Below are 115,343 nucleotides of genomic sequence, written 5' to 3' on the forward strand. Positions count from 1 at the left end.
GCGAGGGCATCTGGGCCGACGTGATCGCGCGCGCCGCGGAGCATCCCGTGATCGGCTGGGGCTTCTCGACGCCGTGGATCGCCTCGGAGCCGCTGATCGACGGGTGGATCGTCGACCACGGCCAGACCGTCGTGCAGGCGCACAGCATGTGGCTCGACGCGTGCCTGCAGCTCGGTGGCGTGGGCGTCGTCCTGCTCGCGCTGGTCTACCTGGCGTACGTGTGGCGCTCGTGGTTCTTCGCCGTCGATCGCCCGCGCTGGGATCTGCGCGACGACCGCCCCCACTCCCCGCTCACCCTGCTGCCGACGCTCGTGGGCGCCCTCCTCGTCGTGCAGGGGCTCACCGAATCGGGCCCCCTGCTGCTGTGGGGCTGGATGTTCGTCGTCCTGTTCGGCGCCAAGATCAAGCAGACCCCGCTCGTGGGGGTCGGCCCCAGCGAGCAGAGCATCTCGATCGAGCGGTCCGAACTGCAGAGACCGACGCCGTGAGCGCGGAGCCCGACGCGCTCGGCTCCCGCCTGCTCCCCCTGCTGTCCTCGGCGGCCCTCGCCCGCGCGTTCACGCTGACGGTGTTCGCCACGGCCTTCGGCGGGTTCGCGATCACCGCCGTCGCGGGGGCGGTCACCCTCGCGACGATCGTCGCGGGCCTGTGCGCCCTCGGCCTCGCCATCCTCGTGGCCCGGCGCGACGAGATCGAACTCGTGCGCCTCGCTCCCACCACCCTCGTGCTGCTGGTGGCCTGGGCGGGCATCAGCGCCTTCTGGAGCGCGGCGCCGGCCACCGCCCTCGCCGGGTGGGCGCAGCTCGCCGGTCTCGCCGTGCTCGCCGTCGTGATCGGTCACGTGCGCGACGCCCTGCAGACCGTGCGGGCCCTCGGCGACGTCCTGCGGTGGCTGCTGGGCATCTCCCTCGCCCTCGAGGTGCTCAGCGGCATCCTTCTCGACCTGCCCATTCCCTTCCTCGGGATCCAGGGGGCGATCGCCGAGCTCGGACCGGTGCAGGGGCTCTTCGGCACGCGCAACGCCCTGGGGTTCGTGACCGTGATCGCCCTGATCACCTTCCTCGTGGAGTTCCGCACACAGTCGGTCGGCTCCGGGGTGGCGATCGGGTCGGTGGTGCTCGGCGGGATCCTCGCGGCGCTCAGCGGGTCGCCCACGGTCATCGTCGTCGCCCTCGTCACGGCCGCCGCCTCGCTCGCGCTCTGGGGCGTGCGCCGCGTGCCGCCCGAGCGCCGCCGGGCGGTGCAGGTCGTCCTCGGGGTCGGCGTGGTGGTCGCGATCGGGGTCGCCTCCGCCGCCCGGGCTCCGCTGATCGCCGCCCTCGGCGCCGAGAACGACCTCGAGACCCGCAATCGGGTGTGGACGCGCGTGCTCGACGTCGCCGACATCCGCCCGGTGCAGGGCTTCGGATTCTTCGGCGCGTGGGACCCCGACGCGATCCCCTTCGCCCTGGTGAACCTCGCCGACGGCACGGTGAACGCCTCCGCCCTCAATGCCTACCTCGACGTGCTCCTGCAGCTGGGATGGGTGGGACTGCTGCTGTTCCTCGCCCTCGGCGGCCTCGCTCTCGCGCGGGGCTGGCTCGTGGCGGGAGAGCGCCGGTCCGTGGTGCACGCGTGGGCGCCGCTCACGCTCGTGGCCCTGCTGACGGTGTCGCTGTTCGAGAGCTTCACCCTCACCGGACCGGGGTGGCTGCTACTGGCCCTGTGCGCCGTGCGGGCGGGGCAGTCGCGGTCGTGGCGCGAGCGCCTCGATCTGCGGACGACGGATGCCGCCCGCCCGGCCCCGACCGCCGACGGTCCCGCGTCCGGCGAGTGACGCCGCCCGTCCCGAGCGCTCAGGGCGGTGCCGGTGACGGCGGGTAGACTGCGGGCGGCCCCGCCGAGGCCTCCGCGCCTGAGACGAAAGACCCCTTCGTGACGTACACCCTGCAGAACGCCGTGCTCCCGCTCGACCGCGATCCCGACCTTCTCCCCCTGTACGTCGACCCCGAGACGTGGTCGACCATCGACGAAGAGCCCGTCCGGGTCACCAACGTCGCCCAGCTGAGCAACATCCTCGACCGCACCCGCGCGCGCATCGTCGCCGGGCGCCGCGTGTCGTTCGGCACCTACTTCAACGCCTTCCCCGCCTCGTACTGGCAGCACTGGACCCCCGTGCGCCAGGTGCGCCTGACGGTGCGCACCTCGGGCGACGCGACGATCCTGGTCTACCGCTCCAACGGCGGCGGCACGAAGCAGCGCATCGAGACGCGCGAGGTGCGCGGAGACGCGACGTCGTCGTCGTTCGACCTGGTGCTCGACCAGTACAGCGACGGCGGGTGGATCTGGTTCGACGTCGCCGCCGACCGCGCGGACGCGATGTTCGAGGGCGCGGAGTGGACCACCGAGCAGGAGCCCGTGCGTGGCGGCAAGGCCAGCATCGGTATCACCACCTACAACAAGCCCGACTACTGCGTCGAGACGCTGACCGCCCTGGCCGACGCCCCCGACGCGCTCGACGTGATCGACCGGGTCTTCCTCATCGACCAGGGCACCGACCTCGTCGCCGACCAGGACGGCTACCCCGAGATCGCGGGCCGCCTCGGCGAGACCCTGCAGGTCGTGCGCCAGCCCAACCTCGGCGGATCGGGCGGTTTCGCCCGCGCGATGGTCGAGACCCTCGGACGCTCCGGCAGCGACTTCGTCCAGCTGCTCGACGACGACGTGCGCATCGAGCCCGAGTCGATCCGCCGCTCGGTCGTCTTCGGACGCTACGCGTCGGTGCCGACCATCGTGGGCGCGCACATGTTCGACCTCCTCGACCGGCCGAAGCTGCACGCGTGGGCCGAGGTCGTCGACGACGCCCCGTTCATGTGGCGCGCGCTGTTCCAGGAGCGCCTCCCCCACGACTTCAGCGTCGCGAACCTGCGCCAGTCCCCCCTGCTGCACATGCGCCTCGACGCCGACTACAACGGCTGGTGGATGTGTCTCATCCCCACCAGCATCCTGCGCGAGATCGGGCTGTCGCTGCCCGCGTTCATCAAGTGGGACGACGCCGAGTTCTGCGTCCGGGCCCGGGATGCCGGCTACCCCACCGTGTCGATGCCGGGTGTCGCGCTGTGGCACGTGTCGTGGCTCGGCAAAGACGACTCGATCGACTGGCAGGCGTACTTCCACGCCCGCAACCGCATCGTCGCGGCCCTGCTGCACTCGCGCTCCCCCCAGGGCGGAACGCTCATCCGCCACAGCCGACGCGTCGACCTCAAGCACCTGATGATGATGCAGTACTACCCCGTGGAGCTGCGCCACCGCGCGCTGCGCGACGTCCTCTCGGGCCCCGAGCACATGCGCGCCAACCTCGCCACCGCGATGCCCGCGGCCCGCGCCGTGGCCAAGAAGCACCCCGAGACGGTCGTCCACAAGGACTCCGGCGTCCCGCTGCGCTCCCGCCGCGGTCGGCAGGTGTTCAAGCGCATGAAGAAGCACGAGTTCGACAGCCCGACCGGCATCGCCCTGCGCACCTTCACCGCGCGCACCCTGCTCTCGCACTGGTTCCACACCCCGCGGCCCGAGAACGTCGAGCAGCCCGAGGTGGAGTTCGGCAAGGGAGACGCGCACTGGTGGCGCGTGCCCCTGTACGACAGCGCCCTCGTCAGCGCCGCCGACGGGTCGGGCAAGAACATCTACACGCGCGACCGGGCGATGTTCCGTCGCATGCTCGTCGACAGCTGGCGGCTGCACCGCCGCCTGCAGCGCGAGTGGTCCTCCCTCTCGCGTCGCTACCGCCGCGCCCTGCCCGACCTCGTGTCCGAGTCGCAGTGGCGCGCCACCTTCGAGGAGCGTTCCTGACCGTGGCATCCTTCGATCCGACGACCGCGACCATCGTCGTCGTCACCTACAACCGCACGCACCTGCTCACCCGCCTGCTCGAGAGCATCGAGCAGATGGACCCGGCGCCCGGTCACCTCGTCATCGTCGACAACGCCTCGACCGACGACACCACCGCCGTCGTGGAGTCCTTCCGCGACCGTCTGCGCACGACCCTCGTCTACCGCCGTCTCGAGACGAACACCGGTGGCTCCGGCGGGTTCAGCGAGGGCATGCGGGTGGCGTACGACCTCGGGTCCGAGTGGATCTGGCTGATGGACGACGACGTCGAGGTCGTCTCCGATGGTCTCGCGCGCATGGGGCACTGGGCCCCGCGCTTCCGCAGCATCCAGGGGCGCCGCTACGACTACGACGGCAGCGAGTTCTACTGGCAGTACCGCGTGGCCGAGTCGATGGCGATCCCCATCCCCTTCGCGCCGGCCGGTTTCGACTCCTCGGGCTACAAGCCGATGAACTCGGGATGCTTCGAGGGCATGTTCATCCACCGCGACATCGTCGCGAAGATCGGCCTGCCCGACCCCCGCTTCTTCATCTACTGGGACGACCAGCTCTACGGCTGGCTCGCCTCGCGCCAGACGCCGTCGGTCATCGTCGACGAGTTCGTGCTGCGGCGCACGCGCGAGATCAAGCAGTGGGACATGGGCATCCGCCACATGAACGCCTCGAGCGACGCCTACCGCTACTTCATCATGCGCAATCGCGCGTACCTGGCGAAGTACTACCGCGAGCTGGGCGTCTACCGCGCGCTGCCGTTCACCGCGGGTACGGCCCTCACCTTCGTCAAGGAGCTCATCCGCCTCGTCGTGGTCGAGCGCAAGCTGCGCGGCACGAGCCACCTGTTCCGCGGCCTGCGCGACGGACGGGCGATCTCGCGCGACGCCTCGTGGCGGCCGATGCCCCCGCTCGAGCCCGCTCGGCCCGTCGCCTGAGCCCGGACGCCTGAGCCCGGGCGCCTGAGCCCGGCGCCCGCGGCGCGCGGGGGCTCGACGGCGGCCCGTGGCGGTCGGCGACTCCCGCGGTGGTGCGGGAGAGCGCTGGTCGACACCGCCCCCGCCCCGCGGCTCAGCCGGCGGCGTGGTCGGCGTTGTAGCGGTCGAGCACCTCGCCGATCGGAGCGTCGAGCGTCAACGCCCCCCGGTCCAGGTACAGTCCGCGCGTGCAGAACCGGCGCAGGTCCTTCTCGTTGTGGCTGACGAAGAACAGCGTGCGTCCGCTCGCGAGCAGCTCGTCGATGCGGCGGTAGCACTTCTCGCGGAACGCGCGGTCGCCCACCGCGAGCACCTCGTCGACGAGCAGGATCGGCTCGTCCAGCTGCGACACGACCGAGAACGCAAGGCGCACCTTCATGCCGTTGGAGAGGTGCTTGTAGGGCGTGTCGACGAAATCGCCGATCTCGGCGAAGGCGATCATCTCGTCGAACCGGCGCGCGACCTCGGCGCGCGGCATCCCGTGCAGTCCCGCCGTGAGGCGCACGTTCTCGCGCACCGTCAGATCGCCGACGAAGCCACCCGTGATCTCGATGAGCGGAGCGACCCCGCCCTCGACCGCGACGGTGCCCTCGTCGGGGAGCAGCACCCCGGCGACGAGCTTGAGCAGCGTCGACTTGCCCTGGCCGTTGCGTCCGACCACGCCGATGGACTCCCCCGGCTCCACGCGGAACGACACGTCGCGCAGCGCCCAGAACTCGTCGGGACGCGAGCGTCGCACGGAGCCGGCGAACAGGTCCTTCAGGCTCCGGCTCCCGCGGCGGTTGCGGCGGAAGCGCACGCCGAGACCCTCGACCTCGATGGCGGGGCGCGACATCACAGCTCCTTCAGCACGGGACGCTCGAGCCGCGGGAACACGAGCAGACCGATGATCAGGATGCCGAGACTCACGGCCGCACCCACCACGACGGTGAGGGGGTCCCACTGGTCGGGGAAGAAGCCCACCCGATAGAGGGTGAAGATGCCGGCGAGCGGGTTGAACGCCGCGATGTCGGCGAAGACGCCGGGGAGGTTGCCCACGCCGTAGATGATCGGCGAGGCGTAGAACAGCGCCCGCAGCACGAGCCGCGTGGTGCGCTCGAGGTCGCCGAACATCACGCACAGGGGCGCCACGATCAGGCCGAGTCCGACCAGCAGCACCGCCTGCAGCAGCACCGCCAGGGGGAACGCCAGCAGCGCCCACGACACCTGCGCGCCGCCGAAGACGGCGAACAGCGCGAGCACCGGCAGGGCGAAGAGGAACTCGATGCCCTTGCTCAGCACGATCCGGTTGACCCAGATCCACCGCGGGATCGCCGTCGAGCGCACGAGCCGGGCGTCTTTCTTGAACGCCTTCGTGAAGTCGGTCACGGCCGAGTTGAACCAGACCCACGGCAACAGCGCCGTGATGAGGAACACGATGTAGGGGTCCTCCCCCACCGAGCGGTGGAAGACCTGGGTGAAGACGAACCAGTAGATCCCGGTCATCACGAGCGGGTCGAGAACCGACCACAGGTAGCCGAGAGCGCTCGTCGAGTACCGCACGCGCAGGTCGCGCGCCGACAGCAACCACAGGGAGTGGAGCGAGCGCCGCACCGATCCGGGGGCGCCGACGGCGGCGGAAGTCACCTCGAAATCCTATGCGGGCGCGTCAGCCGAGGCTGGACGGAAGCTGCTCGGCCAGCGAGGAGCCGAGGCTGCGGGCGTACAGACGGGTCAGGTGGTTGTCGTCGCGGTAGACCGCGACGTTGCCGATCACGCCGACGCAGAGGTCGTCGGGGCAGATCCACGGCGTGAGGTCGAGCAGGTCCACTCCGGGGCGATCGAGCACCCGCGCCGGGTTCTCGTCGGCCAGCGAGGCCGAGCGGGGGGCGGCGCAGTCGAGGGGGTCCTCCGCCTCGATGACGCAGCCGTACATGTCGTAGGCGAACCGCGGATTGTCGCGCACCGCGAGCACGGGGATGCCGGCGTCGCCCATCCGATCGAGGAACCCCTCGATGCCGGGGCGCAGCGCCTCGTCGTCGTCGCCCGCGTCGGAGCGCGTGACCACGGTCATGACGGCATCCGGCGACATCCGCTCCACGAGCGCGATGGCCTCTTCGCGCCACCCGTCGCACCGCTTGTCCATGCCCGGCTCGGCGAGGCCCATCGAGCACCCGCCCTTGACGAGGCTCACGACGCCCCACCCCTTCTCGTCCGCGACGGGCAGCAGCGCTCCGGTCATCTGCTGCGCGTGCGAGTCGCCGATCACGACGATCGTGCGGTCGGCGCGCGCCGTCCGCGACGTCTCGAAGCACGTCCCGAGCAGAAGCTCGGTGTCGACGCTCCAGCCACCCGCGCACGGGTTCTCGAGCTGCACCCATTCGTCGTCGAGCAGGGTCGGCAGCGGCAGCAGCTCGGCGTCGGCCGGGATCTCCGCGAGCGAGGGGTCGCGCAGCACCGCGGCGCCGGGGTTGTCGCGCACCGCCTTCGCCTCGATCGCGCGCTCCTGCACCCACGTCGCCGCCTGCCAGGCCCCGAGCGGAAGCGCCACGACGCTCACGGCGACGGCGATCACGGCGAGGGGGACGAGCGGCGAGGCGTCGGAACGGCGCCACGCGCGCACGGGTCGATCGACGGCCCAGGTGAGGGCGCGGGCGAGCAGCAGCGACAGGGCGATGATCGCCGCTCCGCCCACCAGGCCCACCTCGACGCGGTCGTTGACGACCAGGAAGGTCACCAGGATCGGCCAATGGACGAGGTACAGCGCGTAGGCGTCGCGACCGACCGCCTGGAGGGGCCGCGACGAGAGAAGGCGCGCCGGACCGCGGCCCCGATCGTCTCCCGAGCCCGACACCACGATCGCGGCCGCGCACAGGACGGGCCACAGCGCGAGGAACCCCGGGAAGCCGCCGCGCACGTCGATGACGGCACCCAGCACGAGCAGACCAGCCAGGCCCGCCCACCCGACCAGCGCCCGCGCGCGGGAGCCGAGGCGCAGGTGCGGCAGGGCGACGACCAGCAGCGATCCGGCGGCGAACTCCCAGAGGCGGGCTCCGGTGTCGAAGTACGCCTGCTCCTGCGCCGTGGCGGTACGCACCACCGAGTAGACGAACGACGCCGCGAACACGACACCGAACACGACCCCGACCACCCGGTCCGCCGACAGTCCGCGGCGACGGACCACGACCTGGCAGAGCCCGAGCAGCACCACCCAGAGCACGAAGGCCTGGCCCTGCACCGACATCGACCAGAAGTGCTGGAGGGGGCTCGGGATCTCGGTGCGGGCGTAGTAGTCCACGGCATCCGCGGCGAGCGCCGCGTTCTGCACGTACAGGAGCGACGCCCACGTCTGCTCCCAGACCGAGCGCCAGGCCGTCGGCGGGTAGACGGCCCACACCACCGCGAGGACGCCGACCAGGGTCACGACCGCGGCCGGGAGAAGTCGTCGGAAGATGCCGAGCAGGTGGGGCAGCGGGCGGATCGGACTCGGCCCCGCCATGCGCCGCACGAAGCCGCGCGTGAGGAAGAACGCGGAGAGCATCAGGAAGACGTCGACGCCGCCCGAGACGCGCCCGAACCACACGTGGTAGGTGACGACGAGGAGGATCGCGACGGCGCGGAGCCCGTCGACGTCGGACCGATACGCCCAGCGCCCCTCGTCGGCCCGTCCGTCGGTCGACGGGCGGGTCCGGGGGTGCAGCGTCAGACGCACGAAGGGGTCACGCGAGCTGGTTGTTCCACATCGACAGTGCCGAGCCGATCGCCATGTGCATGTCGAGGTACTGGTACGTGCCGAGACGACCGCCGAAGTGAACGTCGCGCTCGCCCTTGGCCAGCTCGCGGTAGGCCAGCAGGCCCGTGCGGTCGTCGGCCGTGTTGACGGGGTAGTACGGCTCGTCGGCGCGCGTGGCGAAGCGCGAGTACTCGCGCACGACGACCGTCTTGTCGGTCGGGTAGCGGTCCGCGCGCTCGGGGTGGAAGTGCTTGAACTCGTGGATGCGCGTGTACGGCACGTCGGCGTCGGCGTAGTTCATCACGCTGGTGCCCTGGAAGTCGCCGATCGGCAGCACCTCCTGCTCGAAGTCGAGCGTGCGCCACGACAGCTCGCCCTCGGCGTAGTCGAAGTAGCGGTCGACGGGGCCGGTGTACACCACCGGCACCTGCCCGACGGTCGCCTTCTTGTTCAGCGGCTGCGACTCGTCGAAGTAGTCGGTCGACAGCTTCACCTCGATGTTCGGGTGATCGGCCATGCGCTCCAGCCACGCGGTGTACCCGTCGACGGGCAGACCCTCCCACGTGTCGTTGAAGTACCGGTTGTCGTAGGTGTAGCGCACGGGCAGCCGCGAGATGACCTCGGCGGGGAGGTCCTTGGGGTCGGTCTGCCACTGCTTCGCGGTGTAGTCGCGGATGAACGCCTCGTACAGCGGGCGGCCGATCAGGGCGATGCCCTTCTCCTCGAGGTTCGCGGCATCCTTCGCGTCGAACTCGCCGGCGAGCTCCTGCACGAGGGCCTTCGCCTGGTCGGGCGTGTAGGCGGCCTGGAAGAACTGGTTGATCGTGCCGAGGTTGATCGGCAGCGGGAACACCACGCCCTTGTGGGTCGTGTAGACCCGGTGGACGTACGAGGTGAAATCGGTGAAGCGGTTGACGTACTCCCACACGGTCGGGTTGGACGTGTGGAACAGGTGCGCGCCGTACTGGTGCACCTCGATGCCGGTCTCGGGCTCGTTCGCCGAGTAGGCGTTGCCGCCGATGTGATGACGACGATCGATGACCGTCACCTTGCGGCCCGCGGCGGCCGCGCGTTCGGCGATCGTGAGACCGAAGAAACCGGAGCCGACGATGAGGAGATCCATGAAGAGGTGCGTCTTTCGTGTCGCGGACGCGCGGGAGCCCTCCCGCGCGCACCCAGTCTAAAGGGGCACCCCGCCGCGGCCCTCAGGGGCGGGTCAGCGACCGTCCGTTAGCATGGCTGACTGTCGTCCAGCGAGAAATGGGAGTGCATGAGCGATTCCTGGTGGGTGATCGTGATGCCTCTGATCGTCTCGGTCCTCGCTCTCGTCGTCCCCGGAATCGCGGTCCTCGCCGCGGGATGGGGCGTGCGGCGACTCCCGGTGCTGGCCCTCGCCCCCGTCGTGTCGATCGCCGTCCTCTCGGTCGCCGCCATCGCCGCGCCCGTCGCGGGACTGTCGTGGTCGCTCCTGCCCGTCGCGATCGTCACGGTCGTCGCCGCCGCGGCCGCCTTCGGGCTGCGCCGCTGGGTCGGTCGAGAGTCGGAGCCGCCGACCTCCGGGCGGACGGCGCTGTGGGGCGGCCTCTCGCTGGTCGTCGCGGCGGTCGCGATCGCCCTTCAGCTGGCCTGGGTCTTCGGCGGTCCGGCGCACATCTCGCAGACCTTCGACGCGATCGTGCACCTGAACACGGTGGCCTTCGCCGTCGACACCGGGAACGCCTCGGCGTTCCACATCGGCCTCACCTCCGACATCGGCTTCTACCCGAACGGCTGGCACACCGTCGCCGCCCTGGCCGCCCAGGTGACCGGGGCCGCCGTGCCCGTGGCCGTCAACGCCGCGAACATCGCGCTCGCGGCGGTCGCCTGGCCGCTCTCGGTGGTCGCTCTCAGCGTCGTCCTGCTGTCGGAGCGCACGGCCGTCGTCGTCAGCGCCGCGGCCCTGTCGACCGGTTTCGGCGCCTTCCCCCTCCTGCTGATGTACTTCGGCGTCCTGTACCCGAACGCGATGGGCTACGCCGTGCTGCCGGGCGGCGTCGCCGTCGTCGTCCACCTCCTGCGGGCGACCGGGCTCGCCGCGCGGGTGCGCGCCGCGGTGCTCCTGCTCGTCGCCGCCGCGGGTGTGGGCCTCGCCCATCCGAACGCCTTCCTGTCGATGGCCGCCCTGGGTGCCGGTATCGCCGTGGTCGAGCTGATCGGCCGGGCCGTGCGGCATCCGTCCCGCCGACGCTGGTGGGCGACCACCGCGATCCTGCTCGCCCTCGCCGTCGTGCTGAGCGTGCTGTGGCGCGTCATGCGCACCAACGCTGAGATGTCGGTCTGGGCGCCGTGGCAGACGACGGCGCGCGCGGTCGGAGAGGCCCTGCTGCTCTCCCCCGGCGGCTACACGATCACGGTCACGATCTCGGTCCTGATCGCCGTCGGCGTGTTCCGCATCGTGCGTCAGCCCCGCCTGCTGGTGGTGGCGGCTCCCATGGTCGTGGCGACGATCCTGTTCGTCGTGGCTTCCGGAACCGCCGCGGGCAACGCGCTGCGCGAGTTCCTCACCAACCCCTGGTACAACGACTCGTACCGTCTGGCCGCGCTGCTGCCGGCCGCCGGGATCCCCGTCGCCGTCCTCGGCGCGGTGACGATCGCGGATGCCGCGGCCCGGGCCCTCTCCCGCGCACGCGCCGGACGCCCGGTGCGCATCGCCGTGGCCGCGCTCGGGGTCGTGGCGGTGTTCTCGGTCGCGGTGAGCCCCAACATCCTGCGCACCGCCGCCGACGCGCGCGCGGCCTACGACCTCAGCGCCTCGTCGCCCCTGCTCACCGCCGACGAGGAGGCCCTGCTCGAGCGCCTTCCCGAGACCACCCCCGCCGACGCGGTGATCGCGGGCAGCCCCTGGACCGGAGCCTCGCTCGCGTACGCCATCGGCGACCGCGAGGTGCTGCGCAAGCACGTGTTCGGCACGATCGGCCCCGATGAGCAGTACCTCGACAACCGGTTGAGCTCGATCGACTCCGACCCGCGCGTGTGCGAGGCCGTCGAGCGTCTCGGCGTGGACTACGTGCTCGACTTCGGCGCCCAGAACGTCTGGAACAACCCCGGGGTCGGACTCGATCGCCAGGGCCTGTACAACCTCACCCCGTCCGAGCACCTCGTGCTCGTCGACGCGCAGGGCCCGTCGGCGCGCCTGTTCAAGATCGAGGGGTGCTGACGTGTCCCGCGAGAACCGGATCGCCATCGCCTACGACTGCCTCTTCCCGTACTCCACCGGCGGAGGCGAGCGGCAGTACCGCGCCCAGGCCGTCGCGTTCGGCGACGAGGGGTTCGACGTCGACTTCCTCACGGCCGTGCAGTGGGACGGGCCCACCCCGCGCGAGGAGGACTTCCGCGTCGTGCCGATCACGGGTCGGCTGTCGCTGTACACCGACGCCGGGGTGCGCCGTATCCCGGCCGCGCTCCGCTACGCCGCGTCGCTCTTCTCCGCCCTCGTGCGCCGCCGCCGGCGGTACGCGGCCGTGCTCGTGAGCGGCCTGCCGATCTTCAACGTCTTCGCCGCTCGGCTGGCGCTGCTCGGCTCGGGCACGAAGCTCGTCGTCGACTACCTCGAGGTCTGGCACCGCCGTCAGTGGATCGAGTACTCGGGAGCGGTCACGGGCACGATCGCGTGGATCCTCCAACGCGCCGCGATCGCCGTCACCCCGCTCGCGACGTGCCACTCGCAGCTGACCGCCACCCGCCTGCGGCGCGAGGGTCTGCGCCGCGCGCCCCAGGTGAGCCCCGGGCTCATCGACGGGGCGGTCGAGGTGCCGCCCCCCGGACCCGCCGCCGCTCCGCCCTACGTGCTCTACGTCGGACGCCACATCCCCGACAAGCGCGTCGAGGTCCTGCCCGCCGCCGTCGCGGCCGCGCGCGAGAGCATCCCCGGCCTGCAGCTCGTGGTGCTGGGCACCGGACCGAGCTCCGAGGCCGTGCGCGCCGAGGTCCGCCGCGTGGGCGGTGAGGCCTGGACGCGCTTCCCCGGCTTCGTCTCCGACGCCGAGCTGAACGAGCTGCTCCACGGCGCCGCCTGCCTGGTGAACCCCTCCCGTCGCGAGGGATACGGCCTCGTCGTCGTCGAGGCCAACGCCCACGGCGTGCCCGTCGTGCTCGTGGCCGACGAGGGCAACGCCTCGACCGAGCTCATCGACGCCGGAGTGAACGGCGTCGTCTCACCCACCGCCTCGCCCGCCGACCTCTCCCGGACCATCCGGGACGCCGTCGACGGCGGCGACGACCTGCGCCGCTCCTCGCGCGCCTGGTACGACGCCGCGGTCGACACCCGCACCATCCGCCGCACCGTCGAGGGGATCCTGTCGGCACTGCCGCTGCCGACCCCCTCCGCGGTGAAGACGAAAGAAGACAGCCCGTGACCACTCCCGCACCCACGGACCTCGAACTGACGATCCTCATGCCGTGTCTCAACGAGGCCGAGACGCTCGAGGTGTGCATCCGCAAGGCGCAGGGGTTCCTGCAGCGCAGCGGCATCCGCGGAGAGGTGCTCGTCTCCGACAACGGCAGCACCGACGGCTCGCAGGCCATCGCCGAGCGACTCGGCGCCCGCGTCTCGCACGCCCCCCGCCGCGGCTACGGCGCCGCTCTCATCAACGGCATCGAGCAGGCGCGCGGAACGTACGTCATCATGGCCGACGCCGACGACAGCTACGACTTCGAGAACCTCGAGCCGTTCGTGGACCGCCTGCGTGCCGGCGCGGACCTCGTGATGGGCAACCGCTTCCGCGGCGGGATCGCCCCGGGGGCCATGCCCCCTCTGCACAAGTACCTCGGCAACCCGGTGCTGTCGTTCATCGGCGAGCTGTTCTTCCGCCCCGGCATCCGCGACTTCCACTGCGGCCTGCGCGGCTTCAACCGCGCCCGCATCCGTCAGCTCGACCTGCAGACCACGGGCATGGAGTTCGCCTCCGAGATGGTCGTGCGCGCCTCCCTCGCGCGCTACCGCATCGAAGAGGTCCCGACGACGCTCAAGAAAGACGGACGCTCGCGCCCGCCGCACCTGCGCAGCTGGCACGACGGCTGGCGCCACCTGCGCTTCCTGCTGCTGTTCGCCCCGCGCTGGCTGTTCGTGTACCCGGGCCTGGTGGCGTTCTTCCTCGGCGCGCTCGCGGTCGGCGTCCTCGCCTTCGGCGGCGTCAACATCGGCGGGGTCGGTTTCGACGTCACCACGATGGTCTACGCGAGCGCCCTGTGCGTGATCGGCTTCCAATCGCTGCTGTTCTTCTGGTTGACCAAGCTCTACGCCACCCAGGAGGGCTTCCTGCCCACGAGTGAGCGCTATCGCCGGATCGTGGCCAAGTGGTCGGCCGAGCGGGGCCTGCTCATCGGCGTCGCCCTGTTCGTGCTCGGCGTGGTGATCGGCATCGTGCAGGTCGTGCTGTGGGGCAGCCTCGACTTCGGGCAGCAGAACGCCGCTCAGGCCGTGCGCATCGCGGTGCCGAGCGCACTGCTGATCATCCTCGGCTTCCAGACCGTGATGATGAGCTTCTTCTCGGGCGTGCTGACCACGCCCCGGCGCGAGCAGCGCCCCGAAGCCGTCATCGAGAGCTGACCGCCGTGCGGATCCTCGTCGATCTGCTCGGCTACACCGGCGGTCGCGGTGGGACCGAGACCTACGTGCGCGAGCTGCTCCCGCGGCTCGCCGCGGAGATGCCGGATGCCGACTTCGTCGCCCTCACGGGATCGTCCGGGGCGGCGGCGGTCCGTCGTTTCGCCCCCGGCGAGGTGCGCGTGGTGGAGTGGGTGGGCGACGGCCGCGCCTCGTGGGCCGCGGGCGAGATCGTCGCCGTGAAGCGGGCGGCGAAGGCGGTGGATGCCGACCTGGTGTGGAGCCCCGCGAACTTCGGCCCCCTGACCGCCGGCGCGGTCCCCCGCGTGGTCTCGGTGCACGACGTCATCTACCACGAGGTCCCCGGCGCCGGCCTCGAACGCCTCACGCGGGCCGTGACGGCGTGGCTCATGACGCGCACCGCGCAGACCGCGCAGGCGGTCGTCACCGTCTCGGACACCGCGGCGAGCGCGATCGCGCACCACCTCGGTGTCGAGAGGGACCGCATCACGGTCGTGCACAACGGCGGCTCCGAGATCTCGGGCGTCGACGACCCGTGGCGCCTGCTCGCCCCGATCGGCATCCGCCCGGGCCGGGCCCTGCTGCTGTCGACGGGCAACCGGATGCCGCACAAGAACTTCGACGGCCTGCTCGCCGCGGTCGCTCGCGTGCCGGTCGAGGAGCGCCCCCTGACCGTGATCGCGGGCGGTGGGGCCGACGACCCGCTGCGCCCGGCGGTCGAGAAGCTCGGGCTCGGCGCCGACGTGGTCCTGCCCGGCTGGGTCAGCGACGAGCAGCTCCGCGCGCTGTACCAGGTGGCCGACGTCTACGCCTGCCCCTCCCTCACCGAGGGATTCGGTCTTCCGGTCGTCGACGCCCTCGGCGCGGGGGTTCCCGTCGTGGCCCACGACACCGCCGTGCTGCGCGAGGTCGGCGGCGAGTGGGCGCGCTACGCCGACGCCACCTCGCCGCACGCGTTCGCCTCCGCGATCACGGACGTCCTGGCGCTCGACGAGATGACCCGCGAGACCCTCCGCGCGGGGGGCCGGGCGTGGGCCGCGCGGTTCAGCTGGTCGGCGGCGGCCGTGGCGCTGTCGGTCGTGTTCCGCCGCACGGCCGCGCGGGGGAACCGTCGTGGCTGAACCGGCCTCGCTGCGCTCACGCCTATTCGGCTTCACGCTGATCCCGGCGGTCGCGGCGGTCTCTCCGCTCGTCGTGCTGCCGGCGGTGTCGCGCGCGGCCCCCGAGGGCTGGTCGAGTGCGATCGCCGGTGAGTCGATCGGGACGTTCGCGGCGATCGCCGTCGCCTACGGGTGGACGACCGTCGGCCCCGCCCTCGTGTCGATCGCGGCCGACGACGTCCGCCGCGGGCGGTTGTACCGCGACGCCCTCGTCGTGCGCGTGGCGACCTCCCTGATCGCCCTCCCCGCGCTCGTGGTGGTGTGCCTTCTCGTGGCCACCCCCGGGTACGGGCTGCTCGCCGCCCTGATGGGACTGCAGGGCGCCATGATCGCCCTGTCGTTCACGTGGTTCTCGGTGGGCGTGGGCGATCCCCGCTCGATCCTCTTCTACGACGCGATCCCGCGGCTCGTGGTCGCCGTGGGGTCGATGCTCGCGATCGTCAACGGCGCGCCCGTCGAGGTCTACCCGCTCGCCGGAATCGCGGTGACGGTGGTGGGGACGACGCTGTTCTCGCTCCGCCTGCTCCGCCGCTATCCCTCGCCGTGGCCGCCGGTCCGCGAGATCCCGGGGCTGTTCCGGGTCGGCGCGCCCGTGGCGCTGAACGACGCCGCGCTGGGCGCGTACTCCGCCGTGCCCACGCCCCTCGTGAACGTGCTGTCCGCGGGTACGGCGGCCTCGGGCTTCGCCTCCGCCGACAAGATGGCCAAGCTCGGTCAGTTCCTCCCGCTCACCCTGGCCAACGCCCTGCAGTCGTGGTCGGCCGAGGTCACGGGCCCCGCCCGCAGGTCGCGGCTGCGCCTGGCCCTGCTGATGCACGGGGGCTTCGGCGTGCTCGGCATGCTCGTGCTCGGCTTCGCGGGTCCCCCCGTCAGCGCGCTGATGTTCGGCGAGCCGGCGGCGGCGCCCTTCGCGGTCTGCCTCGCCCTCGGCCTCGCCTTCGCCCTCTTCTCGCTGCGCACCTCGATGACGCGGCACGTGCTCTTCCCCGCCGGCGAGCAGCACGCCGTGATGCGGGCCACCCTCACGGCCACGGTCGTCGGCATCCCCCTCATGATCGGCGCGGGGCTGCTCCTGGGCCCCGTCGGCGTGGCGGCGGGACTGGCGGTGACCGAGGCGATCTCCACCCTGATCCTGATCGGGCGCACGCGCCGCCACGTCGATCTCGTCGCCGTCGAGGAGTCCGCCCCGTGATCGCTCCGAACACCGGAAAGGCGGCTACGCCGTGACCGATGCACCCGAGGTCGACCTCGTCATCCCCGTCTACGGCGGCTGGGACTTCGTGCGGGAGTGCCTGCGCGCCGCGACGCGCCAGAGCGTCCCCGCGCGGGTGATCGTGGTCGACGACCACTCCCCCGACGACACCGCCGATCGTGTCGCGGCGGAGTTCCCCGACGTGACGCTGCTGCGCAACGAGCGCAACCTCGGCTTCGCCCGGGCCTGCAACGTGGGCCTGTCGGCCGGCACGGGCCGTCTGGTGATGCTCGTCAACAGCGACGTCGTGCTCGAGGCGGATGCCGTGGAGCGGGTGCTCGCCGCGATGCCCGACGCTCGCGACCCACGCCGGGTCGGCAGCGGGGCGACCCTGCTCCTCGCCCCCGACGGCACCGTCGACTCCTACGGCATCGTCGCCGACGTCACCGGCGCCGGGTTCGTCCGGTTCCACGGTGCCGCCCTCGCGGCGGCCGACCCCGTCGACCCCCCGGTGCTCGGCCCCTACGGCGCCGTCGCCGTGTACGTCCGCAGCGCCCTCGACGAGGTCGGCCTGTTCGACACGAACATCTTCATGTACGGCGAGGAGCTCGACCTGGCCTTCCGCCTGCGCGCCGCCGGGTGGGGGGGCATCGCGATCGAGGGAGCGCTCGGCACGCACCTGGGCGGGGCGAGCGCCGGTCGCGAGTCGGCGCGTCAGCGACGACTGTCGGGCTTCGCTCGGGGTTACCTGCTGCGCAAGTACGGCATCCTGCGCTCGCGCCGCGCGCTGCGGGCCCTCGCGGTCGAGATCGTGGTCAGCGGTGCACGGCTCGTCCTGCGCCGCGACGTGCTCTCGCTTCGGGGACGGTGGGAGGGGTGGCGCCGCGGCGCCGACGCGCCCTCCGCGGTCCTCCCGCTCGACGCGGTCGACCGCACGATCGGCCTGCGCGAATCGATGCGCATGCGCGGCGACCGGTACTGGGCCGAACGTCCCGCGTCGCGGTCGTGACGGCATCCCCCTTCCGTCCGGATCGCGCGGACGCTCTGCCTACACTCGAAGAGTGCTGACCGCCCTCCGCTCGCGCGTGCGCGCCGCGCGCGACCTGCCGCTGCTCCGCCCCCTCGTCGCCCGGGTGGATCGCCTGTGGTGGGCGCGCGTCATCCGTCGGGCCGGGGTCGTCGACCTCGATTACGTGCGCGCCCAGGTCGGGCGCCCGCTCAGCGAGGCCGCGGCCGTCCGACGGTACGTCGACGGGGGCTTCCGCGAGGGCCTTCGCCTGTCGCCGCTCTTCGTCGACACCGCCGTCGGCGACCACCTCCCCGAGGCGTGGCGCGTCCCCGCGCTCTACGCCTATCTCGTCGCCGATCCGCGCGGGTTGCAGGTGAGCCCCCTGTGGGATGCCGTCGCCTACGGCACGGCGCACCCCGACGCGTGGGAGGCCCCCGGCGGCCCCCTCGGCCACGCGTGGCGTCGACGCGAGACGGACTCCCTCCCGTTCGGACCCGCAGCGTCGCCGGCGTCGGCATCGTGGTCCGATCTGTCCCGTGTCATCACCGCAGCGGCGAATCGCGCGCGAGTGGGGGGCGAGGTCCCCCCGCCGCGCGGCACCGCAGCGCTGCGACGGGAGCTGCTGATCGCGCTCGGACCCGAAGAGTGGGACTTCGATGAGTCCCTCGCCGAGGCGGTGCGCTTCGCCCAGCACGACGATCAGGGCGTCGCGATCGCGGTCATGGACGACCGCAGCGAGGATTGGGTCCTCGCCAACCTCTTCGCCGCGTCGCACCCGCGGGTCCGCGTGAGCCGGCGTCGGCATGATGACCCCAGCGCAGCCCTGGACGAGCTTCTGGCCTCATCACGAGCCGACGTCGTGATCACGCGTGGACCGAACGAGACCCTCACGGCCGACGCGGCGTCGGCATTGGCGCGCCGCGTCGAAGCGGAAGGGGCAGGCGTCGTCATGGGCCCGGTCTGGCTCGACGGCGACGGCACCATCGCCGCGCTCGGTGCGACGTCCGAGGGCCGTCTGCTCGCCGGTCATCCCGTCGAGGACTTGTCCGCCTTCGACCCTCGAACGTCATTGGAGGTACCCGCCCTCGCGGGGACGACCTTCGCAGCGCACCGAATCGACGTCGACGTCGCCCTCCGGGGCAGTGATCCCGCCGCGCGCGTCGGACGTCGACGGATCGTCGCGCTCGACCTCGAGACGCGCACCCGATCACGCGTCCTGGGCGCGGACCTCCCGCCGCTCGATGTCGACGCGACCGCGCTCCTGGCCCGAGCCGGGTGGGAGCGCTCACCTCTGGCTCCCGGCATCCGTCGTCCTCAGCGGACCATCGAGCTCGCCGACGGCACCATCGTGCCCCGGCTCCGGTGGGCCTTGCGCACAGCGACTCCGGTCGGTCCCCGCGCCGAGGGATGGGGCGACACCCACTTCGCCCGCGCGCTCGCGGCGGCATTGCGGCGCCTCGGGCAGGAGGTCGTGATCGATTCCTACGCGGCCCGCTCACGTCCGACACGCGGCCTCGACGACGTCACCGTCGCGTTGCGCGGTCCCGAACCGATCGAGGCCTCCCCGTTCGGGCGGTCGCTGCTGTGGATCATCAGCCACCCCGACGAGATCACCGCCGCCGACGTCGCCGGTTTCCACCGGGTCTTCGCGGCCTCCGCGACCTGGTCGCGAGAGGCCTCGGCGGAGCTGGGCGTGGCGATCACCCCGTTGTCGCAGTGCACGGATGCCACGCGATTCTCCCCTCGTGGACTGTCACGGGGCGACGACATCCTCTTCGTCGGTACCGCTCGCGGCATCCTGCGCCCCTCCGTGGTGGAACCGATCCGCGCGGGCATCCCCGTCACGGTCATCGGCCCCGATTGGCGGGGCTGGATTCCGGCGGAGCGCATCGCGGCGACCGGGGTGAGCAATGACGACCTCCCCGCGCTTTACGAGAGCGCCGCAGTCGTCCTCAACGATCATTGGCCGGCGATGCAGGAGCGCGGTTTCGTCGGCAACCGCCTGTTCGACGTCATCGCTTCAGGCGGACGCGCGATCAGCGACCGTGTGGACGGCATCGCGGATCTCTTCGGACCCGCCGTCGTCATGTGGGACACGGTGCCCGACCTCATCGAGATGCTCTCCGGAGACCCGTCCCGCCTGTTCCCACCCGCCGCGGAGCAGGAGGCCATCTCCGAGCGCGTGCGCGCAGAGCACTCGTTCGACGCGAGGGCCCGGACGCTGCTGGACGCCGCCCTGAGCTGAAGCGCCTCCGCTCGCGGTGCGGGGGCCTGGGGCACGGCTTGCGCTCGCGGAGCGCCTATCCGACGCTGCGGACTCCATCACTCGACGCCCCCGAAACGGAGACGCTCGCGGCGACCGTGCCGACTGTGCCTTCTTCGCGAGCTCGGACCGTGAAGAGGGCACCCTGAGCCAGCCCGTGGCTGCTCGGCTCGCTGACACCGGCCGCGTTGGCGTTGACGTAGTACTGACCGGCGCCGAGGTTCATGGCGGCAACCCGCAGGTCGACGGACACGGGCCCCGAGATGGGATCGAGACGGTGCTCGAGCATCTCCGTATTGGATGCCAGCACCATGTGCCCGAGGGGTGTGTCGATGCTGAACCCGAGCTCCCACCGTTCGATCGGCTTCATCGAGTCGACGTGCACGCGAATGGTGAGAGGGTCTCCCTCGTTGATCGTCTTCGCGCGTGAGCCGTCGTCCGTGAGCAGCTCGACCTGCTTGACCTGGATGGGGTGAACGGTCTGCTCCGGCGGCGCCTCGCCCACGCGACGCCCCTCGAGGACGTCGCGGAGGGCTCCGATGGCCTCGCGCGTCTCGCCGTCGAACACCACGGCACCGTCCTTCAGCACGATGCCTCGATCGCACAGCTCGGCCACCTGCTGAGCCGAGTGCGTGACGAGGATGATGGTGCGGCCTTGCGCGCGGAACTCCGTGATCCGGTCCATGCACTTGCGCTGGAAGGTCTCGTCTCCCACCGCGAGAACCTCGTCGACGAGCAGAACATCGGGGTCGGTGTGGATCGCGACGGCGAACGCCAGACGCACGTACATGCCCGAGGAGTAGAACTTCACCGCGGTGTCGATGAAGTCACCGATGCCGCTGAAGTCGACGATGTTGTCGAACTCGCGATCGATCTCTTCGCGGCTCATGCCGAGGATCGAGGCGTTGAGGTAGACGTTCTCCCTACCGCTCAAGTCGGGATGGAACCCCGCGCCGAGCTCGAGCAGCGCCGCCATCCGCCCCCGCGTCTCGACGAGACCCGTCGACGGGGAGAGGATGCCGCCTATCAGCTTGAGCAGGGTGCTCTTGCCCGAACCGTTGGCACCGAGCAGCCCGACCGTGGTTCCGGCCTGGATGGTGAGGGAGACGTCGTCGACGGCGACGAAGTCTTTGCGGAACGATTTGCCCAACCGTCCGAGATGCACGACACGGTCCTTGAGGCTGTTGTCCTTGCGCACCTGGAAGTGCTTCGAGACCGACGTGAGGCGCACGATGTCCGGCGCGGCGGTGGCGGTGTTCGTCATTTAGAGCTCCTGAGCGAAGTTGCCCTGCATGCGGGTGAAGACGCGGTGCGAGATCACGAGCAGGACGAGACCCACGACACCGGCGACGAGCATGCGCAGACCCAGATGGGCGGGGTAGTCCTCCAGGGTGCCCGCGCCCCAGAAAGCACGGTGGAACCCGAGGACGGCGATGGTCAGAGGGTTGGACGCGTAGACGTCCAGCACCCATTCCGGCAGTTGGAAGCGGGTGATGACGTCCTGCACCATGCGCCACGAATAGACGATCGGAGCACCCCACATCGCGAGCATCAGGACGACCTCCGTCAGGTACTGGATGTCGCGCAGATACACATTCAGCGCCGACAGCAGCAGACCGATGGCCAGGCCGTATATGAGGATGAGGATCACCGAGGGGAAGAACCACAGCATTTCGGCGGGTTCCGGAAGTGCACGGAAGATCAGCGCCGCGACGACGAGCACGCCCAGCTGCACGAGGAACATGAACCCGGCGCCGCCGATGCTGGCGAGCGGGAAGATCTCGCGCGGAAGATAGATCTTCTTGACGAGGCCGCCGTTCTGCAGGATCGACCCCGTCGCTCCGAAGACCATGTCGTTGAAGAACGCGTAGAGCGTCAGCCCCGAGAACAGGTAGACGGCGAAATTGTCGATGCCCTCCGCCGCACGCAGGAATTGCCCCAGAACGATGAAATACATGAGGAACTGGATGAGCGGACGGATGACCGTCCAGAGGAATCCCAGAAAGCTGTCGCGGTAGCGCGCCTGAAGGTCGCGACGCACGAGCAGATTCAGCAGGTCCCGCCGCGCGAGGATCTCGCCGATCTTGCCGAGCCGTCCCGTGGCCCGACGGCCTCGCGAATCGACGATCGCGTACGGCGCCACGCTGATGCGGGCGAATCGCGCCTCGGTCTCCGTGCTCATCGGTGAAGTGCTCGCTGTCCTGTCATCGGTTCTTCCGTCGTCTCGTCAGCCCGTCGGCGACCCGGTGGAGCCACCGGCCCGGGTTCTTCGCCGGGTCCATCAACCGTCGCAGGCGATGCACCGAGCCCATGTGATTCAAACGCATATACATGCGCAGAAAATCCTTGCCCGTCCCGTTCCCGACGTAGCCGAGGGCGCGGAGCCGGTCGATCTTCTGGAACGCGTAGCCGGGGGTGGTCCCGGCCATCTCGTCCAGCTTGTAGTCCAACGCCGTGTGGCTGATCGCCGCGTAGTCGGGTGCCACGATCGTGCGGGAGTGGTATCCCAGCTCGCCCGCCGCGTACGACGGCATGCGTTCCAGGATATGCGCCAGTCCACCGTCCTGGTACGCCTCGGCGCCACCGAAGGCGGAATACGTCCAGGGGTGTTCGACCAGGAGGCGGAGAGCCTCCGGCCGGGCGAAGAACATCGAACCGTACGGCGCGAGCGGCGACACGTCATCCAGGGGGACACGGATGCCGAGCTGCTCGGCCAGCACCGCGAAGCCCGGCTTGTTGGACCACCACGCGCGCCCGAGAGTGGGGTAACCGATGTGGATCATCGGCGGGAAGGCGAGCCCGAGGCCCGGTTCCCGCTGGAACAGAGCCAGCACACGGGACGTGTGCTCATCGTCGTGCAGCAGGTTGAGGAACTGCTGCTCCCGGAAGTGGGTCCCCACGTTGAACCCGTCCTGCGGCGTCTTCTTGCTGTGCAGTTTGACGACGAGGTCGTATCGGTCGGAGAGCAGCACGTCTCGGCATCCGACCAGGAACGCGCTCTGATCACGACCGTCGTTCGACTCGACCACGCGCACCGACACGCTGCCGCGCGAGCCGGGTAGTTTCGCAAGCCTGTCCTCGATGCGGCGCGCGCGATCGGCGTCCGGCGTGGTCACGACGAGGTCGTACGGCACCGGCAAGGTGTCGGCACGTCCGATCATCTCCTCGGTCATCTCGTCGTAGAAGATGTGCGCGATGACCACGACCCGCAGCGGCCGTGCGGGGTCGTAGGGTGCGTGATCCGCACTGATGACATCCATGAGGCCTGCGGAGACATTGAGCACCTTGGGCTCGACGTTGCGCGCGAGGTTCGACAGCGCGATCTCGATCGGGTATCCGCCTGCCGCCGCCGCGTCGAGCAACCAGCGGCCGATGACGGCGTAGCGGTCGAGGAACGGCGGCCAGTGGAAGAAGGGCCGACGCTTCAGCACCGGACATCCGTCTTCGATGAGCCCGAGCGGGGCGAACAGCGTGGCGTTCACGACGCCGTAGTCGTCGGAGGAGAACGCCGCTTCACCCGTGAAACCGGCGTCGCTGAAGGCGCGGTGGAAGACGAGTTCGTGTTCGACGACCGCATCGCGGTAGCTCGAGATGGCGGGCAGCTCGCGCCAATAGCGACGCCATGCCTCGCTCAGGAACATCTCCCGCCGCACGGCGATCCAGAACGACTGGAAGTGGTACGGCAGGGTGCCTTTGCCCGTGATGTGGTTGTGATCCTCCGCCGTGTGGTCGGTCATGGCCCAGAAGTGCACGGGCCGCGCATTCATCCGATCGAAAACGGGGGCGAAGGGGCGCACCGGACCGAACCAGGTGTCGTTCGTGAGGACGATTTCGTCGAACTCCGACACCTGCTCGCCGAGATGCCGGAGGGCATCGCGCTGGGCACCGATGTCGAAGCCGGTGTTCTGCCGCTCGAGCACCTCGTCGACGACGGGTGCAAGACGCTCGCGTCCGTCCGGGCCGAGCGCACCATTGACCACGGCGAGGATGCGGTGACTGTGCGCGCGCAAGCCTTGGAGGGCATGGACGACGTAGTCGTCGATCTCCGCGCGGCGGTCGTAGATGGTGAAGATGATCAGGCGGCGACCGGCCTCGGGGAAGACGACAGCCGGCGGGACCTCCGCGGCGCTCACCGTCGATCCCCCTTCACGAGCGCGCGGCCTGCCGCGACGGCGGCACGACCGGAGCGCAGAACGGCGCGCGCCCGCTGCCCGAAGGGATGCATGACGGGCTCGAGCCGCTCGACGACGGCGTTGTGATTGGTCTTCATGTACATCCGGAAGAAAGCCACAGCCCCCGCCGTCCCCATCCAGCCCGCCCGATGCAGGAACTGGATCTGGTCGATCGGGTAGCCCGGCAGGTTGATGGCGAGCTGATCGAGCTTGTATTCCATGGAGAGGTGCGTCAGGCTCGCGTGCTCGGGGTCGAGGACCGTCCTCACGTGCAGCCCCTCCTCGCCGGCGGACGCGGACACGAGCCGTTCCAGGAGACGCTGCAGATCGGGCACGAGTTCCTTGGACCGGTCGCGGAAGTCATGGTACGTCCACGTCTCGGAGAAGTACGGGCGAAGAGCCCGCGGCCGGCCGATCCACATCCCTCCGAGGGGCGCGAGGGGCGTGATGCCGTCGAGCGGAACACGGATGCCGAGACGGTCCGCCACGTCCTGCCCCATCTTCCGGTACCACGACCAGCCCTCTCCCGTCGTGGCGTAACCCGTCTGGATCACCGGGGGGAAGACCGCCCCGAGACCGGGTTCGCGCACGAACAGGGCCAGAAGATTGGCGATGTAGGCCGGACTGCCGATGAGATTCTCCCGCAAGTAGCGTCGGAAATAGTCCGATACCGTCCGACCCCGATGCGTCGGCTCCCGATCGTGCAGCTTCACGAACACGTCCCAGCGGTCGCTGAGCAGCTCTTCGCGGCATCCGATGAGGAACGCGCTCATGTCGCGACCGTTCGCCGACGGGACGACGCGAATCGTCGACGTCGCCACGTGCTCTCCCTGAGCGCGGAGCAGCTCTTCCAACGCGGGCGCGAGAGCGGCGTCCGAGACCGTCACGATGACGTCGACCGGCGATGGGAACCAGCTGAGCCGCTCGATGAGCGGGGTGGCGGACGCCACACCGGTCGCGTGCAGCACCACGAGCACCCTGAGCGACGACGGGTCCTCCACAGCTGTCACCGTGCTCATCGGCAGCACGTCGAGCATCGCCAGATTGGTGTTCACCACCTTCGGCGGGACCGTGCGGGCGAGGTTGTCCAGGATCAGCGCGGGCGGATACCCGAAGGCTTCGATCCGCTCCATCAGCGCCGCCCCGATCACCGCGTGGCGGTCGAGGAAGGGCGGCCAGTGGAAGAACGGTCGACGCTTGACCAGCGGGCAGCCATCTTCGAGGAGCAAGGTGGGATTGAACAGCGCCGGATGGTCGGTGGGGTAGTCGTCGGATGCGTAGGCGACCGCCGAGACGAATCCCGCTTCGACGAATGTCTCGGTGAAGATCGTCTCGTGCTTCAGCACGGCGTCGAAGTACGACGGCATCGCGGGAAGGTCGCGCCAGTATCTCGCCCACCGCTCCGACGTGAACATCGCGCGACGCACCGCGATCCAGAACGATTGCAGGTGGTAGGGCAGCACTCCGTCCCCCGTGAAGGGGTTCGGTTCTTCGCGCGCGTGGTCCGTCATCCCCCAGAAGTCGACCTCGAGGGCATCCATGCGGTCGAAAACCGGTCCGTAGGGGCGGACGGGACCGAACCACGTGTCGTTGGTCAGCACGACCTCGTCGAAGTCGGCGAGTGCCGGACCCACGTGATCGAGGGCCTCTTTGTGCGCCCAGATATCGAACCCGACGTTCTTGCGCACGAGGATGTCATCCGACACCGGCTCCAGACGCCGGCGCGCGGCGGGAGTCAGCTTGCCGTTGACGACGACGAGGATGCGAGAGGCGCGGTCACGAAGACCGGCGAGCGCATGCACGACGTAGTCGTCCACACCCCCGCGCCGGTCGTAGACGACGTATATGACGAGTCGACGTCCATCGGGAGGGAAGACCAACGCACGCACCTTTCTGACCCCTCTTCGCATCCGCAGGCACGTCGGATGCGGCAGGGGTTGCAACCGCACACGGACCAGACGAGATCCTAGATCGGACCGTCGACGCTTCCCTGTGCAAGGGCCTTGAGCAGATAGGCGCCGTACCCGCTCTTCACGAGCGGCTCCGCCCGCTCGCGCAGCTCCTCGTCCGACAAGAAGCCCATGCGCCAGGCGACCTCTTCCGGGCAGCCGATCGACAGGCCCTGACGCTTCTCGACGGTGCGGATGAACTCGGTGGCCTCGCTGAGGGAGTCGAAGGTGCCGGTGTCGAGCCAAGCGGTCCCCCGCGGGAGCAGCTCGACACGCAGACGTCCCTGCTCGAGATACGTGCGGTTGACGTCGGTGATCTCGAGCTCGCCGCGCGGCGACGGGGTGAGATTACGGGCGATCTCGATCACGTCGTTGTCGTAGAAGTACAGTCCCGGCACGGCGTAGTCGCTCTTGGGGACAGCGGGCTTCTCTTCGAGCGAGACCACACGGCCCGAGGAATCGAACTCGACGACCCCGTAGGCCGTGGGGTCCGCGACCCGGTATCCGAACACGACACCGCCGTCGAGCTCCGTGTACTGGCGCAGGCGGGTGCCCATGCCCTGCCCGTAGAAGATGTTGTCACCCAGGACCAGGGCCACCGACTCCGACCCGATGTGCTCCTCTCCGAGGAGGAACGCCTGGGCGAGGCCGTCGGGAGAAGGCTGCACCTTGTAGGTGAGCGAGATGCCGAAGCGGGAGCCGTCGCCCAGCAGTCGCTGGAACTGCTCGGAGTCCTGGGGCGTCGTGATGATGAGGATGTCGCGGATGCCGGCGAGGATCAGCGTGGAGAGCGGGTAGTAGATCATCGGTTTGTCGTAGACCGGGACGAGCTGCTTCGAGATGCCCAGCGTGATGGGATGAAGTCGCGAGCCCGTGCCGCCCGCCAGAATGATTCCGCGCATGGATTCAGTCTCCCCCATGCCGAGGTGCGCGCCAATCCGCCGCCCCTCGGCCGAGCTGAGCACCCTCTACTCTGGTGAGCATGAGTCGTCTTCTCGTGACCGGTGGCGCCGGTTTCATCGGTTCCAACTTCGTGCACCACGTCATCGCGCACACCGACCACACCGTGACCGTGCTGGACAAGCTCACCTACGCCGGGAACGAGGCGTCCCTGGCGGGCCTCCCCGAGGACCGCGTGCGTCTGGTCGTGGGCGACATCGCGGATGCCGCCGTGGTCGACCCCCTCGTGGCCGAGGCGGACGCCGTGGTGCACTACGCCGCGGAGTCGCACAACGACAACTCCCTGCACGACCCCCGCCCGTTCCTCGACACCAACATCATCGGGACGTACACGTTGCTCGAGGCCGCTCGCCGCCACGACGTGCGGTTCCACCACATCTCCACCGACGAGGTGTACGGCGACCTCGAGCTCGACGACCCGGCCCGGTTCACCGAGAGCACGCCCTACAACCCTTCCTCGCCGTACTCGTCGACCAAGGCCGGTTCCGACCTGCTCGTGCGCGCGTGGGTGCGCTCGTTCGGCGTCCGCGCCACGATCAGCAACTGCTCGAACAACTACGGGCCGTACCAGCACGTCGAGAAGTTCATCCCCCGTCAGATCACCAACGTCCTGCGCGGAGTTCGCCCGAAGCTCTACGGCACCGGCGAGAACGTGCGCGACTGGATCCACGCCGACGATCACTCGTCCGCTGTGCTGACGATCCTCGACAAGGGCGAGATCGGCGAGACGTACCTGATCGGCGCGGACGGCGAGAAGGACAACAAGAGCGTCGTCGAACTGATCCTGCAGATCACCGGGAACCCCACCGACGCCTACGACCTCGTCACCGACCGTCCCGGTCACGACCTGCGGTACGCCATCGACTCGACGAAGCTGCGCACCGAACTAGGATGGAAGCCGACCTACGGCGACTTCGAATCCGGCCTCGCCGCGACGATCGACTGGTACCGCGAGAACGAGGCCTGGTGGGCTCCCACCAAGGACGGCGTCGAGGCGTTCTACGCCAGCAAGGGGCAGTGACACGGTGTCGATCGACTTCGGAAAGGCGCTCTCGGCCCGGGAGACGACCATCCCCGGCCTGATCCTGCTCGACCTGCCCGTGCACGGCGACTCGCGCGGATGGTTCAAGGAGAACTGGCAGCGCGAGAAGATGACGGCGTCGGCCGTCGACCTGCCCGACTTCGGGCCCGTCCAGAACAACATCTCGTTCAACGACGCCGTGGGCACCACCCGCGGCATCCACGCGGAACCGTGGGACAAGTACGTCTCCGTCGCGACGGGTCGGATCTTCGGCGCCTGGGTCGACCTGCGCGAGGGCGATTCCTTCGGAACGGTCTTCACCGCCGAACTCGACCCCTCTGTCGCGATCTTCGTACCGCGGGGCGTCGGCAACTCGTACCAGACGCTCGAACCCGACACCGCCTACACGTACCTCGTGAACGACCACTGGTCGCCCGATGCGACGTACACATTCCTGAACCTCGCGGACGAGACGGCCGCCATAGCGTGGCCCATCCCCCTCGACGAGGTCGAGATCAGCGCCAAGGACCAGAACCATCCGCGCCTGGCCGACGTCGTGCCCATGCCCCCGAAGAGGATCCTCGTCACCGGGGCCAACGGCCAGCTCGGCCGCGCTCTGCGCGCCGAATTCGGTGACCACCCCTGGATCGAATACGCCACGCGTGCCGACCTCGACCTCACCTCCCCCGATCTGGATGCCGCACGCCGCTGGCGCGACTACGGAACGATCATCAACGCCGCGGCGTACACCAAGGTCGATATCGCCGAGACACCTGAGGGTCGCGCCGAGGCGTGGGCGGCCAACGTCACCGCCGTGGCCGCCCTGGCGCGCATCTCGACCGCCAACGGAATCACCCTCGTGCACGTGTCGAGCGATTACGTCTTCGACGGGTCCAAGGCCGGCGCATACGGTGAGACCGATCCCGTTGCTCCGCTGGGCGTGTACGGACAGACCAAGGCGGCCGGCGACGCGATCGTCTCCGCCGTGCCGCGCCACTACATCGTGCGCACGAGCTGGGTGATCGGCGAGGGCGCCAACTTCGTTCGCACCATGGCCTCCCTCGCCGAGCGCGGGGTCTCCCCGCGAGTCGTGGACGACCAGGTCGGCCGTCTCAGCTTCACCTCCGACATCGCAGCGGCCATTCGGACGCTCATCCACGGAACGGCGCCGTGGGGCGTGTACAACGTCACGAGCCAGGGCGAGCCGAGCACCTGGTTCCAGATCGCGCGCGAGGTGTTCCGACTGAAAGGTCATGATCCTGAGCGGGTCACCGGCGTGAGCACGGCGGCCTACTTCGCCGATGCTTCGGCTCCCGTCGCCAACCGACCGGCGAACAGCCTGCTCGACCTCCACGCCGCCGCGTCGGTGGGCCTACCCCTCGGTGACGCGACCGAGCGCCTGCGCGCGTACCTCGAATCCGCGTGACAGACAGCCTGAACGACGAGCAGCCGCCCCGCGCCCCGCGGAGCCGCCTCCGGCAGACCACGAACGCCGTGTGGTCGAACAGCGCGGTGCGGTACCTGGTGGTGGGCGGCGGAGCATTTCTCATCGACGTCGGCCTGCTCGCCGGGCTGCACGATCTGCTGTCGGTTCCGCTGGTGGTGGCCACTCCGGCCGCGTTCCTGATGAGTTTCGCCATCACCTATGTGCTGCAGCGCACTTTCACGTTCGATTCCGACGCCGGTGTCGCATCCAGTGCAGTGAAATACACGGCGCTCGTGATCTTCAACACCGTCGCCACGACCGGGATCGTGGCGGCAGCTGCGGCGCTAGCGCTCCCCTGGATCGTCGGGAAGATCGTCGCCGTCGGCTCGACGACGGTGTGGAATTACTTCCTGTACAGGCACTGGATCTTCGCGCGCCGTCGCGGGACTCACCGCGACGGGTGATGATCGTCCGCGGGGGCCTCTGAAGACGCAGTCCGCTCCAGCTCGCGAACGCGCAGAGAAAGAGCGTCGATCTCAGCACGGTTGATGGCGACATCCTCCGCAAGGCGACGAATCTCGTCCTCGGCATGGGACAGCTCCCACGAGAGGTGCAGGGAGACCCCGACGAGCAGAACGATGGATAACGCGAAGATCAGATTCGCCGGAACCTCGACGCCGAGCAGGTGTGTCAGCTGGACCAGCAACCCGGGGAAGATCGAGATGACCAACAAGGCCAAGCCGATCAACAACCACAGCGTGGCGTATTTCTCCCTCAGCTGGCGACGCAGCAGCATGACGATGATCAGGACCAGCACCAGAACGGCGAAGGTGATCCCGGCTGCGACGATCATGTCCTGACTCCTGCACGGATGGTGGTTCCCCGCATCATGGCGAGGCTGAGGGCGAAGACGGAACGCAGAAGGTAGACCGTCGCCCCGAGGGGATTCTGGCTGGGACGACCGGCGGCCCGCGGACGCATGGCGACCGGCACCTGCGTCACGCTCAAGCCCGCATGCAGGGCGCTGACCAGCGAGTCGACGGTATCGCCCAGATACTCGGCCGGGTAGTAGCGCACATATTGCGCGATCGCCTTCTCGTTGGCGGCGCGGAAGCCGCTCGTCACGTCGGTGAGACGCGTCTTCGCGATCCGACTCAACACGGCGGCGAGAAGTCGCATCGCCCATCGTCGCGGCCCACGCGCGGAGTAATCGCCCACGTCGGCGAATCGCGCTCCGATGGAGATGTCCGCGTCGGCGAGACCCTTCAGCACCGCGACGATGTCGCGCGGGTTGTGCTGACCATCGGCGTCGACCTGTATGGCGTAGCGGTACCCGTGACGCTGCGCATAGGTGAATCCGGCGCGCATCGCGCCGCCCACTCCCATGTTGAACGGCAGCGACAGCACAGTGGCGCCCGCTTCCGCGGCGCGCGAAGCCGTGTCATCGATCGAACCATCGTCGACGACCAGGATGTCCCATGCTTCGGGCTGTGCCACGATCTCGCGGACTGTATTCCCGACGCTTTCGCCTTCGTTCCACGCGGGAACGATGATCAGGGTGTTGGTTCCTCCCGCAGACATCCCGCTCATCGTATCAGCACGAGAACAAGGGTCAGTGAGGCCCCGGCAGTGGCGCAGAGCGCGCGCCTTGTAAGATCTGACGACGCCTGCCGTCGCGCTCCCACGCCGTCCTCGCTGCTGTGAAGGATCTCTCATCTCCATGCTTCTTCGGCCCCTCCATGCCGTCTTGTATCGCCACGCGTTCGGGGGCACGGTGCTGCTGTTCGTCGCCTTCATGGCGATCCTTCTTTCGGGGGCGGTCTTCCTCCCGGTCGCGTCGGGCGCGGATGAAGCAGCCCACTACGTGTACGCGGCGGCGGTGGTACGCGGACAGGCCGGGATACTGGAGCCCACGCTGCCGGCCCGTCTGGCGAACATCCACCAGTTCGCCACGTGCATCGCATTCCAACCGGACGTGACGGCAGCGTGCCAGGGCGCGTATGCCACGACGTCGTCAGCGCCGATCCTCACCCAGACCAACGCGGGGCTCTACAATCCCCTCTTCTACGCCTGGACCGGCATAGGTACGCTGGTCGTCCCCACCGAGTACGGGCTGTACATCTCCCGCGCACTCGCCGCCTCCGTCACCGCAGCGTTCCTCGCGTGGACCATCTCGTTCCTCGCGCGCAACACACGATCTCTCCTCGCCCTTGCAGCGACCGCCCTCGTCCTGACCCCCATGACGCTCTACGTCGGCATGGTGCTCAACCCCAGCGCCTGGGAGATCGCGACGCTCTTCGCCACGGCCGCCTCGGGCTTCGCCGTCGCCGCAAGCGGCGGTCGCAGGACCTGGAGCGAAGCTCACTCCCTCCTGGTCGCATCCGGCTGCGTTCTCATCGTCACGCGTGGGTTGTCTCCCCTCTTCCTCGCGATCACGGCCGCAATCGTCCTCATCGCGGCGGGCCTGACGCGCGTTCGTCGCATCGCGTCCGATCGCCGCATCTGGATCATCGCCGGGTCTTTCGCGTTGACGACGGCGTTCAGCGTCGCCTGGGTCGTCATCCACGGCACCAATTACGTCGGTGTCGTCCGACCGGCCACTCTGGCCGACGGAATCGCCGGGATCTCGGTCTTCTTCTCGCAGTACCACAACCAGATCGCCCAGATGTACGGCACCCTCGGCTGGCTGGACCTCCCCAGCCCTCAGGTTCTATCCGCTGCGTGGGTCTTCCTGCTCGGCGCCACCCTGGTGACCTGCTTCGGAGTCGCACGCCCCCGCCACCGGATCGCCATCGCCGCTGCGTTCGCGGCGGCCGCCCTCGTTCCCGGCGCGCTCGCCGGGTTGCAATGGTCCGGAGGCGGTTGGCAGGGCCGCTACACTCTCCCGCTCGTCGCAGCGCTGGTCGTCATCAGCACCCTCACCGTCGATACGAGCGTCGCGCGGGCCCGCCGAAGAGAACCCATGATCTCTCGATGGGAAGACGCGATCCGCTGGATCCTCTCCGGGTTCTTCGCCGCCGGAACCGTCATCGTCGGCATCCTGACCGGCCACCGCTACCTCTCCGGCGCCTCGGCCCCGCTCGAGGCGGCGTGGAAGTGGACGCCGCCCCTCCCTCCGGCGCTGTTGGCACTGGTGTTCCTGGCTGGAGTCGCCGTGATCACGCTCACCCTCGTCGGCAGACGGACGGTTCGTTGAGGGCAGGCTGAGCGGTCGCGGTCCGACTCGCGCACTCCCGCCGCTCCGGTCGCGTCGACCGGGAGCGTCGCTAGTGGCGTGCGATCAGCCATCCTCGACGTCGCCGCCCCGACGACCATCGGGACGGTTCGGTCGCCCGGGGACGTCGGCCGCCGTCGCACCTGGAGGGATCACGCCCATCCGGTTTCAGGGGCGCGATAGCGGAATCACGAGCACCAGCGCCGAGGGGTGCGAGGGGGAACCTCCCCTCGCACCCCTCGGCGGACACTCGAGCCTGGCGAGGTACCGGGGATCATCCCGGGCGCAGCACGCTCACCGTGCGGTCACCGTCTTGCAGCCCACCAAGGTGTTCCCGCCCGCGCCGTCGTTGATGGCGTAGGCACACACATCCGACGTACCGGCCGGCAGAGAAAGCGCTTTGGAGAAGCCGTGCCGATCCCCGAGCCCGGGGTAGGCCGCGGCCACGTCGGGGCGGCTCACGTCCGCCGTCAGCGCCGTGCCGGAGTTGCGGACATAGAGGTGAACGCGGATGGGCTGACTGGTATCGGGGTCGAGCGCCCACCCGACGGCCGTGGCGCTACGACCGTTGACGCGAACCGCCTCGAGGTTACCGATGGGTGCGCGGCCGGGATCGGGGGCAGAGGGCGCGACGACGCTGCGGCAGCCGAGCTGGATGTTGCCGCCGGCACCATCGTTGATCGCGTACACGCACACATCCGAACGACCCTCGGGCAGAGACACCGTCTCGGAGAATCCGTGTCTCGCCCCCTTGCCGGGATAGGCGGCTCCCACGTCGGCCCGGTTCTTGTCTGCGGTGTAGGCGGCGCCCTGCGAACCCACGTAGATGTGGACCTTGATGGGGGACGAGGTATCGGGATCCAACGCCCACCCGCTCACGGTCGCTTTGGTTCCGTTGACGGTGGCCGCCTCGAAGTTCCCGATGGGGACGCTTCCTTTGTCCGGCGGAGCTCCGACGACGACGTCCTTGCATCCGAGTTGCACGTTCGAGCCGGCACCGACGTTGATCGCGTAGGCGCAGACAGTCTGTGTCCCCGACGGGCCGGCAAGAGTCGCGCTGAACCCGTGTTTCGCGCCGTAGGCGGGGTACGCCGCGGCGATATCCGCACGCGTGCCGTCGGCGGTGCGCGCCGTCCCCTTATCGCCGACGTAAAGGTGCACCGAAACCGGCTGGGCCGAGTCAGGATCCAGCGCCCATCCGGAGACCACGACGTTGGATCCGGATGCCGAGACTGCCTCGAGGTTCCCCACGGGTGAGCCGCTCATCGCTGTGCGGTTCCAACAGCCGAGGACGGTGGTGCCGCCGGGACCGTAATTGATCGCGTAGACGCAGATATCGACGTCGCCGGGGCCGGTGGCTTTGACGGTCGTGTCGAATCCATGTCGCGATCCGGCTCCGGGATAGGCCCCGGCTACGTCCGGACGGTCGAGCTCGGCGCTGACGGCCGTGCCCACCGAGCCCACGTAGACGTGCACGGCGATGGGGTCTGAGGTGTCCGGGTCAAGCGCCCAGCCCGCCACCCGGAACTCTCCCGGACGGGCCTCGACGACTTCCACGTTGCCGATCGGGTTGACCCGAGACGTGGATCCGAACCAATCGACGAACGTGCGCCAGAAGTTGCGGTTGCCGTACGCCGAGCACCCGTCACCGGTGCCGTACAGATTGTTCAGCGCCGCCTGGTTGGGGACGTACGGGGTGTAGATGTACAGGCCGGCCGTCGCCTGGTTCTCGATGTAGACCCGCTGGGTACCGCACGCGCCGTTCGGGTTGTACAGGATGTTGTTCCAGCGGCCGGCCTGATAACCCCACCACGTGGGATTGAGGCGGTAGACCTCGAACTGCCGGGCTCCGTAATAGACCTGGTAGAAGAATCCCTGGGTCGACGGATCGCAGGGCGCGGTGTCGGGGCAGCCCTGACCGGTCGCCGCGGAGTAGTTCCACTCGGAGGGCGCGGTCGAGGTGATCAGCCCCTGCTCCTTCTGCAGGAGCACGAGCAGCGCCTTCTGGCTGATCCCGCAGGAGCGCGCCACCTTGTCGATGATCGTCGCGGCGCTCTCGTTCCGCGCGCCCGAGTAGCCGTTGCAGTATTTGTCGGCGGGCCGGTCGTCGGTGCTCTGCCGATAGTCCTTCAGGCAGGTGTAGCCCGACTGGCAGCTGCGGACCTTCCCGTCCAGGAAGGTCTGGATCTCCCCCGCCGTCATGGCGTTGCCGTCGTAGAACACGGCGTCGTCGATGATCTTGCCCGGGTTCCAATCCGCCGCGTCCGCCGCTGCAGCCGGCGAGGTGGGTGCGACGGTCGCCGGGAGCCCCACGAGCAGGGCGATGGCGCACGCCCACGCCGCGAGGATCGCCGCCAGACGACGAGCGGCCGGCCGGGTCACGGGGTCGGCTCGATCGTGGTGATCGACGACTGCGCCGTGAGCGCCTGCGACGTGTAGGTCACGTGGAAGGCGAGGTCCTCGGGCGCGTCGGCGCCGACCGCGATCGACATCAGACCGCAGTAGGTGACGTCCTTGCCCTCGTTCGCCTCGACGGAGGTCGTCGCCCCGGTGGAGTCCACGGTGAGGGTGCACGTACCGCCCGACTCGGAGACGCCCGGAACCATCGCACTGACCTCGAGGTTGCCGTCGCGCACCTCGGAGGTCACGATGAGGATCTCGCCGTTGTAGACGGTTCCCGGCGTGGCGGTGGCCGAGGCCGAGGGCGACGGCGACGGCGACGCCGATCCCGTGGGGTCGGCCGTCGGCGACGCCGAGGGGCTCTCCGACCCGACTGTGGGGGTCGGCGACGGGCTGACCCCACCCACGGGGGTCGCGCATGCCGACAGCCCGAGCAGGCCGGTGACGACGAGCACGGGAATGACCGTCCGGAGAAGACGCGAGCGGGGGGAGACGGCGGCGCGTGTGGTGTGACTCACGCGATCATTATGCGGGGACTGTGCCCGCGGTCCCGCTGCCACGCCGCACGACACCGGGTCGTTACCCGCGCAGCAACCTCCGCCGCAGCCGCCGCAACCGCGACATCACCGGCTGATGCGCGTCGATCTCGTGGCGGACGTCGGACGCGATCTCGGCGCGCAACCTCTCGACGATGCGCTCGACGGCCCGGTCGATCGATCGATCCACGTGGGCCGCCAGTTCGGCCTGCGACGCGGCGACGAACAGCGGCAGACCCGCCCCCTCGCGCCGCACCCACGCGGCGAGGGCCCGGTCGCGCACCACCGCGTCGTCGCGCGCGTGCTCGGCGGCGAGGCCGAACATGCTGTTCGCGTCGAGGCCGTCGGCATCCGGTCGCTGCGTCCAGAACGCGAGGGGCTCGCCCGCGACGAAGCCGATGCCGTGCACGTTCAGGATGCGCAGGTAGAGGTCCCAGTCCTCGACGGCGTCGAGCGTCTCGTCGTACCAGCCGACCTCGGCGTGCACGGCGCGGCGGTAGAGCACCGCGATGGGCACGATGCGGTTGATGCTCATCATCTCGGTGAGCGAGATCCTCTGCATCCCCGCCCAGAAGGGGGCGCGGCCGACCTCGGTCCACGCTCCGTCGCGCTTCTCCTCGTAGACGATCTCGGTCGGCACGGCCACCGCGGCGTCGTCGGGGTGCGCATCGAGCCAGGCCGCCGTGCGGACGAGGAAGTCCGGATGCCAGCGGTCGTCGTCGTCGTGGAGGACGACGTACTCGGTGTCGAGGGCGCGCACGCCCGTGTTGGCCGCGACGCAGCGTCCCCCCTGACCGTCGGGGATGTGCACGACCTCGACGCCCGTGAGGCCCGATGCGGCCACGACGCGGTCGACCTCGGCGGCATCCCCTCCGTCGTTCACGACGACGACCCGCCGGTCGGCGAGGGTCTGCTCGGCGATGTCGGCGAGCGCCCCACGGACGAAGGCGGGGCGATGGCGGGTGCGGACGACAATCCCGACGCGGGCAGGCATGAGTCGAAGCCTAGGGTCGAAGCCGGGCGTGATGCGGGAGCCTCGCGGGCGACCCCGGCCCTACAGCTCCGCGTGCAGCGCCCAGACCCGCTCGGCCGCGGCCTCCCAGGCGAAGCCCTTGGCGAGGTCTCCGGCGAGGACGCGCAGGCGCTCCGCCTCGTCGCCGAGGGCGCGGGCGAGCGCCTCGCCCAACTCGCCCGCGGGCGAGTAGGCCGCCGCGTCGGCGAGCACCTCGCGGTGCGCGAGGGTGTCGACGGCCACGACGGGGACCGACAGCGCGAGGGCGTCGACGGCGCGCCACGGCCAGTCCGTCCGCGCGCACGGCGCGATGAACGCGACCGCGTGCGAGAGGACGGCCGCGCGATCCCACCGGTCGAGGGATCCGCGCGCGTGCACGCGCGCCTCGGCGAGACCGGCAGCCGCGGCGAGATCGGCGATCGCGGGCTCCTCCCCCTCCGGGGCGTCGAGCACGACCACGTCGCCGTCCCAGCCCGCGGCGACCACCGCGGCGAAGGCGTCGGCGAGACCGTCCGACGCCGCAGCACCGCCCGCCGTCGCGACGAAGGATGACGGGAGGTCGAGGGCCCGCAGGCGCCCCACGGCGTCCGAGGGCGCGCGCAGTCCGGCCGCGGGGGCCCCGCCGATCACGCGGACCTTCTTCACGAGCTTGGCCTTGGCCGTCTCGGCCAGCTTGTCGGCCATCGCGTGGGTCGGCACGATCACCGCGTCGGCGTGCTTGGCCACGCGCGACAGCAGGGCACGCGCCGCGAGGGCCTCGGTCTTGGGCAGTTCGTCGGGCGTCTCGAACGCCCGCAGGTCCCACAGCGTCACGACGATCTGGTGCGTCTCGTTGACGCGGTCGTGCCGCACGAGCGGGGCCAGGGCCGTGGGCGAGTGGATGAGCCCCTTCCCGATCCCCGGGGCCACGCCCAGCTGCCACGAGGCCGCGAGCTCCCGCCGACGCATGGACAGTCGCGTCTCGGAGCTCAGTCCCTCGATCGCCTGGTCGTCGGCGAGCCCGGGGGCGGGCACGATCGCGGCGACGTCGCAGCCCCGCGGTGCGGTCGCGACGAGCGCGGCGGTGAGGGATGCCGAAGCTTCGGCGAGATCGCGGGAGGTCGGTGCGACGAGCTGGTCGAGCACGACGCGGAGGGTGACGGTCACGGCGCGGGGCTCTCCGTTTCGGTCGGCGGGTGCAGGGCGTCCTTCACCATCTGTTGCACCTGCGCCCAGTCGGGGTCGAATTCGTCGACGCCTCCGGCCGGGGTGAGTTCGAGGGTGGCGACCGTCTGGTCCTTCGCCTTGAGGGCCAGGTCGACGAGCGTCGGGGCGATGAGGCTCTGCGGCAGGTCGGTCTGGATGATGTTCGTGGTCGAGGTCGCCACCTGCTGGAAGTGCGACAGCACGTTCTGCGGCGTGAACTGGGCCAGGATCGCCTCCTGCAGTTCGCGCTGGCGGCGCATGCGGTCGAAGTCGCTCGTGGTGTACCGCGAGCGGGCGTACCACTGGGCGGTGTCGCCGTCCATGTGCTGCTGCCCGGGCTCGATCCAGCCGAACGCCCAGTCGTCGACAGGCTGTCCGTCGTAGGCGGGTCCACCCTTGGGCAGTCGCTCCTGCACGTTGATGTCGACCCCGCCGAGAGCGTCGATGACGTCGGCGAAGCCCTTCATGTCGATGAGCACGTAGTAGGGGATCTGGATGCCCATGATGCCCTCGGCGGCATCCTTCGTCGCCTCGATCCCGGGCTCGGAGTCGTGCGCCTTGGCGTCGGGGTACAGCTTGGTGCCGTCCTGGCACACCTCGACCTCGGTCTTGAGCTGGTTGATGCCGCTGCCCCACCCGCACGTCGCGTTGGCGTAACCGGTATGACCGTTCGGGTACTTGTCCTGCATCGGCCCGGGCGCGAAAGGGAAGTGCGGCATGTCGCGCGGGATGCCGGTGATCGTCGTCGCGCCCGTGTCGGCGTTGATCGAGACGACCGAGATGCTGTCGAAGCGCATGGAGTCGCGCCCCTCCCCCGAGTCGGCCCCCAGCAACAGGATGTTGTAGTAGCCGTCGGACGGGGGGACGGCGGGCGCCGACTGGCCGAAGATGGCCGAGAAGGCGTCGCGCGTGCTCCCCGCGACCTGCGCGGCCCAGGCGGCGCCCGAACCGGTCAGCACGAGCATGCCGACCGAGACGACCGCGAGGGCGACGCGGGAGAACGCCCCGACCTTCACCAGGCGGATCAGGCGCAGGGTGTCGATTGTGAGGACGACCCACAGCACGACGTAGGCGGCGATCACGATCTGCACGAGCGTCAGGGGCAGGGGCCGGAACCACGAGAGGAAGTCGGGGAAGAACGAGCCGGTCGCCAGGGTGAACAGGCCGGTCGGCCAGAGGATCGCCGCGAGGCCCGCGAGCACGAGCACCGTCCACAGCGCCAGCGTGGCGCCGAGACCGAACCGCCCGAGGCGCCGGTTTCCGGCGAGCACCTGCGCGGAACCGGGGATGAGGACGTTGAGCACGACGAGCCACCATCCGCGGCGGGTCATGACCTCGACCGACGACGCGTCGGGGTTGCGCAGCGGCCGCGCCTCGATCATCGGCGCGTGCGCGCGAGGTCGTGCGGGAGCCGCGAGGGTCACAGCGAGTCCTTCAGACGCCGGTTCTTCTCTTCGACCTGCGCTTCGAGGTCGCGGGCGTAGGCCTCGACGCGCTCGGCCAGCTCGGCGTCGGCGCTGCCGAGGATGCGCGCGGCGAGCAGACCCGCGTTCTTCGCGCCGTTGATCGAGACGGTCGCGACCGGGATGCCGGCCGGCATCTGCACGATGCTGAGCAGGGAGTCCAGCCCATCGAGCGTCGACAGCTGCACCGGGACACCGATCACGGGAAGAGCGGTGACGGATGCCAGCATCCCCGGCAGGTGCGCCGCTCCTCCGGCCCCGGCGATGATGGCGCGAAGACCACGCCCCCGCGCCTCGCGGCCGTACCGGACGAGCTTGTCGGGCGTGCGATGAGCCGAGACGACCTCGACCTCGTGCGGGATGCCGAACTCCGTCAGCACCGCGGAGGCGCCATCCATCACGCGCCAGTCGGAGTCGGAGCCCATGACGACGCCGACCACGGGCGTCTCGGAGGAATGCAACGGCCGGATCACCGGTCCAGGCTAGGGCGGCTCGCTGGAAGATCGCGGAACGGCGCGCTCAGGAGCCCCGGTCCGCCGCGCACTCAGTCGAAGAACGCCGCCGCCGCTCGTCCCTCGTACACCACGTCGTCGAGATCGTCGCCGATGACGTTGACGTGCCCGACCTTGCGGCCCGGGCGCGGCGCCTTGCCGTACGTGTGGATCTTCGCCGACGGGTGGGCGGCCATCGCGCCGGCGAAGCGCTCCTCGAGGGTCCCCTCGGCGGGGCCGCCCAGCACGTTGATCATCACGGTCCACGGCGCCACGGCGTCCGTCGCCCCCAGCGGCAGGTCGAGCACCGCGCGCAGGTGCTGCTCGAACTGGCTGGTGACCGCGCCGTCCTGCGTCCAATGCCCGCTGTTGTGCGGGCGCATGGCGAGCTCGTTGATGAGGATCCGCTCGTCGGTGGTCTCGAACAGCTCGACGGCGAGCATGCCCGTCACCCCGAGGCCCTCGGCGACCGCGACGCCGATCTCGGCCGCGACGCGCTGCACGCGCTGGTCGGCGCGCGGGGCCGGGGCGACGACCTCGGCGCACACCCCGCCGCGCTGCACGGTCTCGACCACCGGGTAGGCGCGCACCTCGCCCGAGGGGCGACGGGCGACCTGCTGCGCGAGTTCGCGTGTGAAGTCGACGAGCTCCTCGACGAGGAGCGATCCGCCGTTGGCGTCCTCGGCGAGGGCGGCGAACCAGTCGTCGGCCTCGGTCGCCGACGACACGACGCGCACGCCCTTGCCGTCGTATCCCCCGCGCGGCGTCTTCACGACCGCCCGACCGCCGTGGGCGTCGAGGAAGTCCTGCAGCTGCGCCGCGTCGGCCACGGCGGCCCAGTCGGGCTGCGGCAGCCCGAGCTCGGCCATGCGCGCGCGCATCACGAGCTTGTCCTGCGCGACGCCGAGGGGCGCGGGGCCGGGGTGCACGGCGACACCTTCGGCGACGAGGGCGGCGAGCACGTCCTGGGGGACGTGCTCGTGGTCGAAGGTGATGACGTCCACGTCGCGGGCGAAGGCGAGCACAGTCTCCGCGTCGCGGTAGTCGCCGACGGCGGTCGCGGCCAGTGCGGCCGACATGCCCTCGTCCTCGGCGAGGACGCGGATCTCGACGCCCAGCTCCACCGCGGGGGCGATCATCATCCGCGCCAGCTGTCCGCCACCGACCACTCCGACTCGCAGCGCCATGCCGCTCCTTCCGTCGGCATCCATTCTGTCGGGGCGCCGGCGCCGGCGCGAGCCGGGGTGCGGGCCCGCCCCGCGCGTGCACGAGCCGGAGGGGGCCCGACGAGAGGACACAACGCAGGAGATGCGCGGGCGCGGCCCCTGCGGGGCCGTCACCGAGGCCGCGGGAGCGCGCACCCCCTGCGTCGGGGCGTCAGGGGCGGCGCGCCACAACCCGGGTCGAGCGGGTCGGCGCTGCGGGTCAGAGCCCGACCGAACCCGAGCCGAAGGTCTGCGAGTCGCGGTGCGCGAGGATCTGGTTGACCTCGACCTGGTCGACGAGGGTCTCGTGCACGAGCACGGCGTGCGGGATGTTCTTCATCCGCAGCGGCGGTTCGACGCCGTTCGACAACGACAGGGTGCCGGCCCCCCACAGGCGCTGCAGCAGTCCGCGACGCATCTGGATCGCGTAGCCGCGCACGTGGGAGATCTCGCGCTGCGTCGAGCCGAACGGACCGGAACGCTCGATCACGCGCCGCGTGGTGATGGTCCAGGTGTGCGACAGCCACGCGAAGAAAGGGATGACGACCAGCAGCAGCACGAGGACCGCCGCTGCCGTCAGCAGCATCCAGTTCTCGAACGGTGCGGGGAGGTTGTCGTAGAAGTACGTCGTCGCCCCGGCGACCCCGATCAGCACGAGCGCCGACCAGAACAGCCCTCGCGCGTGCGCCCGCAAGCGGGCGATCCTCAGCTCGGGCGCGTTCGTCCCCGGCGCCGGCATGCGCGGGCGCCCGATCGAGCTCGACGGCTGGGTCACCCTCTCATTGTGCGCCGTCGGAGGCCTCGATCCCGGCGCACACGCGGGACGCGGGGGCGCTCAGCGCACGTGCACGACGTCGCCCGCGGCGACGACCGTCTCGATCGTGCCCGCCGTGACGACGAGGCGACCGTCGTCGTCGAGACGCTCAGCACGCCCCTGGAGCGTCGTCCCGTCGGGCAGCGAGACCGTCACGTCGCGCCCGACGGTGGCGCAGAGCTTCTCGATGTCGCGGTGCACCCGGTCCGCCCCACCGGAGGCGAGGGCGGCGAGGGTGTCGCGCAGGTGACCGAGATAGTCGGCCATGAGGCGGTCGTCGTCGCATTCCGCACCGATGGCCTGGAACGAGGTCGCGGTGGTCACCGGCAGGTCGGCCCGGCTCATCCGCGTGTTCACGCCCGCCCCCACCACCACGGTGTCGAAGGTGCCCGGCACCGCTTCGGCCAGGATGCCGCAGATCTTGGCGCCGTCGACGAGCACGTCGTTCGGCCACTTCAGGTCGGCCGTGCCGCCGTGACCGGTCAGTTGCGCGCGGACGGCGCGCGTCATCGCCGCTCCGGCCGCGAGGGGGATCCATCCCCGCAGCGCCATCGGGATGCCGGAGGCGTCGACCACGACCGACACCGCGAGCGCGGTTCCCGCCGGCGCCGTCCAGGAGCGGTCCAGGCGCCCGCGACCGGCGCGCTGGTCGTCGGTGACGAGAAGCGACAGGTGCGGCCAGCCGGCGGGGTCGGCGGCGACGGCGGCGACGACGTCGGCGTTGGTCGAGTCGGTGGTCGCGACCACCTGCACGCGAGGGCTGACGTCGGCGGTGCGGGGGTATCCGGACGCGGGGATCGGCATGTCCACACCTTAGGGAACGAGCGTCGCGTCGGCATCCGGTTGCGCGCGCGGATCGAGACGGGGGCTGGCCGGATGCCACAGCGCGAGGTCGATTCGCTTGTGCGCACCCTCCAACGCCGGTGCCGGTGCGGTCGCTAGGGTGGAAAGCGTGACCGACCAGCCCGATCTCTTCACCACCGCCGGCAAGATCGCGGACCTGCGCAGCAGGTTCCAGGAGGCGGTCGTCGATGCCGAAGCCGCCGCGCAGCAGAAGCAGCACGCGAAGGGCAAGCTCACCGCCCGCGAGCGCCTCGAGATGCTGGTCGATCCGGGCTCGTTCGTCGAGCTCGACGAGTACGTGCGCCACCGCACCACGGCCTTCGGCATGGACAAGTCCCGCCCCTACGGCGACTCCGTCGTCACGGGCACCGGAACCATCCACGGCCGCACCGTCGCCGTCTACGCGCAGGACTTCTCGACCTTCGGCGGGTCGCTCGGCGAGGTCGCCGGCGACAAGATCATCAAGGTGATGGAACTCGCTCTGCGCAGCGGCATCCCGATCATCGGCATCCTGGACTCCGGCGGCGCGCGCATCCAGGAGGGGGTCGTCGCCCTCGGCAAGTACGGCGAGATCTTCCGCCTCAACACGGCGGCCTCGGGCGTCATCCCGCAGATCTCGATCATCATGGGACCCGCCGCTGGCGGCGCGGTGTACTCCCCCGCCCTCACCGACTTCGTGATCATGGTCGACAAGACCAGCCAGATGTTCGTCACCGGCCCCGACGTCATCAAGACCGTCACCGGCGAGGACGTCGGCATGGAGGAGCTCGGCGGCGCGCTCACGCACAACACCCGCTCCGGTGTGGCGCACTACCTCGCCGACGACGAGGACGACGCGATCGACTACGCGCGCGGCCTGATCGGCTACCTGCCCGACAACAACCTCGCCGAGATCCCGGTCTACGACACCCCGTTCGAGTTCGAGACGACGGATGCCGACCGCTCGCTGAACACGATCATCCCCGACTCCCCGAATCAGCCGTACGACATCCACACGGTCATCGACGGGATCGTCGACGCCGGCGACTTCCTCGAGGTTCAGCCGCTGTTCGCGCCGAACATCGTGATCGGCTTCGGCCGCATCGAGGGGCGCACGGTCGGCATCATCGCGAACCAGCCCTCGCAGATGGCGGGGACGCTCAACATCGACGCCGGAGAGAAGGCCAGCCGCTTCGTGCGCTTCTGCGACGCGTTCTCGGTGCCGATCGTGACCCTCGTCGACGTGCCCGGCTACCTGCCCGGCACCGACCAGGAGTGGACCGGCGTCATCCGCCGCGGCGCCAAGCTCCTCTACGCCTACGCCGAGGCGACGGTGCCCCTGGTCACCGTGATCCTGCGCAAGGCCTACGGCGGGGCCTACATCGTCATGGGCTCCAAGCAGCTCGGCGCCGACATCAACCTCGCCTGGCCCACCGCCGAGATCGCCGTCATGGGCGGCCAGGGCGCGGTGAACATCCTGTACCGCGGCGAGATCAAGCGCGCCGAGGAAGCCGGCGAAGACGTCGCCGCCGTGCGCACGCGCCTCGCGAACGAGTACACGTACAACGTGGCATCCCCGTTCCTCGCGGCCGAGCGCGGAGAGCTCGACGGCATCATCGAGCCGGCGCAGACGCGCGTCTCGATCGCCAAGGCCCTGCGCGCGCTGCGAAACAAGCGTGCGAGCCTGCCGGCCAAGAAGCACGGGAACATCCCGCTGTGAGCGACGCGACCGGCGCCACCGGCCTCCCGCCCGTCGTGGCGGAGGTCGTGCGCGGAACCCCCACCGAAGAGGAGCTCGCCGCGGCGATCGTCGTTGTCGGCGAGGCGTACGTGCGCGAGGTCGCCGATGCCACGGCTCCCGACGACGCCCCGCGCTCGCGCTGGGAGCTGTCGGCGCGCGGCCTGCGCACGCCGCTGAACCGCGCCGCGGGGTGGAACGGCTTCACCGGCTGACCGCTCGGACGGGAAGTGTCCCCCGAAATACCTACAGACGCGGGGGAACGCCTCGCGAATACTGGAGGAGCTGGAACGCATCATGCGTTCGGTCGGACCGCTCCTTCGAGCCGGATTCGACCGCACGAACGGTTTTCGGGTAACCGTTCGTCCGGGTGGGGGGCAGGCGACATCGCCGCCCCTCACCCCTCACTCTCGGCAGCGTCGACGAATCCCCCCATCCGCGTCGGTCAGGCCGGCGGGTGAGGGGTGTGCCCTCCCGCTGTGACCCGCACGACGAGCGGTCGAGGCGGTGCAGTGCGGTCAGCGCGGGCGGCGGATCTCGCGCCAGAGATCGACCTCGTCGTCGTCGCCCCCGGCGCCCTCGCCCGGGGAGCGCCCGACGACGGTCACCGCGACCTCGTGATGCGGGGACGTGCGGATGATGACCCGCTGAGACACGGCGTCGCGCAGGACGGATGCCAACTCGGTGCGGATGGCGTCGAGGTCGGCGGGACGCAACCCCTCGAGGCCTCCCTCGTCGAACAGGCTGACCGCGGAACCGCGGCGACGCGCGGCCTCGATCTCGGTGCGCACCCCGTCGTCGAGCAGGCGGTTGCCGCGCAGTTCGTCGCGCAGGCTCGCCTCCGCCCGGCGAGCGGCCTCCTTGTCGGCCGCGCGCAGGTTGCCGCCGAACTCGATCGTGCGCGCGAGAATCGGCCCCGCCGCCTGCAGCGCGCGCTGCACGTGGAGACGGCGCTCGCGCTGCCTCCCGCTCTGCGACGCCTGCCACGCGGATGCCGCCTGCTGGAGCTCGGCGAGGCGTTCGGCGTCGCGCGCGGCACGGTCGAGGGCGATCGTGACCAACTGCGCCGCGGTCACCCACATGAGCGATCCGACCAGGCCGAGGCTCAGCGCCTGCAGCGGGCCCAGCCAGAAGGAGGTCGACAGCGTCAGCAACGCCATCCCCGTCCACGCGACGATGGGGCGCCGACGCACCATGACGATCGTCATGAGGGCGCCGATGCCCCCGATGACCCAGGTCACGAAGGGCTGCGAGCGACCCGCCTCGGTGACGGCCAGGAAGGGGGCGTTCGGGACGACGACCGCGGCCAGGAGAGCGAGGGCGACGCCCCACCCGGGGAGTTTGGCGGGAGAGGTCACGGGCGAGGCCTGGGCGGTCGTGCGCTCGCGCGCGCCGATGGCGAAGATCCAGAGCCACGTGACGGGGAGGTACAGCACCAGGGCCGCCACGATCAGCCAGCCGCGCTCGACCGTCTCGGGAGAGGTCCAGATGAGCCCGCGGGCCGCGAGGTAGGCGGTGAAGGCCAGTCCGATGACCGACAGCACCGAGCGGACGGTCACCAGCGGTCCCCGCTCTCCCACTCGAGGGTCACCGTCGTGCCGGCGGACGTCGACTCGATGTCGCTGCGTCCGCCGACGGCGGCGAGCCGCGCGTTGATCGACCCGCGGATGCCGAGGCGGTCGGCCGGGATGGCGGACACGTCGAAGCCGGGCCCGGTGTCGCGCACGCGCACCGCCACGCCGCCGGGAGCGCTGTCGCCCGTCAGTTCGACCGTGAGGCCCTGCGCGTCGGCGTGCTGGACGGCGTTGGCGACGGCCTGCATCGCGGCGAGCACGAGGGCGCGGGCCACGCGGCCCGGCACCCGAGGCGTGCCCTCCTCGACCGATCGCGTCACCGCCAGGTCGATGCCGAGCTCGCGGGCGGCGACCTCGATGTCGTCGGCGAGGCGCAGGGCGGGGACCGGCTCGTCGCTGCCCTCGAGGGAGTCCTTCTCGGCGTTCGCCAGGCGCGTGAGCGCCTCGCGGGCCATGCTCACCGCCAGTGTGCGCTCGCGAGGACTCGACGCGCGTTCGGCCGCGAGGAGGGCGCCGAGCACGCTGTCGTGCATGAGGGCGGCCACCGCGACGCGCTCGTGCTCGGTCGCCGCCGTGGCGGCCGCCGAGGCGTAGCTCGAGACCGCGACGGCCCGCGCCTGGTCGACGTTGGCGGCGATCGAGCGGTACATCCAGCCGAGCGTCAGCAGGACGCTGCCGAGGATCAGGGCGAAGGTGACGTCGAGGATGACGGGGAGGACGAAGTCCGGGCGCCCTCCCGCCTGCAGCAGGCGCACGACGCCGAACAGCAGCGGCGTGGCCACCGTCCAGACGATCTGCAACGGGAGCGGGAACGCGACGATGGTCGACACGGTGGCGACGTTGACGAGGTAGAAGATCCATGGGTTCTCGGTCGGCGTCGGCGCCGGTCCCCCGGCCGTCGCGATCGGCCACACCGCGAGGGCGAGCACGAACACGACCGCGAAGACGCCGGAGAACAATCGCGCGAATCGCCCCACGCTGCACGCGATGATCATGGCGACGAGGGGGATGAACACCGCCAGCACGAGGGGGGTGTGCCATCCCGTGGCCTCGTCTCCGGGGCCGAACGCCGCGACGAAGGCCTGGGCGCCGAGCACAAGCGAGCCGGGCCCGACGATGAGGGTGATGACGCGCTCGATGCGCGTCTGGGTGAACGTCCCCTGGTCGGCCTGACTCTCGCGCGTGTGGGGGATGCGACCCCACGCCTCGTCGAGCACCGACCGGTCCGTCTCAGCCACGGCCGCTGTCATCTGGCGCATCCTGCAGGATGCCGTCTTCCATCGCGCGTCGCAACAGATCGACCTTGGTGGGCGCCGGTCGCCCCACCTCGACGTACTTCACCCGCACCCGGGTGATGTTCTCCTTCGCCGTGGAGTAGGCGACGCCGAGTCTCTCGGCCACGGCCTTCAGCGGCAGACCCGCCGCGTACAGGCGCAGCACCTCGCGCTCGCGCGCCGAGAGCTGCGCGTCGGCGAAGTCGCGGTCGCCCTCGACGGCGCTGGCCCACTCGACGTTGTCGAGCAGCTCGCCGCGCGCGACCGTGCGGATGGCACCCAGCACCTCGTGCGTGGGCGACGACTTGCTGACGATGCCCGCGGCGCCCGCGGCGAGCGCCTCGCGCACGGCGCCCGCGCGGTCGGCGACGCTGTGGATGATCACGCTCGAGCCGTCGCGCACGACGCGGTCGACGTTCTCGGAGACCGTCGTGCCGTCGCCGAGGGTGAGATCGAGCACGACGACGTCGGCCGGCGTCTCGGCCGCGCCCTGCCGCCAACTCAGGTAGGCCGCCACGTTCGCGCCGGAGAAGACGACCTGCGTGGCCTCGGTGCGCGCCAGGGCGGCCTCCAGCCCGAGCCGGACCGACTCGTGGTCATCGATGAGGGCGACGCGCGTCATCCTGTCATCGTATCGGCGCGGCCCCCGCCGCGCCGGAGGACATCTGCGACGCGGCGCGTCCCGCCCGCCCTCCTCCCCGGAGATCAGCGTCGCAGGACGGTGACGGCCTCGACGTGGTGGGAGTTCGGGAACAGATCGACGCCGCGGATGCCGCGATCGGCGCGGTACCCGAGCTCGGCGAAGGTCGCCAGGTCACGGGCGAGGGCAACCGGGTCGCACGCGACGTAGACCACGGCCGAGGGAGCGAGACCGGCGATCTGCTCGACCACGGTGCGACCGGCGCCGGCCCGCGGAGGGTCGAGCAGCACGACGCCGCGCGAGAGGCGCTCGCGCTCGCGCGCGGAGGCGTCGGCCGCGAGCTTCGCGACGAACCGGTCGACGCGAGCCGTCTCGGCCCGGGCGCCGACCCACTCGGCGAGGTTCTCTCCGGCGTGCTCGGTCGCGCGCGGATCGCTCTCGACGCTCACCACGCGCGTGCCGCTCCCACCCGCCTCGCCGAGGGTTGCGGCGAACAGTCCCACGCCGCCGTAGAGGTCGAGATGCGACGCCTCGGGATCCAGCGCGCCGACGGATGCCGCCAGCTCGGACGCGACGAGGCTGGTCAGCGTACGCGCCGCGAGGCGGTGCACCTGCCAGAAGCCGCCCGCGTCGACGCGGAAGACCCGGTCGCCGACGCGTTCCTCGACGACCTCGGCATCCAGCGCGCGTCGCTCGCCGTCGGGTCGGACGAGCACGCGCACGCGGCCGTCGGCGGGCTGGACGAGGTCGATGCGCCCGGGGCGCGCGCGCCCGGCGCGCACCTCCGCAGCGGCGCGCGCGACGGCCGCGGTCGCCAGGGGCAGGTCGGGCGCCTCGACGACGTGGTGCGAGCGGGCGGCGAACGCCCCGACGCGGCCGTCCTCGTCGACGTGCAGGCTCACGCGCGTTCTCCACCCGGTGCCGTCGGGAGACTCGGGCTGAGACTCGTCCCCGGCGGCGGCGACGTCGACGGGAAGGTCGAGTCGACCGACGCGTTCGACCGCCTCGCGGATGACGCGTTCCTTCAGGGCGCGCTGATGCGCGAGCGCGATGTGGCCGAACTCGGCACCGCCGGCGCGCTCCGCGGGGTCGACGTCGATCGCCGCGGCGGCCCAGACGTGCGGCTGACGCTCGGGCGCGGCCTCGAGGACCTCGAGCGCCTCCGCCCGCCAGAACGCCTTCTTGCGCGTGTCGGTGAGTCGGGCGCGGATGCGCTCGCCCGGCAGGGTGTCGGGGACGAACACGACGCGCCCCTCGTGACGGGCGACGAACACCCCGCCGTGGGCGATACCGGTGATGTCGAGATCGATGAGGTCGCCGTCGTGCATGCTCCGAGCCTGTCATACGCGGCCGGGAGGGAGCCGGGTCCGGGGGCTTCGACAGGCTCAGTCGCCCCGCCGGCTCAGCCGCCCCGCCGGGGGCAGCAGCCCGGGCCCGTGGTGGGTAGCGTTGGCGCATGCGCGTGTGCCTGGCATCCACTTCTCCCGCTCGTCTGATGCTGCTGCGCCAGGCGGGCATCGAACCCGAGTCGCGAGCGCCGCAGGTCGACGAGGAGGCCGTGATCGCCGAGGTCGAGGCGGCCGAGGAACGTCGCCTCCCCGCGCCCGAGCACGTGCTCCTGCTGGCCCGTCGCAAGGCCGCCGACGTCGCGCACCGCCTGCGCGCCGAGGACCCGGACTTCGACGGGGTCGTCATCGGCGGCGACTCGATGTTCGCGCTCGGCGACGAGATCCTCGGAAAGCCCTACACGGCCGAGGCCGCCACCGCCCGGTGGCTCGGGATGCGCGGACGCACGGGCGTGCTGCACTCGGGGCACAGCGTCTTCCGCCTGTCCCCGGGCGCGGAACCGCGCGAGGCGTACGCCGTCGCCGAGGCGTCGGTGACCTTCGCCGCCGACGTCGACGACGACGAGATCGCGGCCTACGTGGCCAGCGGCGAACCGCTCCTGGTCGCCGGGGCCTTCACCGTCGACAGCCTGGGCGGCGCGTTCATCGAGCGCGTGGAAGGCGACCCGTCGACGGTCGTGGGGATGTCGCTGTCGACGATCCGCCGTCTCGTACGCGAACTGGGCGGATCCTGGACCTCGCTCTGGAACCGTTCGTAGACACCCGCACACGTTTCTCGGCGTTTCTTGTCGAGGAGTGTCAAAAGGCCCGCGTGCCCCCTCGCTAGGCTGGGAGGATGCCGAAGATCGCCAAGGTCCTTGTCGCCAACCGCGGCGAGATCGCCGTCCGAGTCATCCGTGCCGCCCGCGATTCGGGGAAGGCCTCCGTGGCCGTCTACGCCGATCAGGACCGTGACGCCCTGCACACCCGCCTCGCCGACGAGGCCTACGCCCTCGACGGCGCGACCAGCGCCGACACCTACCTCTCGATCGAGAAGATCCTCTCGGTCGCCCGCCGCTCCGGCGCCGATGCCGTGCACCCGGGCTACGGATTCCTCGCCGAGAACGCCGACTTCGCGCGCGCCGTGATCGGTGCGGGTCTCGTCTGGATCGGCCCCTCGCCGGATGCCATCGAGGCGCTCGGCGACAAGGTCACCGCCCGCCACGTCGCCGAGAAGGTCGGCGCGCCCCTCGCTCCGGGAACGCCCGGCCCCGTCTCGGGCGCCGACGAGGTCATCGCGTTCGCCAACGAGGTCGGCCTGCCGATCGCCATCAAGGCGGCCTACGGCGGCGGCGGACGCGGCCTCAAGGTCGCGCGCGAGCTCGACGAGGTCGCCGAGATGTTCGAGTCCGCCACGCGCGAGGCCGTCGCCGCCTTCGGTCGCGGCGAGTGCTTCGTCGAGAAATACCTCGACAAGCCGCGCCACGTCGAGACGCAGTGCCTCGCCGACAGCGCGGGCAACGTCGTCGTCGTCTCCACGCGCGACTGCTCGCTGCAGCGGCGCCACCAGAAGCTCGTCGAGGAGGCCCCCGCGCCGTTCCTCAGCGACGAGCAGAACGCGATCCTCTACGCGGCATCCAAGGCCATCCTCAAGGAGGTCGGGTACGTCGGAGCCGGCACGTGCGAATTCCTCATCGGCGCCGACGGCACCATCTCGTTCCTCGAGGTCAACACGCGCCTGCAGGTCGAGCACCCCGTCTCCGAAGAGGTCACCGGGATCGACCTCGTGCGCGAGCAGTTCCGCGTGGCCGAGGGCGAGGAGCTCGGCTACGACGACCCCGCGCCCACCGGTCACTCGATCGAGTTCCGCATCAACGGCGAGGACCCGGGCCGAGGCTTCCTCCCCCAGCCGGGACCGATCCACGTCTTCAAGACGTTCGGCGGCCCCGGCATCCGTCTCGACTCCGGCGTGACCGCCGGCGACAGCGTCTCGGGGGCCTTCGACTCGCTGCTGGCGAAGATCATCGTCACCGGTCGCGACCGCGCCGAGGCGCTCGAGCGCGCGCGTCGCGCCCTCGACGAGTTCGAGGTCGCCGGCATGCCGACCGTGCTGCCCTTCCACCGCAAGGTCGTGCGCGACCCCGCCTTCACCGCGGAGGACGGCTCCTTCGGCGTCTTCACCCGCTGGATCGAGACGGAGTTCGTCAACGACATCCCCGCGTGGGACGGCGAGCTCGACGCCCCCGCCGCCGAGGTCGGCCGGCACACCGTCGTCGTCGAGGTCGGCGGCAAGCGCCTCGAGGTGAGCCTGCCCGACCGCATCACGGCCGCGGCCCCGCAGGGGGGACGCCCCGCCGCCGCTCCCCCGTCCCGTCGCTCCCACGCGGCATCGCCCGCGGCCGGCGCCACCGGCGACGCGGTCAAGTCGCCGATGCAGGCCACGATCGTCAAGGTCGCCGTCGAGGAGGGTCAGCAGGTCGTCAAGGGCGACCTCGTCGTCGTGCTCGAGGCGATGAAGATGGAGCAGCCCATCCAGGCGCATAAGGACGGAACGGTCGCTTCCATCGACGCGAACCCCGGCACCACGGTCTCGGCCGGGCACCAGCTGCTGCTGATCAGCTGACACCCTGCTTCGTCACGGCGCCGCACTCCTCCGGGGGTGCGGCGCCGTCGTTCGTGCGGCGTCAGCTGCACCCCCTCGTCCCACTCATGGCCGGTCCCACCGCCGCACACCCACCACGATCGGGACACGCACCGTCAAAAGTGGGACGAGCACCCGCACAGCGCGCAACGCCGAGCGTACAAAGGGAACGAGCACCCGCAACCCACCCCAGCAGGAAACCCTCGTCCCACTTATGGCCGGTCCCACCGCTGCACACCGACCACAATCGGGACACGCACCGCCAAAAGTGGGACGAGCAGCGCGCAGCGCGCGACGCCGAGCGCACGAAGAGGGACGAGCGGCGCTCAGGGCGCGATGCCGAGCGGCATCCGGGCGCGCTCAGTCCTCGCCGGGGTCGTCGCGGTCGACGATGTGCATCGCGCGCGCGGCGTCGGTGATGCTCGAGGTCAGCGAGGGGTACACCGCGAACACGCGGGCGACCTGGTCGACGGTGAGACGCCGCTCGACGGCGATCGCGATCGGGTAGATCAGCTCCGACGCCTTCGGCCCGACGATGACACCGCCCATGACCGTGCCGCTGCCCTCCCGGGCGATCAGCTTGACGAAGCCGTCGGTGATGCCCTGCATCTTCGCGCGCGGGTTGGCCGAGAGCGGGAGCTTACGCACCTTGCCGGCGATCCGTCCCTCGATCACGTCCTGCTCGCTGAAGCCGACGGTGGCGATCTCGGGCGCCGTGAAGATGTTGGCCGTGATGCGGCGGGTCTCGAGCGGGATGACGATGTCGCCGAGGGCGTGGAAGATCGCCTGGCGTCCCTGCATCGAGGCGACGGATGCCAGGGGGTAGAAGTTCGTGCAGTCGCCGGCGGCGTAGATGTTCGGCACCGAGGTGCGCGCGACGCGGTTCACGCGGATGTGACCGGATGCCGTCATCTGAACGCCCGCCTGCTCGAGGCCGAGGCCCGCGGTGTTCGGGATCGAGCCGACGGCCATGAGGCAGTGGCTGCCCTCGATGGTGCGCCCGTCCGAGAGCGTCACGGTCACCCCGTCGCCGGTGTTCACGACCGAGTCGGCGCGGGCCTTCGCGAGCAGCGTCATGCCGCCGCGCTGGAAGACGCGCTCGAGGACGGCCGCGGCATCCTGATCCTCTCCGGGCAGCACCTGATCGCGGCTCGAGACGAGCGTGACCTTGGCCCCGAGGTTCATGTACGCCGACGCGAACTCGGCGCCGGTGACGCCCGAGCCGACCACGATGAGGTGGGAGGGCACGGACTTCATGTTGTACAGCTGCGTCCAGGTGAGGATGCTCTCGCCGTCGGGCTTCGCGGACGGCAGCTCGCGCGGCGATGCTCCGACCGAGACGACGAGGGTCTCGGCCTCGATGCGGTCGAAGTCGGTGCCGCCGGCCTCGGTGGACACGACCACCGCGCCGTTGCCGTCGAGACGGCCGTGACCCGAGATGATGCGCACGCCCGCCTCGAGCAGCGACGAACGCATGTCGTCGGACTGCTGCCGGGCGAGCGAGAGCAGACGCTGATTGACGGCGGCGAGGTTGATGGCGACCTCGGGGGTCAGCGGCTTGCCGCGGTCGTCCTTCGCGAACAACTGCACGCCGAGGTCGCTGGCGTTGCGGATGGCGACGGCCGCGTCGGCCGTGGCGATGAGCGTCTTCGAGGGCACGACGTCGGTGATGACGGCCGAGCCGCCGACGCCCGCGCGCTCGACGAGGGTGACGTCGGCGCCGAGCTGCGCCGCCGAGAGGGCCGCCTCGTATCCGCCGGGGCCTCCGCCGACGATCGCGACGGACTGCTTGCGCTCGAAGCTCTGCACCATGGCATCCATTCTGTCAGCGCTGGGCGGATGCCGATGCGACACCCAGCCGAGCACGACACGCTGGGTGTCGAGGTGCGCCGTCTGGCCCGCGGGCCCCGCAGTTTCTAGAGTGGGGGAATGTCCAACAGCACATCTCACCCGCTCGACGACCCGGCCGTCGACCCCTTCGAGGTCGCCCGGACCGCGGCGGCCGACATCGCCCGCCTCTCCGGGGTCGAGCACCACGACATCGCCGTGACCCTCGGGTCGGGCTGGGGGCGCGCCGCCGAGCTCATCGGCGAGGAGACGGCGTCGTTCCCCGCGACCGAGGTCACCGGCTTCAGCAAGCCCGCCCTCGAGGGCCACGTCGGCACCCTGCGCAGCGTCCGCACCCCCGGCGGCAAGAACGTCCTCGTCATCGGCGCCCGCACGCACTACTACGAGGGCCACGGCGTGCGCCGAGTCGTGCACAGCGTGCGCACCGCGGCCGCGACGGGTGCGACGACGATGATCCTCACGAACGGCGCCGGCGGCATCCGCGAGACGTGGAAGCCCGGCCAGCCCGTGCTGATCAGCGACCACATCAACCTCACCGCCGACTCGCCCCTCGAGGGCGCGACCTTCATCGACCTCACCGACCTGTACTCGACGCGCCTGCGCGACGTGGCGCGCTCGATCGACCCCACGCTCGACGAGGGCGTGTACACGCAGTTCCGCGGGCCCCACTATGAGACGCCCGCCGAGGTGCAGATGGCCAAGACGATCGGCGGCCACATCGTCGGCATGTCGACCGCGCTCGAAGCGATCGCCGCTCGTCAGGCCGGCATGGAGATCCTCGGCTTCTCGCTCATCACGAACCTGGCCGCCGGTATCCAGAAGACCCCGCTCAGCCACGAGGAGGTGCTCGAGGCCGGTCGCGACGCCGAGCCCGTCATCTCCGCGCTGCTGGCCCGCGTGATCGGCGCGTTGTGAGCGAGCACGTCGCCGCGGCCCGCGCCTGGCTCGCCCAGGATCCGGATGCCGTGACCCGCGCCGAGCTCGAAGACCTCCTCGCCCGCGTCGAGTCGGGGGATGCCGAGGCGACAACCGACCTGGACGATCGCTTCTCCACCCGCCTGGCGTTCGGCACGGCGGGACTGCGCGGAACGCTCGGAGCGGGCCCCAACCGCATGAACCGCGTGCTCGTGGCGCAGGCCGCGGCCGGCTTCGCGGCGTACCTGCGCGAGCGGTCGTCGGGCGCTCCGACCGTGGTCGTCGGCTACGACGGGCGGCGCAACTCCGACGTGTTCGCCCGCGACTCGGTCGAGATCTTCGCCGGGGCGGGGCTGAACGCGATCCTGCTCCCCCGCCTGCTGCCGACCCCGGTGCTGGCGTTCGCCGTGCGCCACCTCGGCGCCGACGCGGGCGTCATGGTCACCGCCAGTCACAATCCGCCCGACGATAACGGCTACAAGGTCTACCTCGGCGGCGACGACGAGGGGGCGCAGATCGTCTCCCCCGCCGACGCCGAGATCGCCGCGCACATCCAGCGGGTCGCCGACGAGGGCAACATCACCACCCTGCCGCGCTCGGTGGGCTACGCCAACGCCCCCGAATCGGTCGTCGAGGCGTACATCTCCGCGACCGCCGCGGTCGGCCCCGCTCCCGCGGGCGCCGAGGGGCTGAACTGGGTCTACACCGCGATGCACGGCGTCGGGTGGGAGACCGTGTCGCGCGTGCTCGCCGAGGCCGGGTATCCCGCGCCCACGGTGGTCGAGGCGCAGATCCACCCCGACGGGCGCTTCCCGACGGTGGCGTTCCCCAACCCCGAAGAGCCCGGCGCGATGGACCTGTCGTTCGAGACCGCGCGCTCCGTCGACGCCGAGCTCGTCATCGCGAACGACCCGGATGCCGACCGCCTCGCCGTCGCGATCCCCGACGCCGGCGCCGAGGGCGGCTGGCGCCGTCTGACCGGCAACGAGATCGGGCTGCTGCTCGGCTGGCGGGCGGCGCGGGCCGCGGCCGGCGCGCGCGGATCCGAAGCGGACGAGGCCGGGGCCGCGGCATCCCTCGCGTGCTCGCTCGTGTCGTCGCCCGGGCTGCAGGCCGTCGCCGAGCACTACGGCCTGAACTTCCACTCGACGCTCACGGGCTTCAAGTGGATCTCGCGGGCACCCGGCATCGTCTTCGGCTTCGAGGAGGCGCTCGGCTACCTCGTCAATCCCGGGACGGTGCGCGACAAAGACGGCATCTCCGCCGCGGTCGCCCTGCTCGAGATGGCATCGGCGGCGCGCGCCGAGGGCCGCACCGTCGCCGATCTGCTGCAGGAGTTCCGCGACACCTTCGGCGCATTCGCGAGCGATCAGATCTCGATCCGCGTGAGCGACGTGAGCGAGATCGCCGGGATCATGGCATCCCTGCGCGCCCAGCCTCCGTCCGCGGTCGGCGAGATCGCGGTGACGCGCATCGACGATCTGCTGCAGGGCGTCGACGGCCTGCCGCCGGGCGACGTGCTGCGGCTGTGGCTCGACGACGGCTCGCGTCTCATCGTGCGCCCGAGCGGGACCGAGCCCAAGCTCAAGCTGTACCTCGACGTGCGCGGGTCGTCGGCCAAGAAGGCCGCGCGGCGTTTGGCCGCTCTGCGCTCCGGCGCCGAGGAGCTGCTGGCGTCGGTGCGCTGAGGCGGGGTTCTGTCGGGGTGCTCCGCGTGCAACGGGGTGGTCGGTGACCACCCCGTTGCACGTCCGACGCCCCGACGGGTTGACTCCTCCCGAGGAGATACGTCTCCACAGGTGGAGGGGATGCGGCGGGCGGGGGCGGCGCGTGCGGTGAGACCGTGGGCGGGTGTCAACGGCCTTCTCAATCCCTCTCATCTCACGGCAGCAGCTCGACGCGCTCGGGTGGCACTCACGACGGGTGCGCCACGAGCTGAAGGACGACATGCGGCGTATCGCGGCGACGACGACGCGCGGGCGCGTGCGCGCCGAGCGCGTCATCGGTCTCGCTGACGGCCGTGCGCAGCTGCCGGGTGAGAGCATCAGCCGGCTTCGGTTGCTCGAACTCGGCTTCGCCGCTCCCTCACTCCAGGTTCCGATCCCCGGCCCTCACGGCAGGACGTTCTGGGTCGACTTCGGCCTCGACGATGTCGGGGCATGGGGCGAGTTCGACGGACGCGTCAAGTACCGCGAGCTGCCCGAGGCATCGGGCCGAAACGCCTTCGAGGTCCTCGAGCAGGAGAAGCGCCGCGAAGACTGGATTCGCGGCACGACTCAACGCCGGTTCGCCCGCTGGGGCTGGGGCGATCTGAAGGACGCCGCGACGCTCGGCCGCCGGCTCGCCGCTTTCGGCATCGAGCCGCACACGGCCGGGAACTCCACCTAATGGGGCGCGCGACGTGCACCGGGGCGCACACCGAACGCCCCACTGCACGCCCGGCGCCCCGACCCCCGTGCAACCCCACCCCCCGTAACCACGGCCTCGACGCCCGCGCGCACACGCCCGCGCGACGACGTCATTGACGCCGGGGCCGCGGAGTATCGACCCCCGCGTCAGCCGTCGATCACCGCGACCAGCTCGTCGAGGAACGCGGGGAACGACACCGCGCGGCGCACGATGCGCTGCACGCTGTCGCGCTCGCTGAACACCTCGACGAACTGCTCGAACACCGTCTGGAAGGCCTCGCGGTCGGTCTCGCTGAACGCCACGAGCGCGACGACCTGCACGCGCCCCTCGCCCCACGCGATGGAGGGGTCGGCGATCCCGATCGCGATGCGGGTCTGCGTCGCGGTCATCCCCATCGCGTGCGGCACCGCGAGGGCGTCGGTGAACGCCGTCGACGAGATCGTCTCGCGCTCCACCGCGCGATCGACGTAGGCCTCGTCGATGACCCCCTGCTCCACGAGCAGACCGCCCAGGCGCCGGATGACGCCGGCCTCGCCATCGGCGGCATCCAGGCCCCGCACGAAAGCGCCCGGCGCGAAGTAGCGTTCGAGCTCGGCGCGCAGGCGCGCGAGACGACGGCCGCGACGGATGCGCCCGGCCGCGGCCTGCACGCGCTCCACATCGGCGTCGGTGAGGAACGGCTGGATGCGCACGAACCGGTCGCCCGGCCGCGGCGGGTCGATCGTGGTGAGCACGAGGTCGGTCTCGATGGCATCCCACGCGGGGTCGATGCGCGTCTCGACGCCGACGACCTCGATGGCCTGCCCGAGCGAACGGTCCACGCTCGAGCGCAGCAGTTCGTGCAGCTCGTAGTACCCGGGGCACACGATCGTCGCCGTCAGCAACTGGTCGGCGCGGCGGCTGCGTTCGAGGCGGCCGCCGACGTGCATCGCGATGTAGGCGATCTCGTCGTCGAGGATCGGGATGCCGAGGCCGTCCTGCAGCCCCTTCGCGATGTACACGGCGACCTCGAAGATCATCGGGTACGTCGATTTCAGCGAGCGCGTGAGCGGGTTGCGCGACCACGCCTGCTCCCGGGAACGCGCGAGCAGGTTCTGCACGTGCAGCGCGAGACGGAGGATGAAGTCGTCGTGCGCGATGTCGACGAGGAACTCGGATGCCGCGTTCTCGACCACGCGCCGGACGGAGGCCTCGACCGACGGGTCGAGGCGCGAGCGCACGTCGTCGCCGCCCGGGGTTCCGGGAGCGACGATGCGCGTGAGTACGAGGGTCGCGAGGTGGCGGAGGTCGCCGGAGCCGAGCTGCACGCCGATGTGCTTGAGCGTGAGGCGGTCGAGCAGCTCGACGACGGCGGCGGCCGCGTCGGACGAATCCCCGCCGGGCGAACCGAGGGCGCGATCGCGCGTGGTCCGGTCGGCGGCGATGGCGATGTGCATCACGACGTCGCCGATGCCGATCTCGTTCACGTAGTACCCGAGGGCCCCGAGCTCGGCGACCAGTTCGGCCTTGAACGGACCGAACGCGCGGGCGCCGACCGAACGCTCGCCCAGCGTGCGGCGCAGCGCGTCGAGGTCGAACATCCCGGCATCCATCTCGTCGTGCGCGAGCTTCGACAGCAGTCGCCGCTGCGCGACCTCGGTCCCGCGCAGGCGCGCGGTGGATGCCGAGCGCTCCAGGGTCAGCTCGGTGCCGCCGAGCAGGCCGCGCACGCGCGAGAGGTCGGCCTCCAGGGTCGCGGCGCTCACGTGCAGGGCGTCGGCGGTCTCGAACACGTCGATGCCGTCGGCGGAATCGAGGAGTCGCCGCACGAGGGTGTGCAGGCGATCGCGCGGGGTGCCGGCATCCGCCCCCGACGCCGACCGCAGGGCCGCCGCGGCGTCGCCGCCGGCGCGGTAACCGAGGGGCCCGGACTCGACCGCGTTGCCCGACGCCACGCGCGCGTTCAGGGCGGTGACGTAGGACCGGATGCTGCGCGGGGTGACGCCGAGGGCGTCAGCCAGCGATGCGGCGGTCGACCATTCCGCGTCCCGCAGCAACAGGGCCAGCAGGCGGTCTTGGCGAGCTTTCGTCGTCACGATCCGTCCTCCGCGCCGCCCCGGTGAGCAGCGATCCCTTCATCCTTTCACGCCCGTCCGCCTCGGGCGCGGGTGCGGGCGAAGCCGACGAGAGCGGTCGCGGCAACGACGTTCCGGGGGGTGGGAAACGAACCTGGTTGTCTCCTGTGAAGCCGGTGCGGACAATCGAGAGGAAGAAAGGCCGGTCGATGAAGATCCTCGTGGTGTGTGGAGCGGGTGCGTCGAGCACGTTCGTCGCGCAGCGCGTTCGTCGTGCTGCGCAAGACCGTGGCCTCGACTACTCCGCCTCGGCCGGAACCGCCCGTTCCCTGACCGTCGACCTCGACGCCGCCGACATCGTGCTCGTCGGTCCGCATCTCGCCGCCGACATCGAGCACATCCGCCGCGAGGCCGCCCCGCGCGGAGCAGCGGTCGTCCTGCTCCCCGACGACGTGTTCGCCGACCTCAGCGGCACCCGAACCCTCGACCTGGTCGAGGCCTCCCTGCGATCCCGCCAGCCGGCGGACACGATCTGAGTCGACGGAGAGACCCATGCCCCATCTGACCCGCACCGTCCGCATCGGATCGTCGCACGGCCTGCACGCGCGCCCCGCGAAGCTCTTCGCGCAGGCGGCGAAGGAGTCCGGCATCCCGGTGACCCTCGCCAAGGACGCGGGCTCGCCCATCAACGCCGCCAGCATCCTCGGCATCATCGCCCTCGGACTGGAGCAGGGCGATTACGTCACCCTCACCGCCGACGGCGACAACGCCGAGCCCACGCTCGAGCGCCTCGCCGAGCTGCTGACCACCGACCACGACGCCGAGTAAGGAAGACACACACCATGACGGAACTCCGTGGAGTCGGAATCGGACTGGGCGTCGCCCAGGGACCCATCGCGCGCATGGCCGAGCCCCTGCCCGCCCCGAAGGATGCCAAGAGCGAGCTCTCGATCGACGAGGAGACGGCGCGCGTGCGCGAGGCCGTCGGCGCCGTCGCGCGCGAGCTCGAGGCCCGCGGCGCGCAGGCGGGCGGCGCCGCCCGAGACGTGCTCGAGGCGCAGGCGATGATCGCCGAGGACCCGACCCTCGAGGCAGAGGTCGACAGCCGCCTCGCCGCCGGCAAGACCGGCGAGTTCGCCGTGCACGACGCCTTCGCCTCGTTCCGCGAGCAGCTCGTCGCCCTCGGCGGATATCTCGGCGAACGCGCCGCCGACCTCGACGACGTCGCCCAGCGCGTCATCGCGCGCCTGCGGGGCGTCGCGGCCCCCGGCATCCCGGATCCCGGACACCCCTTCGTGCTCGTGGCGAAAGACCTCGCCCCCGCCGACACCGCGCTGCTCGACCTCGACAAGGTGCTCGCTCTGGTGACCACCGAGGGCGGCCCGACCTCGCACACGGCGATCCTCGCCCGCGAGAAGTCGATCGTCGCGGTCGTCGGCGCCGCCGGCGCAAAGGACCTCGTCGACGGACAGTCCGTCATCGTGGATGCCGCCGCCGGCGTCGTCACGGTCGACCCGAGCGCAGACGACCTCGAGCGCGCGAAGAACCGCGCCGACGCCCGTGCCGCCGCGGCATCCGCCCCCATCACCGACGGCGCCCTCGCCGACGGCACGAAAGTGCCGCTGCTGGCGAACCTCGGCAAGCCCGGCGGTGCCGCCGAGGCCGTCGAGCTGGGCGCCGAGGGCGTGGGACTGTTCCGCACCGAGTTCCTCTTCCTCAGCTCGAGCTCCGCGCCCACCGTCGAGGAGCAGCGCGCGGCGTACATCGAGCTGCTCAGCGCGTTCCCGGGCAAGAAGGTCGTCGTGCGCGTGCTCGACGCCGGCGCCGACAAGCCCCTCCCCTTCCTCAACGACGCGCACGAGGAGAACCCCGCGTTGGGCCTTCGCGGCCTGCGCGCCCTCCGCGCGAGCGAGGACATCCTGCGCGAGCAGCTCACCGCCCTCGCTGAGGCGGATGCCGCGACCCGCGCCTCCGAGGCCGGTCCCGCCGACCTGTGGGTCATGGCGCCCATGGTCTCGACCGTCGAGGAGACCCGGTACTTCACGGCCCTCGCCAAGGACTACGGCCTGAAGACGACCGGCGTGATGGTCGAGGTGCCCTCCTCGGCTCTCCTCGCCGACCGCATCCTGCAGATCGCCGACTTCGCCTCGATCGGCACCAACGACCTGACGCAGTACACGCTCGCCGCCGACCGGCTGCTCGGTTCGGTCGCGTCGTTCCAGGACCCGTGGCATCCGGCCGTCCTCCGCCTCATCCGCGAGGTCGGGGCGGCGGGCCGTGCCCACGGCAAGCCCGTCGGCATCTGCGGCGAAGCGGCGGCCGATCCCCTGCTGGCGGTCGTGCTCGTCGGTCTCGGCGCCACCACGCTGTCGATGGCCCCCACGGCCCTCGCCGACGTGCGCGCGACGCTGCTCACCCACACGCTCGACGACGCCCTGCGCATCGCCGAGGCCGCCCTGTCCGCCGACGACGCGGCATCCGCCCGCGAGGCCGCCCAGGCGGCTTCCGCCCTCGTTCCCACCCCGTGAACCCCGGGGACGGTTCCCACCGCCCCGTCGACACCGCGGCCGACGCCGCATCCCCACCGCACGGCCCCCGCCGTGCACCACATCAAGGAGACACAGCAATGACGACGACGTCACCCACCAAGAAGCCGGGAGGGGCACGGATCGCGGTTCAGCGATTCGGCACGTTCCTCTCCGGCATGATCATGCCGAACATCGCGGCGTTCATCGCATGGGGCTTCATCACCATGCTCTTCATCCCCGCCGGGTTCTTCGGCGCGAAGAGCCCCTTCGGGTGGCACTGGGCCCCGGTCGCCGAGATCATCGGCGGCGGCGGAGACGCCGCGACCATCGGCTGGCCCGGAGCGGCGACCGCGCTGACCGCGAACGCCGACGGCGGCACCTACCAGGGCTACGTCGGCCTGGTCAGCGTCATGATCACCTACCTGCTGCCCCTGCTCATCGCCAACACCGGTGGACGCATCGTCTACGGTGCGCGCGGTGGCGTGGTCGCCACCATCGCCGTGATGGGCGTGATCGTAGGCACCAACATCCCGATGTTCCTCGGCGCGATGATCATGGGCCCGCTCGCGGCCTGGATCACCAAGCAGATGGACAAGCTGTGGGACGGCAAGATCCGCCCCGGCTTCGAGATGCTCGTGAACAACTTCTCCGCCGGCATCCTCGGCATGATCCTCGCGATCGTCGGCTTCTTCGCCTTCGGTCCCGTCTTCCTCGGCATCAGCGCGGTCCTCGGCAGCATCGTCGGGTTCCTCGTGCAGTTCAACCTGCTGCCGGTGCTGTCGATCATCGTCGAGCCGGCCAAGGTGCTGTTCCTCAACAACGCCATCAACCACGGCGTGTTCACCCCGCTCGGCATCGAGCAGGCCGCGAACACGGGCAAGTCGATCCTGTTCCTCATCGAGGCCAACCCCGGCCCCGGCCTGGGCCTGCTGCTCGCCTTCACCTTCTTCGGTGTCGGCGCGGCGAAGGCGTCGGCCCCCGGTGCCATCGTCATCCAGTTCCTCGGTGGCATCCACGAGATCTACTTCCCCTACGCCCTCGCCAAGCCGATGACGATCCTCGCGCTCATCGCGGGTGGCGCCTCGGGTGTCGCGGTCAACATGATCTTCGGCGGTGGCCTGGTCTTCCCGGCCGCTCCCGGCAGCATCATCGCCGTCACGGCTGCGGCCGCCGGCGGCGGCGTGGCGAACGTGCTCGTGGTCTACCTCTCGGTGATCGTCGCCGCGGTCGTGACCTTCCTGATCTCGGGTGTCATCCTGCGGGCCTCGCGCAAGCGCGACCAGGAGGCCGAGGGCGACAGCTTCGCCGCGGCCATCGATCAGACCGCCGCGAACAAGGGCAAGGAGTCGTCCGCGCTGGGCGCCCTGCGCACCCGCGCCGCCGGTACCACCGGTTCGGGCACCACGGAGGCGGCCGACCGCGACGTCGACGGCGCCCTCGGGGGCCTCGAAGGCGGCGTGGCCACCAAGCAGCTGAACAACATCGTGTTCGCCTGCGACGCCGGCATGGGCTCCTCGGCGATGGGCGCGAGCGTCCTGCGCAACAAGATCAAGAAGGCCGGAATCGAGGGCGTCACGGTCACCAACCAAGCGATCGCGAACCTCGACGGCTCGGCAGACCTGGTCATCACGCAGAACCAGCTCACCGACCGCGCCAAGGCGCAGTCGCCCGACTCGCTGCACGTGTCGGTCGACAACTTCATGAACTCGCCGCGCTACGACGAGGTCGTGGAGATGGTCCGCTCGCAGCACGAGTCCAAGTAACCCCCTAGCACGCCAGGGGTCGGAGCGTCAGCCCGACCCCTGGCGTCTTCCCGTCCGGCCCGCGTTTTGCGAGGCTGGACAGCACGACGAGAAAGGCGAGAACCATGTCGAACGTCCTCCGCATCGAATCCGTCCGCATCCACCCCGGGAGCGCCACCCGCGAGGAGGCGATGAAAGAGGCGGCCGACCTGCTGCAGGCCACCGGCTCCGTGACCGCCGACTACTTCGCCGCCATGCAGGCGCGCGAAGAGACCGTGTCGACCTACATGGGCAACGAGCTCGCGATCCCCCACGGCACCAACGAGACCAAGCAGGCGATCCTCGAGTCCGGCCTGTCGGTCGTCCGCTACGACGGCGGCGTGGACTGGGGCGGGGAGCCCGTCACCTTCGTGATCGGCATCGCCGGCAAGGGCGACGAGCACCTCGAGATCCTGTCGCAGATCGCGATCCTCTTCTCCGAGGAGGACGACGTCGCGCGCCTGAAGGCCGCCTCCTCGCCCGAGGAGCTCTACGAGGCCCTCGCGGGTTCCGTAAACGCATGAAGGCCGTCCACTTCGGCGCGGGCAACATCGGCCGCGGCTTCGTCGGACTGCTGCTGCACGAGGGCGGCTACGACCTCGTCTTCTCCGACGTCTCCGCCGCCCTCGTGGCCGCGATCAACGACGCGTCGTCGTACACCGTCCACGAGGTGGGCGAGGGCGGCGTCGACACGCAGGTGACGAACTTCCGCGCGATCGACAGCTCGGTGGATGCCGACGCCCTCGTCGACGAGATCGCCACGGCCGACGTGGTGACCACCGCCGTCGGACCCACGATCCTGAAGTTCGTCGCCCCGCACATCGTCGCGGGACTCGCGCTGCGCGACCCCTCCCTGCCCGCACTGCAGATCATGGCCTGCGAGAACGCCATCGGGGCGACCGACCAGCTCCGCGAGCACGTGGTCGAGCTCGCCGGCGAATCGTGGGACGCCCTGGCATCCCGTGCCGTCTTCGCCAACACCGCGGTCGACCGCATCGTCCCCGCCCAGGCGCAGGGCGGCGTCGACGTCACCGTCGAGCCGTTCTACGAATGGGCCATCGAGCGGGCGCCGTTCGGCGACACCCCGCCGCACATCCCCGGCGCGCACTTCGTCGACGACCTCGAGCCGTACATCGAGCGCAAGCTCTTCACGGTCAACACCGGACACGCCACCACCGCGTACTTCGGGGCGCAGGCCGGGATCGACCGCATCTCCGACGCCCTCGCCGATCCGGCGATCGCGGCGAAGGTCGAGGCGGCGCTGGAGGAGACCAGCGCCCTGCTCGTGCAGAAGCACGAGCTCGACGCCGGTGTGCAGGGCGAGTACCGCGCCACGATCCTGCGGCGCTTCCGCAACGACGCCCTCCCCGACACCGTGTGGCGCGTGGGTCGGCAGCCGCTGCGCAAGCTTTCGCGGCACGAACGCTTCGTCGGCCCCGCGGCCGAGGCCGTCGAGCGGGGCCTCCCCGTCGACGCGCTCGTGGCCGCGATGGCCGCCGCGCTGGAGTTCCAGGATGCCGAGGACGCTCAGGCCGTCGAGCTGCAGCGCCTGCTGCGCGAGACCGACGCCGCGTCGTTCACGTCCGAGGTGACCGGCCTCGACGCCGACCACCCGCTGTACGGGCGCGTCGTCGAGATCGTCGCCGCACGCCAGGCGGCGCTCTCGGCCTGACTCCCCCGACACCGCCGACGCGGCCGCATCCGGCGGCGCGTCGGCGGTGTCGTGTTTCCGCCTTCCGGCGTGCACCGCTCGCACCGCGCGCCCGGCGATACGCTCGAAGACGTGACCGACAGCACCGCCCCCAGCGATCCCGCTCCCTCCCCCGCTCCGCGTCGTCGCCGGCGATTGCTGCGCTGGGTCCTCGGTGGGCTGGGAGCCGTCGTGGTCCTCCTCGTCGGCGGCATCCTGATCTACAGCCAGGTCGGCGTGATGGGTGCGGAACCGGGCCCGCTCGCCGAAGCCGAGGCCAACCCCGGGCTGACCATCACCGACGACGGCGCGGGGATCGTGCTCGCACCGACGGCCGGCGCGACGGGGCAGGGCCTGGTCTTCATCCCGGGCGCCAAGGTGGAGGCGGAGGGGTACATCGCCACCTTCGCCGACACCGTCGTCGACGACGGCGTGACGATCGTGATCACGAAGCCCTGGCTGAACCTCGCGTTCTTCGACCCCCGCCCGCTGTCGACCTTCACCGATCTCGCCCCGGGCGTCTCGACCTGGGCGGTCGGCGGGCATTCGCTCGGCGGGGTGCGCGCGTGCCAGCTCGCGACCGACGCCGATGCCCTCGTGCTGTTCGCGTCGTACTGCGCGAACGACCTCTCGGCATCCGGACTCCCCGTGCTGAGCCTGTCCGGTTCGGAAGACGGCCTGAGCACTCCGCAGAAGATCGCGGATGCCAAGGGCGAACTGCCCGCGAACGCCACCTTCGTCGAGATTCCCGGCGCGTCCCACGCCTCGTTCGGCGCCTACGGACCGCAGCCCGGCGACGGCACGCCGACCGCCGACGCGGCCGAGGTGGATCGGGTGATCGCGGAGCAGCTCGCGGGCTTCCTGCCGCGGCCGTAGCCCGCACCCGGCCGCGGCAGACCCCCGGGCCGCGGCACCCGCCCGCGCGGTCGAAACTCCTGAGAAATCCACCTGTCGCCCGTGGATGCCGCCGCTGAAGGCCAATTCGGGCATGAGATTCAGGAGTTTGGCTCGCCCCGGGCAGTTGCCGACCGCTCCTCCCATGCACCAGTTGTCCACAGTTTCGCCCCCGCCTCGCGGCGGGCCGAGCGGAACCGTCAGGGTGGGGCGATGGCATCCGTCGATCTCGGGCACCACCAGAACCACGAGACGGTGTGGGCGACACGCGAGCTTCACGCGGCGGGTTGGTCGCGTCGCTCTCTCGCCCGCGCCGTCGCCGACGGCACCCTCACGCGCGTGCGGCAGGGCCGATTCGTCGCGGCCCACACGCATGATGACGTCGCCGCGGCAGCGCGCGTGGGCGGGCGTCTGGATTGGCGCGGACCGGAAACGGTCCGCGCCCCTGACGCCGCTTCTCAGCGCTGGAAGCCGTCCGAGATGATCTCGATGAGCTCCTCGCGCTCCTCGACCGGGAGGAAAGCCCCCGCCGCCGCATTCAGCTGGAACGCCTCGAGGTCGTCGAGGTCGTACTCGAACGCCTGGGCCAGCAGTCCCAGCTCGCGGGTCAGCGTCGTCGCACTCATGAGGCGGTTGTCGACGTTCACGGTGACCGAGAAGTCGAGCTGGTACAGCAGGTCGAACGGGTGGGCGTCCATCGTGTCGCCCCAGGCCGTGACGGCGCCCGACTGCAGGTTCGACGTCGGTGACAGTTCGAGCGTGATCTCGCGGTCGCGCACCCAGCGGGCGAGGTCGCCGAACGTGACCTGCACCTCCTCGCCCTCGCGCGAGACGACGTCGAGGTCGTTGGCGATGCGCACGCCGTGACCGAGTCGCAGAGCGCGACCGTCGATGAGAGCGGAGCGGATGGAGGCCAGACCCGCCCCCTCGCCGGCGTGCACCGTCGTGGGGAAGAACTGCTCGGCCAGGTAGTCGAACGCCGCGCGGTGGCGGCTCGGGAGGAACCCGTCCTCCGCCCCGGCGAGGTCGAACCCGACGACGCCCCGCCCGCGCCAGGCGACGGCGAGCTCGGCGATGTCGCGGGAATTGTCGGTGTGACGCATGGCGGTGAGCAGCTGACCGACGCGGATGTCGTGACCGCGGGCGTCCGCGGCATCCTCACCCTCCTCGATGCCCTCCTGGACGGCGTCCACGACCTCGTCCAAGCTCAGACCGCGCGTGAGGTGCTGCTCCGGCGCCCAGCGGACCTCGCCGTAGACGACGCCGTCGGCGGCGAGGTCTTCGACGAACTCCCGGGCCACCCGCACGAGACCCTCGCGCGTCTGCATCACGCCGACCGTCGCGTCGAACTTCTCGAGGTAGTCCTCGAGCGAACCCCCGTCGATGTGGTCGGAGAACCACGCCTCCAGGCTCTTCGCGTCGTCGGCGGGCAGGTCGAGACCCACCTCGTCGGCCAGTTCGAGCACCGTCTGCGGCCGAAGACCGCCGTCGAGGTGGTCGTGCAGCGAGACCTTGGGCAAATCGGCGATCTTCGTGCGACCGATACGGAAGTCGTCGGATGCCACGGTGTCCTTCTTTCCGGATGCCATCAGGCGGTGATCCGCTCCCGCACGATCGGCGTCGCCGCCGGGGCGGTGTCGCCGATCTGCCACGCACCCTCGACGGCGTCGAGCGCACGCGCGAAGCGCGTCTCATCGTCGGCCGACAGGGTGAACAGCGGCTGACCGGCGGTGATGGACTGGCCGACGGTGACATGCAGGTCGATGCCCGCGGCGTGCACGACGGTGTCCTCCGCCCGCGCGCGCCCGGCACCGAGACGCCAGGCGCCGATGCCGAACGGCAGCGCGTCGATGCGCGAGACGACGCCCGACCGCTCGGCGACGACCGTGTGGGTCTCGCGCGGCGTGGGGAGGGCGGCATCCGGGTCGCCGTCCTGGGCGCGGATCATGCGCTTCCAGACGTCCATCGCGCGACCGTCCTTCAGCGCCGCCTCGACGTCGGCATCCGGCTGACCGGCGAGCGTGAGCATCTCGCGGGCCAGGGCGACGGTCAGCTCGACGACGTCGGCGGGTCCGCCCCCGGCGAGCACCTCGACCGACTCGCGCACCTCGTTGGCGTTGCCGATGGCGAGACCGAGCGGGGTGTTCATGTCGGTGAGCAGGGCCGTGGTGTTCACGCCCGAGTCGGTGCCCAGCGCGACCATCGTCTCGGCCAGCTCGCGCGCGCGGTCGATGTCCTGCATGAAGGCACCCGAACCGAACTTCACGTCGAGCACGAGCGAATCGGTGCCCTCCGCGATCTTCTTCGACATGATGCTCGAGGCGATCAGCGGGATGGCCTCGACCGTGCCGGTGACGTCGCGCAGCGCGTACAGCTTCTTGTCGGCGGGGGCGAGGCCCGTGCCCGCGGCGCAGATGACCGCGCCCACGTCGCGCAGCTGCGCCATGATCTCGTCGTTCGACAGCGCCGCGCGCCAGCCGGGGATCGACTCGAGCTTGTCGAGCGTTCCGCCGGTGTGCCCGAGACCGCGGCCGGAGAGCTGCGGCACCGCGACGCCGAAGGCCGCCACGAGCGGCGCGAGGGGCAGGGTGATCTTGTCGCCCACGCCTCCGGTCGAGTGCTTGTCGACCGTGGTCTTGCCGAGCGCGGAGAAGTCCATGCGCTCGCCCGAGGCGATCATCGCGTCGGTGAGCACGCGGATCTGATCGCGGCCCAAGCCGTTCAGCAGGACCGCCATGGTGAAGGCCGACATCTGCGCGTCCATGACGTATCCGCGCGTGTACGCGTCGACCAACCAGCGGATCTCGCCCTCGCCGATGGCCTTGCCGTCGCGCTGAGCGCGGATGATGTCGACCGCGTCGTACTGCTCCGCACTCATCGCGCCGCCTCCTCGAGGTCACGCGGCCCGAAGGCATCGGGGAGCACCTCGTCGATCGTGCGGATGCCGCTGACGGTCTCGAGCAGCATCCCGGGGATGGCGTGCTCGAAGAGCAGCTGACGGCACCGGCCGCACGGCATGAGGGTGCGACCCTCGCCGTCGACGCACACGAACGCGACCAGCTGACCACCACCCGACATGTGCAGCTCGGACACCAGTCCGCACTCGGCGCACAGCGTCACGCCGTAGGAGGCGTTCTCGACGTTGCACCCCGAGACGATCCGGCCGTCGGCGACGAGGGCGGCGGCCCCCACCTTGAAGCGGGAGTAGGGCGCATAGGCGCGGTGCATGGCATCCGTGGCGGCGACGCGGAGTTCGTCCCAGTCGATGTCGGTCATCGTGGAGTGCAGGGTCCTCTCGTGAAGGGGGAAGCGGGCCTGGTCAGCCCTTGATGTACGGTTTGCCGGCGGCCGCGGGCCCGCGGACCTTCCCGACGAGACCGGCGACGGCGAAGATCGTCACGACGTACGGCAGCATGAGCATGAACTCGCTGGGCACGGGAGAGCCGATCACGCCGAGCGTGTTCTGCAGGTTGGACGCGAAACCGAACAGCAGCGCCGCGAGGGTGGCACGGATCGGGTCCCACTGGCCGAAGATGACCGCCGCGAGGGCGATGTAGCCGGCACCGGCCGTCATCTCCTTGTTGAACGCGCCGACCGAGCCCAGCGTGAAGAACGCTCCGCCGAGGCCCGCGATGGCGCCGCCGAGCGAGACGTTCCAGAAGCGGGTCTTTGCGATGTTGATGCCGACGGTGTCGGCCGCCTGCGGGTGCTCGCCGACCGCGCGCAGGCGCAGACCCCAGCGCGTGTGGAAGAGCCCGACGTAGACGAGGGCGACGGTGACGTACATGAGGTAGACGATCACGGTCTGGTTGAACAGCATCGGTCCGAGGATCGGGATGTCGGCCAGGAACGGGATCGGCAGGCGGGGGAAGCGCGGCGGGGAGTTCAGCGTCGCGGCGTTGGGGGCGAGCACCTGCGAGAACAGGAAGCTCGTCAGGCCCACCACCAGGACGTTGAGCACGACGCCCACGATCACCTGGTCGACGAAGTACTTGATCGCGAAGGCGGCGAGGACGAACGACACGAGCACGCCCGAGACACCCGCGGCGAGCAACCCGATGAAGGGGTTGCCGGTGGCCGTGGCGACGATCGCCGAGGTGAACGCGCCGGCGAGCAGCTGCCCCTCGATCGCGATGTTGACCACGCCGACGCGCTCGCTGAGCACGCCCGCCATGGCCCCGAAGATCAGCGGGACCGACAGGCTGAGCCCACCGGCCAGCAGACCCGTCAGCGGGATGACCGAGGTGGTCGCGCCCGCGGCCGCCCAGGTGAGGAAGCCGACCATGAACACCAGGGCGAAGACGACGGCGAGCCAGATGGGCGGGCGGCGGTGCGCACGCACCATCAGCACGCTCGCGAGCGTGATGAGCGCCAGCAGCACCGTGCAGACGATGCCGGTGACGACGCCGCCGAGAACGACCTCGGGAAGCTGGAGGAACTCCCCCGGGCTCGAGATGCGGAAGACCGCATCGCCGTCCTGTCGGGCGACGACGAACAGCACGGCGGCGAGCACCGTGATGACGCCGTAGACGATGGGCGTCTTCCAGCTGACGACGACGGCGGTGTCGAGCGCCTCGGAGGCTGCGGCCTCGGGGTGTGCGGCGGTGGTGCTCACCGGGCCGCCTCCTTCTTCTTGGCGGCGCGTGCCTTGGACGGGCGCGCCCCGGGGGTCGGCAGGCGGAAGATCGCGCGCACCAGCGGCGGAGCCGCGATGAAGAGCACGATGAGCGACTGCACGACCAGGACGATGTCGACGGGAACGCCGTTGGCGGCCTGCATGGCGAAGCCGCCGGCCTTGAACGCCCCGAACAGGATGCCGGCGACGAGCACGCCGACGGGGGTGGAACGCCCGAGCAGGGCGACGGTGATGGCGTCGAAGCCGATGCCGGCGTCGATTCCGCTCGAGAACCCGGTCGTGACCGTGCCGAGCACCTGGTCGACACCGGCCAGTCCGACGAGGGCGCCGGAGATCAGCATCGCGTAGACGTACATCGACTTCACGTTGATGCCGGCCACCCGGGCGGCGTTCGGGTTGAGACCCACCGCGCGGAAGCGGAAGCCGAGCGAGGAGCGCTCGAGGATCCACCACACCACGACCACGGCGACGAGCGAGAGCACGAAGCCGAAGTGCAGGTTGTAGCCCGAGCCGAAGAGGTCGGGGAAGACCGCGGTGTCCTTCATCGGCGGGGTCGTGGGGTTGTTCGACCCGGGCGCCTGCAGCAGTCCGGGGGTGCGCAGCAGGTAGTAGACGATGTAGAACGCGACGTAGTTGAGCATGATCGTCACGATCACCTCGTGCGCTCCGGTGCGCGCCTTCAGCACGCCCGCGATACCGGCCCACACGGCTCCGGCCACGACGCCGGCGACCAGCGCGACGATCATGTGGATGCCCCACGGCAGATCGAACGCGAAGGCGACCCATCCGCCGGCCGCCGCGGCGACGAGCATCTGACCGCGTCCGCCGATGTTGAACATCCCGACGCGGAAGGCGAGGGCGACACCGAGACCGGCCGCGATGAGCGGCGTGGCGAAGGTGAGCGTCTCGGTGAGAGGGCGGATGCCGGTGGCGAACTCGGGGCGGCGGAAGTTGTAGATCGCGCCCTGGAAGAACGACGAGTACGCCCCGGACACCGACTGCCAGATGGCGGCGAGGGTGTCGCCCGGTCGGGCGAAGAAATAACCCGATGCGGCCTGGACGTTCTCGTCGGTCGCGGCGATCATGATCGCGCCCACGACCAGCGCCAGGATGACGGCGAGGACCGAGATGATGGCGTTGCCGGTCGCGATCTCGCGGAACGCGCGGCGCCAGCGGTTCTCGTCTCCGGCGGGCTCGGGGGCGACCACGCGCGCTCCGGCGGCGGTGTCGACCTTCGATTCCCCCTCGAGGGCGATGTCGACCTGACCGGCCTCGGCGACCTCGGCCGCGCGGTCGGCGCGGGCGGCGGTCGGGTCGTGCGGGCTGTGCGGATCGCTCACGCCGCGACTCCTTCGTTCTGGGGCGCTTCGCCGGCCATCATGAGGCCCAGCACGTCGCGCGACGTGTCGCCGGGGACGATGCCCACGACGCGACCGCGGTACATCACCATGATGCGGTCGGCGAGGGCGGTCACCTCGTCGAGCTCGGTGGACACCACGATCACGGGCACACCGGCGTCGCGCGTCTCGATGACGCGCTTGTGGATGAATTCGATCGAGCCGACGTCGACGCCGCGCGTCGGCTGTGCGGCGACGAAGAGGCGCAGGTCGCGGCTGAGCTCGCGCGCCAGGACGACCTTCTGCTGGTTTCCGCCCGACAGGCGGCCCACGGGCGTCTCGATGGAGGGGGTGCGCACGTCGAACTCGGAGACCTTCGCGCGCGCGAAGTCGGCGAGGGTCGACAGCTGGATCGCCCCGCCCTTGACGAAGGGCGCTCCGTCGGCGCGATCGAGCATGAGGTTCTCGGCGATGGAGAACTCCCCCACCAGGCCGTCTTCTTTGCGGTCCTCCGGCACGAAGCCGACGCCCGCCTCGAGCACCGCGCGCACGCTTCTGCCGTTGAGTTCGGTGCCGTCGAGCACGATGGAGCCCTCGACGCGTTCCTGCAGACCGAGGAGGGCCTCGGTGAGCTCGGTCTGGCCGTTGCCCTGCACGCCCGCGACGGCGAGCACCTCGCCGCGACGCACGTCGAAGCTCACGTCGTTGACGACGAGCTGGCCGATCGGATCGACGACCGTCAGGTTCGACACCGACAGACCGACCTCGCCGAGCGTCGGCTGGTCTTTCTGCACGGTGAGCTCGACGGCGCGACCGACCATGAGGGAAGCCAGCTCGGCGTTCGAGGCCCGCGGGTCGGCCTCGCCGACGACCTTGCCGAGGCGGATGACGGTGATGCGGTCGGCGACCTCGCGCACCTCGCGGAGCTTGTGGGTGATGAAGACGATCGAGGTTCCCGACGCCTTGAGCTGGCGCATGATCGCCATGAGCTCGTCGGTCTCCTGCGGGGTGAGCACGGCCGTGGGCTCGTCGAACACCAGCACCTTGGCATCCCGCGACAGCGCCTTGATGATCTCGACGCGCTGCTGCACGCCGACGGGCAGGTCGTCGACGAGGGCGTCGGGGTCGACGTCGAACCCGAAGCGGTCGGAGATCTCGCGCACCTTGGCGCGCGCGGCGGCAAGGTCGAGACGCCCGCCGACCTTGGTGGGCTCGTGGCCGAGCATGACGTTCTCGGCCACCGTGAAGACGGGGATGAGCATGAAGTGCTGGTGCACCATGCCGATTCCCGCGCGCATCGCGTCGCCGGGGCCGGAGAAGTGCTGGACGGCATCGTCGAGCAGGATCTCTCCCCCGTCGGCCTGGTAGAGGCCGTAGAGGACGTTCATCAGGGTGGACTTGCCGGCACCGTTCTCGCCGAGCAGGCAGTGGATCTCTCCGGCCTCGACGGTGAGGTCGATGTGATCGTTCGCCACCAGGGACCCGAAGGTTTTCGTGATCCCGCGGAGTTCGAGCTTCATGTTCCCGATCCTAAGTTCTGTGGCATCGGACGCGGGAGGCGTCCGACGAGACCGACCCGCTTCGTGGGCGGATCGGTGTCTGGGGAGGAGGGGCTGCGGCGCCCGTTCCATGAGGAGGGGAGGCCGGCATCGCGCCGGCCTCCCCCGTGAAGAGCGTGTGCTCTCAGCCGGCCAGGTAGGACGCGACCTTGATCTTGCCGCTGATGATGTCGGCCTTCAGGGCGTCCACCTTCGACGACAGGTCGGCCGGAACCCGGTCGGACCAGTCGTGGTACGGGGCGAGGCCGACGCCGTCGTTCTCGAGCGTGCCGATGAACGGAGCGGTGTCGAACGAGCCCTCGCCCGCGGCGACGATGGCGTCCTTGGTACCGACGTCGATGCCCTTGAGGATCGAGGTCAGCAGGAGGCTGCCGATGGAGGGGTCGGTCTCGAACACGTCGGCGTCGACGCCGACGAGCGCGATCTCACGACCGGAGTCCTGGATGGCGACCGCGGCCGACTGGTAGATCGGGCCGCCGACGGGCAGGAGCACGTCGACGTTCTGGTCGATGATCGCCTGCGCGGTCTGACGCGCGGTGTCGTTGGCCTCGAAGCCACCCGTGAACGAGCCGTCCTTGGCGGTGCGGTCCCAACCGACGACGCGCACGGAGGCGTTGTTGTCGGTGTTGTACTTCTCGACACCCTGCGCGAAGCCGTCCATGAAGATGGTGACGGTCGGGATGTTCATGCCGCCGAAGGTGCCGACGACGCCGGTCTTCGAGGTGCCCGCGGCGAGGTAGCCGGCGAGGTAGGCCGCCTGAGCGGTGTCGAAGATGATCGGCTTGATGTTGGGGGCGTCGGTCTTGCCGTCGAAGTTCTGGTCGACGGTGTCGTCGATCGAGACGTACTGCAGGTCGGGGTTCGCCGTGGCGGACTCGAGCGCCGCGGGGGCGAGCAGGAAGCCGACGGTGATGATGGTGTTGCAGCCCTGGTCGACCAGGTTCTGCAGGTTCGACGCGAAGTCGGTCTCGGACTGCGACTGCACCTCGATGGGCTTCTTCGAGCCGAGCTCGGAGGCGGCGGCGTCGAGGCCCTCCTTGCCGAGCTGGTTGAACGACTTGTCGTCGAATCCACCCGAGTCGGACACCATGCAGGGCAGGTAGTCGCTGGCGCCGGCGGCGGCACCACCGGATGCGCCGTTGCTCTCGGGTGCGGCGCCGCAACCGGCGAGCAGCGCGGCGGCGCCGATCATGGCGAGGCCGCTGACGACGGCCTTCTTCGTGGTCTTCACGAATGGTCCTCCAAGACGGATGCCCCCAACGGGTTCGGGGGACGATCCCGTCACGTTACCTACTGTGTCGGCGCGCTTGCGCGCCCGGAGCCCCCGCGCGCGCCAATGGTTACAAAGACGCAATCTCGCGTCACGCCCCGGCCACACGGCCCGACGAAGAAGGGACCGGATGCCACGGGGTGTGGCATCCGGTCCCAACGAGGAATCCGCGTCCCGGCCCTAGAGGACGTCGCCCCGACCGGTGAGCTTGAGCGCGTCGACGACGCCCTTCACGCGCTGCGCGTTCTCGCTCGTGGTCACGAGGAGCGCGTCGGGGGTGTCGACGACGACGATGTCGCGCACGCCGATGAGGCTGATCACGCGCTTGGTCTGCGAGACCACGATGCCGCTGGAGGCGTCGGAGAGCACGCGGGCGTCTTCTCCGAGGATCGCGAGCTCGTTGCGACCGCCCGAGGAGTTGAGCTTGGAGAGGCTGGCGAAGTCCCCCACGTCGTCCCAGTCGAAGTGACCGGGGATGACGGCGAGGCGCCCCTTCTCGGCGGCCGGCTCGGCGACCGAGTAGTCGATGGCGATCTTCTTCAGGCCCGGCCAGATGCGGTCGACGGCGGGGCCGCGGCGGTCGCGGTCGTCCCACGCCTCGGCGAGTTCGAGCAGCCCCGCGTGCAGCTCCGGCTCGTTGACGGCGAGCTCGGCCAGCAGCACGTCGGCGCGGGTGATGAACATGCCGGCGTTCCACAGGTAGGCGCGGTCGGAGAAGTACTGCTTCGCGGTCTCGAGGTCGGGCTTCTCGACGAAGCGCTCGACCATGTACGCCTCGGGGGCGTCGTCGACGATCAGCTCGTCGGACTGCTTGATGTACCCGAACCCGACGGAGGGCTCGCTCGGCTGGATGCCGATGGTGCAGATGTATCCGGCCCGCGCGACGGCCACGGCCTGGCGCACCGCGAAATCGAACTGGCGCGTCTGGCGGATGACGTGGTCGGCCGCGAACGACCCGATGATGACGTCGGGCTCGCGGCGCACGAGGATGGCCGCCGCCAGGCCGATCGCGGCGGAGGAGTCGCGCGGTTCCGACTCGAGGAAGACGTTGTGGTCGGGGACGCCCGGCAGTTCCCGCTCCACGGCGGCGCGATGCGCGCGGCCCGTCACGACGGCGATGCGATCGGCGCCCGAGAGCGGGGCGAGGCGATCCCACGTGTCGCGCAGCAGCGTCTGGCCCGACCCGGTGAGGTCGTGGAGGAACTTGGGGGCGTCGGCACGCGACAGCGGCCACAGGCGGCTGCCGATCCCTCCGGCGGGGATCACGGCGTAGAAGTCGTCGATAGCGATGTCGGCCATGGCTCCGACCCTACTGCCCGCGCGCACGGGCGCTTTTCGGCACGATGACGGGTGAATGACGACGCCGGAACGCGGGGATGACGGCATCGGGAGATATCTCGATGTCGAGAGAGTCTTAGGCGGCCCTAATCCCCGCCGTTCATAGCCCGGACGTAGTATTTGCTAGCGCCCGTGTGACGCCTGGGCCCGTGGGGGTCCCGCACCGTGTTCGATCAGGGAGGACGACCGTGTCAGCACCAGCACGTGCCACGCCGTCGGTGAAAGAGACCACTTCGAAGAGGCCTCGGGGCACTCTCTACCGCGGCCGTGAGGGCATGTGGTCGTGGGTCCTGCACCGCATCACCGGCGTCGCGATCTTCTTCTTCCTCCTCGTGCACATCCTCGACACGGCGCTCATCCGCGTCTCGCCCGAGGCGTACGACGCCGTCATCGGCACCTACAAGAACCCGATCATGGGTCTCGGCGAGGTGGCCCTGGTCGGCGCAATCGCGTACCACGCGTTCAACGGGCTGCGCATCATCCTGGTCGACTTCTGGCCGTGGGCCACGCGCCACCAGCGTCAGCTGTGGTGGGGCGTGCTCGGCCTCTGGGTCGTCACGATGCTCGGGTTCACCCCGCGCCACCTGATCAACGTCTTCAGCGCCGTCACCGGGAGCCACTGATGTCCGTCGCCCAAGAAGCCGCCACGATCCCCGCGCCCCGCACGCCCGCCGTGCGCAAGAAGGGCACCAACCTCGAGAAGTGGGGCTGGATCTACATGCGCGCCTCCGGCGTGCTGCTGATCGTCCTGATCTTCGGCCACCTCTTCGTCAACCTCATGACGGGCGAGGGCATCCACCAGATCGACTTCGCGTTCGTCGCGGGCAAGCTCGCCTCGCCGTTCTGGCAGTGGTGGGACGTGCTGATGCTGTGGCTCGCCCTCATCCACGGCGCCAACGGCATGCGCACGATCGTGAACGACTACGTCACGAACGCCAAGATCCGCACGATCCTCGTCGGTTCGCTGTGGGTGTCGGCCGCGTTCCTGATCCTCCTCGGCACGCTCGTCGTCTTCACCTTCGACCCCTGCCTCGGCGTCACCGAGAGCAGCTCCCTGTGGGACGTGTGCCAGGCGGCGTGAGCCCTCGGCATCCCTTCTTTCCCCTGACAGCAGAGGTATCGCACACGTGAGCACTCAGACCAGCTCGGACTCGATCGTCAAGGACGGCGTCCACTACCACCAGTTCGACGTCGTGATCGTCGGCGCCGGCGGCGCCGGCATGCGCGCGGCCATCGAGGCGGGCCCCGGCGCGAAGACCGCCGTCATCTCGAAGCTCTACCCCACCCGCTCGCACACCGGTGCGGCGCAGGGCGGCATGGCCGCGGCGCTGGCCAACGTCGAAGAGGACTCGTGGGAGTGGCACACCTTCGACACCATCAAGGGCGGCGATTACCTCGTCGACCAGGATGCCGCCGAGATCCTCGCGAAAGAGGCCATCGACGCCGTCATCGACCTCGAGAACATGGGCCTGCCGTTCAACCGCACGCCCGAGGGCAAGATCGACCAGCGTCGCTTCGGCGGCCACACCGCCGACCACGGCAAGACCCCCGTGCGCCGCGCGTGCTACGCCGCCGACCGCACCGGTCACATGATCCTGCAGACGCTGTTCCAGAACTGCGTGAAGCTCGGCATCAACTTCTTCAACGAGTTCTACGTGCTCGACCTCATCACGGTGAAGGATGCCGCGGGCAAGACGCAGATCGCCGGCGTCGTCGCGTACGACCTCGCCACCGGCGAGCTGCACGTCTTCCAGTCCAAGGCCGTGGTGTTCGCCACCGGCGGCTTCGGCAAGATCTTCAAGACGACCTCGAACGCGCACACCCTCACCGGGGACGGCGTCGGCATCGTGTGGCGCAAGGGCCTGCCTCTGGAGGACATGGAGTTCTTCCAGTTCCACCCGACCGGCCTCGCCGGTCTCGGCATCCTGCTGACGGAGGGTGCTCGAGGCGAGGGCGCGATCCTGCGCAACGCCAGCGGTGAGCGCTTCATGGAGCGCTACGCCCCCACCATCAAGGACTTGGCGCCCCGCGACATCGTCGCCCGCTGCATGGTCCAGGAGGTGGCCGAGGGCCGCGGCGCCGGCCCGCACCGCGACTATGTGCTGCTGGACTGCACGCACCTGGGCGCTGAGGTGCTCGAGACCAAGCTCCCCGACATCACCGAGTTCGCCCGCACCTATCTGGGCGTCGACCCGGTCGTCGAGCCGGTGCCCGTCATGCCGACCGCGCACTACGCGATGGGCGGCATCCCCACCAACATCAGGGCCGAGGTGCTCGCCGACAATGACACGGTCGTTCCGGGCCTGTACGCCGCCGGCGAGTGCGCGTGCGTCTCGGTGCACGGCTCGAACCGCCTGGGCACCAACTCGCTGCTCGACATCAACGTCTTCGGCAAGCGCGCCGGCCGCAACGCCGTCGAGTACGTGAAGACCGCCGACTTCGTGCCGCTGCCCGAGGACCCGGCTGCCGAGGTGCGCGGACTCATCGAGGGGCTGCGCAACAACAGCGGCACCGAGCGCATCGCCGTGCTGCGTAAGACGCTGCAGGACGAGATGGACAAGGGCGCGCAGGTGTTCCGCACCCACGAGTCCCTTGCCCACGTCATGGACGTGATCGCCGACCTGCGCGAGCGCTACAAGAACATCCACGTCGACGACAAGGGCAAGCGGTTCAACACCGACCTGCTCGAGGCCGTCGAGCTCGGCTTCCTGCTCGACCTCGCCGAGGTCGTCGTCTACTCGGCGCAGAACCGCGAAGAGAGCCGTGGCGGTCACATGCGCGACGACTTCCCCACGCGCGACGACGAGAACTACATGCAGCACACCATGGCGTACCTGTCGGGCGACCCGCACTCGTCGCACCCCGCCGACCACATCGAACTCGGCTGGAAGCCCGTGGTGTTCACCAAGAACGAGGCCGGGGAGCTGCGCTACCCGCCGCTGGAGAGGAAGTACTGAGATGGCATCCACCGTCATCGAGCAGGTCGACACCTCGGAAGAGGTCGAGCAGACTCCTGAGGACACCGGCATCCAGTCGTTCCTCGTCACCTTCAACATCCGCCGCTTCGACCCCGAGGTCGACGACGAGCCCCGCTGGGTCGACTACGACGTGGAACTGTACTCCACCGACCGCGTGCTCGACGCCCTGCACAAGATCAAGTGGGAGGTCGACGGCTCGCTGTCGTTCCGCCGCTCGTGCGCGCACGGCATCTGCGGATCGGATGCCATGCGCATCAACGGCCGCAACCGCCTGGCCTGCAAGACGCTGATCAAGGATCTCGACATCTCGCAGCCGATCTACGTCGAGGCGATCAAGGGCCTGCCCCTCGAGAAGGACCTCATCGTCGACATGGAGCCGTTCTTCGCCTCCTACCGCGAGGTGCAGCCCTTCCTCATCTCGAACTCGAAGCCCGAGCCCGGCAAGGAGCGCATCCAGTCGATCGTCGACCGCGAGGTCTTCGACGACACCACGAAGTGCATCCTCTGCGCCGCGTGCACCTCGTCGTGCCCCGTGTTCTGGACCGACGGGCAGTACTTCGGCCCCGCCGCGATCGTCAACGCGCACCGCTTCATCTTCGACTCGCGCGACGACGCGGGCGACGTGCGCCTCGACATCCTCAACGACAAAGAAGGTGTGTGGCGCTGCCGCACGACCTTCAACTGCACCGAGGCGTGCCCCCGCGGCATCGAGGTCACCAAGGCCATCGCCGAGGTCAAGCAGGCCGTCCTCCGCGGCGGTCGCTGACCCTTCTCCCTCGAACGGCGGGTGCGCTCCGGCGCCCCGCCGTTCGGCGTTCCCGGGGCATGACCTGATCGCGCAAGGGCGGGGAACACCGGATGCCGCGCGCCCGCTGGTGCGCGGGGAGGGTGCCGCGGCGAGCGGCGGGAGTGGGTGCCGCGGCCAGCCGCGGGACGGGTGCCGCGGCGAGCGGCGGGAGTGGGTGCCGCGGCCAGCCGCGGGACGGGTGCCGCGGCGCGCGGCGGGGGCGGGTGCCGCGAGGTGCGGAAGTCCGCGGGCGGGCGGCATCCCTTCAGTAGGCTCGACGGGTGACCGAGACCCACGCCGACCCGCGACCGCTGCCCGCGGTGCGCGACGACGACCCGTCTCTGCGCAACAGGTTCGAGGCGGCGCAGGTCGCTGTTCGCGAGCGCCTCGACCAGCCGATCGCGCGCGCCGCGAAGATCGCGCAGTGGTTCCCGATCCGCGTGTGGCGGCACTTCCTGCAGCACAACGGGTTCCTGCTCGCCGCCGGGATGAGCTACCAGGGGCTGTTCGCCGTGTTCTCGGCGCTGTACCTCGCGTTCGCGGGGGTGGGGATCTGGCTGGGCGGGAGCCCCGCCGCGATCAACGGGCTGATCCGCATCATCAACAGCTACATCCCGGGGCTGATCAGCGAGAACGGGCTCGTCCACCGCGAGCAGGTGGAGTCCGTCGCCCAGGACAGCGGCCGCCTGCTGACCATCACCGGCGTCGTCGCCGGCGTCGTGGTCGTGTGGACGACCATCGGATTCGTCACCTTCACCCGTCGTGCCGTACGCGACACCTTCGGCCTCCCCTTCGACATGCGCAACTACGTCATGCTGAAGGCCCGCGACTTCCTCGCATCCATCCTCTTCGGGGTCTCGCTGCTCGTCGGAGCCGTCCTCGGCTCGGTGACCACCGGCGCCGTCGATCTGGTGTTCGGGCTGATCGGGTGGGATCGCGAGACGCTCGGCTGGTCCATCGGCGCGCGGCTGGTGTCGCTCGTGGTCGCGTTCGGCATCAACACCGTCGCCCTCGCGTCGCTCTTCCGCTTCCTGACGGGCACGACGCTGTCGTGGCGCCGCGCGTGGCCGGGAGCGATCGTCGGTGCCACGGGGATGGTCGTGCTGCAGGTCGGCGCGGGGTTCCTGTTCGTCTACACGCCGTCGAACCCCCTGCTGGCGACGTTCACGGTGCTCATCGGATTCCTGCTGTGGTTCCGGTTCATCGGCATCGTCATCCTCGTCTCGGCCGCGTGGATCGCCGTGGCCGCCGGCGACCGCGACGTACCGCTGCGCTCCCCCGAGGATCGCCGCGCCATGGAGCAGGCGGCCCTCGTGATCGCGGCGCAGGTGGGGGTCCGCGAGGCCGAGAAGGCGCTCGCGCTGTCGCGCTGGCCGTGGCGCTGGCGCGCGCGACGCCGTCTCGCGGCGGCGGAGAAGGTGCTCGCGCGCACGGAGGCCGACGTTCCGGCTCCGCGCCGCATGTCGCTGCTGCCGGACTGAGGCGCTCGGCCGTTCGGCGCTCGGGCGTGCGGGCGGGTGGGCGCGCGGGCACTGGCGCGCGGGCGTGAGGGCGGGCGCGCGGGCGCGCCTCGGCCCTCCGTCGCAGCGACGACGACGGCTCGGACCGATGTCGGAGGTCGCGGTTAGGCTCGTCGGGTGGCTCGTTCCGTGCGTATCGTCTCCGTCAACGTCAATGGCATCCGTGCCGCCGTCCGCAAGGGCATGACCGAGTGGCTCGACGCCTCCGGCGCCGACATTGTCGCCCTGCAAGAGGTGCGGGCGACCGCCGCGCAGCTGGCCGAGGCCCTGCCGGGGTGGCAGATCGTCAACGACGAAGCGCTGCAGAAGGGCCGTGCCGGGGTCGCGATCATCAGCCGGCTCCCGGGCGTCGCCACGCGCACGCACCTGGGTCCGGAGCCGCTCGACGCCTCCGGCCGCTGGATCGAGACCGACTTCGACATCGACGGCGAGACGGTCACCATCGTCAGCGCCTACGTGCACAGCGGAGAGGTCGACACCCCGAAGCAGGATGCCAAGTGGCTCTTCCTCGATGCGATGGAGCGCCGTCTCGTCGAACTCGCCGCCGAGCGCGAGCTGGCCCTTGTCGCCGGTGACCTCAACGTCGGCCATCGGGAGCTCGACATCAAGAACTGGCGGGGCAATCGCAAGAACGCCGGCTTCCTCCCCCGCGAGCGCGCCTACTTCGACCGCTTCTTCGGTCCGGCCGGCCAGCAGGTCGAGGGCGTCGACGGATCGACCGGCACGGGCCTGGGGTGGATCGACGTCGGCCGCCGCGCCATGGGCGAGGTCGACGGCCCCTACACGTTCTGGTCGATGCGCGGCAAGGCGTTCGACACCGACAGCGGCTGGCGCATCGACTATCACGTCGCCACCCCCGCTCTCGCCGAGCGGGTTACCTCGTATCGCGTCGACCGCGCCCCGTCGTACGACACGCGGTGGAGCGATCACTCCCCCGTCATCGTGGATTACACCCTGGGGCGCTGAGCCGGCGACCACCGCCGCGCGACGTGCCGCCTAGGATCGAACGGTGACCACCGAGCGCCTCTACTCCGGAATGCAGCCCTCCGCCGACAGCCTCCAGATCGGCAACTACATCGGGGCCCTGCTGCAGTGGCGCGACCTGCAGGACGAGTACGACGCGTTCTTCTCCGTCGTCGACCTGCACGCCCTCACGCAGCCCGGCGACCCCGCCGAGCGTCGCGAGAAGACCCGCCGCACCGCCGCCCAGTACATCGCCGCGGGCATCGAGCCCTCGCGGTCGACGCTGTACGTGCAGTCGCACGTGCCCGCGCACGCCGAACTGCAGTGGGTGCTGTCGACGCTCACCGGCTTCGGCGAGGCCGGGCGCATGACCCAGTTCAAAGACAAGTCGGCCCGCTACGGCACGGACGCCACGAACGTCGGACTCTTCACCTACCCCGTGCTGATGGCCGCCGACATCCTGCTGTACCAGACCGATGTCGTTCCCGTCGGCGACGACCAGAAGCAGCACATCGAGCTCACGCGCGACCTCGCCGAGCGTTTCAACCAGCGCTTCGGCGAGACCTTCACGGTGCCCAAGCCCGTGATCCGGCGCGAGACCGCGCGCATCTACGACCTGCAGAACCCCACGTCGAAGATGTCGAAGTCGGCCGAGTCCGACGCGGGCGTGCTGTGGCTGCTCGACGACCCCAAGGTCAGCGCGAAGAAGATCATGCGCGCGGTGACCGACTCCGAGGGCGCGGTGCGGTTCGACCGCGACGAGAAGCCGGGCGTCTCCAACCTGCTGGTGATCTATTCGGCCCTGACCGGTCGCGAGATCACCGCGATCGAGGACGAATACGCCGGCCGCGGCTACGGCGACTTCAAGAAGGGTCTCGCCGAGGTCGTCGTGAACGAGTTCGAGCCGGTGCGCGAGCGCGCCCTCGAGCTGCTCGACGACCCCGCCGAGCTCGACCGCGTGCTCGCCGTGAACGCCGGCAAGGCGGCATCCGTCGCCGAGAAGACCCTCTCCGACGTGTACGACCGCATCGGACTGCTGCGCCGCGGCTGACCCGCTCCGCTCGACGCCCGCGCGCTCCCTCGGGGGCGTGCGGGCGTCGGTGTTCCGCCGAGCACGAGCCGGACCCGAGCTGCGCGCGCTGTGCGACGTGTGGCCTGCACAACTCCTGCAGATCGGCCCGCCGCGCCAGCTCCCGCCCCTTTCTGCCCCGGATTGCAGGAGTTGTGCGGGCAGCGCGACCTCGCGCGCGGGCCCGCGCGACGTCGGTCGCGCACGACCGACGCCCCACGGTCGTCCCGGCCCCCGCACAACTCCTGCAGATCGGCCCGCCGCGCCAGCTCCCGCCCCTTCCTGCCCCGAATTGCAGGAGTTGTGCAGGCAGCGCGACGTCACGCGCGCCCGGGCAGCGCCTCTTCACACGCCCGACGCGAAGTCCGCGGACGACCGAGCACCTCGGGTCCCGCCGACGCCGAGGACGTCATGACCAGAGCCCACGAGGCTGGAATCTCGCGCGAGTCGGGCCGCGCGCGGCGTCAGCGACGGAGTCGCGGCTTGAGCCCCGCGATCGCCGCACGAACCACCTCCGGTTTGTACAGGATCTCCTCCGCGATGAGGCGGAGGGTGACGTAACCCGCCGCTGCGGCGGCGCGATCGCGACGACGGTCCTCACGCTGAGCCTCCCAGGAGGCGTGATGGGCCTTGCTGTCGCATTCGATGATGAGCCACCCCTCCACCACGAAGTCGACCCGGCCCACGTGCGCGATCTTCACCTGTGCTCTCCACCGCAGCCCGAGACCGCGGAGCATGAGCCGCACCAGCGTCTCGGGTCCCGATTCCGCCGAGGGATCCACGAGACGCCGCAGGCGCCGGAAACGGCGCGGGAGCGCGCGGAAGATCTCGCTCAGATCCGCCTCGTCGATGAGTCCACGGTTCCAGGCGCTGTCCAGCGACGCGATCAGGCTCCGCGGTGGTTGACACGCTGCCGACTGGACGAGAGCCTCGATGATCGGCGCGTGGGTGGCTCGAGGACGTGCGGCGCTCGACCGCCAGTGCCCCCGAACGTCACTCCCCCGCACCGGCAGGCGACTCGCGTCACGATCGAATTGCACGTGCAGGCACCCGACATCGTGCGCGAACACGCCGCGTTCGTCGAGCAGGGACAGGCAATCCAGACGGCCTCCGTGCTGCACCGCGCGCAGAACGGGGGCCGACACCCCGGCCGGCAGATACGTGTCCCGTCGGGCGCGCAGCAGATGACCCGCTCGGACCGCCCGATCGATCTCGCCACGGGTCATTCCCTCGGCACGGAGATCGCGGAAGGAAGCCGAGACGGAGGACACGGATCGAGGGTCCCCCACCGGGAACGGCCACCGTGGGCTCACAACGACTTTTGGGGATAACTTCGCTCCGGGGCGCGAGCGGCACAACTCCTGCAGATCCCGCCGACCGGGCCCTCATTCCTCCTCGCCGTACCGAATCGCAGGAGGCGTGCTCGCCGACACCACGGCCAGGCGGGCCGGTAGCGTGGCCGGATGCACCCCCAGGTCCTGCACACCGCTCGCCTCGAGCTGTCGACGCCGGGCGACGGCGACGTCGCGACGATCCACGCGGAGTGCCAGGATGCCGCGATCCAGCGGTTCACGACGGTTCCCTCCCCCTACCTCCCGGCCGACGCCGAAACGTTCGTCGACCTGACGCGTCGATGGTGGGCCGACGGGTCGGAGGCGACCTGGGGGATCCGCCTCGACGGGCGGCTCGTGGGGATGGTGGGACTCGCGAACCTGCCGAGCGGCGGACCCGAGATCGGGTACTGGGTGTCGTCCCGCGTGCGTGGCCGGGGCGTCGCGACCGAGGCGGCGCGCGCCGTCGTCGACTGGGGCTTCGCGCCGGAGCGTCCCGCGGTCGAACGGATCGAGTGGCGGGCCGTCGTGGGCAACACCGGCTCGGCGCGCGTCGCAAGGTCACTGGGGTTCCGCTACGAGGGTCTGCTGCGACGGGCGCACGTCAACGCGCTCGGGCGATCCGACCTGTGGATCGGCGGACTGCTGCGCGGCGACGACCGCGCGCCGGTGCCGTGGCCGGTGCTCGGCTAGGACGCAAGGCCCGCCCCCGATGTCGGAGGGGCGTGGCAGCATGGCCGCATGCCGGAGATGCCTGAGGTCGAAGGGCTCGTCGAGTTCCTGCGGGGTCGCGTCACGGGGCTGCGTGTCGACAAGGCCACCGTGTCGGCGATCAACGCGCTCAAGACCTACGACCCACCGCTGACCGCGCTGGTCGGCGCGCACGTCACGGGCGTCGATCGCCACGGCAAGTTCCTCGACATCGCGACCGACGGCGCCGTGCATCTGGTCTTCCATCTCGCCAAGGCCGGGTGGCTGCGGTGGTACGACGCCCTTCCCACCACGATCATCAAGCCGGGTAAGACGCCGATCGCTCTACGCGTCGGTTTCGACGACGGGTCGGGGTTCGATCTCACCGAGGCGGGAACGAAGAAGTCGCTGGCCGTGTACGCGGTGCACTCCCCCGCAGAGGTGCCGGGGATCGCGCGTCTGGGGCCCGACCCGCTCAGCGCGGGTTTCGACCGGGCGACCTTCGGGTCGCTCCTCGCGGGCCGTCGCACGCAGATCAAGGGGGTGCTCCGCGATCAGTCGATCATCGCCGGGGTGGGCAACGCCTACTCCGACGAGATCCTGCACGCGGCGAAGATGTCGCCGTACGCGCTGGCCGCCACCCTGTCCGATGACGAGGTCGACCGTCTGTTCACGGCGATGACCACGACACTGGCCGAAGCGATCCACGAGGCGCGCGGAAAGCCGCCGGCCGAGCTGAAGGATGCCAAGCGACGGGGCATGCGCGTGCACGGACGACGGGGCGAGGCGTGCCCCGTGTGCGGCGATGAGGTACGCAGCGTGTTCTTCGCCGACAATTCCCTCGAGTACTGCCCCACCTGCCAGACGGGCGGCAAGCTGCTCGCGGATCGTCGACTGTCGCGCCTGCTGAAGTGAGCTCCACCGTGGCGGGGTCGAAGAATGCGACGCTCGTCGCTCCCTTCCGGCGCGCGGTGACGCGGCCCACCGTCCGAGCTGCGCATGACGGTGCACAGCACCCCGCGACGCGCAGTCGCTCCGGGTCCCGGCACACGGTCCGGCTACCACAAAACGTCGTCAGAAGTCGGGGAATGAAACCGCAAACCGCGCGTTGACTACACTTCGAAGTGCAAACAACGTGCTCCGGGGTCGGTGAGAATCCGAACCGGCGGTGACAGTCCGCGAACCCCTCCGCGCCACGCGGTGGGGCCGATCCGGTGGAATTCCGGAACCGACGGTGATGCGAGGGTCCTCCCTCGCTAGTCCGGATAGGAGGCAGCACGGACGGCGCGTCGCGCCTTCCCGCTCCCCCTGCCCGGCATCCGCGGGAAGGACAGGGAAATGGCATCCGCCGTCGAGATCGACGCCATGCGGCGAGCGTTGCAGCTCGCCCGGCGCGGCCCGCGCGGGCTCAATCCGCAGGTGGGTGCCGTGATCCTCTCGCCGACCGGCGAGGTCCTCGCCGAGGGCTACCACCGCGGCGCGGGGACCCCGCACGCCGAGGTCGACGCCCTGTCGCAGCTGGCCCCCGGAGCCGCGCGCGGCGCGACCGCCGTGGTGACCCTGGAGCCCTGCAACCACACCGGGCGCACGGGTCCGTGCGCGGTGGCTCTGATCGAGGCCGGGGTCGGCCGCGTCGTGCACGCGATCGACGACCCGACCGACACCGCGACCGGCGGAGCAGCGCGACTGCGCGACGCGGGCGTCGACGTCGAATCGGGCGTCGAGGCGGATGCCGCGGAGCACCTCATCCACGACTGGATCGGCCTGCAGCGCACCGGCCGCCCCCACGTGAGCGTCAAGTGGGCGCAGAGCCTCGACGGGCGCGCCGCGGCCGATGACGGGTCGAGCCAGTGGATCACCGGCCCCGCCGCGCGTCGCGACGTGCACGCCCGTCGCGCCCAGGCCGACGCGATCGTCGCCGGCACCGGCACGGTGGGGGCCGACGACCCCGCGCTCACCGCGCGAGCGGCCGACGGTTCACTGCTCGATGCCCAGCCCGTCCCCGTGATCATCGGGAAGAGCGAGACGGCCGCGGATGCCGCCGTGCGTCGGCACCCGCGGGAGCCGCTGTTCTTCGCGACCCATGACCTGCGCGCGGTGCTCGCCGACCTCGCCGGCCGGGGCGTGCAGCGCGTCTTCGTCGAGGGCGGACCGACCCTGGCGAGCGCGTTCGTGCGCGAGGGCCTCGCCGACGAGGTGCTCGTCTACGTCGCCCCGGTCCTGCTCGGCGGCTCACGCCTGGCGCTCGGCGACCTGGGCGTGCCGACCATCGCCGACGCGCGACGCCTCGACGTGGCATCCCTGCAGACCCTCGGCGACGACCTGCTGATCGTCGCCGTGCCCCACCCGACCGGCTCGGAAGCCGCCGGCACCCACGAGAACAGAGGAGAAGCCTGATGTTCACCGGAATCGTCGAAGAGATCGGCGCGGTCACCGCCGTCGAGCCGTCGGGAGACGGCGTACGACTGACGCTGCGCGCACCGCTGTCGGTGTCGGACGCCGGCCACGGCGACTCGATCTCGGTCAGCGGCGTGTGCCTGACGGTCGTCGACCAGGGCGACGACTGGTTCACCGCCGACGTGATGAAGCAGACCCTCGACATGTCGACGCTCGCCGACGTCGCGCCGGGCCGCGCGGTCAACCTCGAGCGCGCGACCGCCGCGCACGGCCGCCTCGGCGGGCACATCGTGCAGGGCCACATCGACGGCACCGGCGTGGTGCGCGAGGTGCGCCCGGGTGCTCAGTGGAGCGTCGTGCGCGTCGGCATCCCGGCCCCCCTCGCCCCGCTCGTGGTCGACAAGGGCTCGATCGCGATCGACGGCGTCTCGCTCACCGTCAGCGCCGTCAGTGAGGCCTCCGACCCCGAGCCGTGGCTCGAGGTCTCGCTGATCCCCGAAACGCTCGAGGCGACGACCCTCGGCAGAGCCGAGGCCGGCACGCCCGTGAACCTCGAAACCGACATCCTGGCGCGTCATGTCCAGCGCATGCTCGCCTTCCGCACTCCGACCGAGAGGGGCTCCGCATGAGCCTGTCCACCATCCCCGAGGCCCTGGAGGCCCTGCGTCAGGGGCGGCCGATCCTGGTCGCCGACGATGAGAACCGCGAGAACGAGGGCGACGTCATCATCTCGGCGCAACTCGCGACCCCCGAGTGGCTCGCGTGGACCGTGCGCTGGTCGAGCGGATACGTCTGCGCCCCCCTGCCCGCGGAGTGGGCCGACCGACTCGACCTGCCCCCGATGGTCGAGGTCAATCAAGATGCCCGTGGCACCGCGTACACCGTGAGCGTCGACGCCGCATCGGGCGTGACGACCGGCATCAGCGCGGCCGACCGCGCCCGCACCCTCAACGTGCTCGCGAACCCCGAGTCCGTGCCGTCGAGCCTGATCCGGCCCGGTCACGTGCTGCCGCTGCGCGCGGTGGACGGCGGTGTGCGCGAGCGCGCCGGGCACACCGAGGCCGCCGTCGACCTCATGCGTCTCGCGGGTCTCGAGCCCGTCGGCGCGATCGCCGAGGTGGTGGCCGAGGACGGCAGCATGATGCGCCTGCCCGGGCTCTTCGAGCTCGGCGAGCGCGACGGCATCCCGGTCATCACGATCGAGCAGCTCATCGCCCATCTGAACGAGACCGATCCCCTGCCGGCGACCGCCGCACCCAAGCGCCGCGTGAGCCTGCGCGCCGAGTCGAACGTGCCGACCTCGCACGGCACCTTCCGCTTCCTGGCGTACAAGGACCGCGTCACCGGCACCGATCACCTGGCCGTGGTCTCGGGCGACCTGACCGAGCAGGCTCCGCTCGTGCGCGTGCACTCGGAGTGCCTGACCGGTGAGGCGTTCGGCTCGCTGAAGTGCGAGTGCGGGCCCCAGCTCGAAGCGGCGCTCGACACGATCGACCGCGACGGCGGCATCGTGATCTACATGCGCGGACACGAGGGACGCGGAATCGGCCTCATCAACAAGCTGCGCGCGTACAACCTGCAGGAGCGCGGCATGGACACGGTGGATGCCAACCTCGCCCTGGGCCTGCCCGCCGACGCGCGCGACTACGCCGCCGCCGCCGGCATCCTGACCGACCTCGGTGTCGAACAGGTGCGTCTGCTCACCAACAACACCGACAAGGTGAACCAGCTGCGCGGCTTCGGCCTCGACGTCGTCGAACAGGTGCCGCTGCTCGTGGGCGTCGGCCCCAACAACCACCAGTACCTCGAGACGAAGCGCGACCGCATGGGTCACATCATCGCCGAGGACGACCTGCGCGACGCCCTCGCGCACATGAAGGAAGAGAGCGCCTGATGGCCGGCAGTGGAGCACCCGAGACCGGCGGCGTCGACGCTTCCGGACTGAACGTCGTCGTCATCGCCGGCACCTGGCACGAGGTCATCACCGACGGCCTCATCGCCGGCGCGAAGCGCGTGCTCGACGCGACCGGCGCGACCTACCGCGTCATGCGCGTGCCGGGGTCGTTCGAGCTCCCCGTCGCGGCGAAGGCCGCTCTCGACGGCGGAGCGGATGCCGTGGTCGCCCTCGGCGTGATCATCCGGGGCGGGACGCCGCACTTCGAGTTCGTCTCGTCGGCCGCGACCGACGGTCTCACCCGCGTCGCTCTCGACACCGGCAAGCCCGTCGGATTCGGCGTGCTCACCCTCGACGACGAGCAGCAGGGCCTGGACCGCGCGGGCCTCGAGGGCTCCAAGGAGGACAAGGGCGAGGAGGCGGCGGATGCCGCGATCCGCACCGCCCTCGTGCTGCGCGAGCTGCGCGGCTGACGCGTCTCCTGGACGACGGGCCCGGTGACCAGTGCGGTCGCCGGGCCCGTTCCACGCCTGATGCTCGAGGAGGACCGCGCGCGGGGTGAGGCCCTCCTTGCTGGCGGCGCACCCGCGGCATCCCTACCCTGACGGGTATGGAGATCCTGCGCAGCGTCGTCGTCCTCGTCCACCTCGTCGGCTTCGCCATCCTCTTCGGCGCGTGGGTCGTCGAGGCGGTCGCCCGACGCGTGCGCGTCACGCCGCTGATGAACTACGCGATCGTGATCTCGCTCGTCACGGGGCTCATCCTCTCGGCACCCTGGGGTACCGATCACGATCTCAACTACGCCAAGATCGGCATCAAGCTCGTCGTGCTGCTCGTGATCGGCGCTCTGCTGGGCATCGGTTCGGCCCGCCAGAAGCGCACCGGCTCGCTCTCCCCCGCGATCTTCTGGCCCATTGGCATCCTGGCCCTGCTCAACGCCGGGCTCGCCGTCATCTGGCACTGACGGTCGTCCCGTCCCCGCGAGACGTGCGCGCGGGACGGAGCGTGTTCAGCGCGCGCATAGACTGGAGGGTCTAGACGCCCCTCACTCGGGGACGTCGCCGGTGCCCCCGCCCGTGCGCTCTCTCACCACCACCCCCGTGACCGCTGCGTGCCACCGCTGCGCCCCACCCCGGACGCGAACGAAGAATCTTCCCGTCAGGCAGTCATGACCACGTCATCCCCCTCCACTCGTCAGGCCCCGGCTCCGGCCAATCCCCGCTCGCGCGTCATCACCGCGAGCCTCATCGGCACCACGATCGAGTTCTACGACTTCTACGCGTACGCGACCGCGGCCGTGCTCGTCTTCCCGATCCTCTTCTTCCCGACCGGCAACGAGACCACCTCGCTGCTGCTGTCGTTCAGCGTCTTCGGCGCCGCCATGGTCGCGCGCCCCCTCGGCGCCGTCGTCTTCGGTCACTTCGGCGACCGCTTCGGTCGCAAGGCCACCCTCGTGGCATCCCTGCTGACCATGGGTGTCGCCACCTTCCTCATCGGTCTGCTGCCGACGTTCAACGAGATCGGCGTCTGGGCGGCGATCCTGCTGCTGATCATGCGTCTCGCGCAGGGCTTCGCCCTCGGCGGCGAGTGGTCGGGCGCGGCGCTGGTGGCCACCGAGAACGCCCCGAAGGGCAAGCGCGCGCTGTTCGGCACCTTCCCGCAGCTAGGTGCGCCCATCGGCTTCATCATCGCCAACGGCATCTTCCTCATCATCAACTTCGCGCTGCCGCACCCGGACGGCACGGCGCAGCGCTCGGCGGAGTTCCTCGCCTGGGGCTGGCGCGTGCCGTTCCTGTTCTCGGCCGTGATGGTCATCGTGGGCCTCTGGGTGCGCCTGCGGCTCGTCGAGAGCGAGTCGTTCGCGAAGGCGGAGAAGAGCGGCGTGATCCGCAAGTTCCCGCTCGGCGAGGTCATCCGACGCAACTGGAAGCAGCTGATCCTCGGCACGTTCATCATGCTGGCGACCTACGTGCTCTTCTACCTCATGACGAGCTTCACGCTCTCGTACGGCACCAAGCCGACCGCCGAGGGCGCCGCGGCCGCCGCGGAGAAGGCCGGGACCGCGTTCGACGCCGCCGCATACGTACCGGGCCTCGGCTTCGGATACACGGACTTCGTCATCATGCAGATCATCGGCGTGGTGTTCTTCGGTGTCTTCACGATGCTGTCGGGCCCCCTCGCCGACCGCTTCGGACGCAAGCGCCTGCTCATCGTGGTGACCACGGCGATCATCGTCTTCGGTCTCACCTTCGCGTTCTTCCTGCTGCCCCAGGCCGACGCGACGCTCACCCACGTGTACGTGCAGGCGTTCCTCATCATCGGGTTCCTGCTCATGGGATCGACCTTCGGCCCCATGGGCGCCGTGCTGCCCGAGCTGTTCCCGACGAACACGCGGTACACCGGCTCGGCGATCTCGTACAACGTCTCGTCGATCCTCGGCGCCGCGCTGGCCCCGATCGTCGCCGTGGCGCTGTGGGCCGCGGGCGACGGCAACCCCTGGCTCGTCGGGGTCTACCTGTCGGCGATGGGCGTGCTGACCCTCGTCGCGCTCGTGCTCTCGCCCGAGACCAAGGACGTCGACTACGACGACAACATCGCCGCGGGGGCGACGGCACCGTAACGCCGGTCGTCTCGACGACGGATGCCACGGGGCCCCGGCCTCGTGGCATCCGTCGTTCCGCGACGCACCCCTCCTCCCCACCGGTGCTCCGGCGCGGGTTCTCCCCGACGCGACCCTGCGCGGGCGACGCGCATAGCCACGGAAGGTACGGTCGGAGTACCCCGATTCTTCTCCCGAGGATGAGCATGTCTTCACCCGCTTCCGCGCGCGGTCGGCGCGGCCGCCGCCCCGCCGACGGTCCGCGCGCATCGTTCCGTCAGCTGCTGCCGTTCCTTCTCGAGCACAAGCGCACGCTCGGCGTGGTCGCGGTGCTGAGCGTGCTGGGGGCGGCGGCGACGCTCGCGCAGCCGCTGCTGGTCGGCCAGGTCATCACGCGCGTGCAGAACGCGGTTCCCCTCGGCGCCCTGGTCTGGCTGCTCATCGCCTTCGTCGTGCTGTCGTCGGTGATCTCCGGCTTCCAGCACTACCTGCTGCAGCGCACGGGCACGGCGGTGGTGTACTCGTCGCGACGCCGCCTGATCGCGCGCATCCTGCGACTGCCCGTCAGCGAATTCGACGCGCGGCGCACGGGCGACCTCGTCTCGCGCGTGGGTACCGACACCACGCTGCTCTACGCCGTCCTCACCCAGGGATTCGCGGATGCCGTCGGCAACGCCCTCATCCTCGTCGGCGCCGTGATCGCGATGGCCTTCATCGACCCCCTCCTGCTCGGGCTGATCGTCGTGGTCGTGGGCGCCTCGCTCGCGCTCGTCGTCGTGCTCAGCACCCGCATCCGCGCGGCCTCCGCCGACCAGCAGGCCAAGGTCGGCGAGCTGTCGTCGGGCGTCGAGCGGGCCGTGGGCTCGATCCGCACGATCCGCGCCGCGGGCGCGACCGAGCGCGAGATCACCGCCGTGACCGAGAACGCCACCGCGGCCTACGCCGCCGGGGTGCGGATCGCGCGGGTCTCGGCGCTGATCGTCCCGGTCGCGTTCGTGGCCCTGCAGGTGTCGTTGCTCGTCGTGCTCGGCGTCGGCGGGTACCGCGTGGCATCCGGGGCGATCGACGTCGCCTCCCTGGTGACGTTCGTGATCTTCCTCTTCCTGCTCGTCCAACCCCTCGCCTCGGCCATCGGGGCGATCACGTCGGTGAACCAGGCGCTCGGCGCGCTCGGGCGCATCCAGGAAGTGCTCGACCTTCCCCTCGAAGACGACGACGACAGGCCCGCCGGGTCGGCGACGATCCCGGGTGCCGCGGCGATCGTCTTCCAGGATGTGCGCTTCCGCTACCCCGAACACGTCGTCAAGGCGCGCGAGGCGGCGGCCGCGGAAGCGCGATCGGTGCTCGCCGGGGCGCACCTCGATGCGACCGAACCGGCGCCCGCCGAGACCGACCACGAGGTGCTGCGCGGAGTGTCGTTCACCGTGCCGCGCGGGGCGCGGGTCGCCCTCGTCGGACCGTCGGGGGCGGGTAAGAGCACGATCCTCTCACTCGTCGAGCGGTTCTACGACCCGACCGCGGGAGCGATCCTCGTCGACGGGGTCGACGCGCGCGACCTCCCCCGCGACGACCTGCGCGCGCGCTTCGGCTACGTCGAACAGGACGCGCCCACCCTCGCCGGCACGATCGCCGACAATCTGCGACTGGCCTCGCCCGATGCCTCGGACGCCGACTGCGAGCGCGTGCTGCGCGAAGTGAACCTCGGCGACGTGCTCGAGCGCAACCCGCTCGGCGTCGATGCCCCGGTCGGCGAAGACGGCGTGATGCTCTCGGGCGGGGAGCGTCAGCGTCTCGCGATCGCGCGGGCACTGCTGGCCGCACCTCCGGTGCTGCTGCTCGACGAGTCGACCTCGTCGCTCGACGGGGTGAACGAACAGCGCATGCGCGAGGCCATCGACGCCGTGGCGACAGGCCGCACGCTGCTCGTCATCGCGCACCGCCTGTCGACCGTCGTCGACAGCGACCTGATCGTCGTGCTCGAGGACGGCCGCGTCGTCGGCCAGGGCACGCACAGCGAGCTCGTGGCATCCACTCCCCTGTACCGCGACCTGGCGAAGCACCAGTTGCTGGTGTAGCCGCGCGAGCGGGGGGCGCTCGCGAGCCGCCGGCACGCGCGCCGCGCGAGACCGCATCCGGCCGACATCTCGGCTGCAGCGCGGCACCGAGTCGTCGGCGGGATACCGTCTCGCGCTCGCCCTCCCGGAACGCACCGACGCCCCTTCCGCGCGCCAAGAACGGGAGGGGCGTCGATTCCAGGGCTCGCCCCGCGGCGCGACACGGCGCGGGGGCGAACCGGTCTCAGGCGCGCTGCAGGCGGTAGCGCAGCGACGCGAGCTCGGCGCGCAGGGCGGCCGGCAGGTGCGAACCGAAGGTGTCGTAGAACTCCTCCGTGAGGTCGGCCTCGGCGAGCCACGAGTCGCGGTCGATCGCGAAGAGCTCCTCGAGGTCGGCGGAGGGCAGGTCGAGGCCCGTCAGGTCGAGGTCTTCGGTGCGCGGCAGGCGTCCGATCGGGCTGTCCACGGCATCCACCTGTCCGTCGACGCGGCGGATGATCCAGTCGATCACGCGGGCGTTGTCGCCGAACCCGGGCCACAGGAAGCGGCCGTCGTCGCCCTTGCGGAACCAGTTGACCTGGAAGATGCGGGGCGCGCGGTCGAAGCGCAGCTTCTGGCCGACCTTCAGCCAGTGGCCGAAGTAGTCGCCCATGTTGTAGCCGCAGAACGGGAGCATCGCGAAGGGATCGCGACGCAGCTCGCCGACCGTGCCCTCCTGCGCCGCGGTCTTCTCGCTCGACACGGTCGAACCGAGGAAGACGCCGTGCGACCAGTCGGTGGCCTCGAGCACGAGCGGGACGTTCGTGGCGCGGCGACCGCCGAACAGGATGACGTCGAGCGGGACGCCCTCGGGGGCCTCCCAGTCCTCCGCGATCTGCGGGCACTGGGCGGCTCCGACGGTGAAGCGCGAGTTCGGGTGGGCGGCGGGGCGGCCCGACGCGGGCGTCCAGTCGTTGCCCTCCCAGTCGATGAGGTGCGGCGGCGCCTCGTCGGTCAGACCCTCCCACCACACGTCGCCGTCGGGGCGCAGGGCGACGTTCGTGAAGATCGTGTTGCCCCACAGTGTCTCGATCGCGGTGACGTTGGTCGACTCGCCGGTTCCGGGGGCGACGCCGAAGAAGCCGGCCTCGGGGTTGATCGCCCACAGGCGTCCGTCTTCGCCGGGGCGGATCCAGGTGATGTCGTCGCCGAGCGTCTCGACGCGCCAGCCGGGGATCGTCGGGCGGAGCATCGCCAGGTTGGTCTTGCCGCAGGCCGAGGGGAACGCCGCGGCGACGTGGTAGGCCTTACCCTTCGGGTCGATCACGCGGATGAGCAGCATGTGCTCGGCGAGCCAGCCCTCGTCACGGCCGATGACCGAGGCGATGCGCAGCGCGAAGCACTTCTTCGCCAGGATCGCGTTGCCGCCGTAGCCCGAGCCGAACGACCACACCTCGAGGGTGTCGGGGAAGTGGACGATGTACTTCTCGTCGTTGCACGGCCAGGCGACGTCATCCTGACCGGGAGCGAGGGGCGCACCCACCGAGTGCACGGTCTTGACCCACGGCGCACCGTTCGCGATCTGCTGCGTGACGGCGGTGCCGACGCGGGTCATCACACCGATGGATGCCACGGCGTATGCGCTGTCGGTGATCTGCACGCCGATGTGGCTGAGGGGGCCGCCCACGGCGCCCATCGAGAACGGGACGACGTACATCGTGCGGCCGCGCATAGACCCCTCGAACACGCCGTTGAGCGTCTCGCGGATCTCGGCCGGGGCGATCCAGTTGTTCGTCGGTCCGGCGTCCTCCTCGCGCTGGGAGGCGATGTAGGTGCGCGACTCCAGGCGGGCGACGTCGCCGGGGTGGGAGCGGGCGAGGTAGGAACCGGGACGCCACTCGGGGTTGAGCTTGATGAGCTTGCCCTCGTCGACCATTTCGCGCAGCAGCGCGTCGTTCTCGGCGGCGGAGCCGTCGACCCAGTGGATGCGGTCGGGCTGCGTGAGAGCGGCCACCTGGTCGACCCAGGCGGTGAGGGCGGCGAGCCCCGGGCCCTCGACGGCCGGCTTCACGCCGTGTCCGGGGCGGGCAGCGGGGGCCGCGGCGGCGCGGCCGGTGGAGCGGGGGGCGAAGATGTCGGCGAGTGCCATGTCGTTCTCCTCGGTTGAGAGCGAAATCGGTGGTCTTCCCCCATCTTGAGGGCGTTGAACGAGGATTTTCCCGCGCCTCTCGATGTAAAAAATCCGATTCTTTCGATATGGTCAAGGAATGGCTTCGTCGTTCGAACTGACCACGCTCGGTCATCGCATCCGGCATCACCGCCTCGCGCGGGGGTACACCCTCGACGAGCTGGGCGCGCTTGTCGGTGTGGCGGGCAGTCAGCTCAGCCTCATCGAGAACGGCAAGCGCGAGCCCAAGCTCTCGCTGCTGCAGGAGATCGCGCGCGCGACCGAGACCGAGGTCACCGAGCTGCTCTCGCGCGAACCCCCGAACCGGCGGGCCGCGCTCGAGATCGAGCTCGAGAAGGCTCAGACGTCCCCGTTCTTCCGCCAGCTCGGCATCCCGCCGGTCAAGGTCACCAAGGGCACGAGCGACGAGACGATCGAAGCCGTGCTGGGTCTGCATCGCGAACTGCAGCGCCGCGAGCGCGCGACGATCGCGAGCCCCGAGGAGGCACGCCGCGCCAACACCGAGCTGCGCCTGCGCATGCGCGAGATCGACAACCACCTGCCCGACATCGAGCGACTGGCCGAGAAGCAGCTGAAGGCCGCGGGGCACTCCACCGGGGCGCTCACCCACCGCACGGTGAGCATCATGGCCGAGCAGCTCGGGTTCGAGCTCATCTACGTCAGCGATCTCCCCCACTCAGCGCGCTCGGTCACCGACCTCGAGAACGGGCGCATCTACCTTCCCCCGGCATCCATCCCGGGAGGCCACGGGCTGCGGTCGATGGCCCTGCAGGCCATGGCGCACCGCCTGCTCGGCCACCGCCCGCCCACCGACTACGCCGACTTCCTGCAGCAGCGTCTCGAGATCAACTACTACGCGGCGTGCTGCCTCATGCCCGAGACGAGCGCGATGTCGTTCCTCGCCCAGGCGAAGAAGGATAAGAACCTCGCCGTCGAGGACTTCCGCGACGCGTTCGGCGTCACGCACGAAGCCGCCGCGATGCGCATGACCAACCTCATGACGACCCATCTCGGCATCCGTCTGCATTTCCTGCGCGTCGACGGCGATGGAGCGATCTCGCGCGTCTACGAGAACGACGGACTCCCCCTGCCCACCGACGTCACCGGCAGCGTCGAGGGCCAGGTCGTGTGCAAGAAGTTCTCGGCGCGCTCCGCTTTCGCCGAGCACAACCGCACCACCGAGCACTACCAGTACACCGACACCCCCGCCGGAACGTTCTGGTGCTCCACCCAGACCGGGACGACGAGCGACGGCGACTTCTCGATCACGGTCGGCGTGCCCTTCGACGACGCGCGATGGTTCCGCGGGCGCGAGACCCCCAAGCGCGGCGTCTCGCACTGTCCCGACGAGTCCTGCTGCCGCCGCCCCGACACCGAGGCCGCCGAGCGCTGGCAGGGCAAGGCCTGGCCGAGCGCGCGCGTGCACCGGCACATGTTCTCTCCGCTCCCCCGCGGGATGTTCCCGGGCGTCGACGACGCGGAAGTCTTCTCGTTCCTCGATCGCCACGCGGACGGCTGAGGCGCGGCCCGGGGCGCCGCGGCTGCGATCGCCGCCCAGCCTCGGCCGATCCGCGCACTGCTCGACACGAAACGAACACGACACACGCGCGGTCTCTTCACGAAAAGTAAAACATTTACATTGGCGGGACACTCACCGACACGGAGGCTCCCGACATGTCACACCTTCGCACCGTCCTGTTCCCCGCCCACCCGTCCGCTCGCGCGCAGGCCGCCGCCCCGCGCTCGACCCGCACCCGCCGCGGCGCCGCCGGCGCCGCCGGCGTGCTCGCCCTCGCCCTGGCCGTCTCGGGCTGCGCCTCATCCGCCGCCTCGTCGAGCAGCAGCGGACCGGCGTCGTTCGGCACCGCCAGCGTCGCGCTCAGCTGGATCAAGAACTACGAATTCGCCGGCTACTACTTCGCCGAAGACGACGGCGACTACACCGACGCCGGCTTCGACAAGGTCGACCTCATCGCCGGCGGCGGCAACACCAACTCGTGGGACCTCGTCCTCTCGGGACAGGCCCAGGTGGGTCTCGCCTCCGACCTCACCGGCATCACCGGCGCGATCAACGACGGTGCCGGACTGAAGATCATCGGCGCCCAGTTCGTGAAGAACCCCGTCGGCTTCGTCTCGCTCGCCGGCAATCCGATCCGCACCGTCGCCGACCTGAAGGGAAAGCGCATCGGCGTCGACGCCGGCGGCAAGCTCGCCGTCGAAGCGGTGCTCAAGGCCAACGACCTGCCCGCCGACACCGTCGAGTTCGTCTCCGTCCCCAACGGCGTCGACCCGCTCATGAACGGCGAGGTCGACGCGCTCATCGGATTCCTCACCAACTACCCCATCGCCGTGAAGAACGCCGGCGGCGACGTCGTCACGATGTCGTTCGCCGACGCGAACTACGCCCAGTTCGGCGATGCGGTCGTGGTCAGCGACAAGGAGCTGGCCGAGAACCGCGACGAGCTGAAGGCGATCATGAAGGCCAACATCGAGGGCTGGAACACCGCCCTGACGAAGGGCACGGATGCCATCGCCGACATCGCCATGAAGCACGGCGGCGCCGACAACGGCCTCGACAAGCAGCTTCAGGTCGACTCCGCGAGCGTCCTGCCCTCCTTCATGCTCACCCCGGACACGGTCAAGAACGGCATCTTCACCCTCACCCCCGACCTCGTGGACCAGGCGGTCGCATCGCTCGCCGCGGCCGGAATTACAGCCGACCCGAGCATGTTCGACACCTCGCTGCTGCAAGAGGTGTACGCCGAGAACCCCGACCTGATCCCGGGCTTCACCGTCCCGGCATCCTGAGCCCCGCTCCCGCCCCGCATCGAGAGAGGACGCCGCGACATGATCCCCACGCCCGCACGCGGCGTCCTCGCGGGCGCCGCCGGACTCGCCGTGCTGATGCTCGCGTGGCACGTGGTGGCCGTGACGGTCTACCTGCGCGACAACGGCACCCCCGGTCCGGTGCCCCCACCGTTCCCCGTCTTCGCCCGCGCCGTCACCGGACTCGTCGACGGCGCCTACGCCGAGGGTCTCGCGGCCACGGCCGGGGCGGCGCTGACCGGCTACGGCCTGGCCGTCGTGATCGCGCTGGCGCTCGGCATCCTGGTCATGATCACCCCCGCGCTCGGCCCGTTCGCCTCGCAACTGGGTGTCGTGGCCGCGTGCGCCCCGGCCGCGGCGATCGCCCCCATCGTCGTGCTGCTGAGCCCCTCGGGCAGTCGCGCCGTGAGCGTGGTGCTGGCCCTGCTCGCCGTGGAGTTCCCCCTCGTCGTCGGGGTGCTGCTGGGGCTGCGCTCCGCGGCGCCCGCGCAGATCGACCTCGTGCACGCCTACGGCGGAGGTGCCTGGACGGCCATCCGCACGGTGCGGGTCGTGTCCGCCATCCCGGCGCTGCTCGCGGCGCTCAAACTCGCCGCCCCGGCCGCGTTCCTCGGCGCGATGACCGGGGAGTTCTTCACGGTCGGGGTGGACGAGGGCGCCGGGCGACTGCTCATCTCGCAGCAGTACGTCGGCGACTACACCGGCATGTGGGCGATCGCCCTGCTCGCGACGCTCGTCTCGGCACTCGGCTACGGCGCGGTCGCCGCGCTCGGCCGCGTCCTCGCCCCCTGGACCGCCCACACCGGGAGCACACGATGACCCGCACGCCCACCTGGGTCTGGACGACCCTGTGCACCCTCGCCACCGCCGTGCTGCTGCTCGTCGGGTGGCAGCTGGCGATCGGCCTCTCGGGCCTGAGCCCCTACCTCGCCAAGACGCCCGTCGACGTCTGGCGTTACCTCTTCGTCGACGGTGCGGGCAACCCCGCGGCCGCGGCCGATCGCCGCGCGGCCCTGGGGCCGATGATCGGCGTGACGGTCACGCACAGCGCCGTCGGCCTGCTGCTGGGCGTCGGGACGGGCTTCGTCGGCGCGGTCGCCCTGACCGTCTCGCGCTCGCTGCGCGCGGTCTTCCTCCCCCTCGCCCTGCTCCTGCAGACGGTGCCGCTGATCGCGATGGCACCGGTCATCTACGCGGTGTTCGGCTCCGGCATCCTCACCGCGGCCGTCGTCGCCGCCGTCGTGACCTTCTTCCCGCTGCTGATGAACATCGGCGCGGGGCTGTCCTCGTCCACGCCCGAGACCATCGACCTCGTACGCGCCTACGGGGGCGGACGATGGACCCTGCTGCGGTTCGTGCAACTGCCGGCATCCCTCCCCTCGCTGTTCGCGGGGCTCAAGCTCGCCGCACCCGCCACGGTGTCGGCGGCGACGCTCTACGAGTTCCTCTTCTCGTTCGAAGGGCTCGGCGCGAACCTGCTGACCAGCAAGTCCTACTCCGACTACGGACTGCTCTGGACGCTCGTGGTCATCACGGTGCTGCTCTCCCTCACCGCATACGGACTCGTCGTGCTGGCCGAGACGCTCCTGCTCGCCGGCCGCTTCCCGTCGCGTCACTCGACTCCCGCTCAGAAAGGCTCCGCATGACCGAGTCCGGTGTGCACCTCCGCGGCCTCACCCGCCACTTCGCGGCGCGCGGCGGCCCCGTCGTCGCCGTCGACGGCGTCGACCTCGAGACCCCGCGCGGCTCGTTCCTGTCACTGCTCGGGCCCTCCGGCTGCGGCAAGTCGACGGTGCTGCGCATGCTCGCGGGCCTGGACGCGCCCACCTCGGGCGAGGCCACCGTGCACGGCCTCACCCCGGCGGCCCTGCGCCGCGAGCACGCCTTTGGGATCGCGTTCCAAGACCACGCGCTGCTGCCCTGGCGCACGGTCGAGCGCAACATCGCCTTCCCCTTCGAGATCGCGGGACTGCCCGTCGACACCGAGTGGGTGCAGGAGCTCCTGCGGATGGTGCGGCTCGAGCAGTTCGCGAAGGCGCGACCCTGGCAGCTGTCGGGCGGGATGCGCCAGCGTGTCGCGATCGCCCGGGCCCTCGCCCTGCGCCCCGGCGTGCTTTTCCTCGACGAACCCTTCGGAGCCCTCGACGACGTGACGCGACAGCGGCTCAACGTCGAGCTGCAGCGCCTGTGGATGGAGCAGCAGGCGACGACCGTCATGGTCACGCACGGCGTGCAGGAGGCGGTGTTCCTCAGCGACAAGGTCGCGGTGATGAGCCCGCGTCCTGGTCGCATCAAAGAGGTCATCGACATCGATCTCCCGCGCCCTCGCACCCTCGAGATGACCAGCACCCCCGAATTCCACTCCTACGTCGACCGCGCCTCCGAGCTCCTGTTCCACTGATCCCCCGAAAGGCCCGCACCATGACCGAACTCACCGCCGTCGCCGCCACCCGCATCGCCCCCGACCTCGACGCCGCCGAAGAGGGCATCCGCATGTACATGCGCGCGATCGGGCTCGACACCGAGCACCCGACCCTCGTCGACACCCCGCGCCGGGTCGCGCACGCGGGCCTCGACCTGTTCTCGGGGATGGACGGCGATCCGCACCGCGCCCTCGGCGGCGGCGAGCCCATCGAGGGCGTCTACCCCGGGCCGGTCGCCGTGCACGACATCCCGTACTCCTCGATGTGCGAGCACCACCTGCTGCCGTTCCAGGGCGTCGTGTCGGTGGTCTACCTGCCCGACCGCGCACTCGCGGGCATCGGCGACTTCGACGCGATGCTGCGCGTGCTCGCCGCCCGCCCGCAGATGCAGGAGCGGCTGGCCGATCAGATCGCCGAGGTCGTCTCCGACACGCTCGGCGCGAAGGGCGTCCTGGTGCGGCTGACGGCCCAGCACGCGTGCATGTGGGCCCGCGGCGAGCGGACGGTCGGGGCGACGGCGTTCTCGCTCGCGGCGCGCGGCGTGTACGACACCGACCCGTCGGCCCGCGCCGAGGCCCGGGTGCTCCTCGGACTGCACTGAGATGCCGAGCTCCCCCGAGATCGCGCGGGTCGCCGCTCGCGAAGGGGTCGCCCTCGTGCCGATCGGCGCGACCGAGCAGCACGGGCCGCACCTGCCCGTGACGACCGACACGACCATCGCTGCCGCGTTCGCCACCGCGGCGGCGGCCCGCGTCGCACGGGACGTCGCCACCTGGGTCCTCCCGGCGCTCCCGTTCGGCTTCTCGCCCGAGCACGCCGGGCGCGCGGGCACGATCGGCCTCTCGGCGCAGACCCTGCTCGGCGTCGCGGACGACATCGGTCGCGGGGTCGCCGCGAGCGGCATCCATCGGCTGCTCTTCGTCAACGGCCACGGCGGGAACCCCGAACTGCTGCACGTGGCATGCCGCCAGTTGCGCGAGAACAGGGGGTTCGCCGCGTTCGCCGTGCACGTGCCGGGGCTCGGGCTCGCGCCCGAGCTCGCGGAGGGCGTCACCACCGGAGACCTCGACGCGCACGCGGGTCACTACGAGACGAGTGTGATGCTGACCCTCGATCCGGCCGCGGTCGAGATCGACGCGGCTCGTCCCGACGGTCTGGACGCCGTGCGCGCCGCGGCGAACGGACTCACCCGCCCCTTCGGCGCGGTCAGCGTGCCCTGGCACGTCGACGACCTGTCGCGCTCGGGCGTCATCGGCGATCCCACGACCGCCGACGCCGCCTGGGGCGAGCGGGCGTTCGCGGCCCAGGCGGCGACTCTCGCCGACATCGTCCGCGCCGTGGCGGAGCACCCCCTTCCGCCCGAGTGGGTACACTCGCGGCGGAGGGATGCCGAATGACCGACGGTCCAGGCCGGACGCCGACCCTCCAGGAGGTGGCGACGGCGGCGAAGGTGAGTCTCGCCACCGCCAGCAACGCTCTGACCGGCAACCGCGGGGTGAGCCCGAAGCTGCGCGATCGCGTGCTCGAGGCCGCGCAGAGCCTCGGATACCCGCGTGCCTCCGCGCGGCGACGTACCGACCGCACGACCGTGGGCATCGTGCTGCCCGATGTGCGGCATCCGGCCTACGCCGAGCTCGCTCACGCGTTCGAGCGCGAAGGCGCGCAGCGCGACTGGGCGCTCGTGCTGGCCGGATCCGACTATCAGCCCGACATCGAGCTCGAAGCGCTCGAGAACCTCGTGCGCAGCACCGACGGGGTGCTGCTGTCGCCGTCGCGCCCGCCGCGCTCGGGCGTGCACCGCCTGCAGGCCAGTCCCGTGCCGATCGTCGCGTGCGACGAGCCCGCGGACTCGGCGCTCATCGGCGGGTGGGTGCGGTCCGACAACTTCGGCGGAGGCCGCGCCGCCGCCCACCATCTCGTGGACGTCGGCGGCACCCGCTTCGCCATGCTCGGCGGCGAGGGGTACCTGCCGTCGACGAAGGAGCGTCGCGAGGGCTTCCTCGCGGGTCTCGCCGACCGGGGGTTCGCGGCCGACGACGTGCTGATCATCGGCGAGGACTACGGCATGGACGGCGGCCAGAGCGCGATGGCCGAGCTGCTCGAGACCGACGCCGATGTCGACGCCGTCTTCGCGGTGAGCGACCTGCACGCGGTCGGCGCGTTCTTCCGCGCCCTGCAGGAGGGGCGGTCGGTGCCGGGCGATCTGCTGCTGTGCGGCTTCGACGGCGTCGGGTGGACGCGGCAGATCTCACCGACCATCACCACGGTCCGCCAGGACTGGGGCAAGATCGCGGCGCGCGCGATGGACATCCTCGACACCCTGATGGCCGGTGGCGACGGCGACCGCGCGGTCATCCCGGTCAAGCTGGTGCCCGGCGAGTCGACGCGGCGCTGACCGCGCGCGTCCCCGGCGCGCGGTGGCGGGCCCGGCGCGGGGCGGCTCGGGGCGGCGCGGGGCGGGGCGGCGGAACGGAACGGCGCGGTAGCTGCGAGCCGCCGCGGGGCGGCGGATGCGGGCCGAACTCCTGAGAAATCGGTGCCGTTCGTCCGCGCTGGCCCGCAACTCCGCGGAATCCGCTCGTCGGGAGCCGAAAACTCAGGAGTTCAGCCCGGCATCCCTCGGCACAGGACGACGGATGCCACGACCCCGGGCCCTCGCGGGGCGCCGGGGTCGTGGCATCCGGTGTCTTCTGCGGCCCGGTCAGGCGTACGGGTTGGCCGTCAGCGTGTACTTCGTCTGCAGGTACTCGTGGATGCCCTCGTCGCCGCCCTCGCGGCCCAGGCCCGACTGCTTCCAGCCGCCGAAGGGCGCGGCGGCGTTGGAGACGACGCCGACGTTGAGGCCCATCATCCCGGTCTCGAGCTTGTCGATCATGCGCTGACCGCGCGCGAGCGACTCGGTGAAGACGTACGAGACGAGGCCGTACTCGGTGTCGTTGGCGAGGCGCACGGCGTCGTCCTCGTCGTCGAAGGGGATGATCGCCAGCACGGGTCCGAAGATCTCCTCGCGGAGGATGTCGCTGCCCGGCTGCACGTCCGACACCACGGTGGGCTCGAAGAACGTTCCGGGTCCGTCGATGGGCGATCCGCCGGTCGTGACGGTCGCGCCGCGCTCGACGGCATCCCCGACGAGGGTCTTGGCCTTGTCGACGGCGCGGTCGTCGATGAGGGGTCCGATCTGCACGCCCTCCTCGGTGCCGCGGCCGATCTTCATGCCCTGGACCCGCTCGGTGACACGGCGCGTGAACTCCTCGACGACGCTGCGCTGCACGATGAAACGGTTGGCGGCGGTGCAGGCCTGGCCGATGTTGCGGAACTTCGCGAGCATCGCCCCCTCGACCGCCTTGTCGAGGTCGGCGTCGTCGAACACGACGAAGGGGGCGTTGCCGCCGAGCTCCATCGAGGTGCGCAGCACACCCGGCGCGGCCTGCTGCAGGAGCTTCACGCCGACCGGGGTCGAGCCGGTGAACGAGAGCTTGCGCAGGCGCGGGTCGGAGATGATGCGCTCCGAGACCGGGCCGGTGTTCGTGGTGGTGACGACGTTGACGACGCCGGCGGGGAGACCGGCATCCTGCAGGATCTGCGCGAAGAACAGGGTCGTCAGCGGGGTGAGGGTGGCCGGCTTGATGACGACCGTGCAGCCCGCGGCGAGCGCGGGGGCGATCTTGCGGGTCGCCATCGCGAGGGGGAAGTTCCAGGGGGTGATGAGGTAGCAGGGACCCACGGGGTGCTGCGAGACGATCATGCGACCGGTGCCCTCGGGGTTCGCGCCGTAGCGACCCTGGGTGTGGGCGGTGACCTCGCTGAACCAGCGCAGGAACTCCCCGCCGTAGCCGACCTCGCCGCGCGCCTCGGCGAGGGGCTTGCCCATCTCAAGCGTCATGAGCAGCGCGATGTCTTCCTTGCGCTCCTGCAGCAGGTCGAACGCGCGGCGCAGGATCTCGGCGCGCTCGCGCGACGGCGTGGCCGCCCACGACGGGAAGGCGTCGGCCGCGGCATCCATCGCCGCGACGCCGTCGTCGATCGACGCGTCGGCGATCTCGAGCAGCACGTCACCGGTGGCGGGGTCGTTCACGGCGACGGTCTTGCCGGCCTCGGCGCTGCGCCACTCCCCGTTGATCAACAGGCCGGTGGGTACGGATGCCAGCAGCTCGCTCTCGCGTGAATCGGTCATGGGTCCTCCTGGATCGGTGTGCGGGGTTCCCCGCCATTCTGCTCAGCCCGCGGTGCGGGACCGATATACGTCGTGTACAAACCGGACAGCCGCGTCGCCGCCACGGACGGGGTGGTTGCGACGCGGGCGAGCGTCGGCGCGACCGATGGGGCGACGAGCTGTGCCGCACCGGGCCGGGCCGCGCCAGGCCGCGCCGGGCCGGCTCACACCGGGGCAGGCCGCGATAAACGCTCTCCCTGGCCAGAAACGCGGCAAGGCAGTGTGTCTCGCGAGAATCGGCGTTTATCGCGGGTTCCCGGCCGGGCGAGGCGACACCGGACGCGTCAGTTCGCCGCGGCCACCGCAGGCGCCGCCATCACCCCGGCGAGGAACCGCTCGAGCCCCTGCGGGTCGTCGAGGGGCAGCACGTGCGCCACGTACTGATCCGGACGCACGACCACCACCGCCCCCTCGGCGCCGATGCCGCGCTCGGCGAAGATGTCGCTGCTCGTCCAGGCCGAGGGGGCGGCGGCGAAGACCTTCTCGAGGTCGGTCAGGCCGAGCGGCCCCGAGCGCGGGCGGAAGAGGGCTGGCACGTCGACGACGTCCTCCCAGCGCCCGGGGAAGACCGCCTTCACGTCGAACACGGCGTCGAGGTCGGCTCCGGCGGGGGTGAAGCGCTCCACGATCTCCTGCCCCTCGGATGCCCACTTCTGCAGCGCCGAGCCGTCGGCATCCGCGAAGGCGTAGATCCGCCACCGCCCGTCGGCCTTCGCGTAATGGCCGAGGTGCACGGCGTTGCCGTCGCACACCCGCACGACCTCGACGCTCTGGAAGCGCTTGCCGACGGGGAATCCGGATGCCAGCTCCTGCGCCGCATCTCCCGCGACGATCCGCGAGGGGGCGTAGTGCGTTCCGAAACCGGAGGGGAACTCGGCGGTGGCGAGGTAGTAGGTCGCGAGTTCGGCGGGGTCGGTGATCTCGCCGGGCTTGCGGGCCATGAGCGAGGACCATTCGCGGTCGAAGTCGATGAGCTGCTGCGCGACCGGGCGGCGCTCGGCGTCGTACGACCGCAACAGCTCGGCGGGAGCGAGGCCGGTGAGCACGTGGCCGAGCTTCCAGCCGAGGTTGAACCCGTCCTGCATCGAGACGTTCATGCCCTGCCCGGCCTTCGCGCTGTGCGTGTGGCAGGCGTCCCCGGTGAGGAAGACGCGGGGGCTCTCGAGGTCGTCGACGAACTGGTCGGTCACCCGGTGCCCCACCTCGTAGACGCTGTGCCAGGCGACCTGCTTCACGTCGATCGAGTACGGGTGGAGGATCTCGTTCGCCCGGCGGATGACCTCCTCGATCGGGGTCTGCCGCACGCGGTGGTCGTCGTCGGCGGCCACTTCGCCCAGGTCGATGTACATGCGGCTGAGGTAGCCGCCCTCGCGCGGGATGTGCAGGATGTTGCCCGCGGCCGCGTTGATCGCGCACTTGATGCGCCAGTCGGGGAAATCGGTCTCGACGAGCACGTCCATCACGCCCCAGGCGTGGCGCGCGGCGGCACCGACGTGCGTGCGGCCGATCGCCTGCCGCACGCCGCTGCGCGCCCCGTCGCAGCCCACGACGTACCGCGCGCGGATGGTCCGCTCCCCGGCGGTGGTGCCCACGCGCACCTCGACGTCGTCGGCGCGCACCTCCAGGCCCAGGAACTCGACGCCGTAGTCGGGGGTGATCCGCGCCGGTCCGTGCGCGGCGGCCTCGGCGAAGTAGTCGAGCACGCGCGCCTGGTTGACGATGAGGTGCGGGAACTCGCTGATCTTGAAGCCGTAGTCCTCGGTGCGGCTGGTGCGGACGATGCGGTCGGGGTTCTCGGGGTCGGGGGCCCAGAAGTTCATCCAGCCGATGTTGTAGGCCTCGGCGGTGATGCGGTCGGCGAAGCCGAACGCCTGGAACGTCTCGACGCTGCGGGGCTGGATGCCATCGGCCTGCCCGAGGGCGAGCCGCCCCTCGCGCTTCTCGATGAGGCGCGTCGTGAGCTGGGGGAACTGCGACATCTGGGCGGCGAGCAGCATGCCGGCGGGCCCTGAGCCGACGATGAGCACGTCGACCTCGTCAGGTAGTTCGGCGGGCCGATCGAGACCCGTGCCCGCGGCGTTCTGCACGCGCGGGTCGCCCGAGACGTAGCCGTGGTGGTGGAACTGCATCGTTTCTCCTGACGTCGATGTCGGGTTGCGTCGCCGTGCTTGCTGTTCTATATTCGAACGCGACGTTCAGCTATCGAACGAGAGGCTAGCCGACCCATGTCGTCACGGCAAGACGCCGCCCCGGCCTCGCAGACCCTCAGTCGCGGCATCCGCCTCCTCGAAGAGCTCGCCGACGCCCGGTCGCCGCTCTCGATCGACGACCTCGCGGCCCGCGTCGAACTGCACCGCTCGGTCGCCTACCGCCTGCTGCGCACGCTCGAAGACCACGGACTGGTGACGAGGGATGCCGCGGGCGCCGTGCGCCTGGGAACGGGACTCGCCGCACTGGCTGCGGGAGTGGCCGCCGACCTGCAGGCCGAGGCCCTGCCGGAGCTCACCGCCGCGGCGAACGAGTTGGGCATGACCTGTTTCCTCGTCGTCCTCGATCACGACGAATGCGTGACCCTCACCAGCGTCGAGCCTCGGCACGCCGTCACCGCCGTGGCGCAGCGGCCGGGGGCGCGGCATCCGGTCACCCGAGGAGCCCCCGGACGGGCGATCCTGGCGCAGCTGCCCCCGCGCCGGTGGCCCGACGCCGTCGACGCCCGCCTCGCGGCCGAGGTGGCCGAGGCCGGCGAACGCGGGTGGGCGACCAGCCACGACGAGGTGGTCCCCTCGCTGCGCGCGGTCGCCGTGCCGCTGCCGGTGCAGGGCCGCGAGCCCGCCGCGGTCGCCGCCGTGCACGTGGCCACCGCCCTCGACGACGCCGCGATCGCGGCACGCCTGACCGCCGCCGCCGAGGCGATCCGCGGGGCGCTGTAGGACGCGGACGTCACCGCGCATTCCGCGAAACACGAGGGGCTCCGAGGGTGCTTCGTGCACGCCTCGAAGGCCTCGCCAGGTGCAGAATGCGTCGCGCGCCGGACCGCGCGAGCCCTATACTCGATCCCGTCAGGCGCACGCGGTCGTGCGTCGCTGCTCGAAAAAAGGGCACGTAGCGGCTTCCCGCGAGACACATACGGCATTCCTCCGTCTCCGTCTCGAAAGGTCCCTTCGTCATGCCCACCGTCTCCGCGCACGTCGCGCACACCCTCGCCCGCCACCTCGACACCGTCTTCGGCGTCATGGGCAACGGCAACGCCTACTTCCTCGACGCCCTCGGCCGAGACACCCCCGCGGGATTCGTCGCCGTGCGCCACGAGGCCGCCGGTGTGGTCGCCGCCGACGCGCACTACCGCGCGTGCGGGCGCATCGCCGCCGCGACCGCGACCTACGGCGCCGGGTTCACGAACACGCTCACGGCTCTCGCCGAGGCGGTGCAGGCGCGCACACCGCTCGTGCTGATCGTCGGCGACGAGCCCACCTCGGGCCCGCGCCCGTGGGGCGTTGATCAGATCGCCCTCGCCGCCGCCGTCGGCGCCCGCACGTACACGGTCGGACACCGCGACGCCGCCGCGACCATCGTCATCGCGATCGAGCACGCCCTCACCTATCGGCTCCCGGTCGTCATCGGCATCCCCTACGACGTCGCCACCCGCGACGCGGGAGAGATCCCGGATGCCGCGGCCCCGGGCGCGGAGCCCCGGGTGACGCCGGAGCACCCTCCGCTCGACGCCTACGCCGACGGGGTGATCGATCAGATCGTCGACGCCCTCGCCGGAGCCGAGCGTCCGGTCCTGCTCGGGGGGCGCGGCGCGTGGCTCGCCGGCGCGGGAGCGACCCTCGACGAGATCGCCGCCCTCGCCGGCGCCCTCACGACCACCAGCGCCCTGGGACGCGGACTCTTCTCCGACCCGACGCGCGACCTCGGCGTCGCCGGCGGGTTCGGGGCGCCGGGAGCGATGCAGCTCGTGCACGACGCCGACGTCGCGGTCGTCTTCGGCGCGGGGCTCAACCAGTTCACGATGCGCTTCGGCGAGCTCTTCGCCCCGGGGGCGCGGGTGTTCCAGGTCGACCTCGCGCCGACCGCGACCCACCCGCACGTCGGAGGCTTCGTCCGGGGCGACGCCGACGACGTCGCCCGTGAGATCGCCCGACGCCTCCGCGGGCGCGGATCGTCGCCGTCCACCTGGGGAGCGGGTCTCGACCTCGAGGCCGCCCGGCGCCAGCCCGCGGGTCGCCAGGTGGGCCCCGACGGCCGCCTCGACCCCCGCACGGCGGCGGCGCGCCTCGCCGAGCTGCTGCCCGAGGACCGCGTGGTCGTGCACGACGGCGGCCACTTCATGGGCTGGTCGAACATGTATTGGCCGGTCGAGTCCCCCGACCGCATGCTCATGGTCGGCACCGCGTACCAGTCGATCGGTCTGGGCTTCCCGAGCGTCCCGGGCGCAGCGGTCGCCCGCCCCGACTCCGCGATCGTGCTCAGCACGGGCGACGGCGGAGGCCTGATGGCCCTCGCCGACCTCGAGACGGCGATCCGCGTCGCCGGTGGCCGCGGCATCGCCGTGGTGTGGAACGACGCGCAGTACGGCGCCGAGGTCCTGAACTACGGCATCAAGGGTCTTCACCCCGACCCGATGCTCATCCCCCAGGTCGATTTCGCGGCCGTCGCGCGGGGGTTCGGCGCCGAGGGCGTGGTCGTCGAGACGGTCGACGACCTCGACGCCCTGGCATCCTGGGTCGCCCGCGGACCCGAGGACCGGGGGTTCCTGCTGCTCGATCTGCGCGTGAGCGCCGCGGTCGTCGCCCCGTTCTGGGAGGAGATCGCGGCGCGCTGACGCGCGGTCTGAGACGACAGCGCGCGAGCCTATGCCGTGCGCGCACGATCGCCGTGGACCCCTGCCGATCGACGACGTCGGTGCCTACGGTCGGCATCATGTGCGGAATCCGACGGAGGCGCCCGAGGGCGGGGATGCCGCGATGACCGCGGACATGCCGGTCCACATCGCGGCTCTCGCCTGTTCGCTCCTCGCGGCGTGCTGCGCCGCCTCGGGGCCGATCCGGCAGCGACGCGAACGGGGCGTCGTCTCGCTGCTGATGACCGTCGCGATGCTGGATGCCGCCGTGCTGCACGTCATCGCCCCGATCGTCTGGGCGAGCGTGCTCGTCGCGGCCGCCCTCGTGCTGAGCGCGACCCGCCGCGTGCGCGAGGGGCGCACCGGCGGCGGAGTCTTCTCCGCGGCCGGTCTCGTCGTCATGGCCGCGCTCCTGGCCACCGGTGCGCACGGCGCGTCGCCGACCGTCGCGCTCTCCCATCACGGAGCGGGCGCCGGTGCGCCCGTGCTGCAGGGGCTCGGCGTCGTCCTCGCGGTGGGTCACGTCGCCGCCTCCGCCCACCGGATGCGGCGCGGTTCATCGACGGAACGCATCCACCACACGGCGATGGGCGGGTCGACGGCGCTCATGGCCGTGGCGGTGCTGCTGTGAACGCTGCGGACGCGCGCCGGCACGCCTCACGGCCCCGCCGCACCGGAGCGCGACGGGGCCGTGAGGGGTGCGACTCAGACCTTCGACAGCCCGCGCACCGGGCTGACCGCCTGCTCGGCCTCGTGATCCGGACCGAGGGGGATGCCGCTGCGGTCGCGCAGCAGCAGCGTGGCGATCGCGCCGAGCACGACCATGCCCGCGAGGTACCACGTCACCGACATCGTCGATCCGGTCTGCTTGACCAGCGCCTCGGCGATGGTCGGCGCGAACGCCCCGCCCAGGATCGCGCCGAGCGCGTATGAGATCGACACCCCCGAGAAGCGGATGGATGCCGGGAACAGCTCGGCGTACAGCGCCGCCTGGGGTCCGTAGGTGAGGCCCAGGCCGACGGTGAGAACGACGAGACCGAGGGTGAGCAGGGCGATGTTCGCGGTGTTCACGAGCGGGAACAGCAGGAAGACGCCCACCAGCAGCGCCGCCCAGCCGACGAGATAGGTGGTGCGGCGGCCGATGACGTCGCCGATCCATCCGCCCACCCACGTGAAGACGAGCCAGGACACCGCCGAGATCGTCACCGCGCCGAGCACGTCGGCGGTCGCGAGCCCCACCGGACCGTCGGGATTGGTCGCGTAGCGCTGGATGTACCCGCCCGTGGTCATGTACCCGACGGCGTTGTTGCCCGCGAAGACGAGGGCCGCGATCAGCACGAGCAGAGCGTGCGTGCGGAACAGCTGCACGATCGGCATCCGGGTCTTCTCCTTGCGCTCGGCGAGCTCGACGAAGACCGGGCTCTCCTCGACCTTGCGGCGCACGTAGAAGCCGATCAGGATCAGCACGAACGACAGCAGGAACGGCACGCGCCAGCCCCACGCGAGGAAGGCGTCGCCGGGGGCGATCAGCGCCATGAGCGCGAGCATGCCGCTCGCCAGCAGCAGGCCGAGGGGAACGCCCAGCTGGGGCGACGCGCCGAAGAGGCTGCGCTTGGCCTTGGGGGCGTGCTCGACGGCCATGAGCACCGCACCACCCCACTCCCCGCCGGCCGAGATGCCCTGCAGCACGCGCAGCAGGATGAGCAGCACGGGGGCCGCGACCCCGATGGCCTCGTACGTCGGCAGGACGCCGATGAGGGTGGTGGAGGCGCCCATGAGGATCAGGGTGATCATGAGCACGACGCGGCGGCCGTACTTGTCGCCGAGGTGCCCAGCGAGGAAGGCGCCGAGGGGGCGGAACAGGAAGCTCAGTCCGACCGTGAGGAACGACAGGATCTGCGCGATCCCGGGTCCGGCCGGAGCGAAGAAGAGCTGTCCGAACACGAGGCCGGCGGCCGAGGCGTAGAGGAAGAAGTCGTACCACTCCACGGTGGTGCCGACGACGGTGGCGAAGACCACGCGGCGCCGGTCGCCGGAGGTCGAGATGGTGCCGGTGGGCGTGAAACCCGACGGATGGGAACGGGACATGGGGGGGCTCCTTCGAGACGTCATCGTCGCGCCCCGGACGTCGTCGTCGGTGACGAAGCATGTATTGCTGGGGCGTTCGTCATCGTATACGATTTGAGATACGACGCAAGGGAGCATCCATGACCGACACCAGCGACCCCCGGTTCGCCGCCCTCGGCGACCGCCCGGGCAAGATCGTGGCCGTCCACCTCGCCTACGCCTCGCGCGCCGACCAGCGCGGCCGTCGACCCGCCGCCCCCTCGTACTTCTTCAAGCCGTCGAGCTCCCTCGCCCCCTCGGGCGCCGAGATCGTGCGACCCGCCGGGACAGAGCTCCTCGCGTTCGAGGGCGAGATCGCCCTCGTCATCGGCGAGCCGGCGCGATGGGTGACCCCGGATGCCGCGTGGTCGCACGTGGCATCCGTCACCGCCGCGAACGACTTCGGTCTCTACGATCTGCGCGCGAACGACAAGGGCTCGAACGTGCGCTCGAAGGGCGGCGACGGCTACACCCCGCTCGGCCCCGCGCTGATCGACGCCCGCGAGGTCGATCCGACCGCGCTACGCCTGCGCACGTGGGTTGACGGCGCGCTCGTGCAGGACGACACCACGGCCGGGCTCATCTTCTCGCTCGCCCAGATCGTCGCCGATCTGTCGCAGCACTTCACCCTCGAGACCGGAGACGTCATCCTCACCGGGACGCCCGCGGGCTCCTCGGTCGTCGTGCCCGGTCAGGTCGTCGAGGTGCAGGTGGATGCCGGCGACCTCTCGACCGGACGCCTGCGCACCACGGTGGTCGAGGGCGAGCGGTCGTTCGACGCCGCGATCGGCTCCCTCCCCGCGGTGGACGACACCCAGCGCACCGAGGCGTGGGGCTCCGCCGAGGCGGCGGCCGCCGCGACGGCGACGTCGACCGCAACGGCGACGGCCGGCGGCACCGCGGCATCCGCGGATCCGGTGTCGGATGCCCCGTCGCTCTCCCCCGCCCTGCGCGCGAAGCTCGAGCGCGTCCCCGTCGCCGCCCTCAGCGGGCAGCTGCGCAAGCGCGGCCTGAACGACGTGACGATCGACGGCGTGCACGCCCTCACCCCCGGCAGCCGCTTCGTCGGCACCGCGCGCACCCTGCGCTTCGTCCCCCACCGCGAAGACCTCTTCGCCGCGCGCGGCGGCGGGCAGAACGCGCAGAAGCGCGCCTTCGACGCGGTCGGCGCGGGAGAGGTCATCGTCATCGAGGCGCGCGGCGAGACCGGCTCCGGCACGCTCGGCGACATCCTCGCCATCCGCGCGCACGCCCGGGGAGCGGCGGCCATCGTCACCGACGGCGGGGTGCGCGACGCCGCGGCCGTCGCCGCCGTCGGCATCCCCGTCTTCACCGCCGGCCCGCACCCGGCCGTGCTCGGGCGACGCCACGTGCCCTGGGAGACCGACGTGGCCGTCGGCTGCGGCGGCACCACGGTCGAGCCCGGCGACATCCTCGTCGGCGACGGCGACGGCGTGATCGTCGTCCCGCCCGCGATCGCCGAAGAGGTGGTCGACGCCGCTCTCGCGCAGGAGGAAGAGGATGCATGGATCGCCGCGCAGGTGGCATCCGGTCATCCGATCGAGGGACTGTTCCCGATGAACGCGGAATGGCGCGCCCGGTTCGAGAGCGAGATGGGGAAGCGATGACCACTCCGGCGCAGAGCCCCAGCAAGTCGCAGCAGGCGTACCACTGGATCAAGCAGCGCATCGCCGCGCAGGAGTTCACCCCCGGCTACCGGCTCGTGCTCGGCTCGATCGCGCGGGAGCTCGACATGAGCGTCGTGCCCGTGCGCGAGGCGATCCGCCAGCTCGAAGCCGAGGGCCTCGTGACGTTCGAGCGCAACGTCGGCGCGCGCGTCTCGATGGTCGACGACACCGCCTACCGCTTCAGCATGCAGGCCCTCAGCCTGCTCGAGGGCGCGGCGACCGCCCTGTCGGCGCGCGCCCTGACCGCCGACGACGTGCGCCGCGCGCGCGAGGTGAACGCGCTCATGGTCGAGACCCTCGAGCACTTCGACCCGCGCGCGTTCACCGCGCTGAACCAGGAGTTCCACGCGATCCTGTTCGCCCGGTGCGCCAACCCCCGCCTGCTCGAGCTCGTGCAGGCGGAATGGGCTCGCCTCGGGCACCTGCGCGACTCGACGTTCAGCTTCGTCCCGGGCCGTGCCGCCGAGTCGGTGCGCGAGCACGAGGGCATCCTCGTCCTCATCGAGAGCGGCGCCCCGCTCTCCGACATCGAACAGGCGTCGCGGCGTCACCGCTCGGCGACCCTCGACGCCTACCTCATCCACGAGCACCCGCACGAGGTGCTCGGCCTGCCCGCATCCTGATCCCGGCCCCGGTATCCCCGTCCTCGAACGAAGGAGTTCCCATGACCACCCCGCTCACCTCCTCCCGGCGCATCCCGGCCGACCTGCCCACCCGCATCCAGCACTACATCGGCGGCCGGTTCGTCGACTCGGTCGACGGCGACACCTTCGACGTGCTCGACCCGGTCACCAACGAGACGTACGTCGCGGCCGCCGCCGGCAAGAAGGCCGACATCGACCTCGCCGTCGCCGCCGCGCGCACGGCCTTCACCGAGGGACCTTGGCCGCGCATGCTC

98 protein-coding genes and 1 riboswitch (2 of these 99 running past the window's edge) are annotated in these 115,343 nt (G+C 70.8%); of the genes, 59 read left to right on the forward strand and 39 right to left on the reverse strand.

The genetic code is table 11. From position 1 onward, the window contains the following. The 4 genes from FB047_RS09750 to FB047_RS09765 form a co-directional block, all read left to right on the forward strand. Positions 1-488, forward strand: the end of a protein-coding gene (locus FB047_RS09750; protein ID WP_136587007.1) for an O-antigen ligase family protein. Its footprint begins 913 nt before the window's first position; 488 of the gene's 1,401 nt are visible here — the last part of the coding sequence; its start codon lies beyond the left edge, outside the window; its stop codon occupies positions 486-488. Then, positions 485-1,816 (forward strand): O-antigen ligase family protein, encoded by a 1,332-nt coding sequence (locus FB047_RS09755; protein WP_240752712.1) that lies wholly within the window; start codon positions 485-487, stop codon positions 1,814-1,816. The genes FB047_RS09750 and FB047_RS09755 overlap by 4 nt, the downstream gene beginning before the upstream one ends. A gap of 98 nt (positions 1,817-1,914) precedes the next feature. Next, positions 1,915-3,828: a glycosyltransferase gene (locus tag FB047_RS09760; RefSeq protein ID WP_136587008.1), complete on the forward strand. Its 1,914-nt coding sequence runs from the start codon at positions 1,915-1,917 to the stop codon at positions 3,826-3,828. Between the two features lie 2 nt (positions 3,829-3,830). Then, positions 3,831-4,796 (forward strand): glycosyltransferase, encoded by a 966-nt coding sequence (locus FB047_RS09765; RefSeq protein WP_136587009.1) that lies wholly within the window; start codon positions 3,831-3,833, stop codon positions 4,794-4,796. Between the two features lie 133 nt (positions 4,797-4,929). Here FB047_RS09765 and FB047_RS09770 read toward each other — a convergent pair whose 3' ends face one another. The 4 genes from FB047_RS09770 to glf are packed head-to-tail and all read right to left on the reverse strand — an operon-like array spanning position 4,930 to position 9,670. Continuing rightward, positions 4,930-5,670 (reverse strand): ABC transporter ATP-binding protein, encoded by a 741-nt coding sequence (locus FB047_RS09770; protein WP_136587010.1) that lies wholly within the window; start codon positions 5,668-5,670, stop codon positions 4,930-4,932. Continuing rightward, entirely contained in the window at positions 5,670-6,461 is a 792-nt protein-coding gene (locus FB047_RS09775; RefSeq protein WP_136587011.1) for an ABC transporter permease, read from the reverse strand. Before FB047_RS09775 ends, FB047_RS09770 begins: the two co-directional genes overlap by 1 nt. A 22-nt stretch (positions 6,462-6,483) precedes the next feature. Beyond that, positions 6,484-8,526: an acyltransferase family protein gene (locus FB047_RS09780; RefSeq protein WP_136587012.1), complete on the reverse strand. Its 2,043-nt coding sequence runs from the start codon at positions 8,524-8,526 to the stop codon at positions 6,484-6,486. 7 nt (positions 8,527-8,533) lie between these two features. Further along, positions 8,534-9,670 (reverse strand): UDP-galactopyranose mutase, encoded by a 1,137-nt coding sequence (gene glf / locus FB047_RS09785; protein WP_136587013.1) that lies wholly within the window; start codon positions 9,668-9,670, stop codon positions 8,534-8,536. Positions 9,671-9,817: 147 nt separating this feature from the next. On the opposite strand from glf, the gene FB047_RS16930 reads away from it, so the two are divergent. The 7 genes from FB047_RS16930 to FB047_RS09820 are packed head-to-tail and all read left to right on the forward strand — an operon-like array spanning position 9,818 to position 19,758. Continuing rightward, complete coding sequence (locus tag FB047_RS16930) at positions 9,818-11,743, forward strand: DUF6541 family protein (protein WP_167494207.1); 1,926 nt, start codon at positions 9,818-9,820, stop codon at positions 11,741-11,743. Between the two features lies 1 nt (position 11,744). Continuing rightward, positions 11,745-12,941, forward strand: coding sequence for a glycosyltransferase family 4 protein (locus tag FB047_RS09795; RefSeq protein WP_136587014.1), 1,197 nt, complete (start codon positions 11,745-11,747; stop codon positions 12,939-12,941). Further along, positions 12,938-14,134, forward strand: coding sequence for a glycosyltransferase family 2 protein (locus tag FB047_RS09800; protein ID WP_205822874.1), 1,197 nt, complete (start codon positions 12,938-12,940; stop codon positions 14,132-14,134). Before FB047_RS09795 ends, FB047_RS09800 begins: the two co-directional genes overlap by 4 nt. 5 nt (positions 14,135-14,139) lie before the next feature. Then, entirely contained in the window at positions 14,140-15,273 is a 1,134-nt protein-coding gene (locus FB047_RS09805; protein WP_167494208.1) for a glycosyltransferase family 4 protein, read from the forward strand. Next, entirely contained in the window at positions 15,266-16,504 is a 1,239-nt protein-coding gene (locus FB047_RS09810; RefSeq protein ID WP_136587016.1) for a polysaccharide biosynthesis protein, read from the forward strand. Before FB047_RS09805 ends, FB047_RS09810 begins: the two co-directional genes overlap by 8 nt. Before the next feature lie 31 nt (positions 16,505-16,535). Further along, a complete protein-coding gene (locus tag FB047_RS09815; RefSeq protein WP_167494209.1) occupies positions 16,536-17,513 on the forward strand; it encodes a glycosyltransferase family 2 protein in 978 nt (325 codons plus the stop codon). 52 nt (positions 17,514-17,565) lie between these two features. Next, positions 17,566-19,758, forward strand: a complete 2,193-nt coding sequence (locus FB047_RS09820) for a glycosyltransferase (RefSeq protein ID WP_136587018.1) — start codon at positions 17,566-17,568, stop codon at positions 19,756-19,758. 55 nt (positions 19,759-19,813) lie between these two features. On the opposite strand, the gene FB047_RS09825 is transcribed toward FB047_RS09820, so the two are convergent. From FB047_RS09825 to rfbA, 5 genes are all read right to left on the reverse strand, one after another. Further along, positions 19,814-21,040, reverse strand: coding sequence for an ABC transporter ATP-binding protein (locus FB047_RS09825; protein WP_136587019.1), 1,227 nt, complete (start codon positions 21,038-21,040; stop codon positions 19,814-19,816). Then, positions 21,041-21,958: an ABC transporter permease gene (locus FB047_RS09830; RefSeq protein WP_136587020.1), complete on the reverse strand. Its 918-nt coding sequence runs from the start codon at positions 21,956-21,958 to the stop codon at positions 21,041-21,043. Positions 21,959-21,980: 22 nt separating this feature from the next. Next, the gene (locus FB047_RS09835; protein ID WP_167494210.1) at positions 21,981-23,909 is read right to left on the reverse strand and encodes a rhamnan synthesis F family protein; all 1,929 of its coding nucleotides are present in this window, start codon (positions 23,907-23,909) and stop codon (positions 21,981-21,983) included. Further along, positions 23,906-25,837, reverse strand: coding sequence for a rhamnan synthesis F family protein (locus FB047_RS09840; RefSeq protein ID WP_167494211.1), 1,932 nt, complete (start codon positions 25,835-25,837; stop codon positions 23,906-23,908). The genes FB047_RS09835 and FB047_RS09840 overlap by 4 nt, the downstream gene beginning before the upstream one ends. A 77-nt stretch (positions 25,838-25,914) precedes the next feature. Further along, positions 25,915-26,799: a glucose-1-phosphate thymidylyltransferase RfbA gene (gene rfbA / locus FB047_RS09845; RefSeq protein WP_136587023.1), complete on the reverse strand. Its 885-nt coding sequence runs from the start codon at positions 26,797-26,799 to the stop codon at positions 25,915-25,917. Between the two features lie 80 nt (positions 26,800-26,879). Here rfbA and rfbB point away from each other — a divergent pair, with 80 nt between their 5' ends. From rfbB to FB047_RS09860, 3 genes are read left to right on the forward strand one after another with little or no spacing between them, the layout of a single operon-like run. Beyond that, positions 26,880-27,878, forward strand: a complete 999-nt coding sequence (gene rfbB, locus FB047_RS09850; RefSeq protein ID WP_136587024.1) for a dTDP-glucose 4,6-dehydratase — start codon at positions 26,880-26,882, stop codon at positions 27,876-27,878. A 4-nt stretch (positions 27,879-27,882) separates the two neighbouring features. Next, a complete protein-coding gene (locus FB047_RS09855; protein ID WP_136587025.1) occupies positions 27,883-29,304 on the forward strand; it encodes a sugar nucleotide-binding protein in 1,422 nt (473 codons plus the stop codon). Beyond that, a complete protein-coding gene (locus FB047_RS09860) occupies positions 29,301-29,768 on the forward strand; it encodes a GtrA family protein (RefSeq protein ID WP_167494212.1) in 468 nt (155 codons plus the stop codon). Before FB047_RS09855 ends, FB047_RS09860 begins: the two co-directional genes overlap by 4 nt. Here FB047_RS09860 and FB047_RS09865 read toward each other — a convergent pair. Then, positions 29,753-30,157: a DUF2304 domain-containing protein gene (locus tag FB047_RS09865; protein WP_136587027.1), complete on the reverse strand. Its 405-nt coding sequence runs from the start codon at positions 30,155-30,157 to the stop codon at positions 29,753-29,755. The two genes, FB047_RS09860 and FB047_RS09865, sit on opposite strands and share 16 nt — an antisense overlap. Then, a complete protein-coding gene (locus tag FB047_RS09870; protein WP_136587028.1) occupies positions 30,154-30,885 on the reverse strand; it encodes a glycosyltransferase family 2 protein in 732 nt (243 codons plus the stop codon). Before FB047_RS09870 ends, FB047_RS09865 begins: the two co-directional genes overlap by 4 nt. A 139-nt stretch (positions 30,886-31,024) precedes the next feature. Here FB047_RS09870 and FB047_RS09875 point away from each other — a divergent pair, with 139 nt between their 5' ends. After that, positions 31,025-32,500, forward strand: a complete 1,476-nt coding sequence (locus FB047_RS09875) for a DUF2142 domain-containing protein (protein WP_136587029.1) — start codon at positions 31,025-31,027, stop codon at positions 32,498-32,500. A gap of 312 nt (positions 32,501-32,812) precedes the next feature. Here FB047_RS09875 and FB047_RS09880 read toward each other — a convergent pair whose 3' ends face one another. The 9 genes from FB047_RS09880 to FB047_RS09925 form a co-directional block, all read right to left on the reverse strand. After that, positions 32,813-34,900: a hypothetical protein gene (locus FB047_RS09880; protein ID WP_136587030.1), complete on the reverse strand. Its 2,088-nt coding sequence runs from the start codon at positions 34,898-34,900 to the stop codon at positions 32,813-32,815. After that, positions 34,897-35,436 (reverse strand): hypothetical protein, encoded by a 540-nt coding sequence (locus tag FB047_RS16935; protein ID WP_167494213.1) that lies wholly within the window; start codon positions 35,434-35,436, stop codon positions 34,897-34,899. Before FB047_RS16935 ends, FB047_RS09880 begins: the two co-directional genes overlap by 4 nt. A 61-nt stretch (positions 35,437-35,497) precedes the next feature. Beyond that, the gene (locus FB047_RS09895; RefSeq protein WP_136587032.1) at positions 35,498-36,448 is read right to left on the reverse strand and encodes a glycosyltransferase family A protein; all 951 of its coding nucleotides are present in this window, start codon (positions 36,446-36,448) and stop codon (positions 35,498-35,500) included. Between the two features lie 60 nt (positions 36,449-36,508). After that, entirely contained in the window at positions 36,509-37,612 is a 1,104-nt protein-coding gene (locus tag FB047_RS09900) for a glycosyltransferase (protein WP_136587033.1), read from the reverse strand. Beyond that, entirely contained in the window at positions 37,609-39,075 is a 1,467-nt protein-coding gene (locus FB047_RS09905; protein WP_420812652.1) for an LCP family protein, read from the reverse strand. Before FB047_RS09905 ends, FB047_RS09900 begins: the two co-directional genes overlap by 4 nt. After that, a complete protein-coding gene (purE, locus tag FB047_RS09910; protein ID WP_136587208.1) occupies positions 39,072-39,539 on the reverse strand; it encodes a 5-(carboxyamino)imidazole ribonucleotide mutase in 468 nt (155 codons plus the stop codon). The genes FB047_RS09905 and purE overlap by 4 nt, the downstream gene beginning before the upstream one ends. A gap of 119 nt (positions 39,540-39,658) precedes the next feature. After that, entirely contained in the window at positions 39,659-40,792 is a 1,134-nt protein-coding gene (locus tag FB047_RS09915) for a 5-(carboxyamino)imidazole ribonucleotide synthase (protein ID WP_136587034.1), read from the reverse strand. 238 nt (positions 40,793-41,030) lie between these two features. After that, positions 41,031-41,585: a PH domain-containing protein gene (locus FB047_RS09920; RefSeq protein WP_136587035.1), complete on the reverse strand. Its 555-nt coding sequence runs from the start codon at positions 41,583-41,585 to the stop codon at positions 41,031-41,033. A 60-nt stretch (positions 41,586-41,645) separates the two neighbouring features. After that, positions 41,646-42,428 carry a biotin--[acetyl-CoA-carboxylase] ligase gene (locus FB047_RS09925; RefSeq protein ID WP_136587036.1) on the reverse strand — a complete coding sequence of 261 codons (783 nt, stop codon included), beginning with the start codon at positions 42,426-42,428 and terminating at the stop codon, positions 41,646-41,648. 148 nt (positions 42,429-42,576) lie between these two features. Here FB047_RS09925 and FB047_RS09930 point away from each other — a divergent pair, with 148 nt between their 5' ends. Together FB047_RS09930 and FB047_RS09935 are read left to right on the forward strand one after the other, a co-directional pair. Next, entirely contained in the window at positions 42,577-44,166 is a 1,590-nt protein-coding gene (locus FB047_RS09930) for an acyl-CoA carboxylase subunit beta (protein WP_406600881.1), read from the forward strand. Next, the gene (locus tag FB047_RS09935; RefSeq protein WP_136587038.1) at positions 44,163-44,399 is read left to right on the forward strand and encodes an acyl-CoA carboxylase subunit epsilon; all 237 of its coding nucleotides are present in this window, start codon (positions 44,163-44,165) and stop codon (positions 44,397-44,399) included. Before FB047_RS09930 ends, FB047_RS09935 begins: the two co-directional genes overlap by 4 nt. Before the next feature lie 303 nt (positions 44,400-44,702). On the opposite strand, the gene FB047_RS09940 is transcribed toward FB047_RS09935, so the two are convergent. The 4 genes from FB047_RS09940 to FB047_RS09955 form a co-directional block, all read right to left on the reverse strand. Continuing rightward, complete coding sequence (locus FB047_RS09940; protein ID WP_136587039.1) at positions 44,703-45,743, reverse strand: hypothetical protein; 1,041 nt, start codon at positions 45,741-45,743, stop codon at positions 44,703-44,705. After that, entirely contained in the window at positions 45,740-46,996 is a 1,257-nt protein-coding gene (locus FB047_RS09945; RefSeq protein ID WP_240752713.1) for a sensor histidine kinase, read from the reverse strand. Before FB047_RS09945 ends, FB047_RS09940 begins: the two co-directional genes overlap by 4 nt. Continuing rightward, a complete protein-coding gene (locus tag FB047_RS09950) occupies positions 46,989-47,654 on the reverse strand; it encodes a response regulator transcription factor (protein ID WP_136587041.1) in 666 nt (221 codons plus the stop codon). The genes FB047_RS09945 and FB047_RS09950 overlap by 8 nt, the downstream gene beginning before the upstream one ends. 83 nt (positions 47,655-47,737) lie before the next feature. Next, positions 47,738-49,000 carry a class I SAM-dependent RNA methyltransferase gene (locus FB047_RS09955; RefSeq protein WP_136587042.1) on the reverse strand — a complete coding sequence of 421 codons (1,263 nt, stop codon included), beginning with the start codon at positions 48,998-49,000 and terminating at the stop codon, positions 47,738-47,740. A gap of 128 nt (positions 49,001-49,128) precedes the next feature. Between FB047_RS09955 and FB047_RS09960 the strand changes: the two genes are divergently transcribed. Together FB047_RS09960 and FB047_RS09965 are read left to right on the forward strand one after the other, a co-directional pair. Then, entirely contained in the window at positions 49,129-49,776 is a 648-nt protein-coding gene (locus FB047_RS09960; RefSeq protein WP_136587043.1) for a Maf family protein, read from the forward strand. 77 nt (positions 49,777-49,853) lie between these two features. Further along, complete coding sequence (locus FB047_RS09965; RefSeq protein ID WP_136587044.1) at positions 49,854-51,620, forward strand: ATP-binding protein; 1,767 nt, start codon at positions 49,854-49,856, stop codon at positions 51,618-51,620. Between the two features lie 378 nt (positions 51,621-51,998). On the opposite strand, the gene FB047_RS09970 is transcribed toward FB047_RS09965, so the two are convergent. After that, the gene (locus FB047_RS09970; RefSeq protein ID WP_205822877.1) at positions 51,999-53,459 is read right to left on the reverse strand and encodes an NAD(P)H-quinone dehydrogenase; all 1,461 of its coding nucleotides are present in this window, start codon (positions 53,457-53,459) and stop codon (positions 51,999-52,001) included. A 108-nt stretch (positions 53,460-53,567) separates the two neighbouring features. On the opposite strand from FB047_RS09970, the gene FB047_RS09975 reads away from it, so the two are divergent. The 3 genes from FB047_RS09975 (at position 53,568) to FB047_RS09985 (ending at position 56,789) form a co-directional block, all read left to right on the forward strand. After that, a complete protein-coding gene (locus FB047_RS09975; RefSeq protein WP_136587046.1) occupies positions 53,568-54,401 on the forward strand; it encodes a purine-nucleoside phosphorylase in 834 nt (277 codons plus the stop codon). Beyond that, positions 54,398-56,089 carry a phospho-sugar mutase gene (locus tag FB047_RS09980; protein WP_136587047.1) on the forward strand — a complete coding sequence of 564 codons (1,692 nt, stop codon included), beginning with the start codon at positions 54,398-54,400 and terminating at the stop codon, positions 56,087-56,089. Before FB047_RS09975 ends, FB047_RS09980 begins: the two co-directional genes overlap by 4 nt. Positions 56,090-56,252: 163 nt before the next feature. Further along, positions 56,253-56,789, forward strand: a complete 537-nt coding sequence (locus tag FB047_RS09985) for a hypothetical protein (RefSeq protein WP_136587048.1) — start codon at positions 56,253-56,255, stop codon at positions 56,787-56,789. 167 nt (positions 56,790-56,956) lie between these two features. Here FB047_RS09985 and FB047_RS09990 read toward each other — a convergent pair whose 3' ends face one another. Next, complete coding sequence (locus FB047_RS09990; protein WP_205822879.1) at positions 56,957-58,885, reverse strand: BglG family transcription antiterminator; 1,929 nt, start codon at positions 58,883-58,885, stop codon at positions 56,957-56,959. 188 nt (positions 58,886-59,073) lie between these two features. Between FB047_RS09990 and FB047_RS09995 the strand changes: the two genes are divergently transcribed. The 7 genes from FB047_RS09995 to FB047_RS10025 all read left to right on the forward strand — a co-directional run bounded on the left by FB047_RS09995 (position 59,074) and on the right by FB047_RS10025 (position 65,739). Continuing rightward, the gene (locus FB047_RS09995; RefSeq protein ID WP_136587049.1) at positions 59,074-59,400 is read left to right on the forward strand and encodes a PTS sugar transporter subunit IIB; all 327 of its coding nucleotides are present in this window, start codon (positions 59,074-59,076) and stop codon (positions 59,398-59,400) included. Positions 59,401-59,416: 16 nt separating this feature from the next. Beyond that, entirely contained in the window at positions 59,417-59,692 is a 276-nt protein-coding gene (locus FB047_RS10000) for an HPr family phosphocarrier protein (RefSeq protein WP_136587050.1), read from the forward strand. 14 nt (positions 59,693-59,706) lie between these two features. Continuing rightward, positions 59,707-61,392, forward strand: a complete 1,686-nt coding sequence (gene ptsP / locus FB047_RS10005; protein WP_136587051.1) for a phosphoenolpyruvate--protein phosphotransferase — start codon at positions 59,707-59,709, stop codon at positions 61,390-61,392. Between the two features lie 98 nt (positions 61,393-61,490). Continuing rightward, a complete protein-coding gene (locus FB047_RS10010) occupies positions 61,491-63,155 on the forward strand; it encodes a PTS mannitol transporter subunit IIBC (protein ID WP_136587052.1) in 1,665 nt (554 codons plus the stop codon). Between the two features lie 104 nt (positions 63,156-63,259). After that, positions 63,260-63,697, forward strand: a complete 438-nt coding sequence (locus FB047_RS10015; RefSeq protein WP_058623482.1) for a PTS mannitol transporter subunit IIA — start codon at positions 63,260-63,262, stop codon at positions 63,695-63,697. Then, complete coding sequence (locus tag FB047_RS10020) at positions 63,694-64,845, forward strand: mannitol-1-phosphate 5-dehydrogenase (protein ID WP_136587053.1); 1,152 nt, start codon at positions 63,694-63,696, stop codon at positions 64,843-64,845. The genes FB047_RS10015 and FB047_RS10020 overlap by 4 nt, the downstream gene beginning before the upstream one ends. Positions 64,846-64,956: 111 nt before the next feature. Next, positions 64,957-65,739, forward strand: a complete 783-nt coding sequence (locus FB047_RS10025; RefSeq protein ID WP_136587054.1) for an alpha/beta hydrolase — start codon at positions 64,957-64,959, stop codon at positions 65,737-65,739. A 476-nt stretch (positions 65,740-66,215) separates the two neighbouring features. Here FB047_RS10025 and FB047_RS10035 read toward each other — a convergent pair whose 3' ends face one another. From FB047_RS10035 to FB047_RS10070, 8 genes are all read right to left on the reverse strand, one after another. Then, complete coding sequence (locus tag FB047_RS10035; protein WP_240752714.1) at positions 66,216-67,346, reverse strand: adenosine deaminase; 1,131 nt, start codon at positions 67,344-67,346, stop codon at positions 66,216-66,218. Beyond that, complete coding sequence (locus FB047_RS10040; RefSeq protein ID WP_136587055.1) at positions 67,346-68,635, reverse strand: thymidine phosphorylase; 1,290 nt, start codon at positions 68,633-68,635, stop codon at positions 67,346-67,348. The genes FB047_RS10035 and FB047_RS10040 overlap by 1 nt, the downstream gene beginning before the upstream one ends. Continuing rightward, a complete protein-coding gene (locus FB047_RS10045) occupies positions 68,632-69,033 on the reverse strand; it encodes a cytidine deaminase (protein WP_136587056.1) in 402 nt (133 codons plus the stop codon). Before FB047_RS10045 ends, FB047_RS10040 begins: the two co-directional genes overlap by 4 nt. Before the next feature lie 43 nt (positions 69,034-69,076). After that, positions 69,077-70,372, reverse strand: a complete 1,296-nt coding sequence (locus FB047_RS10050) for an ABC transporter permease (protein ID WP_136587057.1) — start codon at positions 70,370-70,372, stop codon at positions 69,077-69,079. Beyond that, entirely contained in the window at positions 70,369-71,733 is a 1,365-nt protein-coding gene (locus FB047_RS10055) for an ABC transporter permease (protein ID WP_205822881.1), read from the reverse strand. The genes FB047_RS10050 and FB047_RS10055 overlap by 4 nt, the downstream gene beginning before the upstream one ends. Continuing rightward, on the reverse strand, positions 71,730-73,250 hold the full coding sequence (locus FB047_RS10060; protein ID WP_136587058.1) for an ABC transporter ATP-binding protein: 1,521 nt from the start codon (positions 73,248-73,250) through the stop codon (positions 71,730-71,732). The genes FB047_RS10055 and FB047_RS10060 overlap by 4 nt, the downstream gene beginning before the upstream one ends. A gap of 163 nt (positions 73,251-73,413) precedes the next feature. Beyond that, positions 73,414-74,520, reverse strand: a complete 1,107-nt coding sequence (locus tag FB047_RS10065; protein WP_240752715.1) for a BMP family lipoprotein — start codon at positions 74,518-74,520, stop codon at positions 73,414-73,416. Positions 74,521-74,739: 219 nt separating this feature from the next. Further along, entirely contained in the window at positions 74,740-75,858 is a 1,119-nt protein-coding gene (locus FB047_RS10070) for a mannose-1-phosphate guanylyltransferase (protein WP_136587059.1), read from the reverse strand. A gap of 227 nt (positions 75,859-76,085) precedes the next feature. Here FB047_RS10070 and sdhC point away from each other — a divergent pair, with 227 nt between their 5' ends. The 7 genes from sdhC to trpS all read left to right on the forward strand — a co-directional run bounded on the left by sdhC (position 76,086) and on the right by trpS (position 83,196). Continuing rightward, entirely contained in the window at positions 76,086-76,520 is a 435-nt protein-coding gene (gene sdhC / locus FB047_RS10075; protein ID WP_013583715.1) for a succinate dehydrogenase, cytochrome b556 subunit, read from the forward strand. Further along, entirely contained in the window at positions 76,520-76,978 is a 459-nt protein-coding gene (locus FB047_RS10080; protein WP_136587060.1) for a succinate dehydrogenase hydrophobic membrane anchor subunit, read from the forward strand. Before sdhC ends, FB047_RS10080 begins: the two co-directional genes overlap by 1 nt. A gap of 46 nt (positions 76,979-77,024) precedes the next feature. Beyond that, positions 77,025-78,854 (forward strand): succinate dehydrogenase flavoprotein subunit, encoded by a 1,830-nt coding sequence (sdhA, locus tag FB047_RS10085; RefSeq protein ID WP_136587061.1) that lies wholly within the window; start codon positions 77,025-77,027, stop codon positions 78,852-78,854. Between the two features lies 1 nt (position 78,855). Then, on the forward strand, positions 78,856-79,641 hold the full coding sequence (locus tag FB047_RS10090) for a succinate dehydrogenase iron-sulfur subunit (RefSeq protein ID WP_136587062.1): 786 nt from the start codon (positions 78,856-78,858) through the stop codon (positions 79,639-79,641). Positions 79,642-79,943: 302 nt separating this feature from the next. Next, positions 79,944-81,143, forward strand: a complete 1,200-nt coding sequence (locus tag FB047_RS10095; protein WP_205822883.1) for a YihY/virulence factor BrkB family protein — start codon at positions 79,944-79,946, stop codon at positions 81,141-81,143. Between the two features lie 156 nt (positions 81,144-81,299). Next, positions 81,300-82,148 (forward strand): exodeoxyribonuclease III, encoded by an 849-nt coding sequence (locus FB047_RS10100; RefSeq protein ID WP_136587063.1) that lies wholly within the window; start codon positions 81,300-81,302, stop codon positions 82,146-82,148. Between the two features lie 43 nt (positions 82,149-82,191). Then, entirely contained in the window at positions 82,192-83,196 is a 1,005-nt protein-coding gene (trpS, locus tag FB047_RS10105) for a tryptophan--tRNA ligase (protein ID WP_136587064.1), read from the forward strand. A 482-nt stretch (positions 83,197-83,678) separates the two neighbouring features. Here trpS and FB047_RS10110 read toward each other — a convergent pair whose 3' ends face one another. Beyond that, positions 83,679-84,485, reverse strand: a complete 807-nt coding sequence (locus tag FB047_RS10110) for a DUF559 domain-containing protein (protein ID WP_240752725.1) — start codon at positions 84,483-84,485, stop codon at positions 83,679-83,681. 192 nt (positions 84,486-84,677) lie between these two features. On the opposite strand from FB047_RS10110, the gene FB047_RS10115 reads away from it, so the two are divergent. The 9 genes from FB047_RS10115 (at position 84,678) to FB047_RS10155 (ending at position 94,200) form a co-directional block, all read left to right on the forward strand. Further along, complete coding sequence (locus FB047_RS10115) at positions 84,678-85,238, forward strand: GNAT family N-acetyltransferase (RefSeq protein ID WP_136587065.1); 561 nt, start codon at positions 84,678-84,680, stop codon at positions 85,236-85,238. A 48-nt stretch (positions 85,239-85,286) separates the two neighbouring features. Continuing rightward, a complete protein-coding gene (locus tag FB047_RS10120) occupies positions 85,287-86,150 on the forward strand; it encodes an Fpg/Nei family DNA glycosylase (RefSeq protein WP_136587066.1) in 864 nt (287 codons plus the stop codon). Between the two features lie 217 nt (positions 86,151-86,367). Beyond that, positions 86,368-86,517, forward strand: a riboswitch (FMN riboswitch). Positions 86,518-86,573: 56 nt separating this feature from the next. After that, on the forward strand, positions 86,574-87,632 hold the full coding sequence (gene ribD / locus FB047_RS10125) for a bifunctional diaminohydroxyphosphoribosylaminopyrimidine deaminase/5-amino-6-(5-phosphoribosylamino)uracil reductase RibD (protein WP_136587067.1): 1,059 nt from the start codon (positions 86,574-86,576) through the stop codon (positions 87,630-87,632). Beyond that, positions 87,632-88,261: a riboflavin synthase gene (locus FB047_RS10130; RefSeq protein ID WP_136587068.1), complete on the forward strand. Its 630-nt coding sequence runs from the start codon at positions 87,632-87,634 to the stop codon at positions 88,259-88,261. Before ribD ends, FB047_RS10130 begins: the two co-directional genes overlap by 1 nt. Further along, positions 88,258-89,526, forward strand: a complete 1,269-nt coding sequence (ribA, locus tag FB047_RS10135; protein ID WP_136587069.1) for a GTP cyclohydrolase II — start codon at positions 88,258-88,260, stop codon at positions 89,524-89,526. Before FB047_RS10130 ends, ribA begins: the two co-directional genes overlap by 4 nt. Then, positions 89,526-89,999 carry a 6,7-dimethyl-8-ribityllumazine synthase gene (ribH, locus tag FB047_RS10140; protein ID WP_136587070.1) on the forward strand — a complete coding sequence of 158 codons (474 nt, stop codon included), beginning with the start codon at positions 89,526-89,528 and terminating at the stop codon, positions 89,997-89,999. Before ribA ends, ribH begins: the two co-directional genes overlap by 1 nt. A 137-nt stretch (positions 90,000-90,136) precedes the next feature. Further along, entirely contained in the window at positions 90,137-90,490 is a 354-nt protein-coding gene (locus FB047_RS10145) for a Fe-S protein (RefSeq protein WP_136587071.1), read from the forward strand. A gap of 204 nt (positions 90,491-90,694) precedes the next feature. After that, entirely contained in the window at positions 90,695-92,146 is a 1,452-nt protein-coding gene (locus tag FB047_RS10150; RefSeq protein WP_136587072.1) for an MFS transporter, read from the forward strand. Between the two features lie 185 nt (positions 92,147-92,331). Then, on the forward strand, positions 92,332-94,200 hold the full coding sequence (locus tag FB047_RS10155; protein WP_136587073.1) for an ABC transporter ATP-binding protein: 1,869 nt from the start codon (positions 92,332-92,334) through the stop codon (positions 94,198-94,200). Positions 94,201-94,423: 223 nt separating this feature from the next. Here FB047_RS10155 and FB047_RS10160 read toward each other — a convergent pair whose 3' ends face one another. Continuing rightward, positions 94,424-96,307, reverse strand: a complete 1,884-nt coding sequence (locus FB047_RS10160; RefSeq protein ID WP_136587074.1) for a phosphoenolpyruvate carboxykinase (GTP) — start codon at positions 96,305-96,307, stop codon at positions 94,424-94,426. Positions 96,308-96,425: 118 nt separating this feature from the next. Between FB047_RS10160 and FB047_RS10165 the strand changes: the two genes are divergently transcribed. From FB047_RS10165 to FB047_RS10200, 8 genes are all read left to right on the forward strand, one after another. Then, positions 96,426-97,865, forward strand: coding sequence for a helix-turn-helix transcriptional regulator (locus tag FB047_RS10165; RefSeq protein WP_136587075.1), 1,440 nt, complete (start codon positions 96,426-96,428; stop codon positions 97,863-97,865). Between the two features lie 155 nt (positions 97,866-98,020). Then, a complete protein-coding gene (locus FB047_RS10170) occupies positions 98,021-99,154 on the forward strand; it encodes an ABC transporter substrate-binding protein (protein WP_136587076.1) in 1,134 nt (377 codons plus the stop codon). 39 nt (positions 99,155-99,193) lie between these two features. Further along, positions 99,194-99,991, forward strand: coding sequence for an ABC transporter permease subunit (locus tag FB047_RS10175; RefSeq protein ID WP_136587077.1), 798 nt, complete (start codon positions 99,194-99,196; stop codon positions 99,989-99,991). Then, positions 99,988-100,818, forward strand: a complete 831-nt coding sequence (locus FB047_RS10180) for an ABC transporter permease (protein WP_136587078.1) — start codon at positions 99,988-99,990, stop codon at positions 100,816-100,818. Before FB047_RS10175 ends, FB047_RS10180 begins: the two co-directional genes overlap by 4 nt. After that, the gene (locus FB047_RS10185) at positions 100,815-101,573 is read left to right on the forward strand and encodes an ABC transporter ATP-binding protein (protein ID WP_136587079.1); all 759 of its coding nucleotides are present in this window, start codon (positions 100,815-100,817) and stop codon (positions 101,571-101,573) included. The genes FB047_RS10180 and FB047_RS10185 overlap by 4 nt, the downstream gene beginning before the upstream one ends. A gap of 20 nt (positions 101,574-101,593) precedes the next feature. Next, positions 101,594-102,196, forward strand: coding sequence for a GTP cyclohydrolase I (folE, locus tag FB047_RS10190; protein ID WP_136587080.1), 603 nt, complete (start codon positions 101,594-101,596; stop codon positions 102,194-102,196). Between the two features lies 1 nt (position 102,197). Beyond that, positions 102,198-102,992 carry a creatininase family protein gene (locus FB047_RS10195; protein WP_136587081.1) on the forward strand — a complete coding sequence of 265 codons (795 nt, stop codon included), beginning with the start codon at positions 102,198-102,200 and terminating at the stop codon, positions 102,990-102,992. Beyond that, positions 102,989-103,990 (forward strand): LacI family DNA-binding transcriptional regulator, encoded by a 1,002-nt coding sequence (locus tag FB047_RS10200; RefSeq protein ID WP_136587082.1) that lies wholly within the window; start codon positions 102,989-102,991, stop codon positions 103,988-103,990. Before FB047_RS10195 ends, FB047_RS10200 begins: the two co-directional genes overlap by 4 nt. Positions 103,991-104,296: 306 nt before the next feature. On the opposite strand, the gene FB047_RS10205 is transcribed toward FB047_RS10200, so the two are convergent. Both FB047_RS10205 and FB047_RS10210 read right to left on the reverse strand, forming a co-directional pair. Beyond that, positions 104,297-105,769, reverse strand: coding sequence for an NAD-dependent succinate-semialdehyde dehydrogenase (locus FB047_RS10205; protein WP_136587083.1), 1,473 nt, complete (start codon positions 105,767-105,769; stop codon positions 104,297-104,299). Between the two features lie 323 nt (positions 105,770-106,092). Next, positions 106,093-107,937: an FAD-dependent monooxygenase gene (locus FB047_RS10210; protein WP_136587084.1), complete on the reverse strand. Its 1,845-nt coding sequence runs from the start codon at positions 107,935-107,937 to the stop codon at positions 106,093-106,095. A gap of 96 nt (positions 107,938-108,033) precedes the next feature. Here FB047_RS10210 and FB047_RS10215 point away from each other — a divergent pair, with 96 nt between their 5' ends. From FB047_RS10215 to FB047_RS10225, 3 genes are all read left to right on the forward strand, one after another. Then, entirely contained in the window at positions 108,034-108,738 is a 705-nt protein-coding gene (locus tag FB047_RS10215) for an IclR family transcriptional regulator (protein WP_136587085.1), read from the forward strand. 236 nt (positions 108,739-108,974) lie between these two features. Next, entirely contained in the window at positions 108,975-110,633 is a 1,659-nt protein-coding gene (locus tag FB047_RS10220; RefSeq protein WP_136587086.1) for a thiamine pyrophosphate-binding protein, read from the forward strand. A 142-nt stretch (positions 110,634-110,775) separates the two neighbouring features. Next, complete coding sequence (locus FB047_RS10225; protein WP_136587087.1) at positions 110,776-111,282, forward strand: hypothetical protein; 507 nt, start codon at positions 110,776-110,778, stop codon at positions 111,280-111,282. A gap of 74 nt (positions 111,283-111,356) precedes the next feature. Here FB047_RS10225 and FB047_RS10230 read toward each other — a convergent pair whose 3' ends face one another. Then, positions 111,357-112,739 carry an MFS transporter gene (locus FB047_RS10230; protein WP_136587088.1) on the reverse strand — a complete coding sequence of 461 codons (1,383 nt, stop codon included), beginning with the start codon at positions 112,737-112,739 and terminating at the stop codon, positions 111,357-111,359. Between the two features lie 119 nt (positions 112,740-112,858). Here FB047_RS10230 and FB047_RS10235 point away from each other — a divergent pair, with 119 nt between their 5' ends. The 3 genes in view from FB047_RS10235 to hpaE are tightly spaced (at most 41 nt apart) and all read left to right on the forward strand, a layout consistent with a single transcriptional unit that may run on beyond the window. Then, positions 112,859-114,385, forward strand: a complete 1,527-nt coding sequence (locus FB047_RS10235; RefSeq protein ID WP_136587089.1) for a fumarylacetoacetate hydrolase family protein — start codon at positions 112,859-112,861, stop codon at positions 114,383-114,385. Next, positions 114,382-115,068, forward strand: coding sequence for a GntR family transcriptional regulator (locus tag FB047_RS10240; protein ID WP_136587090.1), 687 nt, complete (start codon positions 114,382-114,384; stop codon positions 115,066-115,068). Before FB047_RS10235 ends, FB047_RS10240 begins: the two co-directional genes overlap by 4 nt. A gap of 41 nt (positions 115,069-115,109) precedes the next feature. After that, positions 115,110-115,343, forward strand: the 5' end (the start) of a protein-coding gene (gene hpaE / locus FB047_RS10245) for a 5-carboxymethyl-2-hydroxymuconate semialdehyde dehydrogenase (protein ID WP_136587091.1). Its footprint extends 1,287 nt past the window's final position; 234 of the gene's 1,521 nt are visible here — the first part of the coding sequence; its start codon is at positions 115,110-115,112; its stop codon lies beyond the right edge, outside the window.

Source organism: Microbacterium hydrothermale, assembly GCF_004854025.1.
Taxonomy (GTDB): Bacteria; Actinomycetota; Actinomycetes; order Actinomycetales; family Microbacteriaceae; genus Microbacterium; species Microbacterium hydrothermale.

Coding starts and splice junctions, on each gene's coding strand:
- FB047_RS10045 (WP_136587056.1), bottom strand. CDS start 69,033: ATGACCGACATCGACTGGGACGAACTCCGCGTCGCCGCCACGGATGCC.
- FB047_RS09865 (WP_136587027.1), bottom strand. CDS start 30,157: ATGATCGTCGCAGCCGGGATCACCTTCGCCGTTCTGGTGCTGGTCCTG.
- FB047_RS09950 (WP_136587041.1), bottom strand. CDS start 47,654: ATGACGCGCGTCGCCCTCATCGATGACCACGAGTCGGTCCGGCTCGGG.
- FB047_RS09830 (WP_136587020.1), bottom strand. CDS start 21,958: ATGAGCACGGAGACCGAGGCGCGATTCGCCCGCATCAGCGTGGCGCCG.
- FB047_RS10040 (WP_136587055.1), bottom strand. CDS start 68,635: ATGAGTGCGGAGCAGTACGACGCGGTCGACATCATCCGCGCTCAGCGC.
- FB047_RS10240 (WP_136587090.1), top strand. CDS start 114,382: ATGACCACTCCGGCGCAGAGCCCCAGCAAGTCGCAGCAGGCGTACCAC.
- FB047_RS10205 (WP_136587083.1), bottom strand. CDS start 105,769: ATGACCGATTCACGCGAGAGCGAGCTGCTGGCATCCGTACCCACCGGC.
- FB047_RS10200 (WP_136587082.1), top strand. CDS start 102,989: ATGACCGACGGTCCAGGCCGGACGCCGACCCTCCAGGAGGTGGCGACG.
- FB047_RS10070 (WP_136587059.1), bottom strand. CDS start 75,858: ATGGCCGACATCGCTATCGACGACTTCTACGCCGTGATCCCCGCCGGA.
- FB047_RS10035 (WP_240752714.1), bottom strand. CDS start 67,346: ATGGCATCCGGAAAGAAGGACACCGTGGCATCCGACGACTTCCGTATC.
- FB047_RS09970 (WP_205822877.1), bottom strand. CDS start 53,459: ATGGATGCCATGGTGCAGAGCTTCGAGCGCAAGCAGTCCGTCGCGATC.
- FB047_RS10220 (WP_136587086.1), top strand. CDS start 108,975: ATGCCCACCGTCTCCGCGCACGTCGCGCACACCCTCGCCCGCCACCTC.
- FB047_RS09925 (WP_136587036.1), bottom strand. CDS start 42,428: ATGCCGATCCCCGCGTCCGGATACCCCCGCACCGCCGACGTCAGCCCT.
- FB047_RS10230 (WP_136587088.1), bottom strand. CDS start 112,739: ATGTCCCGTTCCCATCCGTCGGGTTTCACGCCCACCGGCACCATCTCG.
- FB047_RS09825 (WP_136587019.1), bottom strand. CDS start 21,040: ATGACGAACACCGCCACCGCCGCGCCGGACATCGTGCGCCTCACGTCG.
- FB047_RS10010 (WP_136587052.1), top strand. CDS start 61,491: ATGACGACGACGTCACCCACCAAGAAGCCGGGAGGGGCACGGATCGCG.
- FB047_RS10015 (WP_058623482.1), top strand. CDS start 63,260: ATGTCGAACGTCCTCCGCATCGAATCCGTCCGCATCCACCCCGGGAGC.
- FB047_RS10165 (WP_136587075.1), top strand. CDS start 96,426: ATGGCTTCGTCGTTCGAACTGACCACGCTCGGTCATCGCATCCGGCAT.
- FB047_RS09870 (WP_136587028.1), bottom strand. CDS start 30,885: ATGTCTGCGGGAGGAACCAACACCCTGATCATCGTTCCCGCGTGGAAC.
- FB047_RS09915 (WP_136587034.1), bottom strand. CDS start 40,792: ATGGCGCTGCGAGTCGGAGTGGTCGGTGGCGGACAGCTGGCGCGGATG.
- FB047_RS10060 (WP_136587058.1), bottom strand. CDS start 73,250: ATGAAGCTCGAACTCCGCGGGATCACGAAAACCTTCGGGTCCCTGGTG.
- FB047_RS10170 (WP_136587076.1), top strand. CDS start 98,021: ATGTCACACCTTCGCACCGTCCTGTTCCCCGCCCACCCGTCCGCTCGC.
- FB047_RS09770 (WP_136587010.1), bottom strand. CDS start 5,670: ATGTCGCGCCCCGCCATCGAGGTCGAGGGTCTCGGCGTGCGCTTCCGC.
- FB047_RS09975 (WP_136587046.1), top strand. CDS start 53,568: ATGTCCAACAGCACATCTCACCCGCTCGACGACCCGGCCGTCGACCCC.
- FB047_RS10090 (WP_136587062.1), top strand. CDS start 78,856: ATGGCATCCACCGTCATCGAGCAGGTCGACACCTCGGAAGAGGTCGAG.
- FB047_RS16930 (WP_167494207.1), top strand. CDS start 9,818: ATGAGCGATTCCTGGTGGGTGATCGTGATGCCTCTGATCGTCTCGGTC.
- FB047_RS10210 (WP_136587084.1), bottom strand. CDS start 107,937: ATGCAGTTCCACCACCACGGCTACGTCTCGGGCGACCCGCGCGTGCAG.
- FB047_RS10185 (WP_136587079.1), top strand. CDS start 100,815: ATGACCGAGTCCGGTGTGCACCTCCGCGGCCTCACCCGCCACTTCGCG.
- FB047_RS09960 (WP_136587043.1), top strand. CDS start 49,129: ATGCGCGTGTGCCTGGCATCCACTTCTCCCGCTCGTCTGATGCTGCTG.
- FB047_RS10160 (WP_136587074.1), bottom strand. CDS start 96,307: ATGGCACTCGCCGACATCTTCGCCCCCCGCTCCACCGGCCGCGCCGCC.
- FB047_RS10020 (WP_136587053.1), top strand. CDS start 63,694: ATGAAGGCCGTCCACTTCGGCGCGGGCAACATCGGCCGCGGCTTCGTC.
- FB047_RS10000 (WP_136587050.1), top strand. CDS start 59,417: ATGCCCCATCTGACCCGCACCGTCCGCATCGGATCGTCGCACGGCCTG.
- FB047_RS10115 (WP_136587065.1), top strand. CDS start 84,678: ATGCACCCCCAGGTCCTGCACACCGCTCGCCTCGAGCTGTCGACGCCG.
- FB047_RS09875 (WP_136587029.1), top strand. CDS start 31,025: ATGCTTCTTCGGCCCCTCCATGCCGTCTTGTATCGCCACGCGTTCGGG.
- FB047_RS10195 (WP_136587081.1), top strand. CDS start 102,198: ATGCCGAGCTCCCCCGAGATCGCGCGGGTCGCCGCTCGCGAAGGGGTC.
- rfbA (WP_136587023.1), bottom strand. CDS start 26,799: ATGCGCGGAATCATTCTGGCGGGCGGCACGGGCTCGCGACTTCATCCC.
- FB047_RS10150 (WP_136587072.1), top strand. CDS start 90,695: ATGACCACGTCATCCCCCTCCACTCGTCAGGCCCCGGCTCCGGCCAAT.
- FB047_RS09965 (WP_136587044.1), top strand. CDS start 49,854: ATGCCGAAGATCGCCAAGGTCCTTGTCGCCAACCGCGGCGAGATCGCC.
- FB047_RS10225 (WP_136587087.1), top strand. CDS start 110,776: ATGACCGCGGACATGCCGGTCCACATCGCGGCTCTCGCCTGTTCGCTC.
- folE (WP_136587080.1), top strand. CDS start 101,594: ATGACCGAACTCACCGCCGTCGCCGCCACCCGCATCGCCCCCGACCTC.
- ptsP (WP_136587051.1), top strand. CDS start 59,707: ATGACGGAACTCCGTGGAGTCGGAATCGGACTGGGCGTCGCCCAGGGA.
- FB047_RS10120 (WP_136587066.1), top strand. CDS start 85,287: ATGCCGGAGATGCCTGAGGTCGAAGGGCTCGTCGAGTTCCTGCGGGGT.
- FB047_RS10175 (WP_136587077.1), top strand. CDS start 99,194: ATGATCCCCACGCCCGCACGCGGCGTCCTCGCGGGCGCCGCCGGACTC.
- ribD (WP_136587067.1), top strand. CDS start 86,574: ATGGCATCCGCCGTCGAGATCGACGCCATGCGGCGAGCGTTGCAGCTC.
- FB047_RS10235 (WP_136587089.1), top strand. CDS start 112,859: ATGACCGACACCAGCGACCCCCGGTTCGCCGCCCTCGGCGACCGCCCG.
- FB047_RS09955 (WP_136587042.1), bottom strand. CDS start 49,000: ATGCACGACGGCGACCTCATCGATCTCGACATCACCGGTATCGCCCAC.
- FB047_RS09895 (WP_136587032.1), bottom strand. CDS start 36,448: ATGCCTGCCCGCGTCGGGATTGTCGTCCGCACCCGCCATCGCCCCGCC.
- FB047_RS10130 (WP_136587068.1), top strand. CDS start 87,632: ATGTTCACCGGAATCGTCGAAGAGATCGGCGCGGTCACCGCCGTCGAG.
- FB047_RS09995 (WP_136587049.1), top strand. CDS start 59,074: ATGAAGATCCTCGTGGTGTGTGGAGCGGGTGCGTCGAGCACGTTCGTC.
- FB047_RS10215 (WP_136587085.1), top strand. CDS start 108,034: ATGTCGTCACGGCAAGACGCCGCCCCGGCCTCGCAGACCCTCAGTCGC.
- rfbB (WP_136587024.1), top strand. CDS start 26,880: ATGAGTCGTCTTCTCGTGACCGGTGGCGCCGGTTTCATCGGTTCCAAC.
- FB047_RS10155 (WP_136587073.1), top strand. CDS start 92,332: ATGTCTTCACCCGCTTCCGCGCGCGGTCGGCGCGGCCGCCGCCCCGCC.
- glf (WP_136587013.1), bottom strand. CDS start 9,670: ATGGATCTCCTCATCGTCGGCTCCGGTTTCTTCGGTCTCACGATCGCC.
- purE (WP_136587208.1), bottom strand. CDS start 39,539: ATGGGCTCCGACTCCGACTGGCGCGTGATGGATGGCGCCTCCGCGGTG.
- FB047_RS10080 (WP_136587060.1), top strand. CDS start 76,520: ATGTCCGTCGCCCAAGAAGCCGCCACGATCCCCGCGCCCCGCACGCCC.
- ribH (WP_136587070.1), top strand. CDS start 89,526: ATGGCCGGCAGTGGAGCACCCGAGACCGGCGGCGTCGACGCTTCCGGA.
- ribA (WP_136587069.1), top strand. CDS start 88,258: ATGAGCCTGTCCACCATCCCCGAGGCCCTGGAGGCCCTGCGTCAGGGG.
- FB047_RS10180 (WP_136587078.1), top strand. CDS start 99,988: ATGACCCGCACGCCCACCTGGGTCTGGACGACCCTGTGCACCCTCGCC.
- FB047_RS10145 (WP_136587071.1), top strand. CDS start 90,137: ATGGAGATCCTGCGCAGCGTCGTCGTCCTCGTCCACCTCGTCGGCTTC.